Raw genomic sequence first — 111,973 nt, 5'->3', positions numbered from 1 at the left:
GGAGATGCCAGCCAGGCCGAGGACGGCCACGCGCGGCCCGGCGGCCGAGCGGTCCTCGGCCGTCGCGGTGGAGGCGAGGTAGAGGCAGGCAAGCGCGGCGCCGTCGAACACGGCGGCGACGAGGTAGGCGAGCTGCTCGGGGACGTCGTAGATGTCGTGGGCGACGACGTACAGGGACCAGGCGGCCATCCCGGCGGCGGCGGCGCCGATGAGGGCGAGGCTGGCCCACCAGACGATGCGGTTCATGGTGCTGCTCCGGGGAGTGTGGGGGCCGGGCCCGCGGGTGTGGGGTGCGCGCGGGCCCGGCCGGTCGGCGGGGTCAGCGGCGGGTATTGGCGGCCGCGGAGTCCTGGGCGTGGGCCACCGCGAGGGCGCGCTGGTCGCGGGCGGCGGCCTGGGTGGCCGGGTTCTGCGCGTGGACGTAGGCGGCGCGGGCCTCGGCCTGGAGGGCGGCGACGTGCTCGGCCTCGGTCGGAGTCTGGTCGCGGTTCACTGGCCACCATCCCGGAGGGCGGCCAGTTCGCGGGCCATGCGCCTCAGCCGCGCCGTGTGCTCCACCAGGGCGGCGGCCAGGCGGACGATGTCGGCCGGGGCAAGCGTCCGGGCGAACGGGGCGGCCTCGACGTACAGGCCGGGCCCGCGCCGGGCCGGGTCCTCGGCGAAGGGGTAGGCGACGACCTCGGCGTGCCACAGGGGCCGGTCGTCGTAGCCGAGCGTCCGCGCCGGGCCCGCGTGGCACAGGTCCGTGCGGTTCTCCACCGGCTGGTCGACGTGGCCGGTGCACCACCCGGGTTCGGCGACGGTGACCGGGCCGTGGTCCAGCGTCTGGACGGTGACGGTACGGGCGGTCACCGGCCGGCCTCGGAGTGCCGGTAGCTGCTGGTGGGGTGCTCGGCGAGCCGGGCCCGCAGGTAGTCCGCGGACCACCCCGGCTCGTCGCCGCGGTCGAGGACGTTGTCGAGGGCGATCTGCGCGTGCATCACGCGGTCGGCGATGATCCGGGCGCGGATCTCGTCGTCGCCGATGGTGGCGGCGTAGGGGATGGCGATGGCGTCGCGCACCGCGGACAGCAGGGTCCGCAGCTCGGCGGCGCTGGCGTCGCGGCCGGTCGCGCGCCGGGAGGCGCCGCCCTGCTGGGCGACCTGGGCGGCGGTCTCGCGGATGGTGGGCGTGGTCCGCGGCTCGATCGGGCGGCGGACGTAGCCGGCGGCGATGAGACGGCGGCCGCCGCTGATCTGCGCGCATGCGGGCGCGCTAAGGTGCTGGTGGTCCATGACGAGGTCCTGTCTCGTTCGTGGGCTGGAGGGTCGGGCGGTGCGATCGCCCCGGGTGCGCCAACACCTGGGAGCTGCTGTCCGGCCCTCGCTGTCTATTCGGTTGTGGTGGCGCCCGGCTTGGGCGCCTTTTTGCGCTGGTCCCTCTTGAGCGCCTGGTCGATGGCCTGCCAGCTGCGTCCGAGGTCGCGGGCGACCTCGGCGACGGTGCCGAGTTCGGCGATGCCGTCGCGGAGCGCTGCGGCTCGGCGTGAGGCAGCCTCGGATGCGGCTCGGTTGAGCTGCGCCAACAGCTCTTCTTCGTCGCGTACCCGGTCCCGCCAGGGCTTCGGTTCCATCACGCCGACCATATCCAACAGGGGGGTTGGATGCAAGACGGTCACGCCGGTTCCTTCGTCTGGAAGTGCAGCAGCAGCAGCCAGTCCCGCTCCGACTCGTACACGTAGGAGCACCACCGGCACTGCACCCGGGGCTGCCCCGGCAGGCGCGTGATCACCGCGCCGCACACGACCCCCTCCCCGTCGACCGCGACACACGTACCCAGCCGCTGCCGCCGCGGCGGCGGCTCCCCGACGATCGACAGTCCGGCCCGTTCCAGTTCCCGCACCTCTCGCGCGAGCTCGCCGGCGGCCGGGTAGTGGGCGACGATCCAGTCCAGCTCCATCCGAAGCCATCGGCATGCCGGCGCCAGCCCGGCGTGCGGCGGGGCGCTCCGCTCCGGCCAGCGCACGCGTTGCACGTCCTCGCGCCACGATTCGACGACGGCGGCCATGTGACCGTGGGGGCCCGCCAGGTCGAGGACTTCCTCGTTGAGCGGGGACCGCGGGCCAGCCGGCGCGGCCGCGGTGTACTCGGCCAAGCCGCGACGGGCGGGCACAAGGTGCGCGGCCAGTTCCGTGTGCAGGTCAGGCAGGGCAGCAAGGGCCTTCGCGAGGGCGACGGTGTGCCGCTCGCACAGGTACCGGCCGCTGGTCTCCTCACCGCACAGCTCGCAGGTGATCACCGGCGTGCCTCCGTGTGCTGCGGGCCGCCGGCGGGCCGGGCGCCCGCCGAGGCGGCGCCGGCGGGCGCCCGGCCCTTCTCGATCGTCGCCGTGGCGCGGGCGAGGCTCGGCCCGACCTCGTCGACGTCCAGCTCGAACACGGTCCGCTTCACGCCCTCACGGTCCTCGTATGACCGCTGCTTGAGGCGGCCCTGCACGATCACGCGGGTACCGCGGGCGATGGACTCGGCGACGTTCTCGGCAGCCTGACGCCACACCGAGCAGGTGAGGAACAGCGGCTCGCCGTCCTTCCACTCGTTGGACTGCCGGTCGAGCGTGCGAGGGGTGCAGGCCACCCGGACCTTCGCGACGGCGGTGCCGGACGGGGTGAAGCGGAGCTCGGGGTCGTCGACCAGGTTGCCGACGACGGTGACCAAGGTTTCGCCAGCCATGGCGACCTCCATCTGTGGTGTGCGGAGCGGGAGGCCGGGCCCGATGACCGCGGGGCCGGCCGGCGTTGCACGAGTGGGGTGTGGTCGGACGGTTCGGAGCGCCCCGAACCGTCCGGCTGGAGTCCGACTACGTCAGCTCGTCCGGCGCAAGGACCTCGCCGTCGGCACGGATGATCTGGTCGAGGTCGCCGAGCGTCCAGGTGCGGCCGTCCAGGACGAAGACCGGGTGCACGTTGTGGTCCGGCGTGCCGTCAGTGCCGATGTGCCGCTGGGCGGCCCAGGCGACGATCGGGCAAACCTTGCGGTCGCCGGAGCTGGGAGAGGTGACGACGATCTGCCAGCCGGGGGTGGCGGGGACAAGGCCGGTGATCTCGTTGGCGTCGCGCGGGAGCGGGTTGTTCACTGCGATCTCCTTCGAGGCGGTAGGGGGGACAGGGGGGACGCCGTTTGTCCCCCCCTCTCTCGCGCGCTATGCGAGTCGAGAGTAAGTTGATCTTGATCTCTCATTTGCGCTGGTCAGCGCGCTCTCTGGGTGCGAGGTAGTTTCACGTCGAACGATTCCGGCCGGTTCCCGGGACGGGAGGGGGGGACAAGAGGCGTCCCCCCAAGCGATGTCCCCCCCCCGGGCGTCCCCCCCTCATGACGGGGGGACAGGGCCGGGAACGAACTTCCCCTCCGCCTCCACGACCCACTCACGCAGCACCGCGTAGGCGAAGGCATCGACGAGGTACCTCTTGTCCCGGCCGGCGACCTTGGCGCGCACCGTCTTGCGCGTCTGCGGTCCGCCATCCCGGGTGAGCACGGCGATGCGCAGGGCCAGCCGCTCTACGGCTCGCTCGGAGCGCTTCTCCTCGGCGAGCTGCTTCGCGTGGTCGACGCGCACCTCCTCCTCGATGCGGGCGATGGTGCGCCGCTCCTGCTCGGCCCGGCGCTGGGCCGTGGTGTACGCCAGCACTGCATCGCGAGTCGAACACGACGCCTCCCACAACATCCGGGCCAGTGCCCAGTCCTCGGGGTTCACGTGCCGACGCCCGGAGAGGATGGCCAGCAGCGACGCGAGCTTCACGCGCATCACCGGAGCCTGCGAGTCGAGCTGGTTGAACTCGGCCGGGTTCAGCTGGCCGCGGACCTTCGCGAGGTCGGCGGCACGCAGCTCGGCCCTGATCGCCTCGTCGAAGGTGACCAGAACGAAGCGGCTCGCCTCATCGCCGGGCGGCGCGGTCGCCGCTTCCCGCCACGCGTGCAGCTCTCCGGGCCATGTCGGCGGAACGTCGGGGATGGACGGGTCGATGACCTGCACCCACACGAACCGCTGCGGGGTGCCTTCGGCGACCTCCTCGAACAGCGGGGCTACGGTCTCCGGCTGGAACCCGACCAGCAAGCCAAGGCTGTACGAGCCGCTCGGGATGTACCGGCTGGTGTCCTTGCTGGCGTTGGTCTGGCCCAGCGTTTGCCCCACGGCCGCGCTGCGAAGGGTCTCACCGAGGGTGGAACCGGACCGCTCCTTCATCAGCCGGGTGATCGTGGCGCCTTCGTCGACGTAGAAGAAGGCGTTGTGCCGGACCTGCTTGCGGACGTTCACGGTGACCGGTGTCTCCGTGCCGCCGCGGCCCTTGCGTACCTCGCCGGTCTCTTCCTCGACCATGCCCATAAACACCTCGGCGATGCCCTCGCCGGATCCCAGCGGCAGGCCGTCGCGGAAGTCCAACTCGGGTGGGGCGGGCATGAGGCGGTCGGCGACCTCCACGCCCGTGGACTTGCCGATGCCGGACGGCCCGATGATCCCGCCGAACAGGTTCAGTGACGCGTACCCGGCGATGCCGGTGTCGGCGCGGATGCGGTGTGACACCAGGGACGACAGCCGGGTGAGGACCGACAGGAGTGCGACATCGCCGGAGCGGGTGCGGGAGTGGCCGGCCTGGCGGATGTGCTGCAGCTCTGGCCGGGCGGCCCAGAACTCTTCCGGGATCAGGCCCGGCACCGGCTCGGGGCCCTGGTCGTCGGGCTTGCCCGGGCCGGGGCCGTCGGTCGGCTCCTCCGGTTCGGCGTACCCGTGGTCGATGTCGCTCCAGTCGATGTCCTCGCCACCGAGCAGGTCCCGGAGATCGGGCGTCCCGGCGGCGTGAGAGGCCGGCGGCCACGGCGTCCTGGGGTGCTGCATTCCGCTGTGGAGCCCGGACTCGATACTCGGCCTGGCCCGGCGCTCGGGGTGGTTGCCCGCGAGGGCCGCCGACAGGAGCGCCTCGCGGGCCTCGGCCTCGCTGAGCGCGCCCGTCGCGACGAGCGTGCCCGCGTTGAACGCGGCCCGGTTGATCGTGTTGTTCTGGTCGCCGTCCGGGGCGCTGATGATCAGGTCGCACTCGGTCTGCAGCGCCTTGCGCGTGTACGAGTCGAGCCGATCGGAAGGCACCCGGAAAGACCCGCGTGCCGCGCCGGACGGATGCTGCGGCGGCACCTGCGTGCCCAGCTTGGCCAGGGCGGCGTCAACGCCCCGCTGGATGTCCTCGGACGTTGTCACGCGGCCCTCCGCCCCTGCGGCGTGAGCACCGCGGGCCAGACGGAGTCGGGCTGGAGGAAGCAGCCGTGTCCGGACCACCGGTACCGGCCGCCACTGCTGTGCATGGACGGCGCGAGCAGGATGTATCCGTTGTGCTTGACGTCCAGGCCGGGCCCAAGGGTGCCGGGCAGGGGCACGCCCGGCGTGCGGTAGATGATGTGGAGCCCACCCCCGCCGGTGAGCTGCATGACGGTGCCGGGTAGCACGCCGACGCGCTGCTCGAGGACGACGAGGGACTGGTCCCCTCCGTGCCGGGGGTCGATGTCGAGGACGGCCCACCCGTTCAGTGCGCACGGCGCGCCGATGTTCGCATCCGGCTGCTCGGCCCACCACTGCCGGACGAGCTGCACGTCGGTCGTCGCCGCGTGGAAGCCGTGGCAGGTGCGCGCCGAGCACCGGCACTCCTCGGGGCGGTGCTCGATGTAGAAGGGGTTCGGCCGCCTCTCGGTTGGCGGCCGGCACCGGACGCAGTTGGCAAACGGAGCCTTGTCCGGACGGACGCGGAAGACGCGGATGCCTGCCGAGGCGTAGGCGACAGCCGCGCCCGGCAGGTCTGGCGGGATCTCCAGGGTCTGGGTCGTCACCGGGCCACCGCCGGGAAGTAGTAGATGCCGGTCGGACGGCTGACGCAGCGCGACCGCCTGGGGCAGACGCGCGGCGCCGCTTCGAGGCCGGCGGGGTGGATGTGCTGGTGGTCGCAGAACGGGCAGTCGACGACGAGCAGGGCGAGGGATTCGCCGTCCTCGCCCCGGCTGCTGCGGCAGACGACGAGCCGGGCCGCGGCGGCGGCCATGCCGAGCCGCTCGGGCGCCTGGCTCGTCTCCTTGGTCTGCGTGGTGTCCTCCCCGAAGAGGGGGAGGGCGATGGTGCTGTTCACGAACGTGCTCTCTTCTACGAGCGGGGTCTGCGGGGTTCGTGAGTGCGCGTGCGACCCCGGGCCAGGGGGGGGAGGGGCCCGGGGCCGCAGTGCGCTCCCCGGGTCAGCCGGACGTCCGTGTCTTGGCGAGCATCTGGGCGTGGTCGGCGGCGTAGCGGCGCATGTACTCCTGCGTCTCGGCGGCGACGAACGCCCACCGGGTCCCGGCCGGGACGTGGATCTCGACTTGGCGGGCAGCGAGGAAGAACCGGGAGGCGATCGCGCTTCCGAGGCCGGGACAGATTCGGAGGGCGTCCTCCCCGAAGCGGACGACCACGGTGTGGCAGTCGACGGAGTGACGCGTCTGGCTGTAGAGGTCGGCGGTGACGTCGTGGCTGCTGGTGTAGGGGCCGGTGAGGTCGACCGTGACGACGAGGCGGACTTCGGGGACGGCTACCTCGTCCTGCGGACGCAGCGGAAGGGGGCGTTCGTCGTGGGCGTGGGCCGGAGCCGGTTCCAGGTGTACGGGGTGGTCGATCGGCCACCGGCCGGGTCGGCGGTCCTGGGTGCTGGTCACGCTGCCTCCTTGGCCGAGGTGGTCTGGTGGAAGATGACGCGGAGCCGGGCGCGCTGGTCGTCGGTGAGGGGCGGGGCCTGGTCGACGAGGCGGTCTATGCGCTCCCAGTAGCCGGCAGGCCGGGCCGGACGGCCGGGGGTGTCCCCGGCCGTCGCGGTCTGCTGTGTGGCGTTCACCGGTTGCCCTCGGCGGTGTCCTGCGCCACGTGGTCGCGGAGGGCCCGCAGGCGGGAGACGAACTGCTCCAGGTCCCCGATCAGCTGGTCGGTCCCGGCCGCGTCCAGGTCCGCGTCCGCGCAGGGGTCGCCCCACACGGAGACCAGGGCCGCGCCCGCCTCCGACTCGAAGACGGTGGCGTTGAGCAGGGCCGCGCTCGCGCCCGGGGCCTCGACGCTGTACGCCTCGGCGGCCGGGTCCAGCGGGGCGATCCCGTCGAGCGTGTCGGCCAGGGCCTCGACCTTGTCGAGGTGGGCGCGCAGCTCCGCGACCCGGGCGCGGGTCTCGTCGGGGGTCAGGTCGGTGTCGAGGAAGCTGACCTTCGGCGTCTCGTCGTTGCTCGCGAGGAGGGTCGCCATCAGGACCGGGTCGCCGAGCCCGTCCGGGGTGGGCGCCTCGATGTAGGGGGCGTAGTGGTCCCGGTGCTCGCCCGTCTCGGTGCACCAGTCGTGCGTCGCGCAGCGGGCGGGGAGGATGCCGGCGCGGATGGCGGCGGCGGTGCAGATGTCGGCCAGCTCGGCGGGCGGGACGGCGAGCTGGGGCACCTGGGCCAGGACGGCCGCGGCGACGGCCGCACCGAACGGCGTCGACACGGCGGCGCCGGTCTGGCTGGTCTTCGGCTGGGCGCGACGTCCGCGGGTCGGTACAGTGGTCATCGAGCTTCCGATCTGCTGGTAGGCGGATTCGTGGATGTGCTCGACAGACGGCGCTCGGGTGGCACCCCGGGCGTCGTCGTCGTATGCCGGAGGCGTCGCAACACGGCAAGTCACGCCGGGACCTTTTGCTGCACATACGGCTGGAGCAGCGTGTGGAGCTCTTGGAGCTCCAACACCTTGGCCAAGCGGTACAAGGAGTCGATCGAGAGTTGCTTCTCACCTCGCTCGACCTTCGACAGGTGTCCCGGGTCGATGCCGGAGCGCTGTGCCGCCGTCCGCAGACTCAACCCCTTGGCAACCCGAAGGCGCCGCAACGGCGGTCCGCTGAACGTCTCCGTTGAGTCGTTCTGCATGTCGTTGACAGTAGAAGCGGCGATGGCCAGAAGTCAACCAAACGTGGAACCGGGCTTCAGCTTTCGTTGACTCCCGGTCTACAGTGGGCGTCATGGCACGCAACCCGGCCCAACCAGGGCCGCCCCCCGAGGACGAGGCTGGACCCGCGACGTTCTGGTCGGTCAACCAGCTGGTCTCCTATAACCTCCTGCGCGCCAGGCGTGCGCAGGGCTGGACGCAGCAGCAGCTGGGCGAGCAGCTCGGGCAGTACACGGGGCGCCCATGGTCGAACGCCAGCGTCAGCGCTGCGGAACGCGCCTACCAGGGCGGCAGGCCGAGAAAATTCGACCTGGACGAGATCAACGCGTTTTGCGCGGTCTTCGACGTCCCGTTCGCGTTCTTCATGCTGCCTCCGGCTGGCGACTTTCTCATCTCCTCCCCCATGGGGGAGGCCGATGAAGAACCGGCTGGGAGGTTTGGCGTAGATCCTGTCATGTATCTGCGTCGGATTCTCGCGGTAGATCCATCACCCGCGTTCCTTGAGCGTGCGCAGTCTGCGTCGCGCGAGCACGCCACCCTCGACTTCATCCCGGCCAAATGGGAGTACGCCCCCCCTGTGGCTGAGCCCAGCGAGGAGACTGTGCAGCTCTCGGTGCAGGCAGAGGAGAAGCGACAGGACCTGCAGGAACGCCTAGACCTTCCCGAGAGCGTGATTCAGGCGCTTCTGGAGACGCACTCGGAAGAGATCGCCACCAACGTCGCAGTGCACCTCGAAAAAATGGGTTATCTCCGAAATCCTGAATTGGAGAAGCTCCAGCGAGAGCTGCAGGATCTGCACAATAAGATGACGCAGTTTCTTGCGGATGAAGAGGCGGGGGATGGATAGGAATCGGTGCGCGGAGGTTCATCCATTCCGGAGCCAAGCGATGTCGATGGTCTCGTAGTCGAAATACCCGCCGTCGGGCATGCGGCCGCGCCGCGCCGGCCGCACTGTGACCGTCATCAGGGCACGCAGCACCGCGCGCTGTTGATCCAGCGGTGTGGCCTTCCAGGCGGCCCGCACGTCAGGCGCTCCGACGAGCGGAACCAGCGGGTCCTTCAGCGCCGCCTTGCCGAGCTGCCGGTTGACCCCCTCCAGCTGGGCTCGCGCCGCGTCCGAACCCTCGGTGAACTGCGCCATCGTGATCTGCCCCGAGCCGAACAGCCCGGCGAGGTCCGTGAGGCGCCGCCGGATCTGCTCGCTCTCCGCCTGGAGGTCGGCCACGTTTGCGTCGTCGGGTCCCGGCAGGAGGAGATCGTGGGCGTCCGGCCGCGACAGGCGCTCGATGATGAGGTCCTGTACGTACTCGTCGAGCTTGTCGCCACGGCGGCCGCCGGCGTGCCGGGTCTGGCACCGGTAGGTGGAGTGGCGGGCACCGCCGGACCGGGTGCTGATCATCGTCTTGTCGCAGCCGTCGATGCCGCACCTGTAGATCATCGACCCGAACCACTTCGGCTCAGGGCCGGGGGTGGTGCGGCGTGACGGGTCGGACAGGACCGCCACGACGGCCCTGAAGCGCGCCTCGTCGACGATCGGCTCCCACGCGCCGCGGCCGATCTCCTCGCCCCTGTATACGGCGATCCCGGCGTTCCTCGGGCGCACCAGCATGTCCCGTGCCTCTTGCTGGGTGATCGGGTTGCCGCGCGTAGTGGTCAGCCCCTTGTCGGCGAGCCACCTCATGAACGCGTTGACGGACCCGCCGGCCAACAGGCTGTTGGTGCCGTGCTCAACGGCCGCGGCCTCTTCCGGGACGAGCCTGTTCATGTCCAGGACGGGCACCTGGATCTCCTTGCCGGTCCGCCTGTCGACCTTCGTGGTCGTCTCGCCGGTCGGCACGCCCCAGCCGAACGGCCGGATGCCGCCGCCCCATTCACCCGCCCTCGCCTTCTGCAAGCGGGCCCGGGCCACGCGCTCGGCCTTGTGCTCCGACTCGTGCCGCGCGACGGCGCCGAGCATCCGAGCGACCATGCGACCCGACGGTGTGGCCAAGTCGATGGGCCCGGCCTGGCAGGTGTGGGTCGTCACGCCGCGGCGCTCCGAGATGTCGATGTACTCCTCCAGCTCGGTGGGCGAGCGGTGGAGCCGGTCGGTGTGCCAGGCGATGACGATGGTGGCTACGCCGTCCTCGAGGTCGGCGAGCATGCGCCGGTAGTCCTTGCGCGGCTTGCCGCTGTACGCCGACATGTCGTTGTCGACGTAGGTCTCGACGACGGCCCACCCGTTCCGCTCGGCGAGGGCCTCGCAGTCCTCGCGCTGTCGGTCGACGCCCAGGTGGGCGCCGGAACGGTCCTGGCTGATGCGGACGTAGATGACGGCGCGGACCCGGCCGTTGACCGTGCGGGTGGTCTTCATGCACACCTAGTGTGCCCGAACAAAGGCGTCTTGACGACAACTTCGGGAAGACGACGCTGCTGGCGGCGTTGTTGAGCCTGGTGGGGGAGCGGGAGCGGATCGTCCTGGCCGAGGACTCGGCGGAGCTGCGCCCCGACCACCCGCACGTCGTCCGGCTGGAGGCACGACCGCCGAACCAGGAGGGGGCCGGGCGGGTGACGCTGCGGGACCTGGTGCGCCAGGCGCTGCGGATGCGGCCGGACCGGCTCGTCGTGGGGGAGGTGCGGGGAGCGGAGGTGGCCGACCTCCTCGCCGCCCTCAACACCGGCCACGAAGGCGGCTGCGGCACCGTGCACGCCAACACGGCCGGGGACGTACCCGCCCGTCTGGAGGCCCTGGGGACGACCGCGGGGCTGGACCGGGCCGCCCTGCACAGCCAACTGGCCGCCGGGCTTTCGGCGGTCGTCCACCTCGTCCGGGCCCCCGGCGGGCAGCGGCGCGTCGCTGAGGTCCACGTACTCCGACGACGCCCCGACGGACTGGTCGTGACGGTCCCCGCGCTGCGGTGGGCGCCGGCGGGGTTCGTCGAGGAGCGCGGCTGGGAGCGGCTGCGCACGCTGATCGGAGGTACGCGATGGTGACGGTCGGACCCGTGTCGGGGGCGGTGCTGTGCCTGGGCGCGGCGGTCTGGCTCCATACCGGCGGCGCCCGTGGGGCACGGCGCGGCAGAGCGCTGTTCACCGGTGGCGCGGCCACCGAGTCGGCGACCATCGAGCCGGCATCCGCCGTCCGGTGGCCGTTCGGAAGGCCCTGGTCGGGACTCGGGCCGGAGTGGCTGTGCCTCCCCGCCGCCGTGGCGCTCGCCCTCCTGGGCGGATCACCGATCCCCCTTCCGGCCGGGCTCGCGGCGGTCCCGCTGGTGAGGCGGCGGCTCCGGGCGAGGGCACGCGCCAAGGAGCGCGACCTGCGTACCGACGGAGTGATCGCGCTGTGCGCCGCCGTCGCCGCCGAACTCCGTGCCGGTTGCCAGCCCGTCCAGGCCCTCAGGTTCGCGGCCCGGAGCACCGGGGCGCTGGGCGCGGGGGAGGCAGCCGTACTGGCGGCCGCGCGCTTCGGCGGAGACGTCCCGGACGCGCTGAGACGCGCGGCGGACGCGGACGGGGCGGACGGGCTGGCCGGGCTCGCGGCGTGCTGGCAGGTGGCGGTGGACGGGGGCGCCGGGCTGGCCGCCGGGCTCGACCGATTGGAGGCCGCCCTGCGCGACCGGCGAGAGCAGCGGGAGCGCCTGCGGGCGGAGCTGAGCGGGGCCTGGGCGACTGTCGTACTGCTCGCGCTGCTGCCCTTGGCAGCCCTCGCCATGGGGGCCGCCCTCGGAGCCCGACCGCTCCACGTCCTCCTGCACACCCCGGCGGGCTGGGGCTGCCTCCTGCTGGGCGGTGCGCTGGAAGCCGCCGGCCTGTGGTGGGCCCGGCGCATCGTCGAGGCCGGTGAGGAGCCGTGAACGCCGACACCGCCGAGGTTGTCCACCGCCTGTGGACAGTCGCGACCCTCCTGGGAAGTGCCCTGTGCGCGGCCTGGGTGACGGCCCGGGCCCGGCGCGCCGTACGGGCCTGCCGACGGCTGACCGCCCTGGGAGGAACCCGCCCCGAGCGGCCTCCCGCGCGGTGGCGCGGTGGGCGGGCACGGTTGGCCTGTGCCCCGTGGACGACCCCCGCGGCGGCCCTGAGCGCCGGGTGGCTGTTGATCGGCGGGACCGCGGGCTGCCTGATCGGTGCCGCCGCGGCCTACGGCGTCCACAGATGGCAGCGGCGGCCGCGCCCCGACACCGGCGACACCGAGGCCGCGCGCCGGCTGCCGCCGGCGGCGGAACTCCTGGCCGCCTGCCTGTCGGCCGGAGCGGGCCCCCGTGAGGCCGCCGAAGCGGTGGGCCGTTCCATGGGCGGCCCCCTCGGTGAGCGGCTCGGACGGACAGCCGCCGAACTGGCGCTCGGCGGCGACCCGGGCGAGGCGTGGGGCCGGTTCGGCGACGTGCCGGGGGCGCGCCCGCTGGCCCGCTGCCTGGAGCGCGCCGCGGCGACGGGAGCCCCGGCGGCCGGGCCGGTCACCCGACTGGCCGCCGGACTGCGGGCCGACCAGGCGCGCGCCGCCGCGGCCCGCGCCCAGCGCACCCAGGTCCTGATCACGGCCCCGGTGGGCCTGTGCTTCCTGCCCGCGTTCCTGGCGGTCGGTGTCGCGCCGGTCGTCATCGGACTGGCCGGACGCCTCCTGTGAGGCGCCTGCTCCGCACCGGTGCGGGTGCGGCACCACATGACGACGACGGACGAAAGGAGATCGCCATGGGGCGACGAACGACGGAGTGGACGAAGTGGACCGAGCGGACCGGGCGAACCGGGCGAACCAGGCGGATCGGGTGGGCCGGGTGGACGAGGCGGACCGAGCGGATCGGGTGGGCCGGGTGGGCCGGGTGGACGAGGCGGCGCTGGTCGGCCGTTCGGGCCGGGGCCGGCGGGGACGCGGGCATGAGCACGGCCGAGTACGCGATGGGCACGATTGCCGCGTGCGCCTTCGCCGCCGTGCTGTACAAGGTCGTCACGAGCGGAGCCGTCTCGGCGGGACTGACGTCGGTGATCGAGAAGGCCCTCGATGCGCCCTTCTGAGCCCCGCCCCGCCGCAGCCGGCCCGCCCGCGGCTCATTGCCCCGCAGTCGGCCCGCCCGCAGCCCACCTGCCCGGACCCCGTCGCCCAGCGGCGGGCCACCGGGAAGGGCCCGCGCGTCGGGAGCCGGGCCGATCGGGGGTCCGTGACGGCCGAGGCGGCCCTGGCCATGCCGGCCCTGGTGCTCTTCACCCTGACCCTGCTGTGGGGGATCGTCGCGGGGGCCGCGCAGATCCAGTGCGTGGACGCGGCCCGTGCGGGAGCCCGGGCGGCGGCCCGCTCGGAGCCGGAGCAGTCGGTGCTGGCCGCCGCTCGTGCCGCGGCCCCGCAGGGGGCGGACGTGGTCCTGGAGCGGGTCGGCGAGTTGTGGCGGGTGCGGGTGGAGGCGCCCGCGCCCGGCCCGGCCCCGTGGACGATGACGCTCCGCGCGGAGGCGGCCGCCCTGGCGGAGGACACGGTGGCCGCCCCGACCGCGAGCGGGCCGGACTGACCCGTGGCCGGGACCGGGGCTCGGCCAGCGTGTGGGCGGCCCTGGCGGCGGGAGCGCTGTGCGTCGTCTTCGCGGCGGTACTGGCCCTGGGGCAGGCCGTGACCGCCCGGCACAGGGCCGGCGGAGCCGCCGACCTGGCCGCCCTCGCGGCGGCCGACCGGGCACTGCAGGGCGCTGACGAGGCGTGCCGGGCGGCGGCACGGGTCGCCCGCGCGCAGCGTGCCGAAGTGGCGCGGTGTGACGTGCGCGGCGAGATCGCCGAGGTGACGGCCCGGGCAAGGTTCGGCCCGTACGCGCCGGAGGTCAGGTCCCGCGCCGGCCCTCCCGAGGCGTGGCCGGGGGCGCCGGGGGCCGGCGGGACGTGGCCGGGTTCGCGAGCGGCTGCTGCTCGGTCGTCGGGCCCGGCGGGCGCTAGACGCCCGGTGCCTCCTCCACGGCGACCGCCCGACCTCGCGGGTCCTCGGGAGCGCCCCGCAGCAGTTCGGTGAGCAGGCGTACCGCGCCGCGCTTGTGGAGGGGGTCGTTGCCGTTGCCGCACTTGGGTGACTGGATGCAGGACGGGCAGCCCGCCTCGCACTCGCAGGACGCGATGGCCTCGCGGGTCGCCTCCAGCCACGCCCGGGCGGTGTGGAAGGCGCGCTCGGCGAAGCCGGCCCCGCCCGGGTGGCCGTCGTACACGAAGACCGTGGGCAGCAGCGTGTCCGGGTGCAGGGGGACCGACACACCGCCGATGTCCCAGCGGTCGCAGGTGGCGAAGAGCGGCAGCAGGCCGATCGAGGCGTGTTCGGCCGCGTGGAGCGCCCCGCCGAGCTGCTCGGGGTTCACGCGGGCCGCGTCGAGCTGGTCCTCCGTCACCGTCCACCAAACGGCCCGGGTGCGCAGGGTGCGCGGTGGGAGGTCGAGCTTCGTCTCACCGAGGACCTCGCCGGTGATGACCCGGCGGCGGAGGAAGGAGACCACCTGGTTGGTGACCTCGACGGAGCCGTAGCAGAGCCGGCCGTCACCCCACGGGACCTGCGTGTCGGTCTCCAGGACGGAGATGGAGGTGGTGTCGCGGGCGGTGGTGGAGTACGGGGGGTCGGCCTCCTCCACGAGGGCGACGGAGTCCTTCAGGTCGAGCCGGCGTACGAGGTGGGTGCGGCCCTGGTGGAGGTGGACGGCGCCCTCGTGGACGGTGGTGTGGGCCGCCGCCGCGTCGACGGTGCCGAGGAGACGGCCGGTACCGGCTTCCACGATCTGCACCGGGGTGCCGCCCGCGCCCCGGATGTCGGCGAGGTCGGCCGCCCGCTCACGTCGGGTCCAGTACCAACCGGACACGCGCCGGCGCAGCAGGCCGGCCCCCTCCAGCTGGGGCAGCAGGTCGGGGGCGGACGGGCCGAACAGCTCCAGGTCGCCGTCGGTCAGCGGGACCTCGGCCGCCGCCGCGCACAGATGGGGGGCGAGGACGTACGGGTTGTCCGGGTCGAGGACGGTCGACTCCACCGGCCGGCGGAACAGGGCCTCCGGGTGGTGGACGAGGTAGGTGTCGAGCGGGTCGTCGCGGGCGACGAGCACGGCCAGGGCGCCCTCGCCGGACCGTCCGGCGCGCCCGGCCTGCTGCCACAGGGACGCGCGCGTCCCCGGGTACCCGGCGATGATGACCGCGTCCAGGCCCGAGACGTCGATGCCCAGCTCCAGGGCGGTCGTCGCGGCCAGGCCGAGCAGCTCGCCGGAGTGGAGCGCCCGCTCCAGGGCCCGCCGCTCCTCTGGCAGGTAGCCGCCCCGGTAGGCGGCGACCCGGCGGGCGAGGGAGCGGTCCACCTCGGCGAGCCGCTCCTGGGCGATCACGGAGATCAGTTCGGCCCCCCGACGTGACCGGACGAACGCCACCGACCGCACTCCCTGGACCGTCAGGTCGGTCAGCAGGTCGGCGGTCTCCGCGGTGGCGGTGCGGCGTACCGGCGCGCCGTGCTCCCCCCGCAGCTCGGTCAGCGGGGGCTCCCACAGGGCGAAGACCAGTTCGCCGCGCGGGGAGGCGTCGTCGGCCACCTCCCTCACCGGCAGGCCGGTGAGGCGGCACGCGGCGGCGGCGGGTTCCGCGGCGGTGGCGGAGGCGAGGAGGAAGACCGGCTCGGAGCCGTATCGGGCGCACAGGCGGCGCAGACGGCGCAGCACCTGGGCGACGTGCGAGCCGAAAACGCCCCGGTAGGTGTGGCATTCGTCGATGACGACGTAGCGCAGGGCGCGCAGGAAGGAGGACCAGCGGGGGTGGGACGGGAGTACGCCCCGGTGCAGCATGTCGGGGTTGGTCAGCACGTAGTTGGCGTACTGGCGGACCCACTCGCGTTCCTCGACCGGCGTGTCGCCGTCGTACACGGCCGGCCGGACGCGGGTGCCGAGGGGAGCGGCGAGCGCCTTCACGGCGCGCAGCTGGTCGGCGGCGAGCGCCTTGGTGGGGGAGAGGTACAGGGCGGTGGCGCCACGCCCGTTCGCCGCCTCCGAACCGTCCAGGAGCGTGGACAGGACGGGCGCGAGATAAGCGAGGGACTTGCCGGACGCCGTGCCCGTGGCGATCACGACCGACTCGCCGTCCAGGGCGTGCTCGGCGGCCGCCGCCTGGTGGGCCCACGGGTGGTCGACGCCGGCCAGGTGAATGGCGTTGATCACTTCCGGGCGGATGCGGTCCGGCCATACGGCATGGCGCCCCTCCCTCGGGGGCAGGTGCTCCGTATGAGTGATGCGCGCAGCCCGGTTCGCCCTCGCGGCGAGCCGGTCGAGGACCGTACCGGGAGAGGGGCGGGCGTCCCCGTTCTCGGGAGGACGACTGGGGCGGTGATTCCTGGCCATCGACACCGAGTGTGTCACCGGCGTGACGGACAATGCTCCCAAGGCGTCGTGCATGGCTGCTGGTAAGTGATTGAATGCCATCGCGGCTGGCGATCCGCCTCCTGGCTCCGCTGGGGAGACCCGGGGGCGACCGCTCGATAGCAAGGTGCTGGAGGATCCGTGGACCTGTCCCTGTCGACTCGCAATGTGTCCGGCCCTGGTGGCGACCGTACGGTCGTCGAGGTCGGTGGCGAGATTGATGTGTATACCGCGCCCAAGCTGCGCGAGCAGTTGGTCGAGTTGGTGAACGACGGCAGCTACCACCTGGTCGTCGACATGGAGGGCGTGGACTTCCTGGACTCCACCGGCCTCGGCGTCCTCGTGGGCGGCCTGAAGCGGGTGCGTGCCCATGAGGGTTCGTTGCGCCTCGTCTGCAACCAGGAGCGCATTCTGAAGATCTTCCGGATCACCGGTCTGACGAAGGTGTTCCCCATCCACACGACGGTCGACGAGGCCGTCGCCGCCACCGACTGACGCCCTGACCGCAGGTCCCGTCCCGGTCTCCGCCGGGGCAGGGCCACGGCGTGGCGCCGGCTCCCGGAAGGCGGGCCGGTACGGCTTCGGTGACCGGACCAGGGCCCCTGGCCCAAGGGCCAGGCCGCCGGACCGGCAGGCACCCCGTCACGGGGGTGCGGTGCCGGTCCTCGTCGTGCCGTGCCGGCGCCGTTCGGCCCGAGGCGTCCGGCCCGGGCGCGGCGCCGGAAGGGACCGGGCGAGGCCCGGCGTGGCCGCGGCTTGGCCTGTGACGTCGCGTCGGTGTCGGACGGCGGGCTACGGCCGGGCGCCGGGGAGGCGTTACGGCCACTCGTCGGCTCAGCCGTGAGGCGGCGCTTCCGCGCGGGTAGGACAAGCCGTAGGCGCCGCGAGGGCGGCATGGTGCGGGACCCGCGAGGTTCCCGTCCATACCGGCCGCACCGGCTCCCGGGCGCCCGCCCGAGGCGCGCCGCCACGGGCGCCGTCGCGGGCGGTCAGGCCCCGCTCGGTGCGCGGACACGCCCGGGCGCGGGTCACAGCCCGGCCGAGTCTCGGCCGGTGGGGATGGACCGGGTGGACCCGGGGCATCCGGAGGAACGGCAGGGATGCCGGGCAGCCGGCCCGGCGAGGTCCCTGAGTCGCACGCTCGTACGCCCGAGGGGGACCGCATGGCCACCGTTGAACTCCGCTTCAGCGCCCAGCCCGAGCACGTCCGGACCGCCCGGTTGGTGGCGGCCGCCGTGGCGCGCCGGGCCGGGGTCGACGAAGCCGTGCTGGACGAGGTGAGGCTCGCCGTGGGCGAGGCCTGCTCGCGCGCCGTCGGCCTGCACCGCAGCAACGGCGTCGAGGCGCCCGTGCGCGTCCTGCTGAACGAGGAGGAGAAGGCGTTCTCCATCGAGGTCGGCGACGAGGTGCCCGGCGCCGGGGTCGCGGCCGCCGACGCCGCGGGCGTCCCCGGCTCGCGCGAGGGCGCGCCGTCGCAGGACTTCGACGACGCGGAGGGCGAGGACCAGATGGGCCTCGCCGTGATCAGCGGGCTCGTCGACGACGTCGAGGTCTCCGCCGGCGAACACGGCGGACTCATTCGGATGAGCTGGCCCAGGCCGGCTTCGGCCGAGGCGCCCTGATCCCTCCCGCATGGCGGAGAACCGCTCCCAGGCCCTGCTGAGCAGGGCCTTTTTCTTTTTCCCGCAACTCCCCGCCCGCGATCGTCCTGCGGTTCACACCCCCGCCCCATTACTGCGTCCGGGTGGATTTTCGGAATGGATCATTTGCCGACGGGTGAACACCGGACAATGGTGTTCTTCGGCGCCCTGTTTTGATCGGGTTCCGCTCCCTACAATCCGTCCACATCTTGAGTTCTGACGTCAAGGAGGACGAATGGCGGGGCTCTTCGACCCACAGCAGTCCTACGACTCGATCTCTCTCGCCGCCGCGGTTCTCACCGAGGGGAACCGGACCATCGTGATCGTGGTCGCGGCCGTGGCGCTGCTCGCCCTGATCGTCGCCCAGCTGCTCGTTCGCCAGGTGCTGGCCGCCGGTGAGGGCACCGAATCCATGAAGGAGATCGCCGCCGCGGTCCAGGAGGGAGCGAACGCCTATCTCGCCCGGCAATTGAGGACCGTGGGGATCTTCGCGGTCGTCGTGTTCTTCCTCTTGTTCCTGCTTCCGGCGGACGACTGGTCGCAGCGCGCGGGGCGTTCCTTGTTCTTCCTCGTCGGCGCGCTTTTCTCCGCCGTCACCGGATACATCGGCATGCGCCTCGCGGTCCGCGCCAATGTGCGGGTGGCGGCGGCGGCGCGTGAGGCGACCCCGGCGCCGGGCGAACCGGAAAAGGACCTGACGGCCGTCGCGCACAAGGCCATGAAGATCGCTTTCCGTACGGGCGGCGTCGTCGGCATGTTCACCGTCGGCCTCGGCCTCCTCGGCGCCTCCTGCGTGGTGCTCGTCTACGCGGCCGACGCGCCGAAGGTCCTGGAGGGCTTCGGCCTCGGCGCCGCGCTCATCGCCATGTTCATGAGGGTCGGCGGCGGCATCTTCACCAAGGCGGCCGACGTCGGCGCCGACCTCGTCGGCAAGGTCGAGCAGGGCATCCCCGAGGACGACCCGCGCAACGCCGCCACCATCGCCGACAACGTCGGGGACAACGTCGGCGACTGCGCGGGCATGGCCGCCGACCTCTTCGAGTCGTACGCCGTCACGCTGGTCGCCGCGCTGATCCTCGGCACGGCCGCCTTCGGCGACCTGGGCCTCGTCTTCCCGCTGATCGTCCCGGCGATCGGCGTCGTCACCGCGATGATCGGCGTGTTCGCGGTCGCGCCGCGGCGCGCCGACCGCAGCGGGATGTCGGCGATCAACCGCGGCTTCTTCATCTCCGCGCTGATCTCCCTGGCCCTCGTCGCCGTCGCCGCCTACGTCTACCTGCCGTCCTCCTACGCGGAGCTGCAGGGCGTCACCGACCCGGCCGTCCAGGCCCACGGCGGCGACCCGCGGGTCCTGGCCCTCGTCGCCGTCGCGATCGGCATCGTCCTGGCCGCACTGATCCAGCAGCTGACCGGCTACTTCACCGAGACGGGCAGGCGGCCCGTGAAGGACATCGGCAAGTCGGCCCTGACCGGCCCCGCCACCGTGATCCTCGCGGGCATCTCCATCGGCCTGGAGTCCGCCGTCTACACGGCGCTGCTCATCGGCCTCTCCGTCTACGGGGCGTTCCTCCTCGGCGGTACGTCGATCATCCTGGCGCTGTTCGCCGTGGCGCTCGCCGGCACCGGGCTGCTCACCACCGTCGGCGTGATCGTCGCGATGGACACCTTCGGGCCCGTCTCCGACAACGCGCAGGGCATCGCCGAGATGTCCGGCGACGTCCAGGGCGCCGGCGCGCAGGTCCTCACCGACCTCGACGCCGTCGGCAACACCACCAAGGCCATCACCAAGGGCATCGCCATCGCCACGGCGGTCCTCGCCGCCGCGGCGTTGTTCGGTTCGTACCGCGACGCCATCGCCACCGCCGTCGCCGACGTCGGAGCCGAGGCGACCGAGCTGACGCTCAGCATGGACATCTCGCAGCCCAACAACCTCGTCGGCCTCATCCTGGGCGCCGCGGTCGTCTTCCTCTTCTCCGGCCTGGCGATCAACGCCGTCTCGCGGTCGGCCGGGTCGGTCGTCTACGAGGTGCGGCGCCAGTTCCGCGAGCGCCCGGGGATCATGGACTACTCCGAGAAGCCGGAGTACGGGCGGGTCGTGGACATCTGCACCAAGGACGCCCTGCGGGAACTGGCGACCCCCGGACTGCTCGCCGTGCTGGCACCGATCGCGGTCGGCTTCACCCTGGGCGTCGGGGCGCTCGGCGCGTACCTCGCCGGTGCGATCGGTACGGGCCTGCTGATGGCGGTCTTCCTGGCCAACTCGGGCGGCGCCTGGGACAACGCCAAGAAACTCGTCGAGGACGGCCACCACGGCGGCAAGGGCAGCGAGGCGCACGCCGCGACCGTCATCGGCGACACGGTGGGCGACCCGTTCAAGGACACGGCGGGCCCGGCGATCAACCCGCTGCTGAAGGTCATGAACCTCGTCGCGCTGCTCATCGCCCCCGCCGTCGTGCAGTTCGGCCACGGTCCGGACGCCAGCCCGGGCGTGCGGGCCGTGATCGCGACGGTGGCGCTCCTCGTGATCGTCGGGGCGGTGTACGCGTCGAAGCGGCGCTCCGTGGCCGGGGACGACGACGGTGACACGCCCCGGCGTGTCGCGAACCCACCGGACGAGGTGACGCCGACCCGTTGAGCGGCCTCGCGCCGACGGTGTGACGCCAGGTCAGGCGCCCGGTACGCGGGATGGACGAACCCCGCGCACCGGGCGCCGACGTGTCACGGTGAGCCTTCTCTCTTGTGGTGCAAATGGCTGCAAAGGGGGATGCGGTGGACATACGACTCGCGGATGTCGCCCACTTGGCGTGTATGTTCCGGGGCCGAGAGCCTTGGAAGGGACCAATCCGGTGAACAAGAAGCTTGTAGCCGCGCTGTCCAGCGGTGCGGTGCTCGTACTGGTGCTGTCGGGTTGCAGCGACGACGGTGAGGACGACCGCGGCAAGGTGGACGCCTGGGCCAAGACGTTCTGCGACCAGGCGAAGCCGCAGATCCAGAAGCGGGCCGACGCCCAGCAGACCATCATCTCCACGGCGGCCGACGGCAAGCCCGCCGATGTCCAGGCGGCGGACTCGAAGGCGTTCCAGGACATCGCCGACACCGACCGGGCGCTCGCCAAGGCGGTACAGGACGCCGGCGTCCCGCCCGTCGAGAACGGCGAGAAGCTCCAGCAGGACGCCGTGAAGGAACTCAACTCCACCGCGACGGCCTACGAGAACCTGAAGAAGCGGGTCACCGCCCTCGATCCGAACGACCAGCAGAAGTTCGCCGAGGGCCTCCAGGGCGTCGCCGACGGGCTGAAGCGGATCGAGAAGATGGACCAGGACGCGCTGGCCAAGCTCCAGTCGGGCGAACTGGGCCAGGCCATGGCCAAGCAGCCGGGCTGCCAGAAGCCGAAGACGTCCGTCGCGCCGACGAAGACGAGCGGCCCGGCCGCCAAGCCCGGCGGCGGCACCTCGGCGTCCCCGTCCGCGGCGGCCTCCGGCGGCGGAGCGGCCGCGTCCCCGGCCGCGTCCGCGAAGCCCTCGGACGCCTCCGCCAAGCCTTCGGCCACCGCGAGCGGCGCGTCGGAGTAGCGGCACGCGAGAGGGCGGCACGCGTCCGAGCAGCGGTACGCGGACCACCCGTCCGGCCCGGTTTTCCACAGGGAAGCCGGGCCGTTCGTCATTGTCCGTGGCGCCCCTCACAATGAGCATGTGAGTACGACCAGCCTGACCACCAGCCTCCCGGTGCCGGACCGCGCGTCCCTTCTGCGTACCGCCTTCCTGGCCGCCGACTTCACCGCCGACGGGCTGCTCGACCGGCTCGGGGCCACCGCCTACGCCGCCCTCGCCCGCAGCGAGACGGTGCCCGCCCTGCGCGCCACCCGCGGGGACGGGGTCCTGGACACGCTCGTGCGGCTCTTCCTCCTCCAGCGGCCCGTGCCCCACGAGCGGGCCGGCGCCGCCCTCCCGCTGGACGAGGCGCTCGCCGACGGCTGGGTGATACGGGAGGGCGACGACGTCCGGGCCGTGGTCGACGTCCGGCCCTACGGCGGCCCGGAGGGCCAGGACTGGTTCATCGTCTCCGACCTCGGCTGCGCCGTGGGCGGGGCGAGCGGGGCCGGCGGCAAGGGCGAGGGCGTCGTCCTGGGCGTCGGCGGGGCCTCCACCACGCTGGCGGGGCTCACCGTCCGCACGCCGGTCGCGTCGGCGCTCGACCTCGGCACCGGCTCCGGCATCCAGGCGCTGCACGCCACCCAGCACGCCACGCGGGTGACGGCGACCGATCTCAACCCGCGCGCCCTGGAGTTCACCCGGCTGACGCTCGCGCTCTCCGGCGCCCCGGACGTCGACCTGCGGGCGGGCTCGCTTTTCGAGCCGGTCGCGACGGAGACGTACGACCTCATCGTGTCGAACCCGCCGTTCGTCATCTCCCCCGGCGCCAGACTCACCTACCGGGACGGCGGGATGGGCGGCGACGACCTGTGCCGCACGCTGGTCCGGCAGGCGGGGGACCGGCTCAACGACGGCGGCTACGCCCACTTCCTCGCCAACTGGCAGCACATCGAGGGCGAGGACTGGCAGGAGCGCGTCCGCTCCTGGGTGCCCGCCGGATGCGACGCGTGGATCGTCCAGCGCGAGGTCCAGGACGTCACGCAGTACGCGGAGTTGTGGCTGCGCGACGCCGGGGACCACCGTGAGACCCCGGAGGAGTACGCGGCGCGGTACGAGGCGTGGCTCGACGAGTTCGAGGCGCGCGGGACCAGGGCGGTGGGCTTCGGCTGGATCACGCTGCGCAGGACCGGCGCGCAGGTGCCGTCCGTCGTGGTGGAGGAGTGGCCGCATCCGGTCGAGCAGCCGCTCGGCGAGACCGTGCGCGCCCACTTCGCCCGCCAGGACTACCTGCGGACCCGTGACGACGCGGCGCTGCTGACCGACCGCTTCGTGCTCGCCCGCGAGGTGGTGCAGGAGCAGGTCGGCCTGCCGGGCGCGGAGGACCCCGAGCACGTCATCCTCCGGCAGAACCGCGGCATGCGGCGGGCGACCAAGGTGGACACGGTGGGGGCTGGCTTCGCGGGCGTCTGCGACGGGTCGCTCAGCGCCGGACGCATCCTGGATGCCATCGCCCAGCTGATGGGCGAGGACCCGGTCGTCCTGCGCGACCGCACCCCGAAGGCGATCCGCCTCCTTGTGGAGGAGGGTTTCCTGGAGCCCGTCGGACAGGAGGGCGTGCCCGCGACCTGACCGCCACTGCCCTGACCGCCACCGGCCTGACCGCGCCCGGCCCGACCGCCACCGGCCCGGCTTGACCGCGCCCGGCCCGACCGCCACCGGCCCGGCCCGACCGCCACCGGCCCGGCTTGACCGCGCCCGGCCCGACCGCCACCGGCCCGGCTTGACCGCGCCCGGCCCGACCGCCACCGGCCCGGCCTGACCGGCGTCTGCCCCACCGGCGCCCGCCTGACCGGCCGAGGGCGCGCCCTGCCGGGCCGGCGCCGGGTGGGTGATGGGCGGGCGCCGGTCCCGTGTCGTTCACCCGTGATTCGCGCCCCCGACGTCCGGAGGTGTCAGCCTCACCCGCGGGGATACCCGCATCCCCGCCGCCGCGCCGCGACCGGCGGCCCGGCAGCCGCCGGGCGCCCGCGGGCGGCGTCGACGGGAGACGCGTACGCGCGTACGGACGGAACGGGGTACGGGCATGGAGAGCGGACCGGCCATCTTCGCCGGCGCGGCGTTCACGGTCTTCGGCGCGGGGCTGCTGGTGTGGACGGCGGCCCGGGTGTCGCACCGCGCGCCGGTGGCGCACGGAGTGAGCCCGGCCACAGCCGTCGCCTTCGCGACGGTGTCCGGCGCCGCGTTCCTCGCGCTCGGAGTGTGGTGTTTCGGCCGTATCTGAGCGGCCACGCCCGGAACCACCGCCCGCCCCGCCGGCCGCGCGCGCCGCGCCGGCCGCCCCCGGGCGGGCCCCCGGACCGGCCGGACCCGCCCGGACCAGGGCCGCAGCCGGCCCGGGACCCGCCCCCGCGGCCCCACCGGGAGAACCGGCGCAGCGCCCCGGCCCCGCCCCGTCGCCGACCGTGGCACGCCACTAGCCGGAACGGGGGCCTCCGCGCCGTGAGGGGAGTCCGGGCGGCAGGAATGCCAGAAGTCGGGTTACCGTTCGAGTGGCCGTTGCGGGCTTTTGCCGTTTGACACGGGGGCGGGTTGTACCGTCACACTCCGCAGCGACAGCAGCGCCACAGCCGTGGCGCAGTGCCCGCAGTGCCCGTGGTGCGCCCCAGGCGGGTCCCGCGCCGCGCCGCACATGCCACCGAGCGCCGACCGGAGAGAAGAGCGAAGAGTTGTCCCCGACACGCGAGACCGCACAGGGCGGCCGCCGACTCGTCATCGTCGAGTCGCCTGCCAAGGCGAAGACGATCAAGAGCTACCTCGGCCCCGGCTACGTAGTCGAGGCGAGCGTCGGGCACATCCGCGACCTCCCCAACGGCGCCGCCGAGGTGCCGGAGAAGTACACCGGCGAGGTGCGCCGCCTCGGCGTGGACGTCGAACACGACTTCCAGCCGATCTACGTCGTCAATGCCGACAAAAAAGCCCAGGTCAGGAAGTTGAAGGAGCAGCTCGCCGAGTCGGACGAGCTCTACCTGGCCACCGATGAGGACCGCGAGGGCGAGGCCATCGCGTGGCACCTCCTGGAGGTCCTCAAGCCCAAGGTCCCCGTCCACCGGATGGTCTTCCACGAGATCACCAAGGATGCGATCCAGCAGGCCGTCGCCAACCCGCGCGAGCTGAACAAGCGCATGGTCGACGCCCAGGAGACCCGGCGGATCCTGGACCGGCTCTACGGCTACGAGGTCTCGCCGGTCCTGTGGAAGAAGGTCATGCCCCGGCTGTCCGCCGGCCGCGTGCAGTCCGTCGCCACCCGGCTCGTCGTCGAGCGGGAGCGCGAGCGCATCGCCTTCCGCTCCGCCGAGTACTGGGACCTCACCGGCACCTTCGGCACCGGCCGCCCCGGCGACGCCTCCGACCCCTCGACGCTCACCGCGCGCCTGGCCTCGGTCGACGGACGCCGCGTCGCCCAGGGCCGTGACTTCGGTCCCGACGGCCGGCTCAAGAGCGACCAGGTGCTGCACCTGGACGAGGCGAACGCCCGCGCCCTGGCGGCCGGGCTCGCCGACGCCGCGTTCGGCGTCCGCTCGGTCGAGTCCAAGCCGTACCGCCGCTCCCCGTACGCGCCGTTCCGCACCACGACCCTCCAGCAGGAGGCGAGCCGCAAGCTCGGCTTCGGCGCGAAGGCGACGATGCAGGTCGCGCAGAAGCTGTACGAGAACGGCTTCATCACCTACATGCGCACGGACTCCACCACCCTGTCCGAGACGGCCGTCTCCGCGGCCCGCGCCCAGGTCACGCAGTTGTACGGCGCCGACTACCTGCCGTCCGCGCCCCGCACGTACGCGGGCAAGGTGAAGAACGCGCAGGAGGCCCACGAGGCGATCCGCCCCTCGGGCGACCGCTTCCGCACGCCCGCCGAGACGGGGCTGACCGGCGACCAGTTCCGGCTGTACGAACTGATCTGGAAGCGGACCGTCGCCTCCCAGATGAAGGACGCCGTCGGCAACTCCGTCACCGTCCGGATCGGCGGCAGGTCCTCCGACGGCCGTGACGTCGAGTTCAGCGCCTCCGGCAAGACGATCACCTTCCACGGCTTCATGAAGGCGTACGTCGAGGGCGCCGACGACCCGAACGCCGAGCTGGACGACCGCGAGCGCCGCCTCCCGCAGGTGGCCGAGGGCGACGCCCTGACCGCCGAGGAGATCACGGCCGACGGCCACGCCACCAAGCCGCCCGCCCGCTACACCGAGGCGTCGCTGGTCAAGGAGCTGGAGGAGCGCGAGATCGGCCGCCCGTCGACGTACGCGTCGATCCTCGGCACGATCCTGGAGCGCGGCTACGTCTTCAAGAAGGGCACCGCGCTCGTCCCGTCCTTCCTCTCCTTCGCCGTCGTCAACCTGCTGGAGAAGCACTTCGGCCGGCTTGTCGACTACGACTTCACCGCGAGGATGGAGGACGACCTCGACCGGATCGCCCGCGGCGAGGCGCAGGCCGTGCCGTGGCTGAAGCGCTTCTACTTCGGCGAGACGGTGCCCGGGGGCGGCTTCGCCCAGGGCGGCGCCGCCGCCGACGCGGGCAACGGCGACGGTGACCACCTCGGCGGCCTGAAGGAGCTGGTCACGGACCTCGGCGCCATCGACGCCCGGGAGATCTCCTCCTTCCCGGTCGGCGACGGCATCGTGCTGCGCGTCGGCCGCTACGGCCCGTACATCGAGCGCGGGACGAAGGACGAGGAGGGCCACCAGCGGGCCGACGTCCCCACCGACCTCGCCCCCGACGAACTGACCGTGGAGTACGCGGAGGAGCTGCTGGCGAAGCCGAGCGGCGAGTTCGAGCTGGGCAACGACCCGGCGACCGGACACATGATCGTCGCGAAGGACGGCCGCTACGGCCCGTACGTCACGGAGATCCTCCCCGAGGGCACTCCGAAGACCGGCAAGAACGCGGTCAAGCCGCGCACGGCCTCCCTCTTCAAGTCGATGGCGCTCGACACGGTCACCCTCGACGACGCGCTCAAGCTCATGTCGCTGCCGCGCGTCGTCGGCACGGACGCCGAGGGTGTGGAGATCACCGCGCAGAACGGCCGCTACGGCCCGTACCTCAAGAAGGGCACGGACTCGCGGTCCCTGGAGAGCGAGGACCAGCTCTTCACCATCACCCTCGACGAGGCCCTCGCGATCTACGCCCAGCCCAAGGCGCGCGGCCGCGCGGCGGCCAAGCCGCCGCTGAAGGAGCTGGGCAGCGACCCGGTGAGCGAGCGCCCCGTCGTGGTCAAGGACGGCCGCTTCGGCCCGTACGTCACGGACGGCGAGACGAACGCGACGCTGCGCAGCGGCGACAGCGTGGAGACGATCACGCCGGAGCGCGGCTTCGAACTGCTCGCCGAGAAGCGTGCCAAGGCGCCGGCGAAGAAGACCGCCAAGAAGACGGCGGCCAAGAAGACGACCGTGAAGAAGACCGCGGCGAAGAAGACGACCACGGCCAAGACGGCGGCGAAGAAGACCACCGCCAAGAAGGCGACCGCCACCACGACGACCGCGGCCGGGACGGCCACGGCGAAGAAGGCGGCGGCGAAGAAGACGACGGCGGGGAGGCCGTCCGCGCCGGACGCCTAGCCGACCCGGACGCCCCTCCGCACCGGACGCCCAGCCGTGCCCGACGCTCAGCCGTGCCGGACGCTCAGCCGTGCCGGACGCTCAGCCGTGCCGGACGCTCAGCCGTGCCGGACGCTCAGCCGTGCCGGACGCTCAGCCGTGCCGGACGCTCAGCCGTGCCGGACGACGCCCAGCCGTGCCGGACGCCCAGCCGTGCCGGTCGCGCGTCCGGGGCCGGACGCGCGGCCGCGTCGGGCCGTCCGTCGCACGCCGAGCCGCAGCCACGTCCGACGGCTCACCGCCCGGCTCACCGCGCCCGTCGCGCGGGCGTCCCGGCCTCCCCCGTGCCCACCCCGCCCGGTCCACCGCCTCACGGCGAACCGGGCGGGGTGGGCACGCCGCTGCACCCGGCTGTACCCCGGCCTCCGGGGCCCGGTCGTGTGTTCGGGCGGGGAAGACTGAGTGTCGGCCTGGGCGGATAGGCTGAGGGGATGACGCGAGCCGAGCAGCCAACGGTCCTGAGCCCCACCTCAGACGCCGAAGCCACCGACGCCGCACTCGCCGCGGACTCCCGCGAGCGAGCCGTCCGCGCACTGCTGCGCAACCAGCCACTGCGCAGGTTGTGGAGCGCGTCACTGCTCGGCGGTACGGCGGACGCGCTCGCCCTGCTCGTCCTGATCCTGCTCGGTGTGCGGGCGGCCGTCACGGCGGAGACGTTCGGCGGCGGCGTACGCGGCGCGGCCTTCGCGGTCACCGCCGTCCTCGCCGCCCGCGCCGTGTCGACGCTGCTCCTCGGGGCCGTCCTGCTCGGCCCCATGAGCGGACTGGTCGCCGCGGGCGGCCCCCTCGACCGACGCTGGACCATGGTCGCCGCCGACGGCGTACGGCTCGCGCTGCTCGTCGTGGCCCCCCTCTGGATCATCTGGACCCCCGCGCACGCCGTCACGCTCCTCCTGGTCACCGCGTTCCTCGCGGGCGCCGCCGAGCGGTTCTGGACGATCGCCAAGGACAGCGCCGCGCCCACCCTGCTGCCCGCCCCGCCCCTGGAGGGCGCCGCCGTCCGGCCGCTCCCCGACCACCTGGCCTCCCTGCGCAGGCTGTCGCTGCGCACCGCCTTCGCCACCATCCCGGCAGCGGCGGCCGTCCTGCTCCTCGTGGCGCTCGTGGGGAAGCTGCTCGCCCTCGGCGTCGACTGGTTCTCCGAGCACCAGGCGGCCCTCGGGGCGTACACGGCGGCCGGCCTGTTCGCCGCCTCCCTGGCGATCCTCTGCTCCCTCCAGCTGTCCGACGGCCAGTCGCCGCGCCCCCGCTCCCCGCTGGAGGGCCTGCGCCGCCCGACCGCCGGCCCCGGCACCGGCAGCGGCACCGGCACCGGCCCGGAGAAGGAGTCCGGCCCGCGTCCCGGGAAGGGCTCCGGCAAGCGCCCGGAGGCGAAGGGCTCCGGTCCGCGCCCCGAGAAGGGCCGCACCGGCGCCATACCGCTGCTCGTCCTGGCCTGCGCCGCGGTCGCCGCGGCGATCGCCGCCGCGTCGGCCGTCGCCGTCCTGCACGCGGCCGAGCTGAGCGGCGGCCCCGTCGCGTACGCCCTGCTGGTCCTGGCCCTGACCGGCGGTACCGGCCTGGGCATCCGCGGCGCCCGCGCGGTACTGCCCGCCCTGTCCCGCCGCCGGCTCCTCGCCCTCGCGACCGCGGTCACCGGTGTCGCCCTCCTCGCCATGGGCCTCGTGCCCGACACGGCGACCGTCTTCTTCCTCGCGCTCACCGCCGGCTTCTCCGCCGGTGTCGCCGCGAACACCGGCCACACCCTGATCGACCAGGAGACCGAGGAGCCGCGGCGCCCCCGCGTCACCGAGCACCTCCAGGCCGTCGTCCGCGTCGCCATCGCGCTCGGCGCGCTCGCCGCTCCGCTGTTCGCCGCCGCCTTCGGCCCGCACCGGCCGGCCGACGGGGACGCCGTCTTCTCGCACGGCGGCGCCGCCTTCGCCCTCATGCTGGTGGGCGCGCTGCTGCTGCCCGTCGCCGCGCTCGCCCTCGCCAAGACCGACGACCGCTCCGGCGTACCGCTCCGCCGGGACCTGCGCGACGCGCTGCGCGGCGCCGACCCGGCGCAGGCCCCGGCCGCGACCGGCTTCTTCATCGCCGTCGAGGGCGGTGACGGCGCCGGCAAGTCGACGCAGGTCACGGCCCTCGCCGAGTGGATCAGGGCGAAGGGCCACGAAGTGGTCGTCACCCGCGAGCCGGGCGCCACGCCCATCGGCAAGCGGCTGCGCTCGATCCTCCTCGACGTGTCGTCCGCCGGATTGTCGAACCGCGCGGAGGCCCTGCTGTACGCCGCCGACCGCGCCGAGCACGTCGACTCGCTGGTCCGCCCGGCCCTGGAGCGCGGCGCTGTCGTCATCTCCGACCGGTACATCGACTCGTCCGTCGCGTACCAGGGCGCCGGGCGGGACCTGTCGCCGACGGAGGTCGCCCGCATCTCCCGCTGGGCCACCGGCGGCCTCGTGCCGCATCTGACGGTCCTGCTGGACGTGGCGCCGGCCACCGCCCGCGAGCGGTTCACGGAGGCCCCGGACCGGCTGGAGTCCGAGCCCGCCGAGTTCCACGCGCGGGTACGGTCCGGGTTCCTCGCCCTCGCCGCCGCCGACCCCGCCCGGTACCTCGTGGTGGACGCCGGGCAGGAGCCCGAGGCCGTCACCACCGTCATCCGCCACCGGCTCGACCGGGTGCTGCCCCTGTCCGAGGCCGAGGTGAGGGCCCGGGAGGAGGCCCGCCGAGCCGCCGAGGAGGAGGCCCGCCGCCGGGCCGAGGAGGAGGCGCGGCGCAAGGCCGAGGAGGAGCGCCTGGAGCGCGAGCGCCAGGAGCAGCTCGCCCGGCTGCGTGCCGAGGAGGAGGAGCGCAAGCGCCGCGAGCAGGAGGAGGCCCGCCGCCGCGAGGCCGAGCGGCAGGCCGAGGAGGCCCGCCGGCGCGCGGCCGAGGCACGGCGGCTCGCCGAGGAGGAGCGCCGCCGGCGTGAGGCGGAGGAGAAGGCCCGGCTCGAGGAGCAGGAGCGCCTGCGCCTGCAGGCCGAGGAGGAGGCGCGGCTGCGCGCCGAGGCCGAGGAGCGCCGGCGGGAGAAGCAGCGGAAGGCCGAGGAGGCGCTGCTGCGCGCCGAGGAGGCCCGCCGCCAGGCGGCGGAGGAAGCCGCGACGGCGGCCGCCGCGGCCGCGGCGGCGGCAGCCGCCCGGTCCGCGGCGCCGCCGCGGGAGGTGTCGCCGCACGACGTGACGGTGCCAACGCCGGTCGTCCGGCCCGACGAGATCACCCAGACCGTGCCCACGCCCCGCATCGACCTGCGCAGGGACGACGAGCCGGACGCCGGTACCGCCGCCGCGTCGGCGGCCGGCCCGGCCGGCCCCGCCCCGGCCGCCTCGGGACGGGCCGCGGGGCAGGCGGCCGCCGGGGCCGAGGAGCGGACGCAGCGCATCGACATGCGCAAGGACGACCCCGCCCCGCCCCGGCCGGAGGAGGAGACCCAGCGCATCGACATGCGCAAGGACGACGAGCCCGCCGGCCCGCCCGCCGACCTCGCGGAGACGGCCGTCCTGCCGCCCGTACGCGACGAGCGCCCGGACGACCGGGTCCCGCCGGGCTTCTTCCGCGACGAGGCCCGCCCCGGCGCCACCGTCGAGCCCACCGGGGCGAACGACCGCACGCGGGAACTGCCGCAGGTCGACGCCGACGGCAGGCCGGCACGCAGCCGGCCCGACTGGGCCGAGGAGACCCCGCTCGACGACCTGCCCTCCCTCGCCGACGAACTGCTCGGCCGCCCGGACGAGGACGACGACGGCGGCCGGTCCGGCGGGCGGCGCGGCGGAGGTCGCCGCCGCTGAGGCGGGAGCTGTCACACCCCTCCGCCACAATGGAGGCGCGAGGAGCGGACGCCCGACGGCGGACGCCGGAAGCCACAGGACCGACGGCGGACGCCGGAACCCGCGACTCCACCCGCGGGACCGGCGCCGGACGCCGGCACTCGCGACCCACCCGCGGGACCGGCGGCGACGCCGGGACCGAACGACCCCAGGAAGGCGGTGCCCCGTGCCCGTATGGGACGACCTCGTTGGCCAGGACCGCGTGCAGGCGCAGCTCGCCGCCGCCGCGCGGGACGCCGACGCCCTGGTCACCGCCGACGCGCGGGGCGTCGCGCCGCTCGACACGACCAAGTCGAAGATGACGCACGCCTGGCTGTTCACCGGCCCGCCCGGCGCCGGCCGCGACACCGCCGCCCGGGCCTTCGCCGCCGCCCTCCAGTGCGTCAGCCCCGACCGGTCGCTCGGCGGCGAGCCGGGCTGCGGGTTCTGCGACGGCTGCCACACGGCGCTCGTCGGGACGCACGCCGACGTCGAGGTCGTCCGCACGGACCTGCTGTCCATCGGCGTCAAGGAGACGCGTGAGCTGGTGCGCCGCGCCCAGCTCTCCCCGGCGGTCGGCCGCTGGCAGGTCATCGTCCTGGAGGACGCCGACCGCCTCACCGAAGGCGCCGGGAACGTCCTGCTGAAGGCCGTCGAGGAGCCCGCGCCCCGGACGGTCTGGCTGCTGTGCGCGCCGTCCCTGGAGGACGTCCTGCCCACCATCCGCTCCCGCTGCCGCCACCTCACGCTGCGCACGCCGCCGGTCGACGCCGTCGCCGAGGTGCTCGTCCGGCGCGACGGCGTCGACCCCGCCGCCGCCGCGTTCGCCGCCCGCGCCACGCAGGGCCACATCGACCGCGCCCGCCGCCTCGCCACCGACGAGCGGGCCCGCGCCCGCCGCACCGCCGTCCTCACCGTGCCCCTGCGCGTCCACGACGTCGGCGGCTGCCTGAAAGCCGCGCAGGAGCTGGTCGACGCCGCGGGCGACGACGCCAAGGAGCTGGCGGAGGAGACCGACGTCAAGGAGACCGAGGAGATGAAGACGGCGCTCGGCGGCGGCCAGGGCAGCCGCATGCCGCGCGGCACCGCCGGAGCGATGAAGGAGCTGGAGGACCGCCAGAAGCGCCGGCGGACCCGGACCCAGCGCGACACCCTCGACCTCGCCCTCAGCGACCTCACCGGCTTCTACCGGGACGTCCTCGCGCTCCAGCTCGGCACCACCACCGCGCTGGCCAACGAGGACGTGCGCGACGCCCTCGACCGCATCGCCCGCGGCAGCACCCCCGAGGCCACGCTGCGCCGCATGGAGGCCGTCCTCGCCTGCCGCGAGGCCCTCGACCGCAACGTCGCGCCGCTCCTCGCGGTGGAGGCGATGACGATGGCGCTGCGCGCCGGTTAGCCCGTCCGGGTGGCGCCGCCGGCGGCACCCGTGTGACCGAACGTCACACTGCGGCTACGCTCCGGTGGATGGATCCCCGCCGACTGCTCCGTACACCCGCGCCGGCCGCCGCCCTCGCCCTGCTCCTCACGGCGGGCTGCGCCGCCGCCCCGACGGCCGAGCCGGTGTCGCACGCCGAGCCCACGGCCCTGTCCGCCTCCGCCACCGCCGCGCTGCGCCCCTACTACGCCCAGCGGCCCGCCTGGCGCGACTGCGGGGTCCCCGGCTTCCAGTGCGCCACGCTGAAGGCGCCCCTGGACTACGCGCGCCCCGGCGACGGCCAGGTGAAACTGGCGGTGGCCCGCGCCAAGGCCACCGGCCCCGGCGAGCGGATCGGCTCCCTGCTGGTCAACCCGGGCGGACCCGGCGGCTCCGCCGTCGACTACCTCCAGGCGTACGCCGGCGTCGGCTATCCGGCCCCCGTCCGCGCCCGCTACGACATCGTCGCCGTCGACCCGCGCGGCGTCGCCCGCAGCGCGCCGGTCCGCTGCCTCGACGGGCCCGCCATGGACGCCTACACCCAGGTCGACCAGACCCCCGACGACCAGCGCGAGACCGACGGGCTGGCCGCCGCGTACAGGAAGTTCGCCGCGGCCTGCGCCGAACGCTCCGCCCGCGTCCTGCCGCACGTCTCCACCGTCGAGGCGGCCCGCGACATGGACATCGTCCGGGCCGCGCTCGGCGACGCGAAGCTGAACTACGTGGGCGCCTCGTACGGCACGTTCCTCGGCGCCACGTACGCGGAACTGTTCCCCGACCGCACCGGCCGCCTCGTCCTGGACGGCGCCATGGACCCCTCCCGCACGGCCCGCGAGGTGAACCTCGACCAGACGGCCGGCTTCGACACGGCGTTCCGCTCCTTCGCCGCCGACTGCGTCAAGCAGGCGGACTGCCCCCTCGGCAACGCGTCCGTGCGGGACGCCACGGCCCGCATGAGGACGTTCCTCACCGCGCTGGACCGCGAGCCCGTACCCACCGGCGAAGCGCGCCGCCCCCTCGGCGAGGCCCTCGCCACGATCGGCGTGATCACCGCCATGTACGACGAGGCCGCCTGGCCCCAGCTCCGCGGGGCGCTCACCCGCGCGATGGACGGCGAGGGCGCCGGCCTGCTCGCCCTCGCCGACAGCTACTACGAGCGCGAGGCCGGCGGCGACTACTCCAACCTCATGGCCGCCAACGCCGCGGTCAACTGCCTCGACCTGCCGCCCGCCTTCACCACCCCCGCCGCCGTGGCCGCCGCCGTACCGTCCTTCGAGAAGGCGTCGCCCGTCTTCGGACGCGGACTGGCGTGGGCGTCGCTGGGCTGCGCGTACTGGCCGGTCAAGGCCACCGGCACCCCGCACCGCATCACCGCCGACGGCGCCGCCCCGATCCTCGTCGTCGGCACCACCCGCGACCCGGCCACCCCCTATGCCTGGGCGCGGTCCCTCGCCGCGCAACTCTCCTCCGGCACCCTCCTCACGTACGACGGCGACGGCCACACGGCGTACGGACGGGGCAGCGACTGCGTGGACACGGCGATCAACACCTACCTCCTCCAGGGCACGCCCCCGCCCCCGGGCAAACGCTGCCGCTAGACCGCCGGCCCCCGGGAACAGGCGTGCACGAGCACCCTCTCCACCTGTGTAGACTTGTGCTCGCTGCTGCACCTCCCAGGGGGTGAGCGCGGTGTGCCGCCTTAGCTCAGTTGGCCAGAGCAACGCACTCGTAATGCGTAGGTCTCGGGTTCGAATCCCGAAGGCGGCTCAGTGAAAACCCCAGGTCGGATCTTCTCCGGCCTGGGGTTTTCGGTTGCTCGGGGTGGGGCGTGCCCCAACGGCACGGACCCCGTGGCCGGGCTCGTGTGGACGATGCGCGATCGGAACCGGGCAGAACCCCCGCCGCGGCGTCCGGCGCCCGGTCTTCCAGGACTGACGGCTCGGCGGCCGGCCTCCGCGCCGTCGGCCTGGTCGTCGACGCGAGGTTCGCCGCAGAGGGCATGGACGGTCAGGTGGGGACGTGGTCCTCCGGGGTGGTGCGGGCGAGGGCGGCGAGGGTGGTGAGGGCCCGCGCCAGGGTGTCCGGCGGGGGCGAGGCCAGGCCCAGGCGGACCGCGTCCGGGGTGCGGCGCGGGTCGGTGGTGAAGGCGGACGCCGGGGTGACGGCGATGCCGCGGCGGGCCGCCGCGGCCACGAAGAGGTCGGCGCGCCACGCCGGCGGCAGCTCCCACCAGCAGAAGCACGACCGGGGGTCGGTGCGCAGGGCGAAGCCGGCGAGGTGGCGGCGGGCGAGGTCCTGGCGGCGTGCGACCTCCGCGCGTTTGGCGTGGAGGAGGGCGTCCAGGCGGCCGTCCGACTGCCAGCGGGTCGCCGCCTCCAGGGCGAAGCCGGACGGCGTCCAGCCGCCGGAGCGGACGGCCGCCTCCACGGCGGGTGCCAGCGCGTCGGGCACCACGGCGAACCCGGCGGTCAGGCCGGGCGCGAGCCGCTTGGACAGGCTGTCCACGAGGACCGTCCGCTCCGGCGCCAAGGCGGCGAGCGGGGCGGCGTCCTGGTCCAGGAACGCCCAGATTGCGTCCTCGATCGCGGTGAGGTCCAGGTCCCGGAGGGTCGCGGCGAGGGCGACGCGGCGTGCGGGCGGCATGGTGAGGGAGAGGGGGTTGTGCAGGATGGGCTGGACGTAGACCGCGTGCAGCCGCGCGGCGCGGTGGGCGGCGACGATCGCGTCGGGCCGTACCCCGTCCCCGTCCATGGCCAGCGGCACGACGGTGACGCCGAGGCGCCCGGCGATCGACTTCAGCACCGGGTACGTGTACTCCTCCGCGCCCAGCCGTCCCCCGGGCGGTACCAGCGCGGCGACGGCGGCCGAGATGGCCTGCCGGCCGTTGCCGGTGAAGAGCACCTGATCGGGGCGCGGCCGCCAGTCGGCCCGGGCGAGCAGCGCCGCCGCGGCCGTCCGCGCCCGGGGCGTGCCGGCCGGGCCGACCGGCCGCAGCGCCGCCTCCAGCGCGTCGGCGCGCAGCAGCCCGCCCAGGCCCTCGGCGAGCAGCGCGGCCTGCTCCGGTACGACGGGGTGGTTGAGCTCCAGGTTCACCCGCTGCCCCGGCGGGTCGTCGCTCAACGCCGGCGCTGCGGACGGCCCTTCGGTGGCACGGACGAACGTGCCGCGGCCCACCTCGCCGACCGTCAGGCCGCGCCGGGCCAGTTCGCGGTAGACCCGGGCGGCCGTGGAGCCGGCGATGCCGCGGTCCCGGGCGAAGCGCCGCTGCGGCGGCAGCCGGTCCCCGGGCCGCAGGCGTCCGGCCGCGATCTCCCCGGCCACCGCGTCCGCCACCCGCTGGTAGTCGCTCAACTCCCGCTCCTGCCATGCTGTTTGGATTGCACCGAGAGCAATGTTCTTATTGCACCGAGCAAGGTGGCGTCAATATGCTCGGACTCCGGTAAGGGGCGGACGAGTGGACGACACGGGAGGACCGAGCCGATGGTGGAGGGCAGCGCCCTGGCAGGGGTCTTCGTGATCGCGCTCGGCATGGTGCTGACGCCCGGGCCCAACATGGTCTATCTCGTCTCGCGCTCGCTCACCCAGGGCCGCCGCGCCGGGGTCGTCTCGCTGGGCGGTGTCGCCGTCGGCTTCCTCGTCTACCTGGTCGCCACCAACCTCGGCCTGTCGGTGCTGTTCACCGCCGTACCGCAGCTGTACCTGGCCGTGAAGCTCGCCGGCGCCGCCTATCTGGGCTGGCTCGCCTGGTGCGCGCTCAGGCCGGGCGGCGTGTCGGTGTTCACCCCGCGGGACGTGCCCCCGGACCCGCCCCGCCGGCTCTTCGCGATGGGGCTGATGACGAGCCTGCTCAACCCGAAGATCGCCATCATGTACCTGTCGTTGATCCCGCAGTTCGTCGACGTCGAGGAGGGGCACGTCCTCGCCCAGGGGCTCGTCCTCGGCTCGGTCCAGGTCGTCGTGAGCATCGGTGTCAACCTCGCGATCGTGACGGCCGCGGGCGCCGTCGCCGTCTTCCTCGCACGCCACCCGGCGTGGCTGCGCGCCCAGCGCTACGCCATGGGCGCCGTGCTCGGCGGGCTCGCCGTCACCATGGCCGCCGACACCACCGCCCCCCGCGCCGCCGCCCGCTGACCCGGCCACCCCGCCAAGACGACCGGCCACCAGCCCCCGCCGCCCGCCGACCCGGCCGCCCCGCGCCCCGCACTCGCCCGGAGGAGTGCCGGGAAACGCCCCGGGAGGCACCGCCCGGCCTGCGAGACTCCGGGCATGGCGACGGTGTACGCCCTCTTCGTGGGCATCGACGACTACCCGGCCGGCCGGTGGCCCCCGCTGTCCGGCTGCCTCAACGACATCGAGGCCGGCCGCCGCTGGCTGGAGGAACGGCTCGGTTCTCCGCCCCGGGTACGGACCCTGACGGACCGTGAGGCGACGGTCTCGGCCGTGACCGCGGCCGTCAGCGGGCACCTGGGGCAGGCGGGCCCCGGCGACACGGCCCTCCTGTGGTTCTCCGGCCACGGCACCGAGTACGCGGCGCTCAGCCCTTGGGAGCGCCGCGTCGAGGCGACCGGCCGGTGCCAGGCACTGGTCTGCGCGGACGGCCCGCTCCCCGACAAGGAGCTCGGCGCGCTGCTCGACGCCGTGGCCGCGCGGGGCGCGCACGTCGCCGCCGTCCTCGACTGCTGCTACTCCGGAGGCGCCACGCGCGACCCCGACGGCGAGCCGGACGCCGTCGCGCGGTACGCGCCGCCGCTGCCCGAGTGGACGCGGCTGCCCGCCCCCGTCCCCGCGCACCCCGCCGCCCGGGATTCGGCCGGTCCCGACGCGGCGCCCCGGCACGTCCTGCTGGCCGGCAGCAGGCTGGACCAGCTCGCGTACGAAAGGGACTTCGGCGGGCGCCGCCACGGCGTCTTCACCCGCGCCCTGCTGGGCGCCCTGCGGGCGGCGCCGCCCGGAGCGACGTACCGGCAGGTCCTGGCCGGCGCCAACGCGCGCGTGCAGCGGGACGAGCGGCGCCAGCACCCCGTCCTCGCCCCCGCCGAACCCGGCGGCCCGGCGGACGGGCCGGTGCTGGGCGGACTGGTCCGTCCGCCCGCCCCCCACCTGCTGCGGTACGGCACGGACGGCTGGGAGGTGGACTGCGGTGGCGCGCACGGCCTGCGTGAGGGCGCCGACACCGCACGGGCCACCGCGTTCACCGTGACGGGCGGCGCCCCCACCCCCGGTACCGGCACCGCCCCCGGCACCGTCCCCCGGCCCGGTACCGGGGGCGGGCCCGTGGTCCGGGCGCGGCAGGTGCAGGCCCTCCGTACGCTCGTGGCCCCCGACGGCTGGCACCCGGATCCCACCCGCGCCTACCCCGTCGCGCCCTCCTCCCTGGCCCTGCCCCCGCTCGCCGTACGGCTGGAGGGCTCCGACGCGGCACTGGTCGCCGCCGCGCTGGCCACCGCCGGTCCGGACGGCGGGCCGTCCCCGCTGCTCCACGCCGGTGACGCGGCCCGCCCCGACGGGCTGCGCCGCGTCGTCGCCGGCGGAGGAGTGGCGCGGGTCCTGCGCCGCGACGGCACGCCCGTGGTGGCGGCCCTGCCCCTGACCGGCCCGGCCGACGCCCGGCGCGTCGCCCGCTGCCTCGTCCACCTGGCCCGCTGGCACCAGCTGCACGCCCTGGACAACCCGGCCTCACCCCTCGCCGGCCTCGTCCGCGTCGAGGTCAGCCCGTGGACGCCCGGCCGGTCCGCGCCCGCTCTCACCCCCGACGCGGCCGGCGACCTGGTGCTCCACTACCGGGGCCGCCCGGGTGCCTGGCACCGCCCCGAGGTCGTCATCCGCCTCCACAACCACGGGCCCCGCCCCCTGTGGGCGGTGCTCGTCGACCTGACCGACAGCCACGCCGCCCACACCGGCCTCTACGAGGGGCACTTCATCGGCGCCCACGGCACGGCCCACGTCTTCGACGGCGACCCGGTGGAGCTGTCCCTCCCGCCGACCCGCGCCGAGCGGCCGGGCGCCGAGGTCCGCGACTGGTTCAAGCTGGTCGTCGCCGAGGGGGAGATCAACACCGCGCCCTTCCACCTGCCTGCCTGGGATCCCTACGCCGACACCCGTGACGCGCCCACCGCACCAGCCGCCGACGGGGAGCTCCACCTCACCGGGACCGGCGGACCCGGCGGAACCGGCGGACCCGGCGGTACCGGGGTCACGCGTGACACGGGGCCGTCCCGGCGTACGGCGCCCGGCCAGTGGTGGGCGACGACCGTCTCGGTACGGACGGTGGTGCCGGGGCCCGCCGGCAGGGACGGCGGCCGGGGCGTCTGAGGCCCGTCACCGGTCGCCGGGCCGGCCGGGGGCGCGTCAACGGGACCGGCCGTCAACGGGACCGGCCGTCAACGGGGCCCGCCGTCAGCGGGGCCCGCCGACCCGGGCCTGGTACGGCGCGAGCAGGCCGTTCAGCCACTCCTCGCCGTCCCGTCCGGCGAGGTCCACGGCGGGCGTGCCGGTCTCCTCGACCACCCCCGGCGGGCAGCGGTCGCCGAAGAGGACCGCGACCCGGTCGGCGGGCTCCCGCTTCGACGGCCACACGAAGCCCCGCGCCCACGGGTCGGTGTGGCGCCGGATCCAGTGCCCCCACGCCCGCGTGAAGGCGTACTCGTGCGCCTCCGCCTGCACCAGCCAGGAGTCCTGCGCGACCGCCGCCAGGTCACGCCCGGACATCAGCGACACGACGTCCACGTCCACCGCGAGCCGCAGGAACGCCAGCCGCCGGCCGCGCACCGCGGCGCGCGGCACGACGCGCGGGCCCGGGCCGGTGTGCGGCACCGACCGCAGGAACGACTCGCAGACCGCGGCGGCGGCCGTGGCTCCGGCGTACAGGAAGCGGTACGGGTCGTCCGGCGTCGCGTCGAACCGGCCGCCGCCCCACAGCCGGTCGGCGGGGACGGGGTTGAAGGCGGTGGCGGCCCACTCGGCCCGGTGCACCCGGAACAGCGGCGTGCCCGCGGGCAGCGTCGCCTTCACGGGGGTACCGGGCGGCGCGGCGGGCGGCGGGGCGTGGGGCACGGCCGTCACCCCCCGTCCACGAGGGCCCGGGCGGCGCCCAGCAGCGCGCCGTCCCGGCCGGTGCCGAGCAGCGCGGCGGGCGGCGCGGCGAGCCAGGCGTTGCCGGAGAGCCACCAGTCGGCGACGGCCCACGGGTCGCCGTCGGCGTCGAGCAGGCGGTTGACCTCCGGCACCACGGGCCAGGGCAGCGCGCCCCCGGCGAACTGGAAGCACGGCAGCCGTACCGCGCCCCCCGCCCCGCGCAACCGGACCAGCCCGGGTGCGGAGGGGTCGCCGCCCCGCTCCCGCACGGCGTCCTCCGACAGCGCGGGCACCGCCAGCAGCCGGTCCCGCACCGGCCCGAGCACGGGGCCGACCATCCGGGTGCCGTCGAGCACCAGCGCGGCGAGGTCCACGGCACGGAAACCGGCGTACGCGGCGGAGTACGGCGCCCCCGCCCCCGCACCCGGCACCGCCGGGCCGCCCTCCGCGGGGAAGCCGCCCGACACCACCGGACCGCCTCCCCCGGGGGCCCCGTCCGGTACCGGCGGCCCGTCCGGCACCGCCGGGGCGACGAACCGCGCTCCCGCCCCCTCCGGCAGCGCGGCGGCCAGCACCCGCACCGCGTCACGGGCCGCGTCCCACGGGCGGGGCCCCTCGCGCAGGCCCCGCAGCGCGTCACCCAGCCGCGCCCGCGCGACGGCGTCGAGCCGCGGCTCCACGTCGTCCCACTCGGCGGCCGCCCGCGCCAGCACCTCGTACGGATCGCCGACCCGACCCCCCTCACCGCTCACCCCCGCCGCCTCCCCTGGCCCGCCCGGCACGGCACCGCTCACACCCCGCCGCCCCTCCCGGTCCGCCCGGCACGGCACCGCCCGCACCGACACCGCCCTCCACCACGCGCGCCAGCACGTCGGCGTCGGTGTCGTCCAGCACCACCAGGTGCACCTCCCAGGGGGCGCCCCGGGCCAGTTCCGCCTCGACGGCCGCCCAGAGGGCGGTGGCGCTGGTCACGGCGGCCAAGCCGCCCCGGCCCGCCCCGAGCAGGGGCAGGCACAGCGACCGCAGCGGCGGGTCGAAGCGGGCCGACTCCTCCCGGAGCAGCGCGAACACCCGGGTCACCGCGCGGGTCACGTCGGCGGGCAGGACGTCGTAGTCGTTGGTGCCCGCCCTCGGCACGGCCACCGCCGCGTGGTAGATCCGGCGCACGCCCTGCGCGGCGAGCGCGCCCGCCTCCGTGGCGGCGACGGTCGCCGGCTGGACCGGCCGGCCGGCGGCGCCGTGCCGGGCGGCCCAGGCCCGCAGCCCGTCGTGGACCAGGTCCTCGACGAGTTCCCCGGTCGGGCCGCGCACCGCCCCGGCGCGCCGCAGCGACGCGGGGACGGACGACTTGTACGGCTCGGGCAGCGCGAGCCAGACGTTGGCCGGCGACACGACGACGTCGACGTCGTTGAGTAGGTCCACGGGGTGGACGTGCAGGGTGACCCGGTGCCCTCCGGCCGTCAGAACGCGGTGCGCGGGCCCGTAGCGGGCGGCCGGCCCACCGGCGGGGGCCCTTTCGGTGCCCGGAGCGGCGACCCGCTCGGCGGCCAGGCCCGCGATCTGCTCCGCCACCTGACCCAGTGCCAGGGGCTCGTGGTGCTTGCGGAACCGTTCGACGCTCACGCCGTACACCTCGGCGGCCCTGCGCCGCCGGTCGGCGGCGGGCCAGTCGCGGGTGCCCTGGGCGAGGCCGAGGGAGTAGGCGGCGGCTTCGCGCAGGGTCACCGCGTCCAGCCGGTTCACCGCGGCGCGGAGCAGGCGTTCCACCGGGTGGCGTCCGGGGCCGCGGCCGAAGGCGCCGGCCGCGCGGGAGAGCGCGGGCAGGTCGAGTGCGCGGAGGCGGACCAGGCCCGCGCGCCGTACGGCCCGCACCTCCCCGAGGAGCGAGGCGTGGTCGGGCAGGGGGCCGGTCGGCATGGACGGAAGCATCCCAACAGGCGGAGCGGTCCCACAACCCGCTTCCCGAACCCCGCCCCACCCGGGGCCGTCAGCCGGTCCAGAAGTCCCACCAGCGGGTCAGCACCAGCATCCCCACGGCGCCGAGGTGCAGCACCGGGGGGACCCACGGGAACTCGCCGAGGAGGCGCCGTACCGCGCGCGGGGCGGGCAGGTGGCCGCGGCCGACGTTGTACGCGGTGACGGCCCAGAACATCACGGCCGTCGCGACCCAGGCCAGGCAGCACCACAGGCACAGGGCGTTGATCACGTACAGGGACTGCTGCGCGAGCCACGCGCAGAAGCCGACGCCGAACAGCGTCCCGGCCTGGAGGCCGAGCCAGAACCAGCGCCGGTGGCGGGCCCCGGCCAGCAGGCCCGCGCCGATCGCGACGACCATGCCGTACGCGACGAGGCCCAGCATCGGGTTGGGGAAGCCGAAGACGGCGGCCTGCGCGCTCTTCATGACGCTGCCGCAGGAGACGACGGGGTTCAGGCTGCACCCGGGCGTGTAGGTCGGGTCCTCCAGCAGCCGGAACTTGTCCAGGGTGATGACCCAGGCCGCGAGCACCCCCGCCGCGCCGGTCACCACCAGCAGCCAGGCGAACGCCCGGCCGGCCCCCGTCGCCCGGTCCGCGTCACCCGTCCCGGCGCCCGGACCGCTCGCCGGACCGGGGCCGGCTCCGCGCCGCGAGGCGCTCCCGGGCGCCCGGCCGCCGGGCCCGGCTGAGCCGCCGGGGGCGCCCGGGGCGTGGTCCGGGGCGGGGGAGGGGGCGGGGACGGACCCCGTGTTCGTGTCGCGCGTGGTCGCCACGGTACTCACCGGTCCTCTCGGTGTCGGGGGCCTCTCGGAGTCAGGTACGCACGCGCAGGACGGGGGCGAGGCAGTGGGCGGCGCCCTCCAGGAGGCCGTCGCCGGTGACGAAGGCCCGCAGCCGCTCCTCCGACACCTCCACGCCGGGCACCGCCTCCGGCCACGGGCGCACCGCGAAGATCAGGTACACCTGGCCCTTGGCGTGCGCGGCCCGCTGCCACTCCGGCGGGACGGGGCACTGCACCTTCATGAACGGCAGCGTGAGCACGGCCTGTTCGGCCTCCACCAGCAGCGTGATGGCGATCCGGCTGTCCCGGCCGAGGTCCACGAGGCGCTCGCCGATCGACAGGCCCAGCTGCTTCAGCTGTGCCCGCATCGCCTCCTCGCCGGCCTCCGGTCCGTCCCGCCCGTCGCCGAGCGAGTACACCATGAGCATCGGCTCGCCCGGGTCGTCGGCGGTCGGCTCGCTGCACCAGGGGATGACGGTGAGCGTCCCCAGGGGGGAGCGCTGCCTGTCCGGGGTCACGGCGGTCACGGCGGGGGAAGAGGTCATGGCGCCGGATACTAGTGGGGCGAATGAGTCCACTCCCGGCTGAATCCACCCGTTCGGCCGATACCCGTTCGGCTCGATTCACCTTGACGTGTCGGGGATTCGGGCCCTCATTCGCAACGGTTCGCGGATCGCGTCGTTGACCCCCGGGGAGGGAGTCCACCGCCCGCACGAGCCCTACGGGAGATCGCTCATGATCGCCAAGAGCCCGCAGCCGCCCCTCACCGCCCGCCTCGGGCTCCGGGGCGCCCCACGTCGCGGACCACTGCGGCAGGGGCCACCGCGCCGGGGCCCACTGCGCCGGGGCGTCCTTCGCGCGCTGTTCACCGCGGCCGTCGCGTCGTTCACCGGTGGCGCGCTCGCGCACGTCGCCACCACCCCGCGCGCCGGCGGGCCGCCGGCCGGCGGTGCCGGGGGGCGCCCCCTGCCGGGGCCGGCCGCCGGCCTGGGTGCGGGGGCGCAGAGCGCCTTCGACGAGACGTACCGGGGCCGCCGCATCCAGGGCAGGCCCGTCGCGGCGGCCGTGCCGGAGTTCGAGGTGCTCGTCGACGGACGGCCGCTGCACCTGATGCGCTGCGCGGACGGGGGCTACCTCACCCTGGTGAACCACTACGAGGCGTACGACACGCCGCTCGCCGCGACCCGCGCCGCCGTCGACGAGCTGGGCGGCGCGCGGCTGGCCCGGGCCGTCGGGCACGGCGCGGCGCTGCGCGGGGAGGGGGGCGGCCATGGCGTACACGCGTAAGGACCAGCGCGACCTGAGCGCGGCCGAGCGGCGCCGGTTCGTCGCCGCGGTGCTGGAGCTGAAGCGCGCCGGCCGGTACGACGACTTCGTCCGCACGCACATCGCCTACTACGGCGCGGACGGCGAGAGCGGGCTGCGGACCGCGCACATGGCGCCGTCGTTCCTGCCGTGGCACCGCCAGTACCTGCTGGACTTCGAGCGGGCCCTGCGGGAGGTCGACCCGACCGTGACCGTGCCGTACTGGGACTGGACCCGCGACCGCAGCCCGGTGGGCCAGCCGTGGGGCGAGGACTTCCTCGGCGGCAACGGGCGGCGCGGCGACCTGCGCGTGACGACCGGCCCCTTCGCGTACGCCTCGGGCAACTGGCCGATCAACGTCGGCGTCACCGAGGACCGGTTCCTCACCCGCGACTTCGGCCACCCCAAGGACCCCGTGGAGCTGCCCACGCGGGAGGAGCTGGCGTGGGCGACGCGGGAGACCGTGTACGACGCCGAGCCCTGGGACTCCACCAGCCCCGGCGGCTTCCGCAACCGGCTGGAGGGGTGGGTGCCCGGCCGCGGCAGCGCCCGGCTGCGCAACCACAACCGCGTGCACCGGTGGGTGGGGGGCCTCATGCTGGGCGCGGCCTCGGTCAACGACCCGGTGTTCTGGCTCCACCACGCCTTCGTGGACGCCGTCTGGTCGCGCTGGCAGCGCGGCAACCCCGGCGTCCGCTACCTGCCCGCCACCCCGCCGCCGCGCGGTTCGGCGCAGCACGGGCGGGTCGTGGCGCGGGACGAGCCGATGCCCCCGTGGGACGTGACACCGGCTCAGCTCGCCGACCACAGCCGCCTGTACCGGTACGCCTGAGCCGACGCCGCCGATGCGCCTTCGGCGCCCGTACCGGTACGTCCGAGCCCCCGTACCGGTACGCCTGAGGGGCGCGGACACGGAAGTGGCCCCCGGCGATGTGCCGGGGGCCACTTCCGTGCCGGGGGAGCGGCACGGGGAGCAGGAGGGGGCAGGCGTCAGTCGCCGTAACCGTTCTCGCCGTTGCCGTTGTCGTGGTGGCCGCCGCCGTGGTGGCCACCGCCCTTGCCGTCCTCGTCCTTCTCCTTGTGGTCCTTGCCGCCGTTGACGCAGACGTTGCCGAACGCCGGGTTCAGGAGGCCGATGATGTCGATGGTGTTGCCGCACAGGTTGACCGGGATGTGGATCGGCACCTGGATGATGTTGCCCGAGATGACACCGGGCGAGTTGACGGCGGCGGCGTCGGCCCCGGCGTCGGCGACGGCCATGCCGGCCCCGCTCAGGGCGACAGCGCCCGTGCCGGCGATGACGACGGCAGCCTTCGCGATGCGAGACATTCAGGAACTCCTTGTGGGTGGGAACACGACCGCGGACCAGCGGTCGTCACCCCGCTTCAACGCGATTTCTCACGTGGGGTAACGGGTTCGTCGCTGTGTGTACCGCAAGGGCCCAACGGGTGCTGCCCATCGGACCGGGCCGGACGCACGGAGGCCCGCGGGCCCCGGGACGACGACGCTGGGTGCGTCGGCGGCCGGCGGGGCACCGCGGGCCGGTGACCATGCGACAAGCCGTCGGGTGTAACGAGCGACGGCCGGGCGGGTGGCGGGAAGAACGCTTTCTTCACTCCGTCGCCCGGCAGGTGGCTCAGTCCTCCTGCGCGGCCAGTCCGAGGTCGGTCTCCAGGACGCCGGAGAGGGTGGGCGAGAGGACGCCGGCCCGCGGCAGCTGGACGCCGGGCAGTCCCAGCGCCTCCCCCCGCGGCAGGGAGAGCGGCTCGCCGAGGGTGGCGCCGGGCGTGAAGGTCTCCACGTCGGAGCGCGGCGAGGTCAGCAGCGCCGTGCCGAGCGGACGACCGCCGAGGAGGCTCGGCAGTGGCGCCTCGACGCGGGTCTCGGGGAACTCGCTGTCGATCGGCGTGCGCGGCACCAGCAGGAGCTCCGGGAGGCCGCTCTCGCCGACGTGGCCCAGGCCCTCCGGCGTGCCGGGCATGAGCAGCGGCACCCCGGTGCTGACGGTGGGCGGGGCGACGGGGAGGACGCTGCCCAGGGGCTGCAGCGGGACATCCACCGGCGCCTCCGCGGCGGCCGCGGGGGCGGCCATCGCCGCGGCGGCAGCCGTGGCGAGGCACGTGGCGAGGATCCCCGTACCGACCTGAGACTTCACGTTCATCTTCTGCGTACGCCTTCCCGGACGTGTGAACTGGAATTCGTTTCTGCCTGGTTGTAACGAGCACCGCCGCGGAACGGCGCGGAATTCGCCTGCTTGCAGTAATGCCCGGAACACGGGAACGGGGGGCCGGGCGGGGACCGCGTCGTCCCCGTCAGGCCCCCCGTCCCCCGTGTGCTACTTGCCGAGCGGCAGACCGCCCAGCAGCGGTGCGGCCTTGTCGGCGGCGTCCAGGCCGCCGGCGGTGTCGGCGACCTTGCCGACGACCTTGTTGTCGGCCACCTTGTCGACACCGCCGGAGGGAACCGCCTCGGCCAGACCCCGCTTGCCCAGCGTGTCGACCGCCCCGTTGAGGCTGGAGGGCGTGAGGGTGTCGGCGGCGAAGGCGGGGGCGGCCATGCCCATCGCCATCACGGAGCCGGCGACGACCGCGGCAACCTTCGTGGGCTTCATCGGGAGAGTCCTTCCTGGAAAGGCATCGTGCGTGGCAACTCGCGCCCCCGAGCCGGTACTTGACCGGACGGGTTCGGCGCTCTCTGCCCTCTGTAACGATCCCCCGGCGCGGCGGAAACTCCGTAGGCGGTTATTTCTCGCCACTGCACCCGAACGAAGTGCGGCAGTCGGATACTCCGACCAGTGTGAAAGGACGCCAAGTGAGACGGAGGGCCGGGTCCCGCACCGCCTCGGCGGTGGGGGCCCGGCCCGGTGGTGCGCCACGCCCGTGCGCGGACCCGCCCAGGGGGTGTCTCGCCGATCATGCCGGTCTCCCGACGCCCGGTGCCGCGCCTCGCCGCGTCGTCGTCGGTCGCCGATGCCCCGCATCGGCCCCCTCCTCCGCCTCGCGATCCACGACACCGGACGCCGCTCGCCGATCCGGCCTGATCGACAAGACACCCCCTAGGCGGTCGGGGACTGGGGGAGCGTGGTCGGCGCCTGCGGGGCGAAGTCGTCGGTGTCCGGGAACCAGTCGCTGGAGACGCCCGTGACGGGGATCTCCGGCCGCGGGATCTCGGGGACGGTGATCTCCGGTACGACGCTGCCCGGCAGCGTGGTGCCCGTGGCCGGCGCCTGCGTCCCGGGCGTGGTGGTGCCGGGTGCCTGCGGGACCTGCGTGCTCGGCACGTCGGCGGGGAGGTCGGGCATCGTGACGCCGGTGAGGCCGCCGACGCTGCCGAGGACGGTGTCGATGAACTTCTGTACGGACTCGGGCAGGTTCTCGGGCATGCCGGTCGTCGCCTGGTCCTTGGTCAGGGAGGCGATCAGCTCGTCCACCGCCGCCTGCACGGCGGTGGTGGCGTCGTCCGTGGTGTCGGCGGCGGGCGCGGCCGGGCGGGTCTGCGGGGCGTCGGCGAGGGCGGGGCCCGCGGTGCCGAGGGCGAGCGCGGCGCAGACGGCGGCGACCGCGACGCTGCGGGATGTCAGGAGGCGCATGCGCGAGTTCTTCCTTCCGGGAGGACGGCGGACTGGTGTCCTCACCGTGCGCCGCCCACCGGGCGGCCGCAAACGCGTACGACACGGAGGGTGACTGCGCCCGTCGGGTGACCGCACCCGCTGTGACGTGCGGGGACGCACCGCGGCGCCGGTCGTGGCGGCCGGTGCCGGTACGCCGCCAAGAGGGTGGCCGGACACACGGCGGCGCCGCCCCGGGAGGGTTCCCGGGGCGGCGCCGCCGCGTGGGGGAGGAGCCGGGCGCGGTCGTCAGTCGTTGACGCAGACGTTGCCGAAGGTCGGGTTCAGCAGGCCGATGATGTCGATGGTGTTGCCGCACAGGTTGATCGGGACGTGGATCGGCACCTGGACGATGTTGCCCGAGATGACGCCGGGGGAGCCCACGGCCGCGCCGTGCGCGTCGGCGTCGGCGTTCGCGACGCCGGCGGCGCCCGCCACGGACGCGGCTACGGCGGAGGTCAGGACGGCAGCCTTCGCGATACGGGACATGGTGGAGAACTCCTAGGTTTCGGGTGAGGCGGTGCGGCCGACGCGGCCGGCTGCATCAACAACGCGTGAGCGCTCCGGCGGTTTCGCCACCGAACGGGTGACGTCACGGGCCGGCGGGCGCCGACGGGTACCGCCGGGTGGCGGTGCGGCCGGCGGTGGAGGGCGCGGCTGCCGGTTCCGCCGGTCGGCCGAGTCGGGGCCGTCGCGGAGTGCCGTGGGGCGCCGTGTCGTGCCGCGGGGTGAGCGGAACGGGGGTGAACGTGTCAGATAAACGGTCGTGTTGCTCCCCGTATGTTCTCAATGCTTCGTGTTTTGCTCATGGGGTTATAACGTGCGTGCTGTTGCGTCGATCCATCCCGGTGGGATCCGTTTCCTCACTCCTCAATGCGGAGAACCCCTATGCGGAATCCAGTGGTGCCCGCCGTGCGGCGCGGGCTGATCTGCGTTCTTTCCTGCGCCGCCCTGTCGGCCGTCCTGCCCGCCGCGGCCGCGCCCCGCGTGAAGGAGCAGCCGCGCATCGCTTTCTCGCAGCGGTACCACGCCGTCCAGCACGGCGGCCTGGCGCGCGCCGCGAATTCGGCGATCACCTGCCGGGAATCCGCCGCGAAGGACTCCACCGCGGACGCGGCCTGTCTTTCCGCGCGCGACGGCAAGGGCCTCGCCGCGAACCACGACCACGACATGTTCTACACGGACGTGGACGACGACCCGAACACCTTCAACTCCAGCCGCGCCGAGCTCGTCCTGCCGAAGGACGCGCAGGTCACGTACGCCCGGCTGTACTGGGGCGGCAATCTCCGCGTGGGCGAGCAGAAGCCGCCGAAGGACAACGGGCGGGTCCTCGTCGCGGAACCCGGCGGCGCCTACAAGGACGTTCTCGCCGATTCCGTCATCGGCCACCGCACTGCCGACGGCGCCGACGCCTTCCAGGCCACCGCGGACCTCACGGAACTCGTCAGGAACTCCGGTCCGGGCATGTACACCGTCGCCCAGATCAACGTCGCCATGGGCCGTTCGGGAGTGGGCGCCTGGGGAGGTTGGACGCTCGTCGTGGCGTACGCGAAGAAAGGCGCCCCGTTGCGCCACCTCGCCCTTTGGGACGGATTCGAGACCCTCACGAGGGATCGGCGTTCGGTGAACGTGGAACTCGGCCGGATGAGCATTCCCGTGGGTGGTTCGGGGCGCCTCGGGATCGTCGCCTATGACGGTGACCGGGGTATGGCGGGCGATTCCCTCGCCTTCTCGCCGCGTACCGGCCGCCCGGTGGCGCTGCACGATTCCGCGAACGCCCGGGACGACGTCCTGAACTCCACCGTCACGGACTCCGGCGCCGAGCGGATCCGCCGCGAGCCCGCCCACCGCAACACCCTCGGCTACGACTCCGACGTCCTCGACCTCGACGCGGCGCTCGTCGGCGGCGCCGACGACGTCTCCGTGCGGGTCGGCACGGCCGGCGACTACGTGTGGCTCGGCGCGCTGTCCCTGGAGGCCGACGCCCGCGGCTGACCGCCCACCCCGCCACCGCTGCTCAGAAAGGGGCCAGCGTGCGTCCTCCCCTCACCGCACTGCACGTCGTCCAGCCCGGGGACGGCGGGGTCGCCCGGGTCGTCGCCGACGTGGTCGGCGCCCACGTGGCGCAGGGCATGCGCGTCGCCGTCGCCTGCCCGCCCGGCACCCCCCTCGCCGCCGCCGTCCTCGCGCACGGCGCCGAGCTCCACGCCTGGCCCGCCACCCGCGAACCGGGGCGGCGGGTCCTCGCGGAGAGCCGCGGCGTCGCCGAACTCGTCGACCTGGTACGTCCCCACCTCGTCCACGCGCACAGCGCCAAGGCCGGGCTTGCCGCCCGTATCGCCGTACGCGGCCACGTGCCCACCGTCTACCAGCCGCACGCCTGGTCCTTCGAGGCGGTCGACGGGGCGACCGCCGCGCTGGCCCGGCGCTGGGAGCGGTGGGCGGCCCGCTGGACCGACCGCGTCATCTGCGTCAGCGAGGCCGAACGCCGCCGCGGCGAGCGCGCCGGGGTGCGCGCCGCCTGGACGGTCGTGCACAACGGCGTGGACACCACCCGGTTCGGCCCCTACCCGACGAGCGCCGAACGGGCCGCCGCCCGCAGGGTGCTCGTCCCGGGCACCCCGCCGGCCGCACCCGTGGTGGTGTGCGTGGGGCGGCTGTGCCGGCAGAAGGGGCAGGACGTCCTGCTGAGCGCCTGGGACGCCGTCACCGCGCGCGTACCGGGCGCCCGGCTGGTCCTCGTCGGCGACGGCCCCGCCGCCGGGGCCCTGCGCGCCGCGGCGCCACCGTCCGTCGTCCTCGCCGGGGCGGTGGCGGACGTCCGCCCCTGGTACCGGGCCGCCGACCTCGTCGTCCTGCCGTCCCGCTGGGAGGGCATGGCGCTCGCCCCGCTGGAGGCCATGGCGTCCGGCCGGCCGGTCCTCCTCGCCGACGTCGACGGCGCCCGCGAGAGCCTCCCGCCCGGCCAGGACGCGCACTGCCTCGTCCCGCCCGGCGACGCGGAGGCGCTGGCCGCGGCGCTCGTCCGGCTGCTCCAGCGGCCGATCCTCCGGCAGACCCTGGGCCGCCAGGCGCACCAGCACGTCCTGACCCGCTTCGACGTGCGCCGGGCGGGTGCCGCCATCGCCGACGTGTACCGCGAGGTGGCCGTCGCCCCGCGCCACCGCGAGCTCAGAGAGCCGATCCCCCAGTGACCACGGAAAGCACCAGCACCTCCGGTGCCCACACCACCCGGGCCGCCCGTCCCGCCGGCGGGGGCCTCGCCCTCGCTCCGCAGCGCGGCGCCCGTGGGCGGACGGCCGCGCCGCGGCCCCGCCAGGCACCCCAGGCGCCGTTCGTCGCCGCGCTCGTGGCCGTGGAGTGCGCCGCCGTGCTGCCCGCGGCGGCCGTCCTCACCCCCGGGCAGCGGTCCGCCGCGCTGCTGCTCCAGCTCACCGCGTGCGTCGTCGCCCTGCACGCGCGGGCGGGGCTGTACCGGCCGACCGCGCTGGGCGCCGTACGCGCCGGACGGTACGCCGGCCTCCTCGACGAACTCCCCGTGCTCGCCGGGCGGCTGGCCGCCGTCTGGTGCGCGGCGGCCGCCCTGCTCGCCGCCCGGTCACCGGAGCAGGCCCTCGGTCCCGGCACGCTGGCCGGCGCGTACGCCCTGCACCTGGCGGCGGTCTGCGCCGGCCGGGCGGCCGTCCACCACCGGCGCCGCCGCGTCGCCCGCGACCAGCCGCGCGCCGCGCTCGTCGTGGGCGCGCCGCCGGCCGCGCAGCGCCTCGCCGCCCTGCTGCTCCAGCACCCCGACCACGGCGTCCGCCCGGTGGGCCTCGTCGCCGCCCCGCAGGACATCCCGCAGCCGGCGGGCGCCGGGCCGTCGCCCGGTCCGGCGCTGCCGCTGCTGGTATCCCCGGAGGACGTCCAGCGGGCCGTCATCCAAAACGGCGTCCAGGACGTCCTGTTCGTGACCGCCGACGAGGGCGCCCCCCGCGCGGAGCAGCTGGCCCTGATGCACCGGCACGGGTGCGCCACCTGGCTCGTCGGGCCCCCCGCGCGCGTGGGGGCCCGGCCCGCCGGGGCCGTACCCGAGCCCATGGGGCGACACCTGTGGGGGTACGCCTTCCACCTCCTCCAGGGCCCCGGGCCGCGCCCGGGGCGGGCCGCCAAGCGGGCCCTTGACGTGGCGGGCGCCGGGCTGCTGCTGCTGGCCGCCGCCCCCGTGCTGCTGCTGTGCGCCGTCGCCGTACGCCTCGCCGACGGGCCCGGGGTCCTCTTCCGGCAGGAGCGCGTGGGCGAGGGCGGCCGGCTCTTCACGCTGCTGAAGTTCCGCACGCTGCGCCCCGCGGACGAGCGGGAGGCCGCCACCCGCTGGAGCGTCGCCCACGACGAACGGCTCGGCACCGTCGGCTCGTTCCTCCGCCGCACCTCGCTCGACGAGCTGCCGCAGCTGTGGAACGTGCTGCGGGGCGACATGAGCCTGGTCGGGCCGCGCCCCGAACGCCCCTACTTCGTCGAGCGGTTCAGCCGCCTCCACGGCGACTACGCCGCCCGCCACCGCATGCCGGCCGGCCTCACCGGGCTCGCCCAGGTGCACGGGCTGCGCGGCGACACCTCCATCGAGGACCGGTGCCGCTTCGACAACCACTACATCGACCACTGGTCGCTCGGGCAGGACGTGCGCATCCTCCTGCGTACCGCCGCCACGCTGATCCGCCCGGCGGGCAGCTGATGGCCGCGCCCGCCGGCCCCGCCACCCTCGCCGCGCCCGCCCCGGACGCGCCCGCCGCCGTTCCGGACGGATCCGGGTCCGCCCCTGACCGGCCCGGCGCCGGGCCGCCCGAGGGGGCGCGGGGCGGGGGGCGCGGCCGGGTGCCGTGGGCCCGTGCCGGGGGCCCGGGACGACTCGACCGGCTGGGCCCGGACCGGCTGGTGCGCGCCGTCCGTACGGCGCCGCGCGGCGGGCGGGCGCACCTGCTGCCCCTGCTGGCGGTCGTCGCCCTGCTCGCCGCCCCGACCGGAGCGGACGGCTCCGGCCCGGGCGGCGCCACCCTCGCCGACGCGGCCTCCGGCGTCCTCGCCGTGTGGTGCGCGGTGCGCCTGACCCGCGCGCGCGTACGGCCCCTGACGCGGCTCGCCGCCGTCGTGCTCGGCCTGCCCGCCGTCGGGATCTGCGCCGCCGCCGTCGCCTCCCACGACCCGGCGGCCGGCCTGCCCGGCGTCGTCCGCCACCTCCAGGTCCTCGTCCTCGTCCCCGCCGCCGTGGTGCTGACCCTCCGCGACCGGCGGGACCTCGTCACCGTCGCCCGGGCCCTCGTCGGCCTCGCCCTCGTCCAGGGCGCCATCGGCGTCGTGCAGTACGCCACCGGGACGGGCGCCTCGTACATGGGCGAGGACGTGCGGGCCGTCGGGACCTTCGGCGCGAGCGACGTGATGGGCATGGCGACCGTCGTCTCGTACGGCATCGTCGCGGCCGTCGGCCTCGCGCTCGGCGGGCCCAGGGGCCGCGCCCGGGTCGCCGCCCTGGTCTGCGCCGCCCTCCTCGCCGTGCCGCTCGTGCTGTCGTTCAGCCGCGGCGCGTGGATCGCGACCGTCCTCGTCTGCGGGGCGCAGCTCGCGCTGACCGGGGCGCGGCGGGCGCTGGGGGCGGCCCTCGTGGCGGGGGCGCTCGGCGTGGTCCTCGTCGGCGGGCTCGGCGTCGGCTCCGCCATGGTCCAGGAGCGGGTCGCCAGCATCACGCAGGTCACCGCAGCGCCCGACCGGTCGGTCACCGACCGGTACACCCTGTGGGCCGCGGCAGCCGGGATGTGGCGGGAACGGCCCCTCACCGGGGTCGGCCTCAAGGGCTTCCCGAGCCACCGGGACGCCCACGCCTCCCTCGCCCTGTCGTCCGGCAGCGACACCGCCGGCGCCGGCGCCGGCTTCCGGCGGCAGCCGCTGCTCTCCCCGCACAACATGTACCTGCTGGTCCTCGGCGAACAGGGCCTGCTGGGCCTCCTCGCCGTCGCGGGCGGCTGGCTCGCCCTCCTGGTGTGCGCCTGCCGCCGCCTGCCCGCCGCCCGCCGCACGGGACGCCACCTGGACTGCGCGCTCGTCGCCACGGGGCTCCTCGGCTGGCAGCTCGTCGACTTCCTGTACGCCGACATCGGGGGCCCGTCGACCGTCCTGACCGCCGTCGTCCTGGGCGTGGCCGCCTGGTGGGCGCTGGCGGGGCCGGACGCGCCGCCGGAGGGCGCCCGTGGCTAGCTTCGCGGGGCCGGGCCGCCCCGCCGAACCGTCCGCCGGGCAGGCCGCGACCGTGGTGGCCGGTGCGCCTTCGGTGGCCGGTGCGGCGTCCGCGTCCGGGGCGGTTGGCGGCTCCGGGGCGGCTGGTGGCCCGGGTAGGGCCGGTGGCGCCGGCGCGGCCGGTCCGGCCGGGGGGTCCGAGGGGCCCGAGGGTTCCGGTGCGCCCGGGGGGCGGCGGGGCGGGGCGGCGTGGGCGCCGACCGGCCGGTTCCTCGCCCGCGCCGCGCTCCTCACCGCCGGACTCACCGCGGCCGGGGCGCTGCTCGGCCTCGTACGCGACCAGTTGCTCGCCCACGCCTTCGGCGCGGGGCCCGACACCGACGCGTTCCTGATCGCGTGGACGGTCCCGGAGTTCGCCGCGACGCTCCTCATCGAGGACGCCATGGCGCTGCTCCTGGTACCGGCGTTCAGCCGCGCCCTCGCCCGGCGGGCCGCCGCCCCCGGCCCCGACCCGGTGCTGGACCTGGTCCGCGCGACGCTCCCCGGGACGGCCCTGGCCGCCGCCGCGGGGGCCGCGCTGGTCGCCGCCGCGGCGCCCCTGCTCGTACCGCTGCTGGCGCCCGGCCTGCCGGAGCAGCGGCTCGCGGTCGACTGCACCCGGCTCACGGCCACCTGCGTCCTGTCGTTCGCGCTCGCCGGGTACGTCAGCGCCGCCCTGCGGGCGCACGGCCGGTTCCTCGCCCCCGCCGCGATCTACGTCGTCCACAACACCGGCATCATCGCCGCCGTGCTGCTGCTCGGCCCCGCCCTCGGCGTACGGGCGGCGGCCGTCGGGGTCGCGGCGGGCGGGGCGCTCATGGCGCTCGTCCAGGCGCCCGCGCTGGTCCGGCGCCTGCGGGCGGGCCGTACCGGCGGCCGCGCAGGCGCCGCGGGAGCGGTACGCACGGGTCCCGCAGGCGCCGCGGGGCCGGTACGCACCGGCGGCCCCGTGCGGCGGGTACGGGCGGCAGGGCGGGCGGTGGCGCGGGCGCTGCGCCGGGCGACGGCGGGCGTACGGCCGCGGGGCGGCGCCGCGCGCGGGGACGGGGCGGCGCGCGGGGGCGGGGCGGCCGCGGGGGTGGCGCTCGCGCTGGTCCTGCCGGTCGTCGTCTTCGCCGTCAGCCGCCAGTGCCAGGTCCTCGTCGAACGCTTCCTCGCCGCGCCGCTGCCCGCCGGCGCGATCTCGCACCTCAACTACGCCCAGAAGGTCGCCCAGCTGCCGATGGTGCTGTCGCTGATGCTGTGCACGGTCAGCTTCCCCGTCGTCGCCCGCGCCATGGCCGCCGGGGACGGCGCCACCGCCCGGCGCCGGGCCGAACGCGACCTGCTGCTGGCGGGCGCCCTCGTCCTGGCCGGCGCCGCGACCGTCGCCGCCGCCGCCCCGCAGATCGTCCAGATGCTGTTCCAGCGCGGCGCGTTCGACGCGGCCGACACCGCCGCGACCGCCGCCGTCATGCGCGTGTACGCACTCGGCCTGCTCGGCCACACCCTCGTCGGCGCCCTGGTCCGCTGCTACTTCGCCGCGTCCCGGCCCCTGTGGTTCCCGGCCGGCGCCATGCTCCTCGGCATCGCCGCCAACACCGCCCTCGGCGCCCTGTGGGCCGACCGCTGGGGCGCCCCCGGCATCGCCCTGGCCAACGCCGCGGGCATCACCCTCACCGCCGCGCTCCTCCTCGCCGGGGCGAGCCGCCGGAACGTACCGCTCCGCGCCGCGGGCCTCGCCGGCGGCCTCGCCCGCCTGACGGCCGCGGCCGCCGTCGCCGCGCTCGCCGCCCGGCTCTGCGCCTCCTGGCCCGGCTCCCCCCTCGCCGGCGCGGCCCTCGCGGCCGCCGCCGTCCTCACCGTCTTCCCCGCCGCCGCCCACGCGTTGCGCGCGCCGCTCGTGCCCGGACTGGCGCGCGCCGCGCTGTGCGCCCCCTTCCGGCGCGGCACCGCACCGCGCAGCCCCCTCACGCGAAGGCAGCACCATGTTCCGTCGGACCCCGCCCCCCTGGATCGCGATGTACCACTCGGTCGACGACGACCGGGATGACCCGTACCGCGTCACCGTCACCCCCGCCCGGCTCGACGCCCAACTGCGCTGGCTGCGCGCCCGCGGGCTGCGCGGGGTCGCCGTGCGCGAGCTCCTCGCGGCCACGGCCCGCGGCACGGCGGCCGGACTGGTCGGACTGACCTTCGACGACGGGTACGCCGACTTCCTGCACGCGGCCGTCCCGCTGCTGCGCCGCCACGGCTGCACCGCCACCGTCTTCGCCCTCCCCGGCCGCCTCGGCGGGGACAACGCGTGGGACGAGCGGGGGCCGCGCAAACCGCTCCTCACCGCCGACGGGCTGCGCCGCTGCGCCGACGCCGGGATGGAGGTCGCCTCCCACGGGCTGTGGCACGTCTCCCTGCCCTCGCTCGACGACGCGGCCCTGCGCGAGGAGCTGCACGGCAGCCGGGAGCTGCTCCGGGTGTTCACCGGCGAGGCACCGGCGGGCTTCTGCTACCCGTACGGGCACGTCGACGCGCGCGTCGCCGCCGCCGCGCGGGACACGGGCTACGCGTACGCCTGCGCCATCGACCCGGGCGCCCTGAGCGGCCCCCACGCCCTGCCGCGCGTCCACGTAGGTCAGCGCGACACGGCACTCCGGCTGTACGCCAAGCACCGGCTGCACGCCCTGCGCCGCCGCGCCCCCGGCGGCCTCCCCGCCGCCGACCGGCCGGCGCCCGCCACCGGCCCCCGGGCCGCCGGGGCACAGGCGCCCGCCGCCGGCGGGCCGGCCACCGCGGAACCGGCCGCCACGGGGAGGCCCGTACCGGCTTCCGCCGGGCCGGAACCGGCCGCCACGGGGAGGCCCACTCCGGCCTGCGCCGCGGTGGGGCCGTCCGCAACCGGGAGGCCGGGTCCCACCGGGGAACCGGCCCCCACCGGCCCGGCCCCCGTCGACCTGCGGGCCGTACGGGCGCGTGCCTCATGAGGGTCCTGCACGTCATCACCGGGCTCGGCATCGGCGGCGCCGAGCAGCAGCTGCGGCTCCTCCTGCGCCACCTCCCCGTGCACAGCGGCGTCGTCACCCTCACCGACCCCGGCCCCGTCGCCGCGGCCCTGCGCGCCGACGGCGTCCCCGTCGTCCACCTCGGCATGCGCGGCAACCGCGACCTGTCCGCGCTGCCCCGGCTCGTGCGGCTCATCCGCCGCGGCCGCTACGACGTCGTCCACACCCACCTGTACCGGGCGTGCGTGTACGGGCGGATCGCCGCGCGCCTCGCCGGAGTGCGGAACGTCGTCGCGACCGAGCACTCGCTGGGCGCCGCGCAGATCGAGGGGCGCCCCCTCAGCCCCGGGGCCCGCGCCCTGTACCTGGCGACCGAACGGCTCGGCTCCGCCACCGTCGCCGTCTCCGACACCGTGGCCCGGCGGCTCACCGACTGGGGCGTGAAGCCGCACCGCGTCCACGTCGTCCCCAACGGCGTCGACGCCGCGGCCCTCGCCCACGACGAGCGGGCCCGCGCCACCACCCGGCGACGGCTCGGCATCCCACCGGACGCGTACGTCGTCGGCGGCGTGGGGCGGCTCGTCCCGGGCAAGCGGTTCGACGTCCTGGTCCGCGCCCTCGCCGAACTGCCGCCGGACGTGCGCCTCCTCCTCGTAGGCGACGGCGCCCAGCGGACCCGGCTGGAACGGCTGGCCGGCGCATCCGGGGTCGACGACCGGGTGGTGTGGGCGGGCGCCGTCACCCGCGACCTGCCGGCGCTGCTCTCCGCGATGGACGTCTTCGTCTCCCCCTCCGCCGACGAGGCGTTCGGCCTCGCGGTCGTCGAGGCGCTGGCCGCCGGGCTGCCCGTCCGCTACGTGGCCTGCCCCGCCCTCGACGACCTGCCGCCCGAGGAGGCGCCCGCGGCCCGCCGCATCGGCGGCACCGTCGCCGACGTGGCCGCCGCCGTGCGCGCGACCCGCACCGCCCGCGCGGCGGGCACCGCGCGCGGCCCGGTGCCCCCGGCGGCGTACCGGTACGACATCGCCCGTACCGCCCGGCAGTTGATGGCCCTCTACCGAGAAACGAGTGACCGATGACCCCGCGAACCATCCCCGGAGCGGACCGGCTCGTCCGGCTCCTCCGGCTCGCCCGCCCGACCGCCGCCCGGGCTCCGCGCCCCGGCCGCGTCTGGACCGTGCCGGCGGCGGTGCTGGCCGGCGCCGCGGCCGGCGGCGCGTACGGGCTGCTCGCCACGCCCGAGTACGCGGCCACCAGCTACGTCGTGGTCGTCCCCGAGGAGCGGTCCGACCCGGCCGCGGCGATGGGCCTGGCGCAGGCTTACGGGCGGGTCGCCACGGACATCGCCGTCGCCGGCGACGCCGCCGTGTGGGCCCGCGTGACCCCGGCCGAGCTGCGTGCGAGCGTCACCGCGGCCACCTCGCCCGACGCGCCGATGATCTCCGTCACCGCCCGGTCGGAGCGGGCCCGGACGGCCGCCGCCATGGCGGACGGCGTGGCCAGGGCGCTGGTGCAGAAGGGCGCGCACGCCCGCGCCGGTACGCACGTGAGCGTCGTCCAGTTCGCCCGCGCCACCACGCCGACCGCGCCCGTCTCACCGTCGGCGCCGCTCGCCGCCCTGGTCGGCGGGAGCGGGGGCGGGCTCCTCGGCGGGCTGGCGCTGCTGGTCCGCCCCCGCCGCGCGGCCGACGCCCGGCCGCCGGCCGAGGGCACCGCCGCCCCGGCCACCGGTACGGCCCCGGCCCCGGGCACCACCGCCGCCGCGGCCGTGCCCGGCCCCAGCTCCGGCACCGCCGCGGCCGCCGCCCCGCAGCCGGAGACCGTGTGAGTACGCCGCCGAGCACCGCCGCCGCCGAGTCCGTCGCCCGCGTGACGCCCGCCACCTCCACCGCGCCCGCCGGCCCCGCCGCGCCCGCCACCTCCACCGCGCCCGTCGGCCCCGCCGTTCCCACGGGCGTCGCCGTTCCCACGGGCGTCGCCGACGAGGCCCGTGGCGCCGCCGGGGCCGGGGCGGTGTCCTCCGGTCCGGTCGCCGTCGCGTCCACCGTCTGCCGGGAGGACGAGCACTTCGGCGCCCTCGCCGCCGACTGGGCCGACCTGTACGAGCGCTGCGCCACCGTCACCCCGTTCCAGACGCACGCCTGGCTGCACTCCTGGTGGCTGTCGTACGGCGTGCCCGGACGGCTGCGGGTCGTCCTCGTACGCCGCGTCGCCGACGGGCGGCTCGTCGCGGCGGCACCCCTGTGGCTGACGCCGGGCCGCGCGCCGACCGTGGCGTTCCTGGGCGGCGGCCTCACCGACTACGGCGACGTCCTCGTGGACGAGGGCTGCCCCGACGCGTTGCCCGCGCTGGCCGCCGCGCTCGCCGACCTCCCCGACCTGTCCCGAGGCGCCGTCGTGGACCTGCGGGAGGTGCGCCCCGGCGCAGCCGCCGAACGGCTCCCGGCCCACTGGCCGGGTCCCCGCCGGCGGCTTCCCGACTCCACGTGCCTGGAACTGCCGTGCGTGCCCGTCGACGAGCTGGTGCTCCGGCTGCCGCCCCAGCGGGCCCAGCGGGCCCGGGCGAAGCTCCGCAAGATCGACCGGGAGGGCGTCACGGCACGGCCCGTCCCCCTGGACGAGGTGCCGGACGCCCTGGACCACCTCCTGGAGCTGCACCGCCGCCAGTGGGCCGGCCGCGGTGTGACGGCCGAACACCTCACGTCCCGTTTCGGGGAGCACCTGGGGCGGGCGGTGCGCGCCATGGCGGCGACGGGGCACGCGCGCGTGACGCGGTTCCTGCTCGGTGGGGAGGTGGTCGCCGTGGACCTGACGCTGCTGTCGCCACGGCTCTCCGGGGGCTACCTGTACGGCGCCGACCCGGTGCTGCGCTCGCTCAAGGTGGACATCGCGACGCTGCTGCTGCGCAACGGCGCCCGGCTCGGCGAGGGCACCGGCCGCGCCACGCTGAGCCTGCTGCGGGGCGATGAGCCGTACAAGCACCACTGGCGCCCCGACGCCGTGCGCAACGGGCGGCTGCTGCTGGCCCGCCGCCGGGCGGCCCCGCTGCTGTGGCTGCGGGCGGCGTACGTCGGCGGCCGCAGCCGGGCCGCGGACCGGCTGCGCGACCGGGCCTGGGCGCGCGCCCTGCGGCACCGCCTCACCGCCGGCCGGACCCCGACGGCCCCGACGGCCCCTACGGATCGCACGGGTCGGGGTCGAACCACTTCCTGAGCCACCGGGGGAGCCCGCCCGTCGGACACCGCGCCTCGTCCAACCCGCCGGGCTCCCCCGGCACCTCGACCTCCGCCGACCCGGCCGTCCCATCCGACCCTGCCGGCTCCACCGGCCCTGCCGGCTCAACCGGCTCCGCGGACTCCGGGGGCTCGGCAGGCTCCGGGGGCTCCGCCGGCTCGGGCGGCTCGACGGGCTCGGCAGGCTCCTCCGGCTCGGCAGGTTCCTCCGGCTCCTCCGGGTCCCCGACCCCACCCGGCTCGGCGGGCTCCGGGGGGCGTGCCGGTACCGGCTCCAGCCCGAAGAGCGCCGCGCGGAACACCGCCGACGACTCCGGGTTCCCCGCGCACTGCCACACGCCGTGCGGGCAGTAGTCGCTGATCGAGTGGTACAGCGGTTTGTGCTCCCGGATCCATTCGAGCATCCGCCGCATGTACTCGGGATTGTCGCCGTTTCTGAACAGTCCCCACTCGGGATAGGAGATAGGCTTCCCGCGGGCCGCGGCGAATTCCACGTGGTGACGCAGCCCGTACGGTTCGTTTGCCTGCTCGTCGAAGGTCCGGCCCGGCGGCTGGTCGTAGGAGTCCATTCCCACGATGTCCACGACGTCGTCGCCCGGATAACATTCGGTCCAGGGAATGGCGTCCCGGCCCCGATTGGGCGCGAAGTCGAATCGGAATTCCTGACCGGGCACCTCACGCATGGTGGTGACGATGCGTTTCCAGTACCTCTTCCACGCGTCCGGATCCGGGCCGCACCGGTGGCTGTACGTGGTGCCGTTCATCTCCCAGCCGAGGACGATGACGGTGTCCGGCACGCCGAGCCCCACGAGCCGCTCGGCGAGCGCCCTGAAGTGGTGGTCGAACCGGCCGTCCGCGCCGTGCCGCAGCAGCCGTGCGACGACCGCGTCCGGCAGCCGGCTCTCGTTGCGCTCCAGCATCGGCACGTTGAGGACGAACAGCCGGTCCTCCCGGGCCCGCCGCCACTCGGCCCACGCGTCGAGGAAGCCGGGCCGGCCCGCGATGTTGGACCACCTGTCGCCCGGCAGGTAGGTGTGGCCGGCGCGCAGCTCGGTACCGCCCAGCCACTCCCGCAGCTCCGCCATGCGCCCCACGCCCGCGGTCCCGTAGTGCAGGTACGCGCCGAGCGCCGTCTCCCCGGTCGCCACCGGGTCGGGCCCGGCGGGGCCTTCCGCCGCTCGGGCCGGCGCGGGGAGCACGGCCGCCGGGAGCAGCAGCGCGGCGGCGCACGCCGCCAGCCAGGTGCTCGTCGTCTTTCCGTTCCGGACGGTCATCCGCACTCCTTCGCCAGGCGCCGCACTCCGTCACTCAGCCGTTCGACCCGCCATCAGGACCCAACGTAAGCGCGGCGGCCCGACCCGGAACCCGGTCCCGCCCCTCCGTACGCCATCAGTGCAACCCCTCGCCCAGACGGGGCATCGAGACGAGGACATCCCGTGCCGCTCTTCGACACCAGCGTCGCCGCCGTGCTGCTGCGGTTGGACCGGAACCCCTTCCACCACGGCACGCTCGGCGCCGCCCGCTCCCTCGGCCGGGCCGGCGTCCCGGTCCACGTGGTCGCGGGTGGCGCGGCGGGCCCGGTCGCCCGGTCGCGCCACGTACGGAGCTGCCACCCCGGCCCGCCGGTCACCGAAGCGGACGCGGGCGCGGGCGCGGGCGGGGGCGGTGGCACGGCGGCCGTGCGCGAGGCCCTGGTACGGGTCGCGGACGCGCTCGCGGGGGCACCCGCCGTCCTCCTCGCCCTCGACGAGCTGACCGCCGTCGCGCTGGACGGGCTGCGGCGCGAACCGGGCGGCCCGGCCGGACGCTTCCTGCTGCCCGCCCAGCCGCCGGGCCTGCCCGCCCTCGTCGCGGACAAGGCCCGGCTGGCGGCGGTCTGCCTGCGCCTGGGCGTCCCCCACCCGCGCACCCTGGTCCCCGCCGACGCCGACGAGGCGGCCGCCATGGCGGCCGCCCTGGGGACGCCCGTCGTCGCCAAGTGGAGCCGCCCCTGGCTGCTGCCGGCGGGCCGGGGGCTGCGCAGCACCGTCCTGGCCCGCACCCCGGGCCGGGCGCGCGAGCTGTACGCGCGGGCCGCGGAGGCCGGCAGTCCGCTCCTGCTCCAGCGGTACCTGCCGCCGAGCGGGGACGGCGACTGGTTCTTCCACGCGTACTGCGACGCCGGGGGGTCCTGCGGCGTCGCGGGGACCGGCCGGAAGGTCCGCTCCTGGCCGGGCGGCGCGGGCCTGACGGCCGTGGGGGAGTGGGCCCCGAACCCGGCCGTCGAGCACCTGGCCCGCGACCTGCTGTCCGCCCTGGGGTACCGGGGGATCGCGGACCTCGACTTCCGCCGCGACCCGGCCACCGGCCGGTACCACCTGCTGGACTTCAACCCGCGCCCCGGGGCGCAGTTCCGGCTGTTCACCGACGCGCGGGGCACCGACGTCGTCCGCGCGCTCCACCTCGACCTGACGGGGCGTCCGGTGCCCGCCCTGGCCCCCGCCCACGGCCGCCGGTACGTGGTGGAGAACCACGCCGCCCTCTCCCTCCTCGCCGCGCCCCGGCCCCGCCCGCGCGCGCACGCCGGGCCCGGCGGTGTGGAGACGGCCTGGTACGCGGCGGACGACCCCGCTCCGGCCCGCGCCATGGCCCGCGCCTGGGCCGCCCACCTGGCCCGCCGCGCCACGGCCGCCGTGTGCGGCGCGCTGCGGCACGCACTACGCCACGCACTGCGCCACGCACTGCGCCGCGCCCGGCGGTGCTCCTGGCGCGCCTGGCGCGCCGGGACCGCCCGCCGCGCCCTCGACCCGACGGCCCGCCCCACGCCCGCGACAGCCCTCTCCAGAGCCCCGCACGGGGCCGCCCCGGGCCCCTTCCCCGCACCCGCGGTGCCGCCCGAGCTGCCCCTGCCGCCCTTCCCGACCCCTTCCTCCCCCCGACGATGACGAAAGTGGTGGGACCCATGCACGACGACGACCTGGTGGTCGTGGGCGCCGGCCCGTACGGCCTCTCCGTGGCCGCCCACGCGGCCGCCCGCGGCCTGGACGTGCGCGTCTTCGGCCGCGTGATGCGCTCCTGGCACAGCATGCCCCCCGGCATGCTGCTGAAGTCGGAGCCATGGGCGTCCGACCTGTCGGACCCGGCGGGGGCCCACGGCCTCGCCGCCTACGCAGCGACCCGCCGCGTACGGGCCGAGCACGGGGTGCCCCTGCCGGTCGCCTTCTTCGCCGCGTACGGCGAGTGGTTCGCCCGCCGGGCCGTGCCCGACGTGGACCCGCGGACCGTCGTGGCGGTCCGGCCGCGCCCGCACGGCGGGTTCACCGTCACGACCGAGGACGGGCAGGAGACCGGCACCCACACGGTGGCGCTCGCGCTGGGCGGCAACCCGTTCCTCGACGTGCCGGCCGTGCTGCGCCCGCTCGCCCCGCACCTCGTGACGCACAGCAGCGACCTGCCCGACCCGGCGGGGTTCGCCGGCCGCGACGTGACGGTCGTGGGCGCCGGCCAGGCCGCCCTGGAGACCGCCGTACTGCTCACCGAGGCGGGCGCCCACGCGCGCGTGGTGGCCCGCTCCCCGCGGCTGGTCTGGAACACCGTGCCGCCGGCGCTGCGCCGCGGCGCCTGGGAGGCCGCCCGGGCCCCGCACACCGGGCTCGGCTGCGGCTGGCGCAACCTGCTGTACGCGCGTACCCCCGGCGCCTTCCGCCGGCTGCCCGGCCCGACCCGCGAGCGGCTCTTCGCCACCGCGCTCGGCCCGGCGGGCGCCTGGTGGCTGCGGCACCGCTTCGAGGCGGTGCCCGACGTACGGCTCGGCAGGTCGGTGGTGGCCGCCGACCCGACCGGCGACGGGCGCGTGCGGCTCAGCCTCGCCGGCGCCGGGCCGGACGCGCCCGTGACGGAGGTGGAAACCGACCACGTCGTCGCCGCGACCGGCTTCGCGCCCCGGCTGGACCGCCTGGACCCGCTGTGCCCCGAGGTGCGGGCGGGGCTCGGCACCGTCGGCCGGGGCGGGGCGCCGGAGGTGAGCGGGCACTTCGAGTCGTCGCACCCGGGTCTGTTCCTGGCGGGGCTCGTCACCGCCCCCGCGTACGGCCCCGCCATGCGGTTCGTCCACGGCGCCGGGTACACCGCGGAACGGCTCGTGCGGGGGGTGGAGCGGCGGCTGCGCGCCCCGCGGCCGACGGCCGTGCCGGTCGCCCGTCCCGGCCCGGCCGACGCCCCCCGGGGCGCGGGCGGCACCGTGGCGACCCCGGGCTGACCGGCCCGCCCCGGACACCGGAAAGGCCGGTCACGGAAACATGCTCCGTGACCGGCCTCCACCGCGCTGTGCCGTGTCAGCTGTTCTTGCAGACGTTGCCGAACGCGGGGTTCAGCAGCCCGATGACGTTCACGGTGTTACCGCAGATGTTGATCGGCACGTGGACCGGAATCTGGACGACGTTGCCCGAGAGGACGCCCGGGGAGCCCACGGCGGCGCCGTTGGCCTCCGCGTCTGCGGCCGCCGGAGCGGCGGCACCGACCGCCATGAACAGACCGGCAACGGCCACAGCCGCCTTCTTGCACTTCATTTCTCGGCTTCCTTTCCACAGCGGAAGTCATGCCACGTATTTCGTGACCCACGAGCCCGGAGGCTCGGCTACCGCCGCAAATCCCACAACGAATAGGCAACCGAAGAGGCATCGCTCAAACAGTTCCCGCTCCGGAATCACTCCAACGCCAAACGGCCGATACCGGACGGGAGTAGGGAACTGCTCCGGGCGTGGTGGGGGTGCGACAGGCCACGGAAGGCGGTACGGCGGGTGCGGCGAGGGGGGAGCGGCGGGGTACGGCGAGGAGGGGGCGGCGCGTACGGGGAGGGGCCGCGCCGGGGTGCTCGGCGGACCAGGTTCGGGGGCCGGGCGGATGGTGGCGGGATCAGCGCCGGGGCCACACCGGACGCCGTACCAGGACGTCCCATTCGGGGTCCCGCGCGCCGGGGACGATCCGCCCCTGCGCCCGCCACTCCCGGGCGAGCGCCGCGAAGAGGGGGACCGCGTCGGCGCCGCCGCGGTGCGGGCCGGCGGCGGTGGCGGCGGCGCGGCCGTGCCCGGCCTGCGGAGCGAGCGGCACCCGCTCCCACTTCCCGGTGCCTGAGGCCATGCCAACCCTTCCGTTCACCGCGCGTGGCGAGGCCCTCGCATCATGTCACAGCGGTCCGGCGCGCACGGGGGAGTCGCGGAACCCGGGAGCGGGGTCACGGACGGCCGGTCGAGGCGAGCCGCGGGCGGGGCCGGAGGCGGGCGGCGGGGCGGTCGCCTCGGGGGCGTCGGGGACGTCGGGGACGTCGGGGAGGCGACCGCCGTGGTGGGCGAGGCGTGCCCCCGCGCACGCGTGAGCACCGGCGGCACAGGGCCACCGGTGCTCGTGGACGACAGCGGGCGCGCGCGAGAGGGCGGTTCCCGGGCCGGAGGGGAAGGGTCCGGGAACCGCGCGGTCGCGGCGGGTCACCCGCCGGTGGTGGGGCCGCCGCTGCCGAAGCCGCCGCTGGGCGCGCCGCCCCACTTGCGGTCCTGCTCCGTCTGCGGCGAGGTGTCGGGCTCGGTGTTGCTGCGCCCGAGCTCGTAGGGCATCAGCCGGTCCTCGCTCTGCGGAACCTCGGAGGGCCTGCGGTGGCCCTCCACCTCACCCGGCAGCCCGGCGTCGGCCGGCCGCTTCGGCTGCTCGTCCGGGGTCGGGGTCCTGGGCTCCCTCGTCATGATGCGGCGCCCCAGCAGGAACGCGCCGATGAGGAAGCAGACGACGAGGATGCCTGCCACCAGAGGGCCGATCCCCACGATGTGGTCCTTCGCGGCCAATTCCGCGCCGTGCGTCAGGGAAGCGTTCATGGAATGCGGGTACCCCGGCCCCGGGGAATCAGACACCTGTGTACCCGGCCGTCCCTGCGGGTCACCGGAACGGAGCCTATCGTCATTTGTCATTTCAGCGTTTTTTCGTTGATTGAGCTCTTCGGGTGACCTCCCGCAACCTAAACGGCGCGGTGCTGTTGGGCAGAGCGACCCGGAACCGGGTCTCTCGACGAGAAGGATCACGTAATGATCAAGAAGGCTCTGGCCACGGCCGGCGTCGCCGCCGCCGTCCTCGGCGCCGGTGCGCCGATGGCCGCCGCCGTCGGCGACCACGGCGTGGACACGCAGAACGGCAACTTCGCCACCCAGACGTACGGCAACACCACCACCGGCGGGTACATGAGCCCGCAGATCGGGCTCATCCAGGGCTCGTTCAACAAGCCGTGTGTGGGTCTGCCGGTCCAGGCCGACGTCCAGAACATCGTGGCCCTGGTGAACGTCGGCGTCCAGGACATCCTCCAGGACACCCAGAACCAGCAGTGCGCGGAGAACTCCACCGCGGTCAAGGGCGACAGCGCCCTGTCGCACATCCTGGAGAACGTCCTCTCCGAGAACGGCTCCGCCTCCGTCGACTGACGACGTGCGGCGACCGGCCCGCGCGGGTGAATCGCCTGTGCGGGCCGGCCCCCCGTGGCCGCTCCGCGGCCGTTGCTCAACTTTCAACCATGTGCCCACCTTCGGGTGCGGCTGGACGACCCGGACGCCGGGTCTTTCGAGAGAAGGATCGACATGATCAAGAAGGTTCTGGCTGGCGCCGGTGTCGCAGCGGCCGTCCTGGGTGCGGGCGCGCCGATGGCCGCCGCCGTGGGCGACCACGGTGTGGACACGCAGAACGGCAACTTCTCCAAGCAGACCTACGGCAACACCGTCACCGGCGGTTACATGAGCCCGCAGGTCGGCCTCGTCCAGGGGACCCTGAACAAGCCCTGCTTCGGCATCCCGATCCAGGCCGACGTCCAGAACATCGTGGCCCTGGTCAACGTGGGCGTCCAGGACATCCTCCAGGACACCCAGAACCAGACCTGCACGGAGAACTCCACCGCGGTCAAGGGCGACGCCGCCCTGTCGCACATCCTGGAGAACGTCATCTCCGAGAACGGTGCCGCGGCGATCGACTGACGTCGTCCCCGCCATCGCGCGCATGGGCGGGCCCCGCATCCGAGACCACGGGTGCGGGGCCCGCCCACGTCCGTGCCGGCACGCCCGCCGGCCCCCTCCTCACCGAGCGTGGAACACTCCCCGCCGCCTCCTCCTCACCGGGCGTGAAACATTCCCCGGGGGCCGCCGCGTCAGTGGGATGGACGACGACGGCAGCGGTACGAGGGGGAGGGCATGGACAGGGCCCGCACGGACGAGTTCCTGCAGTTCGCCACCGGGCGGTCCGGGCACCTCTTCCGCTCGGCCTGCCTGCTCACCAGCGGCGACACCCACCTCGCCGAGGACCTGGTGCAGGAGACGCTGGGCCGGATGTACGCCCTGTGGGGGCGGACCGGTCTGCGCGGCCGGGCGGCGCGGATCGACAACCCCGCCGCGTACGCGCAGACGGTCCTGGTCCGGGCCTTCCTGAGTCACCGGCGGCGCCGGTCGGCCGCCGAGCGACCCGTCGGCGAGCTGCCCGACACCGCGCGGAGCGCCGCGCCCGGGGACGACCCGGCGCTGCGGGTCGCGCTGCTCGACGCGCTGGCCGGGCTGGCGCCGAAGGACCGGGCGGTGATCGTGCTGCGCTACTGGGAGGACCGCAGCGTCGAGGAGACCGCCGAGGCGATGCGGGTCAGCTCCGCCGCCGTGCGCACCCGCTCGGTGCGCGCACTCGCCCGGCTGCGGGAGCGGCTGGGCGGCGGCATCGCCGAGTACGCCGCGCCATGACCGCGCACCGCCCGCCGCACACTGCCCGTCGCGCACCGCGCGCCGCCCGTCGTCCGGACACGTACGCCTCATGGACGGAGTTGGTCGCAGCATGTCCGCAGAAGAACGCACATCGCGGTTCGAGGAGGACCTCGCCGTCGTCCTGCGTTGCACCGGTGACGGTTTCGCGCCGGACGGGGGGGAGGGCCTGGTGACCGGAGGGCTGAGCCGGGGCCGGCGCCGGGTGGCGCGGCGGCGCGCCGGGGCGGTCACCGGCAGCGTGCTGACGCTGGCGCTGGTCGCAGTCGGCGGCGCGTACGCGACGGGGACGCTCGACGGGCACCGGACCGGCGACGGCGCGGCCGTCGCCGCCCCGCCCGCCCCGCGGCAGTCGACCGCCCGGCCCGAGGCGTCCACCATGGCCGGCACGGTCCCCGCCGCCGACGTCCTCGCCACCTTCCGCAAGGTGCTGCCCAAGGGCGGCAAGCTGCGGGACGGGCGGTCCCGGGGCACCGCCGACGAGCTCGGCCCGATGGCCTCCGGCGTCTACGACGACGGCCGCGGCCCCGCCGCCGTCAGCATCGGCTTCTTCCGGGCCGCCCCCGGCGACGAGGGGTACTCCGAGTGCCCCGACGAAGTGTTCGTCGACTACGACGCCTGCAGCGCCGAGGGGCTGCCGGACGGGTCGCGCCTGGTGCTCTTCCAGGGGTACGAGTACCCCGACCGGCGCGAGGAGACCAAGAACTGGCGCGCCACCGTGCTCCGCGCGGACGGGCTCGTCACCGACCTCAACACGTGGAACGCGCCCGCGCAGAAGGGCGCCGACGTCTCGCGCGCCGACCCGCCGTTCAGCACCGCCCAGCTGAGGCAGATCGTCACCCACCCGGCGTGGGCGCCCGTGCTGCGCGCCATACCGCAGCCGGTCGAGGGGAAGCCGTCCACCGGGCCGTCCGGCGGCGCCTCCGACACCGGCGGCTCCCTCGACGGGGCGGCGGTGCGCCCCACCCTGCTGTCCCTGCTGCCCGACGGGCTCACCGTCACGGACGACGGGGGCGACGACGGGTTCGCGTACGCGGTCGTCGACGACGGGGCGGGCCGCGGCCTGGTCCAGGTCAACGCCCAGCTCCGCATGGGCGACGTCGCCGACCGGCTCTTCCCGGCGGGCTCCTACGAGACCCTGCCGGACGGCACCAAGGTCGCCGTGCGCCAGGGACCCGGCGAGAAGGGCGGCGAGGGCGTCGTCATGTGGACCGTCGACACGCTCCGCCCCGACGGCTACCGCGTCGTCGTCTCGGCGTTCAACGCCGGCGCCCAGCACGAGGCGGCCACCCGCGCCGAGCCCGTGCTGTCGACCGCGCAGCTCAAGGCCCTCGCCACCAGCCCGGAGTGGCTGGAGCTGCGGAAGTAGCCGGCCGGCCGTGCCGCGGGTCCCGACCCGGCCCTCCCCGGGCGGGCGGGGACCCGCGCGCGGTCCTCACTTCGCGTCCGAGTACCGCTCCACCGTCGCCGTCGTGAAGGGGAACCGCACCGGTGTCTCCCCGAAGGCGATCCGCCCGGCGAGGTCGCCGGCCGAGTGGATCGCCTCCGCCACCGCGTCGGCCTCCTCGGCCGGGCAGTGCACGATCACCTCGTCGTGCTGGAAGAAGACGAGCTCCGCCCGCATGCCGGCGGTGGCGCGGCGCAGCGCGGCGAGCATCAGCAGCGCCCAGTCGGCGGCGCTGCCCTGCACGACGAAGTTCCTGGTGAACCGGCCGCGGGCGCGGGCGTCCGCGCCCGTGCCCGTGCCCGTGCCGCCGGTCGCGCTCTCCTCCTCCTGCGGGATGCCCGCCTCCTCCGCCTCGCCCGCCGCCACGGACCGCGGACTGGTCCGGCCCAGCCAGGTGCGCACCACCCGGCCCTCCTCGCCCGCCCGCGCCGCGTCGTCGACGTACGCCACCGCGCGCGGATAGCGGCGCCTGAGCGCCGCGAGGTTCTTCAGCCCGTCGCCGCTCGTCTGCCCGTAGATCGCGCCGAGCAGCGCCAGCTTCGCCTGGTCGCGGCTGGCCGGGAACGCCCGGTCGGACAGCCGCGTGTACAGGTCGTCGGCGTGGCCCGCCACCTCCATCAGGCCCGGGTCGCGGGAGATCGCCGCCAGGACCCGGGGCTCCAGCTGGGCGGCGTCCGCGACGACGAGCCGCCAGCCCTCGTCGGCGACGACCGCCTGCCGTATGACCTTCGGGATCTGCAGGGCGCCGCCGCCGTTGGTCGTCCACCGGCCGCTGACCGTGCCGCCCGGCACGTACTCCGGCCGGAACCGGCCCTCGCGCACCCAGTCCTGGAGCCAGCTCCAGCCGTGCGCCGTCCAGATCCGGTACAGCTTCTTGTACTCCAGCAGCGGCGCGACCGCCGGATGGTCGTGCTTGGCCAGCTCCCAGCGGCGCGTGGACCGCACACGGATGCCCGCCTCGGCGAAGGCCCTGACCACGTCCGCCGGCAGGTCGGGCCGCACCCGCCGGCCGAACGCCTCCGACACCTCGTCCGCCAGCTCGGCCAGCCGGCGCGGCTCGCCCCCGCCCGCGTACCGCTCGCCGAGCAGCTCCCGCAGGAGCGCGCGGTGCACGTCCGCCCGCCACGGCAGACCCGCCCGGTGCATCTCGGCGGCCACCAGGGCGCCGGCGGACTCGGCCGCGGTCAGCAGCCGCATGCGGTCCGGGTGCTCGGCGGCGCCGTGTCGGCGCTCCTGGTCCGCGTACACCTCCAGCAGCGCGGTGAAGGGCAGCTCCGGTCCCGTCGGGCCCGCGTCGAAGAGCGACGACTGCGCGCCCGGCTCGGCGGCGCGCGCCGGCGGGTCGGGCGGCACCGGCCGGTCGTGGAGCCGCGCCCAGGCGGCCGCCGCCGACCGCGGCTCGCCGAGCCGACCCTCGTGGCCGAGGAGGAGCTGCTCGGCGGCCTCCACGTCGTAGCACCGCTCGACGCGTACGCCCGCCGCGAGGAGCCGCGGATAGAGGCCGGCCGTGGACCGCCACACCCACCGGCCGACCTCCGGCCGCGACCGCACCGCCGCCACCAGGTCCGGCTCGGTGGTGACGGGGCCGGCGGGCAGCCCGTCGCGGTCGAGGGGGACGAGCCTCGCCCCGCCGCCCTCGACCGCGTCCAGCGCCCACCGCTCGCTCACGGGTGCGAGTCTCGCACCCGGCACTGACGTCCCCCCGGCCCCGCGCCGACCGGGCGAGCCCGTCGTCGTCCCGAGGGCGGATCCGGGGCCCGGACGCGGGGGCGTCACGTCCCGAGCCGGCGCACCACCCGGGCCGGGTCGCCGACCGCGAGCACCCCGGACGGCAGGCCCCGTACGACGCCGGACCCGGCGCCCACCACCGTGTCGGCGCCGATCGTCACCCCCGGGCAGACGATCACGCCGTCGCCCGGCCGGACGTCGTCGCCGACGCTGACCGGCTCGGCCCGCTCCCAGCCGGCCCGCCGCCGCTCGGTGCCCAGCTCGTGGAGCGGGGTCGGCGTCCGCACGTCCGGGACGATCCGGACCTCGGCCCCCACGGTGGCGGGCGCGCAGTCGAGGAAGACGGCGTCGAAGTCGACGAACGTCCGGGCGCCGACGCTGACGTGGTACCCCAAGCCGCGGTGGAACGGCGGCCGGACCCGCACCCCGGCCACCGGGCCGAGCAGCTCGCCGAGGATCCGCGTCCGCTCCGCGGCGGGCGGCGGGCGGCGGCGGCAGGGCGTCGTGGGCCGCGCACAGGGCGATCCGCCCCTCGGTCCGCGACCGGCTCCGGGTCGTCGGGCAGGGGCCACTCCCCGGCCGGTGTCCTCCGCTCGTTCTCGCCCACCGTCCGCCCCCCGCCCCCACCGGACGGCTGCCTCCCGGTGACGGGAGGACTGTCCGGCGGGACTACCCCACCGCGCCGGCGTACACGTCCAGCGCGGGTCGCGGCGCACGGCCGAGCAGTTCGCGCAGGTGGCCGCCGGGCACCCCGCGGCCGTCCAGGAAGCCGTGGGCGATCGCCGAGTACGTGCCGGTCAGCATGGGCACCTGGAACGGCGCCGCCCCCGACGCGGCGATCCCGGCCCGCGTGGCGGCGAGCGGGCCACCCGGCTCGTACGTCCCCGAGACGGCCGCCGCCAGGTCGGCGCCGCCGAGCGGCACCTCGCCGACGAGCTCGTACACCCGGCCCGCGTGCGCCTGCGGGGCGTCGGCCACGCGGAACGCCGCCTCGGCGAGGTCCGCCCGCGCCACCGCCGCCACGGCGCCGTCGCCGAGCGGTGCGGTGATCCGCCCGTCGGCGTCCGGCGCGGCGAGGAGGGCGAGCAGCTCGGCGTACAGGCCGTTGCGCAGCACCGTCCACGCCAGGGTCGACTCCCGCAGCCGGCGTTCGGTCCAGCGGTGGGGGAGGGCGTACGGCAGGTGGTCGCCGTCGCCGGAGAGGCTCGTGTAGACGACGTGGCGCACCCCGGCCCGTTCGGCGGCGTCGATCGCCGCGCCGTGGCGGGCGGTGACGACGTCGTCCTCGCCGTACCCCGCCGAGACGAGCAGCAGGGTCCGTACGCCCGTGAAGGCGTCCCGCAGTGACGCCGGGTCGTCGAAGTCCACGCGGCGTACGGCCGGGCGGGCGTCGGGGCCGGGGGTCCGGCGTACGGCCGGCCCGGTTCCCGGCGAGCGGGTGCCGAGCAGGACGTCGGCGCGGCCCGCCGCGTGCCCGGCGGCCAGCCCGCCGAGGCCGCCCGAGACACCGGTGATCAACAGCATGGGAGTGCCCCCCGTTTCCGTGGTCGTGTGCGCTGCGACCATGGTGGGTGTGGTGGCGGCACGCACGTAAGGAGGCACTTTCATGTCCGTGGGGCACACGGAGGTAACCGGCGGCGGCCCCGAACCCGCCGGGCCGGCCGGGCTCAGCTGCGCCGAGGACTGCGGCGTCCGCGACGTGCAGGACCGGCTCGGCGACAAGTGGACCGTGCACGTCGTCGTCGAACTCGCCGGGGGCGTGCGGCGCTTCTCCGAGCTCCAACGGCTCGTCCCGGGGATCTCGCAGCGCATGCTCACGCTGACGCTGCGCCGCCTGGAGCGGGACGGCCTGGTCACGCGGACCGTGCACCCGACCGTGCCGCCGCAGGTCGAGTACGAGCTGACCGCCACCGGACGCGACCTGACGGGGCTGGTCGGGGCGCTCGTCGACTGGTCGCTCGCCCACCGCGGGGCCATCGCCGACGCCCGCCGCGCGTACGACGAAGGGCGGCGGCCGTGACCTCCGGCGGCTCCGGCCGCCAGGGGGCCTCCGGCCGGCAGGGGGCCGCGGAGTCGACCGTCGAGCGGGCCCTCGCCGCCGTCCTGTACGCCGACGACACCGCCGCCCTGGACACCGCCGCGTCCCTCCTCGCCGCCGATCCCGGGGCCGACGCCGAGCTGGCGCGGCGCGGGGAGGAGCTGCTGCGCCGGGCCTGGGCGCGCGGCTGGCAGCCCGCCGACGTGGAGCGGGTGGTGCGCCGGGAACTCCAGGCGCGGCACGTGCGGCTGGCCGGCGGTCTCGTCCGCGCGGAGTCGGCCGGCTACGCGCACCTGCCGCCGCGCTGGCGGGAGCAGCTGGCCGCGCTGGAGTCGGAGCCCTGGCGGGCCGACCGGTTCGCGTACGCGACGGCCGTGCTGGAGCTGTACCGGCTGCTCGTGCGGCTCCCCGCACTCGAACCGGTCGCCTCGCCGCCCGGCGCGGCCCCGCTGACGGCGCCGGTGGCGGGCGAGGGGCGCATGCCGGCCCGGATCCGGGCGCTGCTGGCCAAGGCGGAGGCGACCGCCTTCCCGGAGGAGGCGGAGGCGTTCACCGCGAAGGCGCAGGAGCTGATGGCGCGCCACAGCCTGGACGAGGCGTCGCTCGCGGCCCGCACCCCCACCGGCGAGGAGCCCGCCGCGCTCCGGATCGGCGTCGACGCGCCGTACGAGACGGCCAAGGCGATCCTGCTCGACGCGGTCGCGTCGGCGAACCGCTGCCGGGCGGTGTGGAACGAGGCGTTCGGCTTCTCGACCGTCGTCGGCTTCGAGCCGGACCTGGAGTCGGTGGAGCTGCTGTACACCTCGCTGCTCGTGCAGGGCACCGGGGCGATGGTGAAGGCGGAGGCGGAGCAGCGGACGGGCGGTCGCAAGCGTACGAAGACGTTCCGGCAGTCGTTCCTGCTGGCGTACGCCCACCGGCTCGGCGACCGGCTCGCGTCGACCTCCCGCCGGGTCGCGGCCGCGGAACCGACGCTGCTGCCGGTGCTGGCGGCCCGGGACGTGGCGGTCACGGAGCGGGCGGACCGGATGTTCCCCGAGACGACGACGACCCGGGTCCGGGGCGCCACGGACCGGGCCGGCTGGGACCACGGGACGGCCGCGGCGGACCGGGCCGACACGGGCCGCGCCTCACGCTGACCAGCCGCGCGTCACGGTGACCAGCCGCGCGTCACGCTGAGGGGCCGCGCGGCACGGTGACGGCCCGCGCGGCTCCCCGGCGTGGGGCCGGTCCGCCCGCCGCCGTCACGGCTGCGGCGGGAGCGACGGCAGCGGTGGGATGGACGGGAGGTTGGAGGGCAGGACGCCCGCGGCGGGCTTGGTCAGGGTGTCCGTGCGCCCGGAGTCCCACGCCACCACCAGCCGGGTGCCGTCGGCCGACCGCACGGTCCCCGACGTGCGGTCGGTGCCGCCGTCCTTGCAGGTGAGGGTGAGCGTCAGCGCGGCGCCCTCCTTGGCCACGCCCTGGCAGACGTGGGCCTCGCTGATGACGACGGCCTGGCCGCCCTTGCTGATCGTCAGCGTGACGGCCTTGCCGTCGGTGGCGCCCACCCACGCGCCCTCCGCGTCGGCGAGGGACACGCTCCCCGCCCCCGCGCCCGCGCCCGGCGAGGCCGCGGCGGACGGCGCCGCGGAGGCGGCCCCGTCCTTGCCGCCGTCCCCGTCGCCCGAGCCGCAGGCGGTCAGGGCCAGGGCCGAGGCCAGCGCCACCGCGGCCGCCACGCTGTTCCGTACGAGCTTCTGCACGATCGACTCCCCCGTGTGGGTCGGCAAGACCGCGCCAAGCTACCAGCCGCACCTCACCAGGAGGACTTGCGCACACCCGGGAGGAACCCGGCGTGCGCCTGCTCCCGGAGGCGCACCCGTGACAGGCCGAACTTCCGCAGGTGGCCGCGGGGTCGGCCGTCCACGCCGTCGCGGTTGCGGACGCGGGTGGCGCTGGCGTCGCGGGGCTGGCGGCGCAGTTCCGCCTGGGCGGCCTGCCGCTCGGCCTCCGGGGTGCCCGGCCGCCGGATGACCTCCTTCAGCTCGGCGCGGCGGGCCGCGTACCGCTCGACGACGGCCTTGCGCCGCTCGTTGCGCGCGATCTTGCTCTTCTTCGCCATCAGACCTTCACCCCGCGGGCGCGGATGCGGGCCACGGCGGCCTCGATCCCGATGGTGTCGACGGTCTTGATGGCGCGGGCGGACAGGGTGAGCCGGACGTACCGGCCCTCGCTCGGCAGCCAGTAGCGCTTGCGCTGGACGTTGGGGTCGAAGCGCCGGGACGTGCGCCGGTGGGAGTGCGAGATGCGGTTGCCGAAGCCCGGCTGGGCGCCGGTCAGCTGGCAGTGGGCGGACAAGGGTGACCTACCTCTCTCGGGGCCGTCTTGGTAATGGAAACCATTTCCATCTACTCTACCCCCATGGCCCGCAACGAACTCCGCCCGGTCATCAAGCTCCGGTCCACCGCCGGGACCGGCTACACCTACGTGACCCGCAAGAACCGCCGCAACGACCCCGACCGCCTGACCCTGCGCAAGTACGACCCGGTCGTCGGCCGGCACGTCGACTTCCGAGAGGAGCGCTGAGCCCCGTGAAGCCCGGCATCCACCCCCCGTACGAGCCCGTCGTCTTCCGTGACAAGGCGGGCGGCTTCGCCTTCCTGACCCGCTCCACCGCGACCGGCGACAAGACGATCGAATGGGAGGACGGCAACACCTATCCGGTCATCGACGTCGAGATCTCCTCCGCGAGCCACCCCTTCCACACCGGCCAGGCACGCGTCCTGGACACGGCGGGGCGCGTGGAGAAGTTCGAGAAGCGGTACGGGTCCCGCGCCCGGCGCGAGGCGCGCTGATGCTCTCCGTCGCCCTCGTCGGCGGACTGCACGCCGACGCCCGCGCCGCCGCGGTCGAGCGGCTGCTCACCACCGTGCCCGGCAGCGTGGCGCTCCACCACGACCTGACCGCCGCCGCCGGGCGGGGCACGGTCGTCCGTACCGTCCGCGACGCGACCGGCGTCCTGTCCACCGGTGAGACCCCGCTCGTCGGCGACTGCGCGTGCTGCGCCCTGCGCGAGGACCTCGTGCCCGAGCTGGAGCGGCTGGCGGACGCCGGACTGACGCGGCTCGCGGTCGTCGAGCTGTGGGACTCGGTCGAGCCCAAGGCGATGGCCGAGGTCATCGCGGCGGCCGGGCTGACCGTCGGCTCGGTGATCACCGCCGTCGACACGGCGCTGGTGCTGCCCTGCCTCGGCAACGGCGACGACCTGGCCGAGGCGGGGCTCGCCGCCGCCCCCACCGACCAGCGCACGGTCGCCGACACCTGGGCGCGCCAGCTGGAGTACGCGCCCGTGCTCGCCGTCGTCGACGGCGACGAGGCGGACGACGAGGACCGCGCGCTGCTCGCCCAGCTCCACCCGACCGCGCTCAGGGTGCCGCTGCCGGACGGCGACCTGGCCGCCGCCGCGCTGGCCGGCTTCGACGTCGAGGCGGCCGCGGCGGCCCAGCACCCGGCGTGCGCCCTGCTGCCGCAGGACGCGGACGCGCACGGCGTCACGACGTACGTCTGGCACCGCCGCCGGCCGTTCCACCCGCAGCGGCTGTACGCGGCACTGGAGGACCTGTGCTGCGCCGCCGCCCGCAGCCGGGGCCGGTTCTGGCTCGCCGACCGGCCGGACACCCTGCTCGCCTGGGACGCGGCGGGCGGCGCTCTGTGCGTCGAGCCCTCCGGGCCGTGGCTCGCCTCGCTGCCGGACGCCGCCTGGGAGATGGTCCCGCCCGTACGCCGGGCCGCGGCGGCGCTGGACTGGGACCCCGAGCACGGGGACCGCTGCCAGCACCTGGTCTTCACCTCGCCCGGCCTCGACCGCGAGGGGCTCGCCGAGCTCCTCGACTCCTGCCTGCTCACCGACGCGGAGTACGCCGCGGGCCGCACGGCCTGGCAGCGGCTCCCGTCCGCCTTCGACACCCTCCTGGAGGTCTGACCCGTGCCGCCCCGCCGCGCAGCCGACCGCAAGCCCGCCAAGTCCCGCCCCAACCCCCTGGAGCGCGACGGCATCACGTACATCGACTACAAGGACACCGACCTGCTGCGGAGGTTCATCTCCGACCGCGGCAAGATCCGCAGCCGCCGGGTCACGCGCGTGTCGGCGCAGCAGCAGCGCCAGCTGGCCCGCGCCGTCAAGAACGCCCGGGAGATGGCGCTGCTGCCGTACTCCTCGTCGGCCCGCTGACGCCACCCGCCCGAGCGGCGTCCGCCCGCCTGCCCGCCTGTTCCTCCCCGCCGCCTGACGGACGGCGGGGAGAAAAAGGAGGCCCTTTCCCGTGCCCGAGCACGCGGAAGGGCCTCCTTTTCCGTATCCCTACGAACGGAAGGGAGCCCCGGCGCCCGTTCCCGCGTCTCCGTAGTCGGAGGAACACCCCCCGTGCACGTGCATCTGCTCATGCATGTATGAGCTGAACGCAGCTATGATCCGGATAGTTGACACCTGCAACATCACTCACTCATGTAACTCATGTGACTCGGGGAGCGTCCTGTGCACCACGTGTTGAACGTGTACAACGGCATGGCGGCCACGGAACTCCACGGGGCCGTCTGGCAGAAGAGTCGGCACAGCAACTCGCAGGGTTCCTGTGTGGAATTCGCCAAACTGCCCGGCGGAAATGTGGCGGTGCGCAACTCGCGGTACCCCGACGGTCCCGCCCTGGTCTACACGCCGGCGGAGATCGAGGCGCTGCTGCTCGGCGTGAAGGACGGGGAGTTCGACCACCTCGTCGGTGGTTGAGGAACGGGACGCCGGCGGCCGGCCCGCAGGGAACGGAAAAAGGGGCTCCGACGAGCGGAGCCCCTTCTCATCGGCGACGAGTCCCCCGTGGCCTCGGCCGACGTCCATCCCGGGTCGCCGTTCCCCTCACGCACCGTCCGTGAGGCGGAACAGCGCCCAGACGACCTTTCCGTGCAGTGCCCCCGCCAGCGGGTGCCAGCCCCAGCTGTCGCTGAACGACTCCACCAGGAACAGCCCGCGGCCCGACTCCGCGGAGAAGTCCTCACCGGACGACCGGGTGGCCGGTGTGTCCGGGCTGGGGTCGCGGACCGCGCACACCAGCCGACCCGCCCAGCGCATCAGGTGCAGCCGGACGGGCGGGTCGAGCGGGTGCTCGCGCGGGGTGTCGGCGGGCAGCGCGTGCCGCAGGGCGTTCGTGACGAGCTCCGAGACCACCAGTGCCACGTCGTCGAACCGCTCGCTCAGGTTCCACTGCGCGAGCGTCGAGCTGGTGAACTGCCGCGCCCCGCGCACCGCTTCGTACCGCGCCGGCAAGGCGCAGGAGGCGGAGCTCGACACGGAGGCGGCGTCGATCGGCGGAAGCCCCTGCCTCAACGGCTCGAGCATGGTCGATCCATTCGTCCCCATGCGAGGCACTCCCCGGATTCGCGGCTGTGGTGCTACAACACGAACGACTACGCAGGTGCGCGAGGTCCATGGTTCCGAAAGGGAGGGTGGGATGCAAGGGCAGATGCACGTGCACGCGCCCGACCTGTCCGGCCCCGTGACGGTTCTTGGCCATATCTTCCCCGTACCGATCCGACGGTCGTGGCCGAACCGTTCGCCGATCTGTAATCGTTCGAGTACGGGGTGAAGCGTTTTGGTGGCAGAATCCGCTGCCTCGGAGCTCGGGGGTGCTCCGTCGTACACATCAGCGATGGGGAGGGTTGGAGACGTGACCGCGACAGAATCGGGCGGTTCCGTGGTGCGACGCATCCTGCTGGGCTCTCAGCTGAGGAGGCTGCGCGAGTCGCGCGGCATCACCCGCGAGGCCGCCGGCTACTCGATCCGGGCGTCGGAATCCAAGATCAGCCGGCTGGAGTTGGGCAGGGTGAGCTTCAAGGCGAGGGACGTGGAGGACCTCCTCACGCTCTACGGCGTCACCGACGAGACCGAGCGCGCGGCGCTCCTCGGGCTGGTGCGCGAGGCCAACCTCGCCGGCTGGTGGCACAGCTACGGCGACGTGCTGCCCGGGTGGTTCCAGACGTACATCGGCCTGGAGGGCGCCGCGTCGCTCATCCGCATCTACGAGGTGCAGTTCATCCACGGACTGCTCCAGACCGAGGCGTACGCGCACGCCGTCGTCGCCCGGGGCATGCGCGGCGCGCCGGAAGCCGAGATCGACCGCCGGGTCGCCCTGCGGCTGGAGCGGCAGAAGGTGCTCGTCTCGGAGCGCGCTCCACGATTTCACGCCGTTCTCGACGAGGCCGCGCTGCGCCGCCCGTACGGCGACCGCGCCGTCATGCGCGACCAGCTCAAGCACCTGATCGAGATGTCCGAGCGCCCCAACATCACCCTCCAGGTGATGCCGTTCAGCTTCGGCGGCCACGCGGGTGAGAGCGGCGCCTTCACCATGCTGCGGTTCCCCGAGTCGGACCTCTCCGACATCGTCTACCTGGAGCAGATGACGGGCGCCCTCTACATCGACAAGCGCGAGGAGGTCGCGCAGTACGAGCGGGCCATGGAGCGCCTCCACGCGGACAGCCCCGGCCCGGAGGAGAGTCGGGATCTGCTCAGGGGACTACTCCAACTCACCTAGTACACCCCTAGGATGACGTCCCGTCACAAGTGCCCTGCTGCGGCCCGGTGGGCCACACGGCCTTCGGAAGGGATGGCATGTCCTACTTCACAGATCTGGCCCTGCAGTACATCGATGGTGAGTGGCGGGCCGGTGGCGGCTCGTGGGACATCATCGACTTCAACCCGTACAACGAGGAGAAGCTCGCCTCCATAACCGTCGCCACCGTCGCGGAGGTCGACCAGGCCTACCGCGCCGCCGAGAGGGCGCAGGTGGCGTGGGGCGAGACCAACCCGTACACGCGGCGCGGCGTCTTCGAGCGGGCCCTGCGGATCATCGAGGACCGCGAGGAGGAGCTGATCGAGGCGATCGTCGCCGAGCTCGGCGGCACGCGGGGCAAGGCGGCCTTCGAACTCCACCTCGCCCGGGAGTTCATGCGCGAGGCGATCCACCTCGCCCTGCGGCCCGAGGGGCGCATCCTCCCGTCGCCGATCGACGGCAAGGAGAACCGGGTCTACCGGCTGCCCGTCGGCGTCGTCGGCGTCATCAGCCCCTTCAACTTCCCCTTCCTGCTGTCGCTGAAGTCGGTCGCCCCCGCGCTGGCCCTCGGCAACGCGGTGGTCCTCAAGCCGCACCAGAACACCCCCATCCTCGGCGGGACCATGCTGGCGAAGGTCTTCGAGGACGCCGGACTGCCGCCCGGCGTCCTCAACGTCGTCATCACCGACATCGCCGAGATCGGCGACGCGCTGCTGGAGCACCCGGTCCCCAAGGTCATCTCCTTCACCGGCTCCGACCGCGTGGGCCGGCACGTCGCCACCGTCTGCGCGGCCAACTTCAAGAGGGCCGTCCTCGAACTGGGCGGCAACAGCGCGCTCATCGTCCTCGACGACGCGGATGTCGACTACGCCGTCGACGCGGCCGTCTTCAGCCGCTTCGTCCACCAGGGCCAGGCGTGCATGGCCGCCAACCGCGTCCTCGTCGACCGGGCCGTGCTGGAGGAGTTCACGGAGAAGTTCGTCGCCAAGGTGCGCACCCTGCGCACCGGCGACCCGTCCGAGCCCGGGACCCACATCGGCCCGCTGATCAACTCCTCGCAGGCCGAGGCGGTGACCACCGCCGTCGAGCAGACCCTCGCCGCCGGCGCCACCGCGCTGGTGCGCGGCACCACCGAGGGCAACATCGTCCCGCCGACCGTCCTCACCGACATCCCGGCCGACGCCCCGGTCCTCACGCAGGAGATCTTCGGCCCGGTCGCCCTCCTCATCCCCTTCGACGGGGAGGACGAGGCCGTCCGCATCGCCAACGACACCCCGTACGGGCTGAGCGGCGGCGTCCACACCCGCGACGTCGAGCGCGGCGTACGGCTGTCCCGGCGCGTCCACACCGGGATGATGCACGTCAACGACGGCATCATCCACGACGAGCCGATCGTCCCCTTCGGCGGCGAGAAGCACTCCGGCCTGGGGCGGCTCAACGGCGAGGCGACGGTGGAGGCGTTCACCACCCACAAGTGGATCTCCGTGCAGCACGGGCGCAGCGGCTTCCCGTTCTGACGGCCGCCGCCGGGGCGCGCCGGGTCTTCCACGGCCCCCGCGCGCCCCGGCCCACGGTGCGCTCCGGCCCCGTGCGCACCGGCCGGTGCGCCCCGGGCCCGGTGCGCCCCGCACCCGCGCGCCCCGGCCGGTGCGTCCCGGCCGGTGCGCGTCCTGCGCAGGCCATATAGGACAGCACCTGACCTCGATGGTCCGTACCGTACGGAGTGTCAGGTCAGGGACCCCCCAGGAAAGGCGGACCTCCGTCATGGTTGCTCTTGTCCCCGCCGAGGCGCACGGCGACGAGCGCGGTGCGCTGCTCACCTTCGTCGAGGCGCAGCGCGCCGCCCTGCGCCGGTCGGTGCTCGGGCTGACCGAGGAGCAGGCCGCGAGCCGCCCCTCGGCCAGCGGACTCTCCCTCTCCGGACTCCTCAAGCACTGCGCGGAGGTGGAGCTCAACTGGCTCCGGCTCGCCCAGCAGCGGCCCAACGAGCGGGCCCGCACCCAGGAGACCTGGGGTGACGCCTTCCGGCTCACCGACGACGAGTCGATCCCGGGCGTGCTCGCCTTCTGGGACGGCGTGGTCAAGGAGCTGGAGGAGTTCGTCCGCTCCGTACCGAGCCTGGACGACACCTTCCCGCTGCCCGAGGCGCCCTGGTTCCCCAAGGACGGGCGGGTCTCCGTCCGCTGGCTGGGGCTCCACCTGGTCCAGGAGTTCGGCCGGCACGCCGGGCACGCCGACGTCATCCGCGAGTCCCTGGACGGCATGACGTCCTTCGAGCTCATCGCCCGCGAGACCGGGCAGGGCCCCGGCGCGTAGCGCGGGGCACCGTGACGGCCGCCGCCCCCTGCCCGTACCCTAGTCAAAATTGACGTCACGGGACGAAGGGCAGGGGAGCGGATGTCGGCGATCCGGCTGCTGGTGCTCGGCGCGGTACGCCAGCACGGGCGGGCGCACGGCTACCAGGTCCGCAACGACCTAGAGTACTGGGGCGCCCACGAGTGGTCCAACGCCAAGCCCGGCTCGATCTACCACGCCCTGAAGCAGATGGCGAAGCAGGGGCTGCTGCGCGCCCACGAGACCGCCCCCAGCACGGCAGGCGGCCCGCCGCGCACCGAGTACGAGCTGACCGACGAGGGCACGCGGGAGTACTTCGCGCTGCTCCGCGAGGCGCTCACCGCCCACGACCAGAAGCCCGACAGCCTCACCGCGGCGCTCGGCTTCCTCGTCGACCTGCCCCGCGCCGAGGCCGTTGAGCTCCTCCGCCGGCGCGTCGAGGGACTGGAGCGGTGGCGGGCCACCGTCACCGGGCACTACACGCCCGAGGGCGGCGCCGAGCAGCTGGGCCACATCGGCGAGATCATGAACCTGTGGCTCCACCAGGCCGACGCGGGCGCCGCCTGGACGCGCGGCCTCGTCGAACGGATCGAGGCTGGCGCGTACACCTTCGCCGGCGAGGGCCGGCCCTTCGTCGGCGTCCTCGGCGAGGGCGAGGAGAACCCGTACGCGACCGGCACCCCGCACCCCGGCGACCAGGGCTGACGGCACCGGCTCCGGCGGCCGTACCCGGCCGGTTCGGGCGGCCGTACCCGGCCGGCCCGCGGCGGCCCCGGCCGGCCCGGCGGGCGCCCCCCGGAAAGCGGCTTGCACCTCACGTGGCGTGAGGAACCAGGCTGGTGGGCGTACCGAGGAAGGAGCGGTGAGCGATGGGCTACTCCGTGGGACAGGTCGCCGGTTTCGCCGGGGTCACGGTGCGCACCCTGCACCACTACGACGAGATCGGGCTGCTCTCCCCGAGCGGCCGCAGCCGCGCCGGGCACCGGCGCTACCAGGACGAGGACCTCGACCGGCTGCAGCGGATCCTGTTCTACCGGGAGCTCGGCTTCCCGCTCGACCAGGTCGCGGCCCTGCTCGACGACCCGGACGCGGACCCGCGGGAACACCTGCGGCGCCAGCACTCCCTGCTGACCGCCCGGATCGCCGAGCTGCAGAAGATGGCCGAGGCCGTCGAACACGCCATGGAGGCCAGACGGATGGGCATCAACCTCACGCCCGAGGAGAAGTTCGAGGTGTTCGGGGACCACGACCCCGAGCAGTACGCACAGGAGACGGAGGAGCGCTGGGGCGACACCGACGCCTACCGCGAGTCCCAGCGCCGCACCGCCCGCTACACCAAGGCGGACTGGCAGCGCATGCAGGAGGAGGTGAAGGAGTGGGGCGAGCGGTACGCGGCCCTCATCCGGGACGGCGGCGAGCCCACCGGAGGGGCCGCGATGGACCTCGCGGAGGAACACCGCCGGCAGATCTGCCGCTGGTACTACGAGTGCCCGCACGCGATGCACCGCTGCCTCGGTGACATGTACGTCACCGACGAGCGCTTCACCGCCTACTACGAGGCCATCGCGCCGGGGATGGCCGCGCACCTGCGCGACGCCATCCACGCGAACGCCGCCCGCCACGCGTGACGGGCGTCCCCTTCCTCCGGGGAAAGGGGAGGGAGGGGGTGTTCCGCGCGTGCGAGGCGGGTGCGCCGGGGGTCCGGTGGGTGGGGTCGGGGCCGCGCGGGGCCGCCTCCTCGGGGTCGGCGGCCTTCGGTGCTGGACGACGGAACCCGACCGACGCCGCCGACCCCTGCGGGGGCGACCCCCCACGGCCCCTCCCAGGCCGTACGCGGCGCACGGGGCCTGAACCCTGCGGGGGCCCTCACGGGCCCTGTCCCGTACGGGGCGTACGGGGGCAGGGGGCACCTCCAAGCCGGCGCGGCCGGGCCTCGCCTCCCGGGCGGTCCGCACCACCGCTCCCGTGCACCCCGCCGGGGGCGGGGCGGGGGTGCGGATCCGGTCGTCCGGTTGGTGCCCCGGCCGCTCGGGGCGGACTTGCGCCGCGGCCGTCCGCTAGGTGCGCGTCAGCACGACCGCCGTGCCGTACGCGCAGACCTCCGCCCCCGCGCCCGCCGCCTCGGTCACGTCGAAGCGGAACGCGAGCACGGCGTTGGCGCCCCGCGCGCGGGCCTGCTCCACGAGCCGTTCCATCGCCTGGTTCCGCGTCTCGACGAGCGTCTTGGTCAGGCCCTTCAGCTCCCCGCCCACCATGGACTTCAGGCCGGCGCCGACCTGGGTCCCCAGGTGCCGGGACCGCACGGTCAGGCCGAACACCTCGCCGATGACCTGCTGGACCTGGTGGCCGGGGACGTCGTTGGTCGTGACGACCAGTACGTCGGACTGCGCGGTCTGGCCGCCGCCGAAATCGTCGATGCTCATAGCCACAGCTTCGGGGCGGATCGACCACCGCGCACACGGAGCGGACCCGTGGAACCGCCACCACGCCGGGACCGTTGATACTTTTGGGCAGCCGTCCCCCGCCCAACGACCCAGGAGCCCGGAACCCGTGATGACCCTTGCGCTAGGCCCGGAGTGGCTCAGCCCGGACTACCTGATCTCCGAGTACGGCCTGCCCGGCATTCTGATCATCGTCTTCGCCGAGTCCGGCCTCTTCGCCTTCCTTCCGGGCGACTCCCTGCTCTTCACGGCGGGCCTGCTGGTCGCCGAGGGGAGCTACATCCCGCAGCCCCTGTGGCTCGTCTGCACCCTGATCGTCGCCGCCGCCATCACCGGCGACCAGGTGGGCTACGCCATCGGCCGGTTCTTCGGGCCGAAGCTCTTCAGCCGCCCGAACTCCAAGCTCTTCAAGCAGGAGAACCTCGACAAGGCGCACGAGTTCGTCGAGAAGTACGGCCCGAAGGCGATCGTCCTCGCCCGTTTCGTCCCGATCATCCGGACGTTCGCGCCGATCGTCGCGGGCGCCGGCCGGATGAAGTACCGCACGTTCATCGCGTACAACGTCGTCGGTGCCGTGCTGTGGGGCGCCGGCGTGACCGTCGCCGGGTACTTCCTCGGGCAGATCGACTTCATCAAGGCGAACATCGAGCCGATCCTGATCCTGATCGTGGTGCTCTCGATCGTCCCGATCATCGTCGAGGTCGTGCGGGGCCGCTCCCAGGCGAAGAAGGCCGCGGCCGAGGCCCTGGCCGCCGCCGCGGCGACCGGCGCCGCGCCGGCCGACGCCTCCGCGGCCCCCGTGCAGCGCGGCCGCCACGCCCGTCGCTGACCCGTGCCGGTGCGGGGCCCGACCACCGGGCCCCGCCCGGGCGGAGTGAGCCGTCAGAAGCCCCTCGTGCGCTTCGCCGCGCGACGGGTGGCCGCCGTCGCCGGAGCCCGCAGGAACATCCGGGCCAGCTCGCCGCCCAGGTTCACCCCGATCGCGATGGCCAACGCCAGCGCCGCCGCCCGCGCCAGCGACGCGAAACCGGCGTCCATGTTGTTCTGCGCGATGTTCAGCACCCCGTAGTACATCGCGGAGCCCGGCAGCAGCGGCCCGATCGCCGCCGTCACGTACAGCAGCGACGTCGTCCGCTCGTACCGCGCCATCAGCTGCCCGAACAGGCCCACCAGCCCCGCCGCCAGCGACGTGGCCAGCACCGCCGACCCCTCCGCGGTCACCGCGACGGCCCCGAAGACCACCCACGCGACCGCTCCGTTCAGCATCGCCAGCAGCACGGTGGAACGTTGCTGCTGGAGCAGGATCGCGAAGGTCATCGACAGCGCCATCGCCGCGAGGATCGAGACCACCGGCCGCTCCACGGGCGCCACCGTGCCCTCCGGGCTGAGCTTCGCGCCCAGCTGCACGCCCACGTACAGCGTGGTCAGCACGCCCACCACGATCGCGACGAAGAAGTACACGACCTCAAGCAGTCGCGCCGACGCCGTGATGTAGAAGCCGGTCAGACCGTCCTGCACCGCCGCGACCAGCGCCCTTCCCGGGATCAGCGCGAACAGCCCACCGGTGATCACCGCGGACGGCCGCAGCCCCGCGTGCAGCAGGCTCACCGTCACGCCCAGCGCCGCGGGCGGCACGGCGGCCACCGCGAACTGGTAGAACTCGGGCAGCCCGCGCCCGGCCGCCAGCCACGCCAGACGGTCGCCGAGCATCGCCCCGGCCGCCGCGATCAGGAAGACGGCGACACCACCGCCCAGCAGCACCGACGCCGCCCCGGCGAGCCCGCCCGCCGCGAGGGTCAGCGCCCAGCCGGGGTACGGGTGCCGGTTGCGGCGGATCAGGGCCAGCCGCCGGTACGCCTCCTCCAGCGTGACGTCGACGCCCTCCGTGGAGATGTCGGTGACCAGCTGGTACACGGCCGTCAGCCGCGTGTAGTCCGTACCGCGCCGCCGCACGATCCGGCTCGCCGTCACCGGGGGGTCCACCAGCGACGGCTGGTACGTCACCGACAGCAGGGTGAAGGTGACGGTCGGCTCGCAGCGGTCCAGGCCGTACGCGCGGCAGATCGCGTACATCGCCGCCTCGACGTCCTCGGCGCCCTCGCCGCCCGCGAGGAGCAGCTCGCCGATGCGCAGCGTCAGGTCCAGCACGCGCGGCACGGCCGGGCCGCTGCCCTCCTCGTGCCGCTGGGCGGCCTCCGCGGGGGGCCGCTCGCTCACCGGCATCCGCAACATCGTCCGCATGCGGTCCTGCCACGGGGCGTCCTTGGCCAGCCGGACCGGCGGGGACCCGGGCGCCGGCGTGTACGCCGGATGGGCCATGCGCGCGTCGAACGCCGACGGGGGCCTGAAGGCGGAGCCCTCCGGCTCGTCCGCCGTCCCGGTCGTCAGCCAGTCGGGGACGGCGAACTCGGAGCTCGGGTGGTCCTCCTCGGGCGGCACCGGCGGCTCCACCCCGGCAGGCGGGGCGAAGGCGCTGTGCGCCTCGTCCGACTGCGGCTTGCGGTCCTCCTCCGGACCGTGCGGATCCGCCACCACTGCCCCTGCCCTCACTCCCGTCCGCTGCGCCTGCCGGGTCCCACCTGCCCCGGATGGCTCGCGGGATACCCGTGCCCTGCACCGTGCGCCCAGTATGAGCACGTCACGGGCGTGCCCACAGCGCGGGCCGGACCGTACGGAGGCGGCGGGGCCGCGGGGAGGCGAGCGCCGTGCGCGGGCGCGGGGCCCAGCGCCGTACGCGGCGCCCAGCACGGCGCGAGGGGGCCGTACCGGGGCCGGCGCGGCCGTGCACAGCGCGACGGGCGGCGCCGCCCCCGGGACCCGGGGTGGGCGCCGCCCGTCGGCGGGTGGTGCGGGGGCCGCCTCAGTGGGCGCCGCCCTGCGCCTCCAGGCGCTTGATGCTGGCCTCGATCTCGGCCTCGGCCTCGGCGCGGCCGACCCAGTCGGCGCCCTCGACGGACTTGCCGGGCTCCAGGTCCTTGTAGACCTCGAAGAAGTGCTGGATCTCCAGGCGGTCGAACTCGGACACGTGGTGGATGTCGCGCAGGTGCTCCATGCGCGGGTCCGACGCCGGGACGCACAGCAGCTTGTCGTCGCCGCCGGCCTCGTCGGTCATGCGGAACATGCCGATGGCGCGGCACTTGACCAGGACGCCGGGGAAGGTCGGCTCGTCCAGGATGACCAGGGCGTCCAGCGGGTCGCCGTCCTCACCCAGGGTGCCCTCGACGAACCCGTAGTCCGCCGGGTAGACGGTCGAGGTGAACAGGTGGCGGTCGAGACGGATGCGACCGGTCTCGTGGTCCACCTCGTACTTGTTCCGTGAACCCTTCGGGATCTCGATGCAGACGTCGAACTCCACGGGTGGCTCCTCCAAGATCAACACAATGTCGGGTCACTGGACCGCCGTGATCACCGGGGTGCCGTGCTCGTGGCCCAGCTCAGTGGTTAAGTGTCCCTCACGCAACCGAGTGCTCGCGAAAGGGGCTGGTCAGCCGTGCCGGAACGGAACGTTCTGCGGCTGGCCGCAGGCTCCGCGGCCGCCGGTCTGGCCCTGGCCGCCACGGCGGCGGGTCTCGCCGGCCCCTGGGACGGGGGTCAGCGTACGGCCGAACGGCTCCGCGCGTCCGCCCCCGCCGCCACAGGTGGCGCACATCACGGCTCCGGCCCCACACGCGGCCCCGCCGGCGCCCTGCCAGGGGCGGCCCCCGCCCCCGCGCCCAGCGCGCCGGCCGTGCTCGCCCCCCTCGCGGCGCCCCGGGCCGCCGGAACCGCGGCATCCGCCCCGGCCGGGGTCCTCGACCCGCTGCTCCGCGCCCCGGGCCTCGGCTCCGCGCCCACCGCCACCGTGGTCGACGTGGCGACCGGGCGCCGGCTGTACGACCGGGGCGGGGCGACACCCATGGTCCCCGCCTCCACCGTGAAGATCGCCACGGCGGCCGCCGCCCTCTCCGCGCTCGGACCCGAACACCGCCTCACCACCACGGTGGTCGCGACGCCCGACGGCCGGGCGGTCACCCTGGTCGGCGGCGGCGACCCCACCCTCGACGCGCGCCGCCTGCGGGACCTGGCGGCCGGTACGGCGAAGGCGCTGCGCGCCCGGAAGGCGCCGGCCACCGGCCCCGCGCTGACGTACGACACCTCGCTCTACGCGGGCCCGGTCCGCCATCCCATAGGAGCCAACGACAACCTCGCCCCGGTCACCGCCCTCATGACGGACGCCGCCCGCCTCGACGGTTCGACGTCCGGCCCCGCCCCGCGCGCGCAGGACCCGGCGGGGCGGGCGGCCCGGCTCTTCGCCGACCTCCTCGCCGAGCAGGGCGTACGGGTCCAGGGGCCACCCGCCCCCGCCCGCGCGCCGCGGGGGGCGGCGCCGGTCGCCACGACCCGTTCCGCCCCGCTCGCGGCCCTCGTCGAGCGCACCCTGACGGCCAGCGACAACGACCTGGCCGAGGCGCTCGCCCGCGCCACCGCGCGGGCCACCGGCCACCCGGCGAGCTTCGACGGCGCCGCCCGCGCCGTCCGCGCCCGGCTCCGCCACCTGGGCGTCCCGCCGGACGGCGCCGTCCTCGCGGACGGCAGCGGCCTCGACCGCCGCAACCGCCTCTCCGCCCGCCTCCTCACCGCCCTCCTCACCCGGGCCGCCGCCCCCGCCGGCGCCGAGCTGCGCCCCGTCCTCACCGGTCTCCCCGTGGGCGGCTTCAACGGCACCCTGGAGGGCCGCTACGCCGCGGGCTCGCCCGGCGCCGGCCTCGTCCGCGCCAAGACGGGCACCCTGACGGGCGTCAACGCCCTCGCCGGCACCGCCGTGACCGCCGACGGCCGCCTCGTCGCGTTCGCCTTCCTCGCCGCGGGCACGCCGTCGCCGTACGAGGCCCAGCCGGCCCTGGACGCCCTCGCCACCGCCCTGACCACCTCCGCGCTCACCCCGGCACCGACCGGGCCCGCCGCCGCAACCGGCACTCCCGTACCCGGCACTCCCGTACCCGGCACCCCCGCGCCCGCCGTCCCCCGACCGGCGGCGCCCGCTCCGGTTCCCTGACCGGGGCGGGCGCCGGGCGCGCGCGAGGGACGGGCGGTGCGCCCGGGGCGTCCGCGGCCTCTCCCTCGCGGCGCGGACCACGTACGGTTGACGCATGACGAGCATCGGTGGTGCTGCTTCTGCTGGGATGGTCGACTGGAACCTCGCGGTGGCGACCGCGACCCGACTGGTACGGCCCGGGCCCGAGGTGAGCCGCGAGGAGGCCCGGGAGGTCGTCGCCGAGCTGCGGCGGCACGCCAAGGCGTCCGAGGAGCACGTCCGCGGGTTCACCCGCATGATCCCCGAAGGGCACGAGCCCGAGGACACCCCCGTCCTCGTCGTCGACCGGGCCGGCTGGGTCCGGGCCAACGTCGCCGGCTTCCGCGAACTCCTCGCCCCCCTCCTCGACAAGATGTCGGAGCGCCGCTCCGCGACCCCCGGCGGCGCCGTCCTCGGCGCGGTCGGCGGCAAGGTGACCGGCGTGGAGCTGGGCATGCTCCTGTCGTTCCTCGCCTCCCGCGTCCTCGGCCAGTACGAGACGTTCGCCCCCGCCACCCGCGAGTTCCCCGCCGGCGAGAACGGCGGCGGCCGGCTGCTCCTCGTCGCGCCGAACATCGTCCACGTCGAGCGGGAGCTCGCCGTGGATCCGCACGACTTCCGGCTCTGGGTGAGCCTCCACGAGGAGACCCACCGCACCCAGTTCACCGCGGTGCCGTGGCTGCGCGACCACCTCCGCGGTGAGATCCAGTCGTTCCTCGGCGCCACCGAGGTCGACCCCATGACCGTGCTGGAACGGCTCCGCGAGGCCGCCCAGTCCTTCACCGGCGCCCGCCCCGAAGGCGACGAGGACGACGGCGGCCGCTCCCTGGTCGAGCTGGTCCAGAGCCCCGAGCAGCGCGAGATCCTCGGCCGCCTGACAGCCGTCATGTCGCTCCTGGAGGGCCACGCCGACTACGTGATGGACGGCGTCGGGCCCCAGGTCGTCCCGTCGGTCGCGGAGATCCGCGAGAAGTTCCAGCAGCGCCGCGCCCGCGGGGCCTCCCGCCTGGACCAGGCGCTGCGCAAGCTCCTCGGCCTGGACGCCAAGCTCCGCCAGTACCGCGACGGGGAGCGGTTCGTCCGCGCCGTCGTCGACGAGGTCGGCATGGACGGCTTCAACCGCGTGTGGACCTCCCCGAACACCCTCCCCACCAAGGCGGAGATCGCCAAACCGGCGGACTGGGTCGCGCGGGTGCACCGCAGGGGGGAGTGAGAACCCGGTTCCGGCCGTCGGCGGACGATCGTCGCTCCTTTCACCCATCCGAGGGACCGTGGGGCTGGGATAGGCGTGCGATGCTCGGGTATCGGCCGTGTTCTGTCACCATCGACGCACTCTGAGTGACGACTTGAGTGACCGAACCCCCCGTTCCGACCGTTAAGACTCCGACCGAGGCACCCCCAAACACGAAGGACACCGGACATGGGTCCCCATCCTGCGGTCGCGGCGATACGCCTGGCGGTTCGCCGCGTACTCCACGACGTACTCAACGAGCTCTCCCGCGACACCGCCGACTCCCCCCCGGCGGGCGCCCCCGCGCGGACCCGCGCCGACGGGCCCCCGCTCGTCCTGGTCGCCTGCTCCGGCGGCGCCGACTCCATGGCGCTCGCCTCCGCCCTCGCCTTCGAGGCGCGCAAGCTGGCCGTCCGCGCCGGCGGCATCACCGTCGACCACGGCCTCCAGGCCGGCTCCGACCTCCGCGCAGCCGAGGTCGCCTCCCGGCTCACCGCCCTGCGGCTCGACCCGGTCGAGTCCGTCGCCGTCACCGTCGGCCGCGCCGGCGGCCCCGAGGCGGCCGCCCGCGACGCCCGGTACGCCGCCCTGGACGAGGCCGCCGAGCGCCTCGGCGCCGCCGCCGTCCTGCTCGGCCACACCCGCGACGACCAGGCGGAGACGGTCCTCCTCGGCCTCGCCCGCGGCTCCGGCATCCGGTCCCTGTCCGGCATGGCCGCCGTCTCCGGCTCCGCCGGCCGCTACCGCCGCCCCTTCCTCCAGCTGGACCGCCAGACCGCCCGCAAGGCGTGCCTGGTCCAGTCGCTGCCGGTCTGGGACGACCCGATGAACGCCGACCCGGCCTACACCCGGTCCCGGCTGCGCCACGAGGGCCTGCCCGCCCTGGAGAAGTCACTCGGCAAGGGGGTCGTGGAGGCCCTCGCCCGCACCGCCCAGCTCTGCCGGGACGACGCCGACGCCCTGGACACCTGGGCCGCCCAGGCCGACCCCACCGTCCGCGACGACGCCGGGCTCCTGGAGTGCGCCAAGCTCTACGCCCTGCCCCCCGCCGTCCGCCGCCGCGTCCTGCGCCGCGCCGCCATCGCCGAAGGCGCCCCGGCGGGCTCCCTGTTCGCCCGGCACGTCGAGGAACTGGACCGGCTCATCACCGGCTGGCGGGGCCAGGGCGCCATCAATCTGCCCGGCCGCGTCGTCGCCCGGCGGCAGGGTGGCAGACTGGTCATCCGGCAAGGCTGACCGAAAACGGGCCGAGGCGTCGGCCAGGAGGCCGACCAGGCCGATCCAGGCTGACGCAGGCTGCAACGAAAGTGACCCGGGTGAACCAGAACGACATGGGCGCCGACCTCAAGTCGGTGCTCATCACCAAGGAAGAGATCGACGCCAAGCTGGCCGAGCTGGCGGCGAAGATCGACGAGGAGTACGCGGGCAAGGACCTGCTCATCGTCGGCGTCCTCAAGGGCGCCGTGATGGTGATGGCGGACCTGGCACGCGCCCTGTCCACCCCCGTCACCATGGACTGGATGGCCGTCTCCTCCTACGGGGCGGGCACCCAGTCCTCGGGCGTCGTCCGGATCCTCAAGGACCTGGACACCGACATCAAGGGCAAGCACGTCCTGATCGTCGAGGACATCATCGACTCGGGACTGACCCTCTCCTGGCTGCTGTCCAACCTCGGCTCGCGCGAGCCGGCCTCCCTGGAGGTCTGCACCCTGCTGCGCAAGCCGGAGGCCGCCAAGGTGGCGATCGACGTACGGTGGATCGGCTTCGACATCCCGAACGAGTTCGTCGTCGGCTACGGGCTGGACTACGCGGAGAAGTACCGCAACCTCCCGTTCGTCGGCACGCTCGCCCCGCACGTCTACGGAGGCTGAACGGGCAGGGCCCGCCGCGGCCCGGGAACCCCGGCCGCCTTCCCGCCGTTGGAGGAAGGGAAGGCGGCCACGGGCGACGAAGCTGGGGTACCGTCCGAAGAACAGCTTTTTTCCCGCACCCGTGCTGACCCAGAAGCCAGCACGTAGTCTCACTCTCACAGCAGCATTTACCTACGGGCAGGAGGGACGGGGCGTCATCGCTCCGTATGGATGGACGTGAAGCGATACTTCCGTGGGCCGGTCATGTGGATCGTGCTGGCCGTCCTCGCCGTGGTCGTGTTGATGCAGGTCGTCGGCTCGTCGGGCGGCTACAAGACGGTGGACACCGGCAAGGTCGTTCAGGCGATCACCAAGAACCAGGTCGACCAGGTCAAGCTGACCACCGGCGACGAACAAATGATCAAGGTCGACCTCAAGGACGGCCAGAAGATCGACGGCAGCGACAAGATCCAGGCGAGCTACATCGGGACCCAGGGCTCCGACCTCGCCGCGACGCTGCAGCAGAAGTACGAGGCCGACGAGATCAAGGACGGCTACACGATCTCGCCGACGAAGCAGAGCGCCTTCGTCTCCGTGCTGCTCTCGCTGCTGCCCTTCGTCCTGATCGTCCTGGTCTTCCTCTTCCTGATGAACCAGATGCAGGGCGGCGGCTCCCGCGTCATGAACTTCGGGAAGTCCAAGGCCAAGCTGATCACCAAGGACACCCCCAAGACGACGTTCGCCGACGTCGCCGGCTCGGACGAGGCCGTCGAGGAGCTCCACGAGATCAAGGAGTTCCTCCAGGAGCCCGCGAAGTTCCAGGCCGTCGGCGCCAAGATCCCCAAGGGCGTGCTGCTGTACGGCCCGCCCGGCACCGGCAAGACCCTGCTCGCCCGCGCCGTCGCGGGTGAGGCGGGCGTGCCGTTCTACTCGATCTCCGGTTCCGACTTCGTCGAGATGTTCGTCGGCGTCGGCGCCTCGCGCGTCCGCGACCTCTTCGAGCAGGCCAAGGCGAACGCCCCGGCGATCGTCTTCGTCGACGAGATCGACGCCGTCGGCCGGCACCGCGGTGCGGGCCTCGGCGGCGGCCACGACGAGCGCGAGCAGACCCTCAACCAGCTCCTCGTCGAGATGGACGGCTTCGACGTGAAGGGCGGCGTCATCCTGATCGCCGCCACCAACCGGCCGGACATCCTCGACCCGGCGCTGCTGCGTCCGGGCCGCTTCGACCGGCAGATCGCGGTCGACCGGCCTGACATGCAGGGCCGACTGGAGATCCTCAAGGTCCACCAGAAGGGCAAGCCGGTCGCGCCCGACGTCGACCTCGCCGCGGTCGCCCGCCGCACGCCCGGCTTCACCGGCGCCGACCTGTCGAACGTGCTGAACGAAGCCGCGCTCCTCACGGCGCGCAGCGACCTGAAGCTCATCGACAACCACATGCTGGACGAGGCGATCGACCGCGTGGTCGCGGGCCCGCAGAAGCGGACCCGCATCATGTCGGACAAGGAGAAGAAGATCACCGCGTACCACGAGGCCGGACACGCCCTCGTCGCCGCGGCCTCCCCGAACTCCGACCCCGTCCACAAGATCACCATCCTGTCCCGCGGCCGGGCCCTCGGCTACACGATGGTCCTGCCGGACGAGGACAAGTACTCCACCACGCGCAACGAGATGCTCGACCAGCTCGCCTACATGCTGGGCGGGCGCGCCGCCGAGGAACTGGTCTTCCACGACCCGACCACCGGCGCCGCGAACGACATCGAGAAGGCCACCGCCACGGCCCGCGCGATGGTCACGCAGTACGGCATGACCGAGCGCCTCGGCGCGATCAAGTTCGGTGGCGACAACACCGAGCCGTTCCTCGGCCGTGAGATGGCGCACCAGCGCGACTACTCCGAGGAGGTCGCCGCACTGGTCGACGAGGAGGTCAAGAAGCTCATCGAGACGGCGCACAACGAGGCGTGGGAGATCCTCGTCGAGAACCGCGACGTCCTCGACAACCTCGTCCTCCAGCTGCTGGAGCGCGAGACGCTCGGCAAGGAGGAGATCGCCGAGATCTTCGCCCCGATCGTCAAGCGCCCGCCGCGCCCGGCCTGGACCGGATCCTCGCGGCGTACGCCCTCGACGCGGCCGCCGGTGCTCTCGCCGAAGGAGCTGGCGCTGACCAACGGCGCCGCCCCCGCGGCGACCGCCACGGCCGTCGACACCACCAAGGCGGCCGAGCCGGCCCCCGAGGAGCGCCCCGAGTCCTGACGGGGCTCCCGCCCCGGACCCGACCCGGAATGGATGCCGCGCCCACCAGGTTTTAGCCTGTGAGGGCGCGGCATTCGCGTACTCCTGGCAAGACGGAACGAGGCACCCATGACCGACCCGGTGACGCTGGACGGCGAGAGCGCGATCGGCGACTTCGACGAGAAGCGCGCGGAGAGCGCCGTACGCGAGCTCCTCATCGCGGTCGGCGAGGACCCGGACCGCGAGGGCCTGCGCGAGACCCCGGCCCGGGTCGCCCGCGCGTACCGGGAGATCCTCAGCGGCCTGTGGCAGGAGCCGGAGGACGTCCTCACCACGACGTTCGACCTCGGCCACGACGAGATGGTCCTCGTGAAGGGCATCGAGATCGTCAGCCTCTGCGAGCACCACCTGCTGCCGTTCCACGGCGTGGCGCACGTCGGCTACATCCCCGCCGAGAGCGGCAAGATCACCGGCCTGTCGAAGCTGGCCCGCCTGGTCGAGGTCTACGCGCGCCGCCCGCAGGTGCAGGAGCGGCTGACCACGCAGATCGCGGACTCGCTGATGCGGATCCTGGAGGCGCGCGGCGCGATCGTGGTGATCGAGGCCGAGCACATGTGCATGTCGGTACGCGGCATCCGCAAGCCGGGCGCGAAGACCACGACGTCCGCGGTGCGCGGGCAGCTGCGGGACGGGTCGACGCGGGCCGAGGCGATGAGCCTGATAATGGCGCGCTGACCCCGTCAGCCGGCCCCGTCCGTCGCCCCGGTCAGCCGGCCCCGCCCGTCGCCCGTCGGGGGCGGGACCCGCTCGTTCCCCGTCGTTTCGGCCGGCGCCTTCGGCGCCGGCCGTCGTGTCATGCCGGGGTGGCGGAGGGGGTGGTCGGGTCGTCGTCCTCGGGGAGCCGGCAGACGCGTTCCAGGAACAGCGCCGCCGCTATCACCGCGATCCCGGCCACCACCGCCGAACCGGCGTAGATGGCCTGGTCGCGGCGGGCGGGGACGTCCAGCGAGTCGAGCAGGAAGACGCCCACCCCGCCGTACATGCCGCTGACCACCGCGGTGACCAGCGCGCTCGCCTGGCCGAAGACGACCGCGCGGGCCGCCATCAGCGGCTCCACGCCCTTGGCGCCCGGCCGCCGCTCGCGCTGGGCCTTCAGCCGGGCCCGCAGGGACAGCGCGGTCGCCGCGAGGACGGCCGCGATGGCCCCGAGCACGATCGGCGCGGCCAGCGGGACGCTCGGCAGGGTGCCGAGCGCGTCCCACAGCCGCGCGCCTCCCCAGGACAGGACTCCGGCCACCACGAAGAGTCCGGCCAGTACCTTGACCCGCAGTTGCTTCACCGGTGTCCTTCGCCTGTGTCAGTACCGTGCGTGCGTGCGGTGCCCGCCGTGCCCCGCTGCTGCGAGGGGCGGCCCGGTCGGCGTGCCGCCCCTCGGACAACGATCAGTCCGGCAGGCGGAGTTCCAGGTCGTCCCGGACGGCGACGCCCTCCTGGCCGATACCCGCCAGCAGCTCGGAGACCCGGCCCGCGCCGGGCAGCTGGGCGTCCGGGTCGACGTCCAGCCACGGGCGGAGCACGAAGGCCCGCTCGCGGGCGCGCGGGTGCGGCAGGGTGAGCACGGGATCGTCCGAGACCTCGTCCGCGTACGCGACGATGTCCACGTCGATGGTCCGGGCGCCCCACCGCTGGGTGCGGACCCGGTCGAAGGCCTCCTCCACGGCGTGCGCCCGCTCCAGGAGCGACACCGGCGGCAGGGTGGTCTTCACGACGACGACCGCGTTGAGGTAGCGGGGCTGGGAGTCCGCCTCGACGCCCCAGGGCTCCGTCTCGTAGACCGGGGACACGGCCTTCACCCGGACGCCGGGGGTGTCCTCCAGGGCGTCGACGGCGCCCTGGATGTTCTCCAGGCGGTTGCCGAGGTTGCCCCCGAGGGACAGCACGGCGTACCGCGGGTTGGTCAACGTGGTGTCCGCCGCGTCGACCTGCTCCGTCACGGAGGCGGGCACCGGCTGTACCGTCGGGTCGCTGGGCGTGCGGTTCATACGCGGCTCCGGGTGATGGTGATGGTCACGTCGTCGAAGGGCACGGTGATCGGGGCGTCCGGCTTGTGCACGCACACCTCGACCTCCTCGACCCCCTGGTGCTTCAGGCACTGCTGGGCGATGCGCTCGGCCAGCGTCTCGATGAGGTCGACCGGCTCGCCCTGCACCACGTCGACGACCTCTTCCGCGACGATGCCGTAGTGGACGGTCTTGGCCAGGTCGTCGTCCGCGGCGGCGGGGCGGGTGTCGAGGCCCAGGACGAGATCCACGATGAACGTCTGGCCCTCCTCCCGCTCCCGGGGGAAGACGCCGTGGTGCCCGCGGGCCTTGAGGCCGCGCAACGCGACACGATCCACGCGAATCACTCCTGCTGTCGTAGGTCTGGCGGGCAGCCGGCCCGGGTGCGGCGGTCCGGTTGCCACCCGACGAATCTACCCGCGGGCACCGACACGGTCCGCGCACGGCCCCGCCGGCGGCGTTCCCACTCGCTCGCCTACCCCGCTCGGAGGGCTCACACCGCGCCCTCGGCGTCCTCCTCGTCGTCGGACTCGGCGAGTACGGGCGAGCCGTGGTGCGACCAGACCTTCCAGCCGTCCGGGGTGCGGCGGAAGACGTTCGTGGCGACGACGAGCTGCCCCACGAGCGGGCCCAGCTCCGCGCCGTCCTCGGCGGGCCCGCCGCTGAGGATGTTCTCCGTGCAGGTCACCAGCGCGGTGTCGGCGACGACGGAGACCTTCACGTCGGTCAGGAAGAACTGGATGTACTCGGTGTTCGCCATGATCAGCGCGTACGAGCGGAGCACCTCGCCCCGCCCGGTCAGCACCGGCCAGCCGGGGTGCACGCAGGAGACGTCCCCGTGCCGCTCGTCCAGCCACAGGTCGGCGATCTCCTCGAAGTCGCCGCGTTCCATCGCCTCGTAGAAGGCGGTGTTGGCCCGCTCGACGGCCTCGGTGTCGGTGCGCGCGCCGCCGCTCACGAGGCGGCGCCCTCGACGGCGCGGGCCACCCGGACCGCGTCCGCCGTCGCCCGCACCTCGTGGACGCGGACGGCCCAGGCGCCCTCGTGCGCCGCGATCGCGGAGACCGCGGCGGTCGCGGCGTCCCGCTCCCGGGCGGGCGGCGGGGCGTGGCCGTCGCCGGCGAGCACCCGGCCGAGAAACCGCTTGCGGGAGGCGGCGACGAGGAGCGGCCGGCCGAGGGCGCGCAGGTCGCGCAGGTGCGCGACGAGGGCCAGGTCGTGCTCCGCCCGCTTGGCGAATCCGAGCCCCGGGTCGACGATGAGCCGTTCGGGGGCGATGCCGCCCGCCACGACGGCCTCCACGCGCGCGTGGACCTCGGCGACGACCTCGGCGACGACGTCGTCGTACACGGCGAGGCTGTTCATCGTGTCGCTGAACCCGCGCCAGTGCATCACCACGAACGGCACCTGCGCGGCGGCGACGGCCGGGATCATGGCCGGGTCGGCCTGGCCGCCGCTGACGTCGTTGACCAGGGCGGCGCCGGCCTCGACGGCCGCGTGGGCGACGGAGGCGCGCATGGTGTCGACGGAGACGGTGACCCCCTCGGAGGCCAGGCCCCGCACGACCGGGACGACCCGCCGCAGCTCCTCGTCCTCGTCCACCCGGGTGGCGCCGGGGCGGGTCGACTCGCCGCCCACGTCCACCAGGTCGGCGCCCTGGGCGACGAGGTCCAGGCCGTGCTTGACGGCGGCGGTGGTGTCGAACCAGCGCCCGCCGTCGGAGAAGGAGTCGGGCGTCACGTTCACGACGCCCATGACCGCACAGCGGTCCCACTCCGGCAGGCCCTGGACCTCGCCCCGTCCGCGCAACGTACTCATGCACCCAGCCTAGGGGGTGCCCCGCCGATCGGGTCCTGGCGCCGGTGCCGGTGGGCAGGCCACCCGGGGCGGTGGGTGTGCGGTGCCGGAGGTGGTGGGTGTCCCAACGGGGGCGTGGCGTGTGCCGCCGGGGGTGGTGGGCGTCCCACCGGGGGCGTGGCCTGTGCCGCCGGGGGTGGTGGCGGGTGTCGGTGGGGCCGTCGGGCTCGCGGGTGGGCGCCGGGGGCCCGGAGGTGGTGAGCCGGGGCGGGGTCGCTCCGGCTCACCACCTCCGGGCCGGCGGGCTCGGGTCCCGACGCAGGCGCCCACCCGTCCCCGCCGACCCCTGCGGGGGCGGACCGACACGCCCCCTGCGGGCCGGTGGGCGGCCGGTCGCGCCGGTGGGCGACCGGTCCCCGAACGGGCGGGACGCCGTCCCGGGGGTCAGGCCGCGCGCATGTTCCGTTCGCCGGTACCGGGGGTGATGTGGGCGCAGGGGCGGGCCGTGCGGGTCGCGGCGCGGCGGAAGGGGCGGGGGAGGCTCAGGTTCACGAAGCCCTCGGCCTGCATCGCGGCGAAGCCGATGCGGGGCAGGTCGCGGCTGGTGCGGTACACGACGAAGCGCGGCTCCCAGCGGGGCTGGAACTTCGCGTTGAACTTGTACAGCGACTCGATCTGGAACCAGCGGGACAGGAAGACCAGCAGCCCGCGCCAGAGGCGCAGCACCGGGCCCGCGCCCAGTTTCTCGCCCCGGGCGAGGGCGGAGCGGAACATCGCGAAGTTCAGCGAGACCCGTGCGACGCCGAGCTGCGGGGCGGCCTGGAGGGCGGCGACGATCAGCAGCTCGTTCATGCCGGGGTCGGCGGCGCGGTCGCGCCGCATGAGCTCCAGGGACATCCCGTCGCGCCCCCACGGCACGAAGTGGATGATCGCCTTCAGGTCGCCGTAGGGCGAGGTGTCGCCGGTCTCGTCGGTCTTGTGGGCGGTGGCGATGACGGCGTCGCCGTCGTCCGGGTCGCCGATGCGGCCGAGGGCCATGGAGAAGCCCCGCTCGGTGTCCGTGCCGCGCCAGGCCGCCGCGGCCTGGCGGACGCGCTCCAGTTCGGCGTCGGAGAGGTCACGGGCACGCCGGACCCGGGTCTCGTAGCCGTTGCGCTCGATCCGCTTGACCATCTGGCGGACGTTGCGCATGGCGCGGCCCGACAGGGAGAAATCCGGGACGTCCACCACCGCCTCGTCGCCCAGCTCCAGGGCGTCCAGGCCTGTCTCGCGGGTCCACACCTGGCCACCGGTCTCGGAGCAACCCATGACGGCGGGGGTCCAGGAGTGGGCCTTGGCCTCGTCCATGAACCGCTCGATCGCGCCGGGCCACGCCTCGACGTCGCCGATCGGGTCGCCGCTGGCGAGCATCACGCCGGAGACGACGCGGTAGGTGACGGCGGCCTTGCCGCTGGGCGAGAAGACCACGGCCTTGTCGCGGCGCAGGGCGAAGTGGCCGAGCGAGTCGCGCCCGCCGTGCCGGGCGAGCAGCTCGCGCAGCCGCGCCTCGTCGTCCTCGGTGAGCCGCGCGACCGGGTGCTCGGGGCGGAAGGCCAGGTAGATGGTGGTGATCGCGGTGAGCAGGCCGAGGGCGCCGAGCGAGTAGCCGACGGTCCACGACACGCTGCCGCCGTAGGAGACGGGCCCCTCGACGCCGAACAGGCCGAGCAGGACGTGTTCGAGGCGGTCACTGAGGCCGGGGTCGCCCACCACCTTGCCCGGGTGGGCGCTGACGATGACCAGGCCCAGGCCGATGGAGCCGGCGCCCATCAGGACGAAGTTGGCGAGGGCGCGCCAGCGGCTGCGCGGGTCGGGCAGCGCGGCGAACTCCCGGCGGTGGCGCAGCAGCAGCGCCAGCAGCGCGAGGGAGAGCAGGACGCCGATGACGGAGTGGCGGTACAGGAACTGCGCCACGGCGCCCGCCGGGAGCAGGACGACCGCGGCCCGCCAGGCCCGCCGCTTGTGGCGCTTGAGGCCGTGGGCGAGGAGCAGCAGCAGGACGCCGACGCTCAGCGACAGCGCGGCGGACAGCGGCCCCAGCGTGCCGGGCAGCACCTCCACGAGGTCGTGGAACCTGCTCGCCCGGAAGCGGGGGAAGACCCCGGCGGCGATGTCGATCAGGCCGATGAACGTGCACGCGGCGCCCACGAGCGAGGGCACCTTCTCGGCACGCGGTCCGCGCAGGACCCGGCGCAGCCGCGCCGGAACCGATCCCGACTTATCCCCATCTACCGAAACAGACATGGCTTCCCGTGGCTCCGCGAGAGATCGACGTGTCCCTTCGGCCCGAGCTTCTCGGCGCCGGACAACCGGACTATGTGCGCTTTCTAGGACGGCGTGCCCGGGTGGGGGGTTCACTCGCGGCCCGGAAAATCTCGACTGAAGAAGAAGGCTTGGACGACGCATGGGTCTCACCAGTAACAAAGTCCTGGCGCTTGCCGTCCTGGTGGCCGTGGCGCTGTTCGCGCTCACGGTCTGGCTCTGGCCACGGCTCGCGCGGCGGGGCCCGAAGGCGGTGCTCGGCAGGGTGGGCCTGCTCCTGGTGACCCAGCTGTCGCTGTTCGCGGCGGTGGGGCTGGCCGCGAACAACTACTTCCTCTTCTACGGCTCCTGGGCCGACCTGCTCGGGCAGGAGCAGGAGATGGGCGTGGTCGTCGACCATTCGGCGGGCAGCCGGCACGTCCGGGTCGTCGAGAAGCGCGGCATGGACGTGCCGGGCGGCCACCACCCGGCGACGGGCGGTCAGATACAGAAGGTCGTGGTGGAGGGGCGTCGCTCCGGCATCGAGAGCCCGGCCTACGTGTACCTGCCGCCGGAGTACTTCCAGCCCGCCCACGCCCGGCGCACCTTCCCGGCCGCCGTCGTGCTGACGGGCTACCCGGGCACCGCGGAGAACCTCCTCAAGGGGCTGCGCTACCCGCGCACCGCCCACGACCAGGCCAAGGCGGGGAAGATGCAGCCGATGGTCCTGGTGATGCTGCGGCCGACGGTCGCGCCGCCGCGGGACACCGAGTGCGTGGACGTGCCGGGCGGGCCGCGCACCGAGACGTTCTTCGCCGAGGACCTGCCGGAGGCGGTCTCGCGGACGTACCGGGTCGGCACCAAGCCGCGGAACTGGGGCTTCATCGGCAACTCGACCGGTGGCTACTGCGCCCTGAAGATCGCCCTGCACCACCCGGACCGCTTCTCGGCGGGCGCCGGCCTGTCGGCGTACTACAAGGCGGCCGAGGACGTCACCACCGGCGACCTCTTCCGGGGCGACGCCACCCTGCGCAACCGGGCCGACCTGCTGTGGAGCCTGGACAACGTACGGCAGGGGGCCTCGTCGTTCCTGGTGACGACCTCGCGGCAGGGGGAGGGCAACCTGCGGGGGACACGGGACTTCATCGCGAAGGTGAAGGCCCCCGCGCGCGTGTCGTCGATCACGCTGGACAGCGGGGGCCACAACTTCGGTACGTGGAACCGCGAGATACCGCCCGCCCTGGTGTGGATGAGCGGGCGTCTCAGCGCGGCCTAGCGGGGTCCGGGCGCGGCCGGGGCGGCGGTGGTGCGGGCACGGGCGCGACGGCGGTGGCGGGGCCGGCACGGGCGCGGGGCCGGCGGTGGTGCGGGCACGGGTGCGACGGCGGTGGCGGGGCCGGCGGTGGTGGGGCACGGGCGCGACGGCGGTGGTGGTGCCGGCAGGGGCGCGGGGCCGGCGTGGGCGGTGCGGGGCACCTCTCAGGCTCCCGTGCCGTCCACCGAGCGGCGCAGGGCCTCGTGGAGCCGGGCCGGGGTGAGGACCCCGACGTAGCGCCCCCCGTCGGCCGGGTCCACGACGGCGACCCAACCCGCGTCGTACCGGAGCATCGCCGAGAACGCCTCCTTCAGGGAGCCGCCGAGCGGCACGCGCGCGTCCATGGGGCGCGTCCGCTCCCGGACCGCCCCCTCGCCGCCCTCCGGGAGCCAGCCGTACGGACGGCCGTCGGCGTCCAGGACCACGGCGCGGCCCTCCTCCGCGCGCGGGGCGGGCCCGTCCAGGCGTACGACCGGCGGATGGTCCAGGTGGCCCTGCTCCACCGGTGTGACCGCGAGCCGGCGCAGGGCGCGGTCGGCGCCGACGAAGTCCGCCACGTACGGGGTGGCCGGGGCGCCGAGGACGGTGGCCGGCGCGTCGAACTGCTCGATCCGCCCGTGCCCGTAGACGGCCATGCGGTCGCCGAGCCGCACGGCCTCCTCCAGGTCGTGGGTGACGAAGAGGACCGTCTTGCGCACCTGCGACTGGAGCTTCAGGAACTCCGTCTGGAGGCGCTCGCGCACGACCGGGTCGACCGCTCCGAACGGCTCGTCCATCAGCAGCACGGGCGGGTCGGCCGCCAGCGCCCGCGCCACGCCCACGCGCTGGCGCTGACCGCCCGACAGCTGGTCCGGGTACCGGTCGCCGAAGGCGCGCGGGTCGAGGCCGACCAGGTCGAGGAGTTCCGCGGCGCGGGCACGGGCCGCGGCGCGGCCTCTGCCGAGGAGGCGCGGCACGGTCGCGGTGTTCTCCAGGACCGTGCGGTGCGGGAAGAGGCCGACCTGCTGGATGACGTAACCGATGCCGCGCCGCAGGGCCACCGGATCGGTCGTGGCGACGTCCCGGCCGTCGACGAGTACCTGCCCGGAGGTGGGCTCCACCAGGCGGTTCACCATCTTCATGGTGGTCGTCTTGCCGCAGCCCGACGGGCCGACGAGGGTGACCAGCTCGCCCTCCGCCACCTCGAACGACAGGTCGTCGACGGCCGTGGTGCCGTCCGGGTACCGCTTGGTGACGTGCTCGAACCGGATCACTGCTCCCCCTCATGGCGTACTGGCCCTCGGCTGTGTGACGTGTGGTGACACGGGGACCCATGGTGCCCTGCCGGCGGCTTCCCCGGTGATTGTCGGTGGTGCGGGTTAGGGTCGTTGGCGGTCGGACACCACATCGAGGCGGGGAGGTGGGGGAGCGATGAGCGGATGTCTCGCGGCGAACGCGTGGATCTGCCCCGAGTACGTGGGCTCCCGTGCCCAGGAACTCACCGACGCGACCGCCCAGCACGTGTGGATCACGGTCGTCTCGGTGCTCCTCGGGCTCGCTGTCGCCTTCCCGCTGGCCCTCCTGGTGCGCGCCCGCCCGGCCTTCGCGGGACCCGTGCTCGGGCTGACGACGGTGCTGTACGCGGTCCCGTCCCTGGCGATGTTCTCCCTGCTACTCCCGCTGTTCGGGCTGTCGGCCGCGCTGGTGGTGACCGGCCTGGTGCTGTACTCGCTGACGATCCTCGTGCGGAACATCCTGGCCGGGTTGGAGGCGGTGCCCGCGGAGACGCGCGAGGCCGCCCGGGGCATGGGGTACGGGCCGGCGCGGCTGCTGTGGGAGGTCGAGCTGCCGCTGGCGCTGCCCGCCGTGCTGGCGGGGGTGCGGATGGCGACGGTCTCGACGGTCGCCCTGACGACCGTGGGGGCGCTCGTGGACTTCGGCGGTCTGGGCACGCTGATCACCAGCGGGCTGCAGAGCTTCTTCAAGGCGCAGGTGCTGACCGCCTCGGTGCTGTGCGTCCTCCTCGCGGTCACCGCCGACGCGCTGCTGCTGGGGCTCCAGCGGCTGCTGACGCCGTGGACCCGGGCGGCAGGCGCGCGGGGCCCGGCGTCGCGGAACCCGGCGCCGCGGGGCCGTCTGGGGAAGGCGGGCTGAGCGATGGGTGTGGTGGGCGACGCCTGGACGTGGCTGACGACCGGGGCGAACTGGCACGGTGAGGCGGGCATCTGGCACCGGCTGGCGGAGCACCTGTGGTTCAGCGGGACCAGCCTCGCCCTGGCCTGCCTGATCGCCCTGCCGACCGCCCTGTGGCTCGGGCACGTCGGCAGGGGCGGCGCGCTCGCGGTGAACGTCTCCAACATCGGCCGGGCGGTCCCCACGCTGGCGGTGCTGGTGCTGCTGACGATGACCCCCCTCGGCCGGCAGGGCGGCATACCGACGGTCATCGCGCTGGTGCTCTTCGCCGTGCCGCCGCTCCTCACCAACGCCTACCTCGGGATGCGGGAGGTGGACCGGTCGGTCGTCGAGGCCGCCCGCGGCATGGGCATGTCGGGCGGTCAGCTCTTCCGCACGGTCGAGCTGCCCCTGGCCCTGCCCCTGGTGATGACGGGGCTGCGGCTGGCCGCCGTCCAGGTGATCGCCACGGCGACGCTCGCCGCCATGGCGGGCGAGGGCGGCCTCGGACGGATCATCACCGCGGGTTTCCACACGTACGACACCGCGCAGGTGTTCGCAGGGGCGCTGCTCGTCGGCGCCCTCGCCCTGCTCGTCGAGGGCGTGCTGGCGGCGGCGGGCAGGGTGCTCGCGGGCCGAGGACGGAAACGGACGGAGACCTGAATCGTGAAGAGCAGAACCAGCCGCGTGGCCGGGGCGGCCCTGGGCGTGCTCGGCCTGACCGCGGGACTGGCCGCGTGCGGCGGCAACAGCCTGGAGGAGCGCGGCGGCGCGGCCGGGTCCGGTGAGCCCTCGGGCGGTGCGGGCGGCGGCGCGGTCGTCGTCGGCTCGGCCGGGTTCACCGAGTCGCGGATCCTCGCGGAGCTGTACGCGCAGGTCCTCGCCGACGCCGGATACCGCACGTCGATCAGGACGGTGGAGAACCGCGAGTTGTACCAGCCGTCCCTGGAGAAGGGCGAGATCGACGTCGTACCGGAATACGCGGCTACGCTTGCGGAATTCCTCAACGCGAAGGTGAACGGCCCGCAGGCGCCGCAGGAGAAGCCGGTCGCCTCCAGCGATGTCGCGGCCACCGTCGCCGCACTGGAGAAGCTCGCCGCACCCCGCGGACTGAAGGTCCTTCCGGCCGGTCGCGCCGTCGACCAGAACGCATTCGCCGTGAGCCGCGAATTCGCCGCGCAGAACAAGCTGCGGACCCTTTCGGACCTCGGCCGGTCGAAGGTCAAGGTGAAGATCGCGGCGGGTGACGAGTGCACCGTACGGCCGTTCTGCGCACCCGGCCTCAAGTCCCGGTACGGGATCGACGTGACGGGGGTCGACCCCAAGGGCGTGGGCACCCCGCAGGCCAAGCAGGCGGTGAAGGACGGCGTCGACCAGATGGTCCTCACCACGACGACCGACGCCACGCTCGACGCCTTCGGCCTGGTGATCCTGGAGGACGACAAGAAGCTCCAGAACGCCGACAACGTCCTTCCCGTCGTCAATGCGCGCGACGCCGGATCCCCGGAGATCGCCACCGCGCTCGGCGAGATCACCAAAGCGCTGACCACCGACGATCTCATCGAGTTGAACCGCAGGGTGGACACCGAGCGCGCGAAACCGGTGGACGTCGCCAAGGACTACCTGCGGGAGAAGGGACTGATCCGCCGGTAACCGCGAACGCCCCCCGAGTACGGAGAAGTCGGGGACTCGGCCCGGCCCGCAGCGCGCCCGCGAAACATTGCCGGGCCGACACCCCGAACCACACCTACGCACGGTAAATTTCAGGCCATGCCACGTGGACGCCACCGCCATTCCCCGCCCCTGCACCGGCTTCTGCCGCCCTCCGCGGTGGCCGGAGCGTCCGTCCTCTGCGCGTCGGGCGCCTGGCTCCTGGCCGATCCGCTGGCGCTGCGCCTGCTGGTCGCGGCCACCGCCGCCGCGGCCGTCACGGGCGCGGTCCTCATGCGGACCTGGGACCGCACGGCGGGCCGCCGCGTCGCCGAGCTGACCCGCGCACGCGCGAGCGACCAGTGGAAGACCGAGGAGCGCATAGCCGAGCTGGAAGCCGACCTGGAGGAGTCGCGCGTCCTGCGCGCGAAGCTCGACACGAAGCTGCGCGCCAAGCGGGTCGAACTCGCCGGGCTGCGCAATGAGCACGCGGAGCTGCTGCGCCGGTACGCCACCGCCGAGACGGAACGGGCCAGCGCCCTGGAGGGCCGCCGCCGGCTCGCCCTGGGCAGCTCGGCGGGCGCCTCCGCGGGTGCCTCGGCGGCCACCCCGGCCACCGGTGCGCCCGGCCCGCGGGAGCAGGCCCCCGCGTCCGGCACGTCGACCGCTCCGGCGTCCCCGGTCCCGGCCTCCGCGCCGTCCTCCGGGCCGACCGGGGCCGACTACCTGCGCGCCGCCCAGGCCCTGCGCCGTCTGACGCGCAACGCCGCCGCGCAGGAGGCCCGCCGGATCGCCGAGGCCGCGCTGCGCCCCGCCCCGGGCGGGACCGCCCCGGCGCCGCGCCCCGTGTCCGCCGCGGCCGCCATCGTCCCGTACGCCGCCCAGCGCCGCCCCGCCCCGCGACTGGAGGGCGGCTTCGACTTCTTCGGCACCCAGAAGGGCGCCGGCGGGCAGGGCGACGCCGGAGACGCCCGTACGGCGGGCGCCCGAACAGGGGAGACCGGAGCCGGGCAGGGCGGTGCCGGGCAGGGCGCCGGCGGGCAGGATGGTACGGGGCCGGGTCGTGGCGGCGGGCCCGCGGCCGCGCTGGAGGCCGCCGTCCAGCAGGAGGACCTGGCGGACGTCGTCGGCGAGGAGGCCCTTGCCGACCGGCGCCCGGACGGACGGCGCGACACGGAGCAGGCCGTGGGCCAGGTCATCGACCTGACCGCCCACGACGAGACCGAGCAGCTGGACGTGGTGCGGCTGCGGGACGCCGTCAACTCGTAGAGCACTCCGCTCGGGTGAAGGGCCGTCGGGCGGCTACGGCGACCGCCCCCGGCGGCCCGCACGACACGGCGGCGGCCGGAAAGACCCCTCCCCGGCCGCCGCCTACCGCTGTCCGCGCCTGCTTGTCGCCTGCTTGTCGCCTACTTGTCGATGTCGCCGACGACGAAGAAGAACGAGCCGAGGATCGCCACCATGTCGGCGACGAGCGTCCCCGGCAGCAGCTCCGCCAGCACCTGGACGTTGTTGTACGAGGCGGAGCGCAGCTTCAGCCGGTACGGGGTCTTCTCGCCCTTGGACACCAGGTAGTAGCCGTTGATGCCGAGGGGGTTCTCGGTCCAGGCGTACGTGTGGCCCTCGGGCGCCTTCAGGACCTTCGGCAGACGCTGGTTGATGGGGCCGGGCGGCAGCTCCGCGAGCCGGTCCAGACAGGCGTCCGCCAGCTCCAGCGCGTTGTGCGTCTGCTCCAGCAGGCACTCGAACCGGGCCAGGCAGTCCCCCTCCTGCCGGGTGACCACCTTCAGCGTCTCCCGCAGCTCACCGTACGCCAGGTACGGCTCGTCGCGCCGCAGGTCGAAGTCGACGCCGGAGGCGCGGGCGATCGGCCCGCTCACCCCGTACGCGTGCACGGTCGGCGCGGACAGCACGCCCACACCGCGGGTACGGCCCCGGAAGATCTCGTTGCCGAGGACCAGCCGGTCGTACACGTCCATGCGGGAGCGGATGGCGGCCACCGCCGCGCGGGCCCGGCCGAGCCACCCCGCGGGCAGGTCCTCCTTCAACCCGCCGACCCGGTTGAACATGTAGTGGATGCGGCCGCCGGAGACCTCCTCCATGACGTGCTGAAGGTCCTCCCGCTCGCGGAACGCGTGGAAGATCGGCGTGATGCCGCCCAGCTCCAGCGGGTACGAGCCGAGGAACATCAGGTGGTTGAGGACCCGGTTCAGCTCGGCGAGGAGCGTGCGCGTCCACACCGCGCGCTCGGGGACCTCCATGCCGAGCATCCGCTCGACGGCCATCACGACGCCCAGCTCGTTGGCGAACGCCGACAGCCAGTCGTGCCGGTTCGCCAGCATGATGATCTGCCGGTAGTCGCGCGCCTCGAAGAGCTTCTCGGCGCCGCGGTGCATGTAGCCGATCACCGGCTCGGCGTGCTGGATCAGCTCCCCGTCGAGGACCAGGCGGAGGCGGAGCACACCGTGCGTGGAGGGGTGCTGCGGGCCGATGTTCAGCACCATGTCGGTGCTCTCGGCGGCACCGCCGATGCCGACCGTGGTCTCCCTGTGCTGGGTGGTCTCCGTCATGCCGGACAGTATCCCCCGGCGGGCGCCCGCTGGAGGAGCCAGGTGAAGTCGCCGAGCCCGCCGCGGGCCGTCAGCTCCGCGGCCTCGCCCGCCGCGGCGAGGGCCCGGACGTACGCGGCCGGGTCGCGGGAGGCGAGCGCGAGCGGGGGCCGCTCCCCGGACACGCCGAGGCGGCGCAGCGCCTCCCGCTGGGGGAGCAGCGCGACGGGCCCGGCGGGCAGGGCGGAGGCGGGCGGGGCGGAGGCGTGGGGGGCGTCGGTGTGGCCTGGTGTTGCTGCCGCTGCCGCTGCCGCTGCCGCTGCCGCTGCCGCTGCCGCTGCCGCGCAGGCGTCCAGGGCGACGTGCGCCGTGATGTCGCACGTGCCGTTCGGTACCGGCGGCACCTCGCGCCCCTCGCGGAACCCGGCCAGGGTGCCGAACGGCGGACGGGCCGCCGCCGTGTGGGCGTAGTCCACGGCGACCGCGAGTCCGGCCGCGAGGCAGCCCACCGCGGCCGCCCACGCCTCGTCGCGCGGGCGGCCGATCTCGGCGCGTCCACCCGGTTCCCGCAGCGGCCACCAGCGGTCAAGCCATGCCGCGTCCGCGCCGGTCACCGGCGCGCCGAGCCGTTCGGCACCGTCCCGCCGCACCTCCACGTACCGCGGCGTGCCGTCGTCGTCGGCCTGGGCGACGTCGAGCGGGACGTTGTCCAGCCACTCGTTCGCGAACAGCAGCCCCCGCACTCCCGCCGGCGGACGCGCCACCCACTCCACGCGCGGATCCAGCCCCCGGGGGCGGGCCGCCTTCTCGACCGCGTACGCCCGTACCGGGAACCCGGGCGGCAGCGCGGCCAGCACCCCGGCCACCAGCTCGCCACGCCCCGCACCCATGTCCACGAACGCGACCCCGTCGCCCCCCAGCTCCGCCGCGACCTCTTCGAGGAGGCGGGCGACGGCGGCGGCGTACAGCGGAGAGGCGTGCACGGAGGTGCGGAAGTGACCGGCGGGCCCCTCGGGGCGGAGGTAGAAGCCGTCCGGCCCGTACAGCGCGGCCTCCGTCGCCGCCCGCCATCCCCGCCACTCCCGCGAGGGGCGGTCGTCGTCCCAGGTCACACCGTCACGCTCAGGGGTCTCGTCCGTCACGGGCCCAGTGTCCACCTTGGGGAGTAGGAGCCTCCGCACCGGATCGCACTCCCGGTTGACCCATGCACCTATCCCGTTTCCCTACGCTTGCTACGTGCAGCGCCTCTACGACTTCCTCCGCAGGCACCCCACGGGCGTCGACAGCTTCTGGGCGGTGATGCTCTTCGGGTTCTCCGTCCTGTGGGTGGCCCAGGTCCCGGAAGGCCCCGACGACGTGATCGGCGCGCTCATCGTCGCCGCCTTCGCGCTGGTCGTCGCGCTGCGCCGCCGCGCGCCCGAGAAGATGCTGCTGCTGGCCGTCCTCCTCGGAGTCGTCCAGCTCCTGGTGGACTTCCCTCCGAACCCCGCCGACTTCGCGATGCTCGTGATCATCTACAGCGTCGCCGCCCACGACGGACCGCGCTGGGCGTCCCGCCTGGCACTCGTCGGCGGGGCCTGCGCCGCGTCGGTCTCCCAGCTGCGCTGGCCCGTGGAGAACGTCTCCGTCGCCGGGCAGGTGTTCTTCACCGTCGTGATGTCCGTGCCCTTCGTCCTCGCCTGGGTGCTCGGCGACTCCATGCGCACCCGCCGCGCCTACCTGGCCCAGCTGGAGGAACGCGCGGCCCGGCTCGAACGGGAGCGGGAGGCCCAGTCCAAGGTCGCCGTCGCCGCCGAGCGCGCCCGCATCGCCCGGGAGCTCCACGACGTCGTCGCCCACAACGTCTCGGTCATGGTCGTCCAGGCCGACGGCGCCGCCTACGTCCTCGACACCTCGCCCGACCTGGCGCGGCAGGCGCTGGAGACCATCTCGTCCACCGGCCGGCAGGCCCTCGCCGAGATGCGCCGGCTGCTCGGCATCCTGCGTACGGGGGAACCGGAGGAAGCGGGGGAGTACGTGCCCCAACCCGACGTCCAGCAGATCGAGGACCTCGTCGAACAGGTCCGCACCGCCGGCCTGCCGGTCGACTTCAAGGTCGAGGGCACCCCGCGCCGGCTACCCAGCGGCGTCGAGCTCACCGCGTACCGCATCGTCCAGGAGGCGCTGACCAACACCCGCAAGCACGGTGGGCCGGACGTGGGGGCCAGCGTGCGGCTGACGTACTTCGACGACGGCCTCGGCCTGCTCGTCGAGGACGACGGGCGGGGCGCGGCGCAGGAGATGTACGTGGACGGCGGCGCCGACGGCCGGGGCCACGGCCTCATCGGCATGCGCGAGCGGGTCGGCATGGTGGGCGGCACCCTCGACGCCGGACCGCGACCGGGCGGCGGCTTCCGGATCAGCGTCCTGCTGCCCCTGAAGTCCGCCCAATAGCCCGGCGGCCGCAGTGGCCCGCGTGGCCCCACCAGGCTCGGTAGACCCAGTAGACCCAGTAGACCCAGTAGACCCAGCAGCCCCGATCGCCCGAGTGGCCCCAGTGGCCCCAGGCCCCACACCGCCCGCCGTCCCAGGAAGAGGACCCCAGAATGACGATCCGTCTGATGCTCGTGGACGACCAGGTGCTGCTGCGCACCGGTTTCCGCATGGTGCTGGCCGCGCAGCCGGACATGGAGGTCGTGGCCGAGGCGGGTGACGGCGTCGAGGCACTCCAGGTGCTGCGGTCGACGGCGGTCGACGTCGTCCTCATGGACGTCCGCATGCCGAAGCTCGACGGCGTGGAGGCCACCCGCCGCATCTGCTCGGAACCCGGCGCCCCCCGCGTCCTCATCCTCACCACCTTCGACCTGGACGAGTACGCCTTCTCCGGACTGAAGGCCGGCGCGAGCGGATTCATGCTGAAGGACGTGCCCCCCGCCGACCTCCTCGCCGCGATCCGCGCCGTCCACAGCGGCGACGCGGTCGTCGCCCCCTCGACGACCCGGCGGCTGCTGGACCGGTTCTCACCGATGCTCCCCAGCGGTGGCGCCTCCCGCCGGCCCGAGCACAAGGGCCTGGGACGGCTCACCGACCGTGAGCGCGAGGTCATGCTCCTCGTCGCCCAGGGACTGTCGAACGGCGAGATCGCCGCCCGCCTCGTCCTCTCCGAGGCCACCGTGAAGACCCACGTCGGCCGCATCCTCACGAAGCTGGAGCTCCGCGACCGCGTCCAGGTCGTGGTCCTCGCCTACGAGACCGGCCTGGTCCGCGCGGGCGGAGGGACCCTCCCCTGATGCTGCTGTGGATCAACGGGCCGTTCGGCGGCGGCAAGACCCAGACCGCCCACGAACTGCACCGCCGCCTGCCGGGCAGCGTCGTGTGCGACCCGGAGGAGGTCGGGTTCGGCCTGCACCGCATGACGCCCCGCCCGCTGCGCGCCGACTTCCAGGACCTGGCCGCCTGGCGGCACGGCGTGCACGAGGTACTGGACCTGGTGCTGCGCCGCCACGTCGGCGGGCCCGTCATCGCGCCGATGACCCTGGTCGAACCGGCGTACTTCGCCGAGATCGTCGGCCGGCTCCGCGACGACGGCCACGACGTCCACCACCACGCCCTCCTCGCCCGCCGCGAGACGGTCCTGCGGCGACTGACCGAGCGCGGCCTGGGACGCGGTCTGAAGAGGGAGAGCTTCGCCGTGGCCAAGCTCGACCACTGCCTGGAACGCCTCGCCCGCCCCGAGTTCGCCCGGCACCTCCACACCGACCACATGACCGTCCCGCAGGTCGCGGAGGAGATCGCCGCCTCCGCGGACCTGCGCCTGCTCCCCGACACGTACGGCCCGCTCCGCCACCGACTGCGCCGCCTCCGCATCGGCCTACGCCACATCCGCCTCGACTAGCCGGACCCTCCCCACCCCCCTCCCCCA

The 111,973-nt window shown here is 74.9% G+C and carries 112 protein-coding genes, 1 tRNA gene and 2 pseudogenes (1 of these 115 cut by a window edge); 64 read left to right on the top strand and 51 right to left on the bottom strand.

Annotation, left to right across the window (positions count from 1 at the left end; all coding sequences use genetic code 11):
• From LPA54_RS19950 to LPA54_RS19880, 15 genes are all read right to left on the bottom strand, one after another.
• On the bottom strand, positions 1-246 hold the start of the coding sequence (locus LPA54_RS19950; protein WP_228979685.1) for a DUF2637 domain-containing protein. It extends 786 nt beyond the left edge of the window; 246 of the gene's 1,032 nt are visible here — the first part of the coding sequence; it begins with the start codon at positions 244-246; its stop codon lies off the left edge, out of view.
• Positions 247-319: 73 nt separating this feature from the next.
• Complete coding sequence (locus tag LPA54_RS19945) at positions 320-493, bottom strand: hypothetical protein (protein ID WP_228979682.1); 174 nt, start codon at positions 491-493, stop codon at positions 320-322.
• A complete protein-coding gene (locus LPA54_RS19940; protein WP_228979681.1) occupies positions 490-852 on the bottom strand; it encodes a hypothetical protein in 363 nt (120 codons plus the stop codon). Before LPA54_RS19940 ends, LPA54_RS19945 begins: the two co-directional genes overlap by 4 nt.
• Entirely contained in the window at positions 849-1,274 is a 426-nt protein-coding gene (locus LPA54_RS19935) for a hypothetical protein (protein ID WP_228979677.1), read from the bottom strand. The genes LPA54_RS19940 and LPA54_RS19935 overlap by 4 nt, the downstream gene beginning before the upstream one ends.
• Before the next feature lie 95 nt (positions 1,275-1,369).
• Positions 1,370-1,657: a hypothetical protein gene (locus LPA54_RS19930; RefSeq protein WP_228979675.1), complete on the bottom strand. Its 288-nt coding sequence runs from the start codon at positions 1,655-1,657 to the stop codon at positions 1,370-1,372.
• Complete coding sequence (locus LPA54_RS19925; RefSeq protein ID WP_228979673.1) at positions 1,654-2,277, bottom strand: hypothetical protein; 624 nt, start codon at positions 2,275-2,277, stop codon at positions 1,654-1,656. Before LPA54_RS19925 ends, LPA54_RS19930 begins: the two co-directional genes overlap by 4 nt.
• Positions 2,274-2,708: a single-stranded DNA-binding protein gene (locus tag LPA54_RS19920; protein WP_267487360.1), complete on the bottom strand. Its 435-nt coding sequence runs from the start codon at positions 2,706-2,708 to the stop codon at positions 2,274-2,276. The genes LPA54_RS19925 and LPA54_RS19920 overlap by 4 nt, the downstream gene beginning before the upstream one ends.
• A gap of 127 nt (positions 2,709-2,835) precedes the next feature.
• Complete coding sequence (locus tag LPA54_RS19915; protein ID WP_228979672.1) at positions 2,836-3,111, bottom strand: hypothetical protein; 276 nt, start codon at positions 3,109-3,111, stop codon at positions 2,836-2,838.
• A 234-nt stretch (positions 3,112-3,345) separates the two neighbouring features.
• Complete coding sequence (locus LPA54_RS19910; RefSeq protein ID WP_228979670.1) at positions 3,346-5,226, bottom strand: hypothetical protein; 1,881 nt, start codon at positions 5,224-5,226, stop codon at positions 3,346-3,348.
• Positions 5,223-5,849 carry a bifunctional DNA primase/polymerase gene (locus LPA54_RS19905; RefSeq protein WP_228979668.1) on the bottom strand — a complete coding sequence of 209 codons (627 nt, stop codon included), beginning with the start codon at positions 5,847-5,849 and terminating at the stop codon, positions 5,223-5,225. The genes LPA54_RS19910 and LPA54_RS19905 overlap by 4 nt, the downstream gene beginning before the upstream one ends.
• Positions 5,846-6,142: a hypothetical protein gene (locus LPA54_RS19900; protein ID WP_228979665.1), complete on the bottom strand. Its 297-nt coding sequence runs from the start codon at positions 6,140-6,142 to the stop codon at positions 5,846-5,848. Before LPA54_RS19900 ends, LPA54_RS19905 begins: the two co-directional genes overlap by 4 nt.
• A 103-nt stretch (positions 6,143-6,245) precedes the next feature.
• Entirely contained in the window at positions 6,246-6,698 is a 453-nt protein-coding gene (locus LPA54_RS19895) for a hypothetical protein (protein ID WP_228979663.1), read from the bottom strand.
• A complete protein-coding gene (locus LPA54_RS19890) occupies positions 6,695-6,874 on the bottom strand; it encodes a hypothetical protein (protein ID WP_228979662.1) in 180 nt (59 codons plus the stop codon). Before LPA54_RS19890 ends, LPA54_RS19895 begins: the two co-directional genes overlap by 4 nt.
• The gene (locus tag LPA54_RS19885) at positions 6,871-7,569 is read right to left on the bottom strand and encodes a hypothetical protein (RefSeq protein ID WP_228979661.1); all 699 of its coding nucleotides are present in this window, start codon (positions 7,567-7,569) and stop codon (positions 6,871-6,873) included. Before LPA54_RS19885 ends, LPA54_RS19890 begins: the two co-directional genes overlap by 4 nt.
• A gap of 110 nt (positions 7,570-7,679) precedes the next feature.
• A complete protein-coding gene (locus LPA54_RS19880) occupies positions 7,680-7,922 on the bottom strand; it encodes a helix-turn-helix domain-containing protein (RefSeq protein WP_228979660.1) in 243 nt (80 codons plus the stop codon).
• A gap of 92 nt (positions 7,923-8,014) precedes the next feature.
• Here LPA54_RS19880 and LPA54_RS19875 point away from each other — a divergent pair, with 92 nt between their 5' ends.
• Positions 8,015-8,788 carry a hypothetical protein gene (locus LPA54_RS19875; protein ID WP_228979659.1) on the top strand — a complete coding sequence of 258 codons (774 nt, stop codon included), beginning with the start codon at positions 8,015-8,017 and terminating at the stop codon, positions 8,786-8,788.
• 18 nt (positions 8,789-8,806) lie between these two features.
• On the opposite strand, the gene LPA54_RS19870 is transcribed toward LPA54_RS19875, so the two are convergent.
• The gene (locus tag LPA54_RS19870) at positions 8,807-10,294 is read right to left on the bottom strand and encodes a recombinase family protein (protein ID WP_228979657.1); all 1,488 of its coding nucleotides are present in this window, start codon (positions 10,292-10,294) and stop codon (positions 8,807-8,809) included.
• Positions 10,295-10,338: 44 nt separating this feature from the next.
• Here LPA54_RS19870 and LPA54_RS19865 point away from each other — a divergent pair.
• From LPA54_RS19865 to LPA54_RS19840, 6 genes and pseudogenes are all read left to right on the top strand, one after another.
• Positions 10,339-10,914: pseudogene (locus LPA54_RS19865) on the top strand (ATPase, T2SS/T4P/T4SS family); the annotation flags it as partial.
• On the top strand, positions 10,908-11,774 hold the full coding sequence (locus LPA54_RS19860; RefSeq protein WP_228979655.1) for a type II secretion system F family protein: 867 nt from the start codon (positions 10,908-10,910) through the stop codon (positions 11,772-11,774). The pseudogene LPA54_RS19865 and the gene LPA54_RS19860, both read left to right, overlap by 7 nt.
• Complete coding sequence (locus LPA54_RS19855; RefSeq protein WP_228979653.1) at positions 11,771-12,544, top strand: type II secretion system F family protein; 774 nt, start codon at positions 11,771-11,773, stop codon at positions 12,542-12,544. Before LPA54_RS19860 ends, LPA54_RS19855 begins: the two co-directional genes overlap by 4 nt.
• 170 nt (positions 12,545-12,714) lie before the next feature.
• Complete coding sequence (locus tag LPA54_RS19850) at positions 12,715-12,930, top strand: DUF4244 domain-containing protein (RefSeq protein WP_308112877.1); 216 nt, start codon at positions 12,715-12,717, stop codon at positions 12,928-12,930.
• Positions 12,931-13,073: 143 nt separating this feature from the next.
• Positions 13,074-13,418: a TadE family type IV pilus minor pilin gene (locus tag LPA54_RS19845; RefSeq protein ID WP_228979650.1), complete on the top strand. Its 345-nt coding sequence runs from the start codon at positions 13,074-13,076 to the stop codon at positions 13,416-13,418.
• Positions 13,337-13,906, top strand: coding sequence for an Rv3654c family TadE-like protein (locus LPA54_RS19840; protein ID WP_308112876.1), 570 nt, complete (start codon positions 13,337-13,339; stop codon positions 13,904-13,906). The genes LPA54_RS19845 and LPA54_RS19840 overlap by 82 nt, the downstream gene beginning before the upstream one ends.
• Here the strand turns inward: LPA54_RS19840 and LPA54_RS19835 are convergent.
• Entirely contained in the window at positions 13,830-16,325 is a 2,496-nt protein-coding gene (locus LPA54_RS19835; protein WP_228979649.1) for a DEAD/DEAH box helicase, read from the bottom strand. The two genes, LPA54_RS19840 and LPA54_RS19835, sit on opposite strands and share 77 nt — an antisense overlap.
• A gap of 78 nt (positions 16,326-16,403) precedes the next feature.
• Here LPA54_RS19835 and LPA54_RS19830 point away from each other — a divergent pair, with 78 nt between their 5' ends.
• The 11 genes from LPA54_RS19830 (at position 16,404) to LPA54_RS19780 (ending at position 34,154) form a co-directional block, all read left to right on the top strand.
• Positions 16,404-16,757 carry an STAS domain-containing protein gene (locus LPA54_RS19830; protein WP_003967428.1) on the top strand — a complete coding sequence of 118 codons (354 nt, stop codon included), beginning with the start codon at positions 16,404-16,406 and terminating at the stop codon, positions 16,755-16,757.
• A 668-nt stretch (positions 16,758-17,425) separates the two neighbouring features.
• On the top strand, positions 17,426-17,884 hold the full coding sequence (locus LPA54_RS19825) for an ATP-binding protein (protein WP_228979646.1): 459 nt from the start codon (positions 17,426-17,428) through the stop codon (positions 17,882-17,884).
• Positions 17,885-18,137: 253 nt separating this feature from the next.
• The gene (locus LPA54_RS19820; RefSeq protein WP_228979644.1) at positions 18,138-20,537 is read left to right on the top strand and encodes a sodium-translocating pyrophosphatase; all 2,400 of its coding nucleotides are present in this window, start codon (positions 18,138-18,140) and stop codon (positions 20,535-20,537) included.
• Between the two features lie 211 nt (positions 20,538-20,748).
• Positions 20,749-21,474 (top strand): small secreted protein, encoded by a 726-nt coding sequence (locus tag LPA54_RS19815; protein ID WP_228979642.1) that lies wholly within the window; start codon positions 20,749-20,751, stop codon positions 21,472-21,474.
• A 120-nt stretch (positions 21,475-21,594) separates the two neighbouring features.
• On the top strand, positions 21,595-23,124 hold the full coding sequence (locus LPA54_RS19810; RefSeq protein ID WP_228979640.1) for a class I SAM-dependent methyltransferase: 1,530 nt from the start codon (positions 21,595-21,597) through the stop codon (positions 23,122-23,124).
• Between the two features lie 454 nt (positions 23,125-23,578).
• Positions 23,579-23,776 (top strand): hypothetical protein, encoded by a 198-nt coding sequence (locus LPA54_RS19805; RefSeq protein WP_228979638.1) that lies wholly within the window; start codon positions 23,579-23,581, stop codon positions 23,774-23,776.
• Positions 23,777-24,221: 445 nt separating this feature from the next.
• A complete protein-coding gene (gene topA, locus LPA54_RS19800) occupies positions 24,222-27,104 on the top strand; it encodes a type I DNA topoisomerase (RefSeq protein WP_228979637.1) in 2,883 nt (960 codons plus the stop codon).
• Between the two features lie 470 nt (positions 27,105-27,574).
• Entirely contained in the window at positions 27,575-30,952 is a 3,378-nt protein-coding gene (gene tmk / locus LPA54_RS19795) for a dTMP kinase (RefSeq protein ID WP_228979636.1), read from the top strand.
• 205 nt (positions 30,953-31,157) lie between these two features.
• Entirely contained in the window at positions 31,158-32,369 is a 1,212-nt protein-coding gene (locus LPA54_RS19790; RefSeq protein WP_228979634.1) for a DNA polymerase III subunit delta', read from the top strand.
• A 68-nt stretch (positions 32,370-32,437) separates the two neighbouring features.
• Positions 32,438-33,985 (top strand): alpha/beta hydrolase, encoded by a 1,548-nt coding sequence (locus tag LPA54_RS19785; protein WP_228979631.1) that lies wholly within the window; start codon positions 32,438-32,440, stop codon positions 33,983-33,985.
• Between the two features lie 95 nt (positions 33,986-34,080).
• Positions 34,081-34,154, top strand: a tRNA-Thr gene (locus LPA54_RS19780).
• A 240-nt stretch (positions 34,155-34,394) separates the two neighbouring features.
• Here LPA54_RS19780 and LPA54_RS19775 read toward each other — a convergent pair.
• Positions 34,395-35,738 (bottom strand): PLP-dependent aminotransferase family protein, encoded by a 1,344-nt coding sequence (locus tag LPA54_RS19775; RefSeq protein WP_228979624.1) that lies wholly within the window; start codon positions 35,736-35,738, stop codon positions 34,395-34,397.
• Between the two features lie 129 nt (positions 35,739-35,867).
• On the opposite strand from LPA54_RS19775, the gene LPA54_RS19770 reads away from it, so the two are divergent.
• Entirely contained in the window at positions 35,868-36,518 is a 651-nt protein-coding gene (locus tag LPA54_RS19770) for a LysE family translocator (protein WP_228979622.1), read from the top strand.
• A 135-nt stretch (positions 36,519-36,653) separates the two neighbouring features.
• Positions 36,654-38,699, top strand: a complete 2,046-nt coding sequence (locus tag LPA54_RS42360; RefSeq protein WP_267487358.1) for a caspase family protein — start codon at positions 36,654-36,656, stop codon at positions 38,697-38,699.
• 84 nt (positions 38,700-38,783) lie between these two features.
• Here the strand turns inward: LPA54_RS42360 and LPA54_RS19755 are convergent, their stop codons facing one another.
• From LPA54_RS19755 to LPA54_RS19735, 5 genes are all read right to left on the bottom strand, one after another.
• Entirely contained in the window at positions 38,784-39,440 is a 657-nt protein-coding gene (locus LPA54_RS19755; protein ID WP_228979621.1) for an RES family NAD+ phosphorylase, read from the bottom strand.
• A 5-nt stretch (positions 39,441-39,445) separates the two neighbouring features.
• Positions 39,446-40,213, bottom strand: a complete 768-nt coding sequence (locus LPA54_RS19750) for a hypothetical protein (RefSeq protein ID WP_228979620.1) — start codon at positions 40,211-40,213, stop codon at positions 39,446-39,448.
• The gene (locus LPA54_RS19745) at positions 40,203-41,378 is read right to left on the bottom strand and encodes a hypothetical protein (RefSeq protein WP_228979618.1); all 1,176 of its coding nucleotides are present in this window, start codon (positions 41,376-41,378) and stop codon (positions 40,203-40,205) included. Before LPA54_RS19745 ends, LPA54_RS19750 begins: the two co-directional genes overlap by 11 nt.
• A gap of 70 nt (positions 41,379-41,448) precedes the next feature.
• On the bottom strand, positions 41,449-42,210 hold the full coding sequence (locus LPA54_RS19740; RefSeq protein ID WP_228979616.1) for a vitamin K epoxide reductase family protein: 762 nt from the start codon (positions 42,208-42,210) through the stop codon (positions 41,449-41,451).
• Positions 42,211-42,250: 40 nt separating this feature from the next.
• On the bottom strand, positions 42,251-42,763 hold the full coding sequence (locus LPA54_RS19735) for a DUF5949 family protein (protein WP_228979613.1): 513 nt from the start codon (positions 42,761-42,763) through the stop codon (positions 42,251-42,253).
• Between the two features lie 190 nt (positions 42,764-42,953).
• Between LPA54_RS19735 and LPA54_RS19730 the strand changes: the two genes are divergently transcribed.
• Together LPA54_RS19730 and LPA54_RS19725 are read left to right on the top strand one after the other, a co-directional pair.
• A complete protein-coding gene (locus LPA54_RS19730; RefSeq protein WP_228979612.1) occupies positions 42,954-43,505 on the top strand; it encodes a tyrosinase cofactor in 552 nt (183 codons plus the stop codon).
• Positions 43,489-44,355: a tyrosinase family protein gene (locus LPA54_RS19725; protein ID WP_228979609.1), complete on the top strand. Its 867-nt coding sequence runs from the start codon at positions 43,489-43,491 to the stop codon at positions 44,353-44,355. The genes LPA54_RS19730 and LPA54_RS19725 overlap by 17 nt, the downstream gene beginning before the upstream one ends.
• Positions 44,356-44,513: 158 nt before the next feature.
• Here the strand turns inward: LPA54_RS19725 and LPA54_RS19720 are convergent, their stop codons facing one another.
• The 5 genes from LPA54_RS19720 to LPA54_RS19700 all read right to left on the bottom strand — a co-directional run bounded on the left by LPA54_RS19720 (position 44,514) and on the right by LPA54_RS19700 (position 47,619).
• Positions 44,514-44,852 carry a chaplin gene (locus LPA54_RS19720; RefSeq protein WP_228979607.1) on the bottom strand — a complete coding sequence of 113 codons (339 nt, stop codon included), beginning with the start codon at positions 44,850-44,852 and terminating at the stop codon, positions 44,514-44,516.
• Between the two features lie 307 nt (positions 44,853-45,159).
• Positions 45,160-45,684 carry a hypothetical protein gene (locus LPA54_RS19715; protein WP_228979606.1) on the bottom strand — a complete coding sequence of 175 codons (525 nt, stop codon included), beginning with the start codon at positions 45,682-45,684 and terminating at the stop codon, positions 45,160-45,162.
• Positions 45,685-45,858: 174 nt separating this feature from the next.
• The gene (locus LPA54_RS19710) at positions 45,859-46,134 is read right to left on the bottom strand and encodes a hypothetical protein (protein ID WP_228979603.1); all 276 of its coding nucleotides are present in this window, start codon (positions 46,132-46,134) and stop codon (positions 45,859-45,861) included.
• A gap of 444 nt (positions 46,135-46,578) precedes the next feature.
• Positions 46,579-47,112 (bottom strand): hypothetical protein, encoded by a 534-nt coding sequence (locus LPA54_RS19705; RefSeq protein WP_228979601.1) that lies wholly within the window; start codon positions 47,110-47,112, stop codon positions 46,579-46,581.
• A gap of 267 nt (positions 47,113-47,379) precedes the next feature.
• Positions 47,380-47,619, bottom strand: coding sequence for a chaplin (locus tag LPA54_RS19700; RefSeq protein WP_228979598.1), 240 nt, complete (start codon positions 47,617-47,619; stop codon positions 47,380-47,382).
• 399 nt (positions 47,620-48,018) lie between these two features.
• Between LPA54_RS19700 and LPA54_RS19695 the strand changes: the two genes are divergently transcribed.
• From LPA54_RS19695 to LPA54_RS19655, 9 genes and pseudogenes are all read left to right on the top strand, one after another.
• The gene (locus LPA54_RS19695; protein ID WP_228979597.1) at positions 48,019-49,125 is read left to right on the top strand and encodes a DUF3344 domain-containing protein; all 1,107 of its coding nucleotides are present in this window, start codon (positions 48,019-48,021) and stop codon (positions 49,123-49,125) included.
• Between the two features lie 38 nt (positions 49,126-49,163).
• Positions 49,164-50,324, top strand: coding sequence for a glycosyltransferase (locus LPA54_RS19690; RefSeq protein ID WP_228979595.1), 1,161 nt, complete (start codon positions 49,164-49,166; stop codon positions 50,322-50,324).
• Positions 50,321-51,844, top strand: a complete 1,524-nt coding sequence (locus LPA54_RS19685) for an exopolysaccharide biosynthesis polyprenyl glycosylphosphotransferase (protein WP_228979593.1) — start codon at positions 50,321-50,323, stop codon at positions 51,842-51,844. Before LPA54_RS19690 ends, LPA54_RS19685 begins: the two co-directional genes overlap by 4 nt.
• Positions 51,844-53,358, top strand: a complete 1,515-nt coding sequence (locus LPA54_RS19680) for an O-antigen ligase (RefSeq protein WP_228979591.1) — start codon at positions 51,844-51,846, stop codon at positions 53,356-53,358. Before LPA54_RS19685 ends, LPA54_RS19680 begins: the two co-directional genes overlap by 1 nt.
• Positions 53,351-55,408, top strand: a complete 2,058-nt coding sequence (locus LPA54_RS19675; RefSeq protein ID WP_228979589.1) for a lipid II flippase MurJ — start codon at positions 53,351-53,353, stop codon at positions 55,406-55,408. The genes LPA54_RS19680 and LPA54_RS19675 overlap by 8 nt, the downstream gene beginning before the upstream one ends.
• Positions 55,344-56,063: pseudogene (locus LPA54_RS19670) on the top strand (polysaccharide deacetylase family protein); the annotation flags it as partial. The gene LPA54_RS19675 and the pseudogene LPA54_RS19670, both read left to right, overlap by 65 nt.
• A gap of 269 nt (positions 56,064-56,332) precedes the next feature.
• Positions 56,333-57,433 carry a glycosyltransferase gene (locus tag LPA54_RS19665; RefSeq protein ID WP_228979587.1) on the top strand — a complete coding sequence of 367 codons (1,101 nt, stop codon included), beginning with the start codon at positions 56,333-56,335 and terminating at the stop codon, positions 57,431-57,433.
• Positions 57,430-58,182: a lipopolysaccharide biosynthesis protein gene (locus LPA54_RS19660; RefSeq protein WP_228979586.1), complete on the top strand. Its 753-nt coding sequence runs from the start codon at positions 57,430-57,432 to the stop codon at positions 58,180-58,182. Before LPA54_RS19665 ends, LPA54_RS19660 begins: the two co-directional genes overlap by 4 nt.
• Before the next feature lie 269 nt (positions 58,183-58,451).
• Positions 58,452-59,567, top strand: coding sequence for a GNAT family N-acetyltransferase (locus tag LPA54_RS19655; protein WP_228979779.1), 1,116 nt, complete (start codon positions 58,452-58,454; stop codon positions 59,565-59,567).
• Here the strand turns inward: LPA54_RS19655 and LPA54_RS19650 are convergent.
• On the bottom strand, positions 59,530-60,861 hold the full coding sequence (locus LPA54_RS19650; protein WP_228979584.1) for a glycoside hydrolase family 26 protein: 1,332 nt from the start codon (positions 60,859-60,861) through the stop codon (positions 59,530-59,532). The two genes, LPA54_RS19655 and LPA54_RS19650, sit on opposite strands and share 38 nt — an antisense overlap.
• A 162-nt stretch (positions 60,862-61,023) precedes the next feature.
• On the opposite strand from LPA54_RS19650, the gene LPA54_RS19645 reads away from it, so the two are divergent.
• Entirely contained in the window at positions 61,024-62,511 is a 1,488-nt protein-coding gene (locus LPA54_RS19645; protein WP_228979582.1) for an ATP-grasp domain-containing protein, read from the top strand.
• A 17-nt stretch (positions 62,512-62,528) separates the two neighbouring features.
• Positions 62,529-63,824: an FAD-dependent oxidoreductase gene (locus LPA54_RS19640; RefSeq protein ID WP_228979580.1), complete on the top strand. Its 1,296-nt coding sequence runs from the start codon at positions 62,529-62,531 to the stop codon at positions 63,822-63,824.
• A 76-nt stretch (positions 63,825-63,900) separates the two neighbouring features.
• On the opposite strand, the gene LPA54_RS19635 is transcribed toward LPA54_RS19640, so the two are convergent.
• The 3 genes from LPA54_RS19635 to LPA54_RS19625 all read right to left on the bottom strand — a co-directional run bounded on the left by LPA54_RS19635 (position 63,901) and on the right by LPA54_RS19625 (position 65,430).
• Positions 63,901-64,134 carry a chaplin gene (locus LPA54_RS19635; protein WP_228979578.1) on the bottom strand — a complete coding sequence of 78 codons (234 nt, stop codon included), beginning with the start codon at positions 64,132-64,134 and terminating at the stop codon, positions 63,901-63,903.
• Positions 64,135-64,480: 346 nt separating this feature from the next.
• Entirely contained in the window at positions 64,481-64,705 is a 225-nt protein-coding gene (locus tag LPA54_RS19630; protein ID WP_228979576.1) for a hypothetical protein, read from the bottom strand.
• A 344-nt stretch (positions 64,706-65,049) separates the two neighbouring features.
• The gene (locus LPA54_RS19625; RefSeq protein WP_228979574.1) at positions 65,050-65,430 is read right to left on the bottom strand and encodes a DUF6479 family protein; all 381 of its coding nucleotides are present in this window, start codon (positions 65,428-65,430) and stop codon (positions 65,050-65,052) included.
• Positions 65,431-65,637: 207 nt separating this feature from the next.
• On the opposite strand from LPA54_RS19625, the gene LPA54_RS19620 reads away from it, so the two are divergent.
• The 4 genes from LPA54_RS19620 (at position 65,638) to LPA54_RS19605 (ending at position 68,704) form a co-directional block, all read left to right on the top strand.
• Positions 65,638-66,027 carry a rodlin gene (locus LPA54_RS19620; protein WP_228979572.1) on the top strand — a complete coding sequence of 130 codons (390 nt, stop codon included), beginning with the start codon at positions 65,638-65,640 and terminating at the stop codon, positions 66,025-66,027.
• 153 nt (positions 66,028-66,180) lie between these two features.
• Positions 66,181-66,570, top strand: coding sequence for a rodlin (locus LPA54_RS19615; RefSeq protein ID WP_228979571.1), 390 nt, complete (start codon positions 66,181-66,183; stop codon positions 66,568-66,570).
• Positions 66,571-66,783: 213 nt separating this feature from the next.
• Positions 66,784-67,317, top strand: a complete 534-nt coding sequence (locus LPA54_RS19610) for a SigE family RNA polymerase sigma factor (RefSeq protein ID WP_228979570.1) — start codon at positions 66,784-66,786, stop codon at positions 67,315-67,317.
• Between the two features lie 91 nt (positions 67,318-67,408).
• Positions 67,409-68,704 (top strand): hypothetical protein, encoded by a 1,296-nt coding sequence (locus LPA54_RS19605; RefSeq protein ID WP_228979569.1) that lies wholly within the window; start codon positions 67,409-67,411, stop codon positions 68,702-68,704.
• Positions 68,705-68,770: 66 nt separating this feature from the next.
• Here LPA54_RS19605 and LPA54_RS19600 read toward each other — a convergent pair whose 3' ends face one another.
• The 3 genes from LPA54_RS19600 to LPA54_RS19590 form a co-directional block, all read right to left on the bottom strand.
• On the bottom strand, positions 68,771-70,450 hold the full coding sequence (locus LPA54_RS19600) for a bifunctional 3'-5' exonuclease/DNA polymerase (protein WP_228979568.1): 1,680 nt from the start codon (positions 70,448-70,450) through the stop codon (positions 68,771-68,773).
• Positions 70,451-70,554: 104 nt separating this feature from the next.
• Positions 70,555-70,905: a hypothetical protein gene (locus LPA54_RS42670; protein WP_306806513.1), complete on the bottom strand. Its 351-nt coding sequence runs from the start codon at positions 70,903-70,905 to the stop codon at positions 70,555-70,557.
• A gap of 274 nt (positions 70,906-71,179) precedes the next feature.
• Positions 71,180-72,034, bottom strand: a complete 855-nt coding sequence (locus LPA54_RS19590; protein WP_228979567.1) for an NAD(P)H-binding protein — start codon at positions 72,032-72,034, stop codon at positions 71,180-71,182.
• 82 nt (positions 72,035-72,116) lie between these two features.
• On the opposite strand from LPA54_RS19590, the gene LPA54_RS19585 reads away from it, so the two are divergent.
• Both LPA54_RS19585 and LPA54_RS19580 read left to right on the top strand, forming a co-directional pair.
• Positions 72,117-72,530, top strand: coding sequence for a helix-turn-helix domain-containing protein (locus LPA54_RS19585; RefSeq protein ID WP_228979566.1), 414 nt, complete (start codon positions 72,117-72,119; stop codon positions 72,528-72,530).
• Positions 72,527-73,687 carry a DUF2786 domain-containing protein gene (locus LPA54_RS19580; protein WP_228979564.1) on the top strand — a complete coding sequence of 387 codons (1,161 nt, stop codon included), beginning with the start codon at positions 72,527-72,529 and terminating at the stop codon, positions 73,685-73,687. The genes LPA54_RS19585 and LPA54_RS19580 overlap by 4 nt, the downstream gene beginning before the upstream one ends.
• Positions 73,688-73,792: 105 nt before the next feature.
• Here the strand turns inward: LPA54_RS19580 and LPA54_RS19575 are convergent, their stop codons facing one another.
• Genes LPA54_RS19575 through rpmB form a run of 3 tightly spaced genes read right to left on the bottom strand, consistent with a single transcriptional unit; the run spans position 73,793 to position 74,888 of the window.
• A complete protein-coding gene (locus LPA54_RS19575; RefSeq protein WP_228979560.1) occupies positions 73,793-74,320 on the bottom strand; it encodes a hypothetical protein in 528 nt (175 codons plus the stop codon).
• A 26-nt stretch (positions 74,321-74,346) separates the two neighbouring features.
• The gene (rpsN, locus tag LPA54_RS19570; protein WP_228979559.1) at positions 74,347-74,652 is read right to left on the bottom strand and encodes a 30S ribosomal protein S14; all 306 of its coding nucleotides are present in this window, start codon (positions 74,650-74,652) and stop codon (positions 74,347-74,349) included.
• Complete coding sequence (gene rpmB / locus LPA54_RS19565; protein WP_228979558.1) at positions 74,652-74,888, bottom strand: 50S ribosomal protein L28; 237 nt, start codon at positions 74,886-74,888, stop codon at positions 74,652-74,654. The genes rpsN and rpmB overlap by 1 nt, the downstream gene beginning before the upstream one ends.
• A gap of 63 nt (positions 74,889-74,951) precedes the next feature.
• On the opposite strand from rpmB, the gene rpmG reads away from it, so the two are divergent.
• The 5 genes from rpmG (at position 74,952) to LPA54_RS19540 (ending at position 77,313) form a co-directional block, all read left to right on the top strand.
• Positions 74,952-75,116 (top strand): 50S ribosomal protein L33, encoded by a 165-nt coding sequence (gene rpmG, locus LPA54_RS19560; protein ID WP_009192555.1) that lies wholly within the window; start codon positions 74,952-74,954, stop codon positions 75,114-75,116.
• Between the two features lie 5 nt (positions 75,117-75,121).
• Positions 75,122-75,385, top strand: coding sequence for a type B 50S ribosomal protein L31 (locus tag LPA54_RS19555; protein WP_228979556.1), 264 nt, complete (start codon positions 75,122-75,124; stop codon positions 75,383-75,385).
• A complete protein-coding gene (locus LPA54_RS19550; protein WP_228979554.1) occupies positions 75,385-76,512 on the top strand; it encodes a GTP-binding protein in 1,128 nt (375 codons plus the stop codon). Before LPA54_RS19555 ends, LPA54_RS19550 begins: the two co-directional genes overlap by 1 nt.
• Positions 76,513-76,515: 3 nt before the next feature.
• Positions 76,516-76,761 (top strand): 30S ribosomal protein S18, encoded by a 246-nt coding sequence (gene rpsR / locus LPA54_RS19545; protein WP_228979552.1) that lies wholly within the window; start codon positions 76,516-76,518, stop codon positions 76,759-76,761.
• Between the two features lie 303 nt (positions 76,762-77,064).
• Positions 77,065-77,313 (top strand): DUF397 domain-containing protein, encoded by a 249-nt coding sequence (locus tag LPA54_RS19540; protein WP_228979549.1) that lies wholly within the window; start codon positions 77,065-77,067, stop codon positions 77,311-77,313.
• Positions 77,314-77,439: 126 nt separating this feature from the next.
• On the opposite strand, the gene LPA54_RS19535 is transcribed toward LPA54_RS19540, so the two are convergent.
• Positions 77,440-77,940, bottom strand: a complete 501-nt coding sequence (locus LPA54_RS19535; protein WP_228979548.1) for an ATP-binding protein — start codon at positions 77,938-77,940, stop codon at positions 77,440-77,442.
• Positions 77,941-78,229: 289 nt separating this feature from the next.
• On the opposite strand from LPA54_RS19535, the gene LPA54_RS19530 reads away from it, so the two are divergent.
• From LPA54_RS19530 to LPA54_RS19510, 5 genes are all read left to right on the top strand, one after another.
• Entirely contained in the window at positions 78,230-79,111 is an 882-nt protein-coding gene (locus tag LPA54_RS19530) for a helix-turn-helix transcriptional regulator (protein ID WP_228979545.1), read from the top strand.
• Positions 79,112-79,188: 77 nt separating this feature from the next.
• Positions 79,189-80,646: an aldehyde dehydrogenase family protein gene (locus LPA54_RS19525; RefSeq protein ID WP_228979543.1), complete on the top strand. Its 1,458-nt coding sequence runs from the start codon at positions 79,189-79,191 to the stop codon at positions 80,644-80,646.
• Positions 80,647-80,893: 247 nt separating this feature from the next.
• Positions 80,894-81,445, top strand: coding sequence for a DinB family protein (locus LPA54_RS19520; RefSeq protein ID WP_228979541.1), 552 nt, complete (start codon positions 80,894-80,896; stop codon positions 81,443-81,445).
• An 81-nt stretch (positions 81,446-81,526) separates the two neighbouring features.
• Complete coding sequence (locus tag LPA54_RS19515) at positions 81,527-82,168, top strand: PadR family transcriptional regulator (protein WP_228979539.1); 642 nt, start codon at positions 81,527-81,529, stop codon at positions 82,166-82,168.
• 164 nt (positions 82,169-82,332) lie between these two features.
• Complete coding sequence (locus LPA54_RS19510) at positions 82,333-83,091, top strand: MerR family transcriptional regulator (RefSeq protein ID WP_228979537.1); 759 nt, start codon at positions 82,333-82,335, stop codon at positions 83,089-83,091.
• Positions 83,092-83,520: 429 nt separating this feature from the next.
• On the opposite strand, the gene LPA54_RS19505 is transcribed toward LPA54_RS19510, so the two are convergent.
• Positions 83,521-83,886 (bottom strand): YbjQ family protein, encoded by a 366-nt coding sequence (locus tag LPA54_RS19505; RefSeq protein WP_228979535.1) that lies wholly within the window; start codon positions 83,884-83,886, stop codon positions 83,521-83,523.
• A gap of 127 nt (positions 83,887-84,013) precedes the next feature.
• Here LPA54_RS19505 and LPA54_RS19500 point away from each other — a divergent pair, with 127 nt between their 5' ends.
• Positions 84,014-84,733: a VTT domain-containing protein gene (locus tag LPA54_RS19500; protein WP_228979534.1), complete on the top strand. Its 720-nt coding sequence runs from the start codon at positions 84,014-84,016 to the stop codon at positions 84,731-84,733.
• A 53-nt stretch (positions 84,734-84,786) separates the two neighbouring features.
• On the opposite strand, the gene LPA54_RS19495 is transcribed toward LPA54_RS19500, so the two are convergent.
• Together LPA54_RS19495 and LPA54_RS19490 are read right to left on the bottom strand one after the other, a co-directional pair.
• Positions 84,787-86,439 (bottom strand): threonine/serine exporter ThrE family protein, encoded by a 1,653-nt coding sequence (locus LPA54_RS19495; protein WP_228979532.1) that lies wholly within the window; start codon positions 86,437-86,439, stop codon positions 84,787-84,789.
• Positions 86,440-86,764: 325 nt separating this feature from the next.
• Positions 86,765-87,259, bottom strand: a complete 495-nt coding sequence (locus LPA54_RS19490; protein WP_058940912.1) for an inorganic diphosphatase — start codon at positions 87,257-87,259, stop codon at positions 86,765-86,767.
• 135 nt (positions 87,260-87,394) lie between these two features.
• Here LPA54_RS19490 and dacB point away from each other — a divergent pair, with 135 nt between their 5' ends.
• The 6 genes from dacB to folE all read left to right on the top strand — a co-directional run bounded on the left by dacB (position 87,395) and on the right by folE (position 95,005).
• The gene (gene dacB / locus LPA54_RS19485; protein ID WP_228979529.1) at positions 87,395-88,939 is read left to right on the top strand and encodes a D-alanyl-D-alanine carboxypeptidase/D-alanyl-D-alanine-endopeptidase; all 1,545 of its coding nucleotides are present in this window, start codon (positions 87,395-87,397) and stop codon (positions 88,937-88,939) included.
• A gap of 94 nt (positions 88,940-89,033) precedes the next feature.
• Entirely contained in the window at positions 89,034-90,170 is a 1,137-nt protein-coding gene (locus LPA54_RS19480; protein ID WP_228979527.1) for a zinc-dependent metalloprotease, read from the top strand.
• Between the two features lie 207 nt (positions 90,171-90,377).
• Positions 90,378-91,424, top strand: a complete 1,047-nt coding sequence (tilS, locus tag LPA54_RS19475; RefSeq protein ID WP_228979525.1) for a tRNA lysidine(34) synthetase TilS — start codon at positions 90,378-90,380, stop codon at positions 91,422-91,424.
• A 95-nt stretch (positions 91,425-91,519) separates the two neighbouring features.
• Positions 91,520-92,059 carry a hypoxanthine phosphoribosyltransferase gene (gene hpt, locus LPA54_RS19470; protein WP_228979778.1) on the top strand — a complete coding sequence of 180 codons (540 nt, stop codon included), beginning with the start codon at positions 91,520-91,522 and terminating at the stop codon, positions 92,057-92,059.
• A gap of 210 nt (positions 92,060-92,269) precedes the next feature.
• Positions 92,270-94,291, top strand: a complete 2,022-nt coding sequence (ftsH, locus tag LPA54_RS19465; protein ID WP_228979523.1) for an ATP-dependent zinc metalloprotease FtsH — start codon at positions 92,270-92,272, stop codon at positions 94,289-94,291.
• A 108-nt stretch (positions 94,292-94,399) separates the two neighbouring features.
• On the top strand, positions 94,400-95,005 hold the full coding sequence (gene folE / locus LPA54_RS19460; RefSeq protein WP_228979521.1) for a GTP cyclohydrolase I FolE: 606 nt from the start codon (positions 94,400-94,402) through the stop codon (positions 95,003-95,005).
• Between the two features lie 118 nt (positions 95,006-95,123).
• Here the strand turns inward: folE and LPA54_RS19455 are convergent, their stop codons facing one another.
• From LPA54_RS19455 to LPA54_RS19430, 6 genes are all read right to left on the bottom strand, one after another.
• Entirely contained in the window at positions 95,124-95,609 is a 486-nt protein-coding gene (locus LPA54_RS19455) for a DUF3180 domain-containing protein (RefSeq protein ID WP_228979519.1), read from the bottom strand.
• Positions 95,610-95,712: 103 nt separating this feature from the next.
• Complete coding sequence (gene folK, locus LPA54_RS19450) at positions 95,713-96,312, bottom strand: 2-amino-4-hydroxy-6-hydroxymethyldihydropteridine diphosphokinase (protein WP_228979517.1); 600 nt, start codon at positions 96,310-96,312, stop codon at positions 95,713-95,715.
• On the bottom strand, positions 96,309-96,668 hold the full coding sequence (gene folB / locus LPA54_RS19445; protein ID WP_228979516.1) for a dihydroneopterin aldolase: 360 nt from the start codon (positions 96,666-96,668) through the stop codon (positions 96,309-96,311). The genes folK and folB overlap by 4 nt, the downstream gene beginning before the upstream one ends.
• Positions 96,669-96,823: 155 nt before the next feature.
• Positions 96,824-97,288 (bottom strand): nuclear transport factor 2 family protein, encoded by a 465-nt coding sequence (locus LPA54_RS19440; protein ID WP_308112875.1) that lies wholly within the window; start codon positions 97,286-97,288, stop codon positions 96,824-96,826.
• Positions 97,285-98,148, bottom strand: coding sequence for a dihydropteroate synthase (folP, locus tag LPA54_RS19435; RefSeq protein ID WP_228979514.1), 864 nt, complete (start codon positions 98,146-98,148; stop codon positions 97,285-97,287). The genes LPA54_RS19440 and folP overlap by 4 nt, the downstream gene beginning before the upstream one ends.
• Before the next feature lie 423 nt (positions 98,149-98,571).
• Positions 98,572-100,410 carry a phosphatidylglycerol lysyltransferase domain-containing protein gene (locus LPA54_RS19430; RefSeq protein ID WP_228979513.1) on the bottom strand — a complete coding sequence of 613 codons (1,839 nt, stop codon included), beginning with the start codon at positions 100,408-100,410 and terminating at the stop codon, positions 98,572-98,574.
• A gap of 160 nt (positions 100,411-100,570) precedes the next feature.
• On the opposite strand from LPA54_RS19430, the gene LPA54_RS19425 reads away from it, so the two are divergent.
• On the top strand, positions 100,571-101,683 hold the full coding sequence (locus tag LPA54_RS19425) for an esterase family protein (RefSeq protein WP_228979511.1): 1,113 nt from the start codon (positions 100,571-100,573) through the stop codon (positions 101,681-101,683).
• Between the two features lie 203 nt (positions 101,684-101,886).
• On the opposite strand, the gene LPA54_RS19420 is transcribed toward LPA54_RS19425, so the two are convergent.
• Positions 101,887-102,975 carry an ABC transporter ATP-binding protein gene (locus LPA54_RS19420; protein WP_228979509.1) on the bottom strand — a complete coding sequence of 363 codons (1,089 nt, stop codon included), beginning with the start codon at positions 102,973-102,975 and terminating at the stop codon, positions 101,887-101,889.
• A 157-nt stretch (positions 102,976-103,132) separates the two neighbouring features.
• Between LPA54_RS19420 and LPA54_RS19415 the strand changes: the two genes are divergently transcribed.
• The 4 genes from LPA54_RS19415 (at position 103,133) to LPA54_RS19400 (ending at position 106,792) form a co-directional block, all read left to right on the top strand.
• Positions 103,133-103,855 carry an ABC transporter permease gene (locus LPA54_RS19415; RefSeq protein WP_228979507.1) on the top strand — a complete coding sequence of 241 codons (723 nt, stop codon included), beginning with the start codon at positions 103,133-103,135 and terminating at the stop codon, positions 103,853-103,855.
• Between the two features lie 3 nt (positions 103,856-103,858).
• The gene (locus tag LPA54_RS19410) at positions 103,859-104,536 is read left to right on the top strand and encodes an ABC transporter permease (RefSeq protein ID WP_228979504.1); all 678 of its coding nucleotides are present in this window, start codon (positions 103,859-103,861) and stop codon (positions 104,534-104,536) included.
• A gap of 3 nt (positions 104,537-104,539) precedes the next feature.
• On the top strand, positions 104,540-105,526 hold the full coding sequence (locus LPA54_RS19405; protein WP_228979501.1) for an ABC transporter substrate-binding protein: 987 nt from the start codon (positions 104,540-104,542) through the stop codon (positions 105,524-105,526).
• A 117-nt stretch (positions 105,527-105,643) separates the two neighbouring features.
• Positions 105,644-106,792, top strand: coding sequence for a hypothetical protein (locus tag LPA54_RS19400; RefSeq protein WP_228979499.1), 1,149 nt, complete (start codon positions 105,644-105,646; stop codon positions 106,790-106,792).
• Positions 106,793-106,932: 140 nt separating this feature from the next.
• On the opposite strand, the gene LPA54_RS19395 is transcribed toward LPA54_RS19400, so the two are convergent.
• Together LPA54_RS19395 and LPA54_RS19390 are read right to left on the bottom strand one after the other, a co-directional pair.
• On the bottom strand, positions 106,933-108,093 hold the full coding sequence (locus tag LPA54_RS19395; RefSeq protein ID WP_228979495.1) for an NADH-quinone oxidoreductase subunit D: 1,161 nt from the start codon (positions 108,091-108,093) through the stop codon (positions 106,933-106,935).
• Positions 108,090-109,214, bottom strand: coding sequence for an SAM-dependent methyltransferase (locus LPA54_RS19390; RefSeq protein ID WP_228979492.1), 1,125 nt, complete (start codon positions 109,212-109,214; stop codon positions 108,090-108,092). Before LPA54_RS19390 ends, LPA54_RS19395 begins: the two co-directional genes overlap by 4 nt.
• Positions 109,215-109,308: 94 nt before the next feature.
• Here LPA54_RS19390 and LPA54_RS19385 point away from each other — a divergent pair, with 94 nt between their 5' ends.
• The 3 genes from LPA54_RS19385 (at position 109,309) to LPA54_RS19375 (ending at position 111,946) form a co-directional block, all read left to right on the top strand.
• Positions 109,309-110,505 (top strand): sensor histidine kinase, encoded by a 1,197-nt coding sequence (locus LPA54_RS19385; RefSeq protein ID WP_228979489.1) that lies wholly within the window; start codon positions 109,309-109,311, stop codon positions 110,503-110,505.
• Positions 110,506-110,657: 152 nt separating this feature from the next.
• Positions 110,658-111,341: a response regulator transcription factor gene (locus LPA54_RS19380; protein ID WP_228979487.1), complete on the top strand. Its 684-nt coding sequence runs from the start codon at positions 110,658-110,660 to the stop codon at positions 111,339-111,341.
• Complete coding sequence (locus LPA54_RS19375; RefSeq protein ID WP_228979485.1) at positions 111,341-111,946, top strand: AAA family ATPase; 606 nt, start codon at positions 111,341-111,343, stop codon at positions 111,944-111,946. The genes LPA54_RS19380 and LPA54_RS19375 overlap by 1 nt, the downstream gene beginning before the upstream one ends.
• The last annotated feature ends 27 nt before the right edge of the window (positions 111,947-111,973 follow it).

Origin of the sequence: Streptomyces sp. DH12, from assembly GCF_020873895.1 — a bacterium.
Taxonomy (GTDB): Bacteria; Actinomycetota; Actinomycetes; order Streptomycetales; family Streptomycetaceae; genus Streptomyces.
This window is presented reverse-complemented; position numbering and strand designations above follow the sequence as displayed.

Bases quoted from the DNA above. Each gene is read 5' to 3' on its own strand.
- LPA54_RS19935 (WP_228979677.1), bottom strand. From the start codon at position 1,274: ATGGACCACCAGCACCTTAGCGCGCCCGCATGCGCGCAGATCAGCGGC.
- LPA54_RS19920 (WP_267487360.1), bottom strand. From the start codon at position 2,708: ATGGCTGGCGAAACCTTGGTCACCGTCGTCGGCAACCTGGTCGACGAC.
- LPA54_RS19885 (WP_228979661.1), bottom strand. From the start codon at position 7,569: ATGACCACTGTACCGACCCGCGGACGTCGCGCCCAGCCGAAGACCAGC.
- LPA54_RS19880 (WP_228979660.1), bottom strand. From the start codon at position 7,922: ATGCAGAACGACTCAACGGAGACGTTCAGCGGACCGCCGTTGCGGCGC.
- LPA54_RS19875 (WP_228979659.1), top strand. From the start codon at position 8,015: ATGGCACGCAACCCGGCCCAACCAGGGCCGCCCCCCGAGGACGAGGCT.
- LPA54_RS19870 (WP_228979657.1), bottom strand. From the start codon at position 10,294: ATGAAGACCACCCGCACGGTCAACGGCCGGGTCCGCGCCGTCATCTAC.
- LPA54_RS19860 (WP_228979655.1), top strand. From the start codon at position 10,908: ATGGTGACGGTCGGACCCGTGTCGGGGGCGGTGCTGTGCCTGGGCGCG.
- LPA54_RS19835 (WP_228979649.1), bottom strand. From the start codon at position 16,325: ATGGCATTCAATCACTTACCAGCAGCCATGCACGACGCCTTGGGAGCA.
- LPA54_RS19825 (WP_228979646.1), top strand. From the start codon at position 17,426: ATGGCCACCGTTGAACTCCGCTTCAGCGCCCAGCCCGAGCACGTCCGG.
- LPA54_RS19820 (WP_228979644.1), top strand. From the start codon at position 18,138: ATGGCGGGGCTCTTCGACCCACAGCAGTCCTACGACTCGATCTCTCTC.
- LPA54_RS19805 (WP_228979638.1), top strand. From the start codon at position 23,579: ATGGAGAGCGGACCGGCCATCTTCGCCGGCGCGGCGTTCACGGTCTTC.
- tmk (WP_228979636.1), top strand. From the start codon at position 27,575: ATGACGCGAGCCGAGCAGCCAACGGTCCTGAGCCCCACCTCAGACGCC.
- LPA54_RS19785 (WP_228979631.1), top strand. From the start codon at position 32,438: ATGGATCCCCGCCGACTGCTCCGTACACCCGCGCCGGCCGCCGCCCTC.
- LPA54_RS19770 (WP_228979622.1), top strand. From the start codon at position 35,868: ATGGTGGAGGGCAGCGCCCTGGCAGGGGTCTTCGTGATCGCGCTCGGC.
- LPA54_RS42360 (WP_267487358.1), top strand. From the start codon at position 36,654: ATGGCGACGGTGTACGCCCTCTTCGTGGGCATCGACGACTACCCGGCC.
- LPA54_RS19745 (WP_228979618.1), bottom strand. From the start codon at position 41,378: ATGCCGACCGGCCCCCTGCCCGACCACGCCTCGCTCCTCGGGGAGGTG.
- LPA54_RS19735 (WP_228979613.1), bottom strand. From the start codon at position 42,763: ATGACCTCTTCCCCCGCCGTGACCGCCGTGACCCCGGACAGGCAGCGC.
- LPA54_RS19730 (WP_228979612.1), top strand. From the start codon at position 42,954: ATGATCGCCAAGAGCCCGCAGCCGCCCCTCACCGCCCGCCTCGGGCTC.
- LPA54_RS19725 (WP_228979609.1), top strand. From the start codon at position 43,489: ATGGCGTACACGCGTAAGGACCAGCGCGACCTGAGCGCGGCCGAGCGG.
- LPA54_RS19720 (WP_228979607.1), bottom strand. From the start codon at position 44,852: ATGTCTCGCATCGCGAAGGCTGCCGTCGTCATCGCCGGCACGGGCGCT.
- LPA54_RS19715 (WP_228979606.1), bottom strand. From the start codon at position 45,684: ATGAACGTGAAGTCTCAGGTCGGTACGGGGATCCTCGCCACGTGCCTC.
- LPA54_RS19710 (WP_228979603.1), bottom strand. From the start codon at position 46,134: ATGAAGCCCACGAAGGTTGCCGCGGTCGTCGCCGGCTCCGTGATGGCG.
- LPA54_RS19705 (WP_228979601.1), bottom strand. From the start codon at position 47,112: ATGCGCCTCCTGACATCCCGCAGCGTCGCGGTCGCCGCCGTCTGCGCC.
- LPA54_RS19700 (WP_228979598.1), bottom strand. From the start codon at position 47,619: ATGTCCCGTATCGCGAAGGCTGCCGTCCTGACCTCCGCCGTAGCCGCG.
- LPA54_RS19695 (WP_228979597.1), top strand. From the start codon at position 48,019: ATGCGGAATCCAGTGGTGCCCGCCGTGCGGCGCGGGCTGATCTGCGTT.
- LPA54_RS19680 (WP_228979591.1), top strand. From the start codon at position 51,844: ATGGCCGCGCCCGCCGGCCCCGCCACCCTCGCCGCGCCCGCCCCGGAC.
- LPA54_RS19665 (WP_228979587.1), top strand. From the start codon at position 56,333: ATGAGGGTCCTGCACGTCATCACCGGGCTCGGCATCGGCGGCGCCGAG.
- LPA54_RS19660 (WP_228979586.1), top strand. From the start codon at position 57,430: ATGACCCCGCGAACCATCCCCGGAGCGGACCGGCTCGTCCGGCTCCTC.
- LPA54_RS19650 (WP_228979584.1), bottom strand. From the start codon at position 60,861: ATGACCGTCCGGAACGGAAAGACGACGAGCACCTGGCTGGCGGCGTGC.
- LPA54_RS19640 (WP_228979580.1), top strand. From the start codon at position 62,529: ATGCACGACGACGACCTGGTGGTCGTGGGCGCCGGCCCGTACGGCCTC.
- LPA54_RS19635 (WP_228979578.1), bottom strand. From the start codon at position 64,134: ATGAAGTGCAAGAAGGCGGCTGTGGCCGTTGCCGGTCTGTTCATGGCG.
- LPA54_RS19630 (WP_228979576.1), bottom strand. From the start codon at position 64,705: ATGGCCTCAGGCACCGGGAAGTGGGAGCGGGTGCCGCTCGCTCCGCAG.
- LPA54_RS19625 (WP_228979574.1), bottom strand. From the start codon at position 65,430: ATGAACGCTTCCCTGACGCACGGCGCGGAATTGGCCGCGAAGGACCAC.
- LPA54_RS19620 (WP_228979572.1), top strand. From the start codon at position 65,638: ATGATCAAGAAGGCTCTGGCCACGGCCGGCGTCGCCGCCGCCGTCCTC.
- LPA54_RS19615 (WP_228979571.1), top strand. From the start codon at position 66,181: ATGATCAAGAAGGTTCTGGCTGGCGCCGGTGTCGCAGCGGCCGTCCTG.
- LPA54_RS19610 (WP_228979570.1), top strand. From the start codon at position 66,784: ATGGACAGGGCCCGCACGGACGAGTTCCTGCAGTTCGCCACCGGGCGG.
- LPA54_RS19605 (WP_228979569.1), top strand. From the start codon at position 67,409: ATGTCCGCAGAAGAACGCACATCGCGGTTCGAGGAGGACCTCGCCGTC.
- LPA54_RS19590 (WP_228979567.1), bottom strand. From the start codon at position 72,034: ATGCTGTTGATCACCGGTGTCTCGGGCGGCCTCGGCGGGCTGGCCGCC.
- LPA54_RS19585 (WP_228979566.1), top strand. From the start codon at position 72,117: ATGTCCGTGGGGCACACGGAGGTAACCGGCGGCGGCCCCGAACCCGCC.
- rpsN (WP_228979559.1), bottom strand. From the start codon at position 74,652: ATGGCGAAGAAGAGCAAGATCGCGCGCAACGAGCGGCGCAAGGCCGTC.
- rpmG (WP_009192555.1), top strand. From the start codon at position 74,952: ATGGCCCGCAACGAACTCCGCCCGGTCATCAAGCTCCGGTCCACCGCC.
- LPA54_RS19550 (WP_228979554.1), top strand. From the start codon at position 75,385: ATGCTCTCCGTCGCCCTCGTCGGCGGACTGCACGCCGACGCCCGCGCC.
- LPA54_RS19535 (WP_228979548.1), bottom strand. From the start codon at position 77,940: ATGGGGACGAATGGATCGACCATGCTCGAGCCGTTGAGGCAGGGGCTT.
- LPA54_RS19530 (WP_228979545.1), top strand. From the start codon at position 78,230: ATGGGGAGGGTTGGAGACGTGACCGCGACAGAATCGGGCGGTTCCGTG.
- LPA54_RS19525 (WP_228979543.1), top strand. From the start codon at position 79,189: ATGTCCTACTTCACAGATCTGGCCCTGCAGTACATCGATGGTGAGTGG.
- LPA54_RS19520 (WP_228979541.1), top strand. From the start codon at position 80,894: ATGGTTGCTCTTGTCCCCGCCGAGGCGCACGGCGACGAGCGCGGTGCG.
- LPA54_RS19515 (WP_228979539.1), top strand. From the start codon at position 81,527: ATGTCGGCGATCCGGCTGCTGGTGCTCGGCGCGGTACGCCAGCACGGG.
- LPA54_RS19510 (WP_228979537.1), top strand. From the start codon at position 82,333: ATGGGCTACTCCGTGGGACAGGTCGCCGGTTTCGCCGGGGTCACGGTG.
- LPA54_RS19505 (WP_228979535.1), bottom strand. From the start codon at position 83,886: ATGAGCATCGACGATTTCGGCGGCGGCCAGACCGCGCAGTCCGACGTA.
- LPA54_RS19480 (WP_228979527.1), top strand. From the start codon at position 89,034: ATGACGAGCATCGGTGGTGCTGCTTCTGCTGGGATGGTCGACTGGAAC.
- tilS (WP_228979525.1), top strand. From the start codon at position 90,378: ATGGGTCCCCATCCTGCGGTCGCGGCGATACGCCTGGCGGTTCGCCGC.
- hpt (WP_228979778.1), top strand. From the start codon at position 91,520: ATGGGCGCCGACCTCAAGTCGGTGCTCATCACCAAGGAAGAGATCGAC.
- ftsH (WP_228979523.1), top strand. From the start codon at position 92,270: ATGGACGTGAAGCGATACTTCCGTGGGCCGGTCATGTGGATCGTGCTG.
- folE (WP_228979521.1), top strand. From the start codon at position 94,400: ATGACCGACCCGGTGACGCTGGACGGCGAGAGCGCGATCGGCGACTTC.
- folK (WP_228979517.1), bottom strand. From the start codon at position 96,312: ATGAACCGCACGCCCAGCGACCCGACGGTACAGCCGGTGCCCGCCTCC.
- folP (WP_228979514.1), bottom strand. From the start codon at position 98,148: ATGAGTACGTTGCGCGGACGGGGCGAGGTCCAGGGCCTGCCGGAGTGG.
- LPA54_RS19430 (WP_228979513.1), bottom strand. From the start codon at position 100,410: ATGTCTGTTTCGGTAGATGGGGATAAGTCGGGATCGGTTCCGGCGCGG.
- LPA54_RS19425 (WP_228979511.1), top strand. From the start codon at position 100,571: ATGGGTCTCACCAGTAACAAAGTCCTGGCGCTTGCCGTCCTGGTGGCC.
- LPA54_RS19415 (WP_228979507.1), top strand. From the start codon at position 103,133: ATGAGCGGATGTCTCGCGGCGAACGCGTGGATCTGCCCCGAGTACGTG.
- LPA54_RS19410 (WP_228979504.1), top strand. From the start codon at position 103,859: ATGGGTGTGGTGGGCGACGCCTGGACGTGGCTGACGACCGGGGCGAAC.
- LPA54_RS19400 (WP_228979499.1), top strand. From the start codon at position 105,644: ATGCCACGTGGACGCCACCGCCATTCCCCGCCCCTGCACCGGCTTCTG.
- LPA54_RS19395 (WP_228979495.1), bottom strand. From the start codon at position 108,093: ATGACGGAGACCACCCAGCACAGGGAGACCACGGTCGGCATCGGCGGT.
- LPA54_RS19380 (WP_228979487.1), top strand. From the start codon at position 110,658: ATGACGATCCGTCTGATGCTCGTGGACGACCAGGTGCTGCTGCGCACC.
- LPA54_RS19375 (WP_228979485.1), top strand. From the start codon at position 111,341: ATGCTGCTGTGGATCAACGGGCCGTTCGGCGGCGGCAAGACCCAGACC.